Origin of the sequence: Streptomyces sp. NPDC017890, from assembly GCF_044328675.1 — a bacterium.
In the GTDB taxonomy this organism is placed as follows: domain Bacteria; phylum Actinomycetota; class Actinomycetes; order Streptomycetales; family Streptomycetaceae; genus Streptomyces.
This window is the reverse complement of sequence record NZ_JBIRHU010000021.1, coordinates 57,321-150,572: the sequence shown is the minus strand read 5'-3', so window position 1 is coordinate 150,572 and position 93,252 is coordinate 57,321. Positions and strand designations below refer to the sequence as shown.

85 protein-coding genes, 1 tRNA gene and 1 pseudogene (1 of these 87 cut by a window edge) are annotated in these 93,252 nt (G+C 72.4%); 43 read left to right on the top strand and 44 right to left on the bottom strand.

Annotated features, from left to right (window positions below; genetic code table 11):
* Positions 1-160: 160 nt before the first annotated feature.
* Together ACH4F2_RS26755 and ACH4F2_RS26750 are read right to left on the bottom strand one after the other, a co-directional pair.
* Positions 161-1,063 (bottom strand): tRNA (adenine-N1)-methyltransferase, encoded by a 903-nt coding sequence (locus ACH4F2_RS26755; RefSeq protein ID WP_398135289.1) that lies wholly within the window; start codon positions 1,061-1,063, stop codon positions 161-163.
* A 58-nt stretch (positions 1,064-1,121) separates the two neighbouring features.
* The gene (locus tag ACH4F2_RS26750; RefSeq protein WP_398135288.1) at positions 1,122-2,924 is read right to left on the bottom strand and encodes a site-2 protease family protein; all 1,803 of its coding nucleotides are present in this window, start codon (positions 2,922-2,924) and stop codon (positions 1,122-1,124) included.
* A gap of 174 nt (positions 2,925-3,098) precedes the next feature.
* On the opposite strand from ACH4F2_RS26750, the gene ACH4F2_RS26745 reads away from it, so the two are divergent.
* Positions 3,099-4,076, top strand: coding sequence for a RecB family exonuclease (locus ACH4F2_RS26745; protein WP_398135287.1), 978 nt, complete (start codon positions 3,099-3,101; stop codon positions 4,074-4,076).
* A gap of 14 nt (positions 4,077-4,090) precedes the next feature.
* The gene (locus tag ACH4F2_RS26740) at positions 4,091-4,762 is read left to right on the top strand and encodes a response regulator (protein ID WP_398135286.1); all 672 of its coding nucleotides are present in this window, start codon (positions 4,091-4,093) and stop codon (positions 4,760-4,762) included.
* A gap of 97 nt (positions 4,763-4,859) precedes the next feature.
* On the opposite strand, the gene ACH4F2_RS26735 is transcribed toward ACH4F2_RS26740, so the two are convergent.
* The 3 genes from ACH4F2_RS26735 to metH all read right to left on the bottom strand — a co-directional run bounded on the left by ACH4F2_RS26735 (position 4,860) and on the right by metH (position 11,246).
* Positions 4,860-6,461 carry an ABC transporter substrate-binding protein gene (locus ACH4F2_RS26735; protein WP_398135285.1) on the bottom strand — a complete coding sequence of 534 codons (1,602 nt, stop codon included), beginning with the start codon at positions 6,459-6,461 and terminating at the stop codon, positions 4,860-4,862.
* 443 nt (positions 6,462-6,904) lie between these two features.
* Positions 6,905-7,606 (bottom strand): HAD family hydrolase, encoded by a 702-nt coding sequence (locus tag ACH4F2_RS26730; protein WP_398135284.1) that lies wholly within the window; start codon positions 7,604-7,606, stop codon positions 6,905-6,907.
* A 127-nt stretch (positions 7,607-7,733) separates the two neighbouring features.
* A complete protein-coding gene (gene metH / locus ACH4F2_RS26725) occupies positions 7,734-11,246 on the bottom strand; it encodes a methionine synthase (RefSeq protein ID WP_398135283.1) in 3,513 nt (1,170 codons plus the stop codon).
* A 604-nt stretch (positions 11,247-11,850) separates the two neighbouring features.
* Between metH and ACH4F2_RS26720 the strand changes: the two genes are divergently transcribed.
* The 6 genes from ACH4F2_RS26720 to parJ all read left to right on the top strand — a co-directional run bounded on the left by ACH4F2_RS26720 (position 11,851) and on the right by parJ (position 19,124).
* Positions 11,851-12,615 carry an IclR family transcriptional regulator gene (locus ACH4F2_RS26720; protein WP_398135282.1) on the top strand — a complete coding sequence of 255 codons (765 nt, stop codon included), beginning with the start codon at positions 11,851-11,853 and terminating at the stop codon, positions 12,613-12,615.
* A gap of 441 nt (positions 12,616-13,056) precedes the next feature.
* A complete protein-coding gene (locus ACH4F2_RS26715) occupies positions 13,057-13,851 on the top strand; it encodes an MIP/aquaporin family protein (RefSeq protein WP_398135281.1) in 795 nt (264 codons plus the stop codon).
* A gap of 84 nt (positions 13,852-13,935) precedes the next feature.
* The gene (gene glpK, locus ACH4F2_RS26710) at positions 13,936-15,474 is read left to right on the top strand and encodes a glycerol kinase GlpK (RefSeq protein ID WP_398135280.1); all 1,539 of its coding nucleotides are present in this window, start codon (positions 13,936-13,938) and stop codon (positions 15,472-15,474) included.
* Between the two features lie 8 nt (positions 15,475-15,482).
* Positions 15,483-17,099, top strand: coding sequence for an FAD-dependent oxidoreductase (locus ACH4F2_RS26705; RefSeq protein ID WP_398135279.1), 1,617 nt, complete (start codon positions 15,483-15,485; stop codon positions 17,097-17,099).
* A 197-nt stretch (positions 17,100-17,296) separates the two neighbouring features.
* Complete coding sequence (locus ACH4F2_RS26700) at positions 17,297-17,968, top strand: FadR/GntR family transcriptional regulator (RefSeq protein WP_398135278.1); 672 nt, start codon at positions 17,297-17,299, stop codon at positions 17,966-17,968.
* A 163-nt stretch (positions 17,969-18,131) separates the two neighbouring features.
* Positions 18,132-19,124 carry a filament polymerization regulator ParJ gene (gene parJ / locus ACH4F2_RS26695; protein ID WP_398135277.1) on the top strand — a complete coding sequence of 331 codons (993 nt, stop codon included), beginning with the start codon at positions 18,132-18,134 and terminating at the stop codon, positions 19,122-19,124.
* A 61-nt stretch (positions 19,125-19,185) separates the two neighbouring features.
* Here the strand turns inward: parJ and mshC are convergent, their stop codons facing one another.
* The 4 genes from mshC to ACH4F2_RS26675 form a co-directional block, all read right to left on the bottom strand.
* Positions 19,186-20,415 carry a cysteine--1-D-myo-inosityl 2-amino-2-deoxy-alpha-D-glucopyranoside ligase gene (gene mshC / locus ACH4F2_RS26690; protein ID WP_398135276.1) on the bottom strand — a complete coding sequence of 410 codons (1,230 nt, stop codon included), beginning with the start codon at positions 20,413-20,415 and terminating at the stop codon, positions 19,186-19,188.
* Between the two features lie 113 nt (positions 20,416-20,528).
* Positions 20,529-21,359 carry an SCO1664 family protein gene (locus ACH4F2_RS26685; protein WP_398135275.1) on the bottom strand — a complete coding sequence of 277 codons (831 nt, stop codon included), beginning with the start codon at positions 21,357-21,359 and terminating at the stop codon, positions 20,529-20,531.
* Positions 21,323-21,913: a DUF3090 domain-containing protein gene (locus ACH4F2_RS26680; protein ID WP_398135274.1), complete on the bottom strand. Its 591-nt coding sequence runs from the start codon at positions 21,911-21,913 to the stop codon at positions 21,323-21,325. Before ACH4F2_RS26680 ends, ACH4F2_RS26685 begins: the two co-directional genes overlap by 37 nt.
* 88 nt (positions 21,914-22,001) lie before the next feature.
* Positions 22,002-22,688, bottom strand: coding sequence for a histidine phosphatase family protein (locus ACH4F2_RS26675; protein ID WP_398135273.1), 687 nt, complete (start codon positions 22,686-22,688; stop codon positions 22,002-22,004).
* A 61-nt stretch (positions 22,689-22,749) separates the two neighbouring features.
* Between ACH4F2_RS26675 and corA the strand changes: the two genes are divergently transcribed.
* Positions 22,750-23,745, top strand: a complete 996-nt coding sequence (gene corA, locus ACH4F2_RS26670) for a magnesium/cobalt transporter CorA (RefSeq protein ID WP_398135272.1) — start codon at positions 22,750-22,752, stop codon at positions 23,743-23,745.
* Between the two features lie 63 nt (positions 23,746-23,808).
* Here the strand turns inward: corA and ACH4F2_RS26665 are convergent, their stop codons facing one another.
* Positions 23,809-24,597, bottom strand: coding sequence for a ferritin-like domain-containing protein (locus tag ACH4F2_RS26665; protein WP_398135271.1), 789 nt, complete (start codon positions 24,595-24,597; stop codon positions 23,809-23,811).
* Positions 24,598-24,886: 289 nt separating this feature from the next.
* Entirely contained in the window at positions 24,887-25,942 is a 1,056-nt protein-coding gene (locus ACH4F2_RS26660; protein ID WP_398135270.1) for an LLM class F420-dependent oxidoreductase, read from the bottom strand.
* A gap of 112 nt (positions 25,943-26,054) precedes the next feature.
* Between ACH4F2_RS26660 and ACH4F2_RS26655 the strand changes: the two genes are divergently transcribed.
* Both ACH4F2_RS26655 and ACH4F2_RS26650 read left to right on the top strand, forming a co-directional pair.
* Positions 26,055-27,041 (top strand): aldo/keto reductase, encoded by a 987-nt coding sequence (locus tag ACH4F2_RS26655; protein WP_398135269.1) that lies wholly within the window; start codon positions 26,055-26,057, stop codon positions 27,039-27,041.
* 50 nt (positions 27,042-27,091) lie between these two features.
* Complete coding sequence (locus tag ACH4F2_RS26650) at positions 27,092-29,503, top strand: helix-hairpin-helix domain-containing protein (protein ID WP_398135296.1); 2,412 nt, start codon at positions 27,092-27,094, stop codon at positions 29,501-29,503.
* Positions 29,504-29,678: 175 nt separating this feature from the next.
* Here ACH4F2_RS26650 and ACH4F2_RS26645 read toward each other — a convergent pair whose 3' ends face one another.
* Entirely contained in the window at positions 29,679-30,497 is an 819-nt protein-coding gene (locus ACH4F2_RS26645; RefSeq protein ID WP_398135268.1) for a hypothetical protein, read from the bottom strand.
* Between the two features lie 47 nt (positions 30,498-30,544).
* Here ACH4F2_RS26645 and ACH4F2_RS26640 point away from each other — a divergent pair, with 47 nt between their 5' ends.
* Complete coding sequence (locus ACH4F2_RS26640; protein WP_161163089.1) at positions 30,545-30,733, top strand: DUF5703 family protein; 189 nt, start codon at positions 30,545-30,547, stop codon at positions 30,731-30,733.
* Between the two features lie 112 nt (positions 30,734-30,845).
* Here ACH4F2_RS26640 and ACH4F2_RS26635 read toward each other — a convergent pair whose 3' ends face one another.
* From ACH4F2_RS26635 to ACH4F2_RS26625, 3 genes are all read right to left on the bottom strand, one after another.
* Positions 30,846-31,628, bottom strand: coding sequence for a chaplin family protein (locus ACH4F2_RS26635; protein WP_398135267.1), 783 nt, complete (start codon positions 31,626-31,628; stop codon positions 30,846-30,848).
* Positions 31,629-31,851: 223 nt separating this feature from the next.
* Positions 31,852-32,085 carry a chaplin ChpH gene (gene chpH / locus ACH4F2_RS26630; protein ID WP_398135266.1) on the bottom strand — a complete coding sequence of 78 codons (234 nt, stop codon included), beginning with the start codon at positions 32,083-32,085 and terminating at the stop codon, positions 31,852-31,854.
* Between the two features lie 167 nt (positions 32,086-32,252).
* Positions 32,253-33,578: a M20/M25/M40 family metallo-hydrolase gene (locus ACH4F2_RS26625; RefSeq protein ID WP_398135295.1), complete on the bottom strand. Its 1,326-nt coding sequence runs from the start codon at positions 33,576-33,578 to the stop codon at positions 32,253-32,255.
* A gap of 200 nt (positions 33,579-33,778) precedes the next feature.
* On the opposite strand from ACH4F2_RS26625, the gene ACH4F2_RS26620 reads away from it, so the two are divergent.
* Positions 33,779-33,866, top strand: a tRNA-Leu gene (locus ACH4F2_RS26620).
* Positions 33,867-33,943: 77 nt separating this feature from the next.
* Positions 33,944-34,327 (top strand): YchJ family protein, encoded by a 384-nt coding sequence (locus ACH4F2_RS26615; protein WP_398135265.1) that lies wholly within the window; start codon positions 33,944-33,946, stop codon positions 34,325-34,327.
* Positions 34,328-34,339: 12 nt separating this feature from the next.
* Here ACH4F2_RS26615 and ACH4F2_RS26610 read toward each other — a convergent pair whose 3' ends face one another.
* Positions 34,340-35,041, bottom strand: coding sequence for a FadR/GntR family transcriptional regulator (locus ACH4F2_RS26610; RefSeq protein ID WP_398135264.1), 702 nt, complete (start codon positions 35,039-35,041; stop codon positions 34,340-34,342).
* Between the two features lie 137 nt (positions 35,042-35,178).
* On the opposite strand from ACH4F2_RS26610, the gene ACH4F2_RS26605 reads away from it, so the two are divergent.
* A complete protein-coding gene (locus ACH4F2_RS26605; RefSeq protein WP_398135263.1) occupies positions 35,179-35,706 on the top strand; it encodes a gluconokinase in 528 nt (175 codons plus the stop codon).
* 91 nt (positions 35,707-35,797) lie between these two features.
* A complete protein-coding gene (locus tag ACH4F2_RS26600; RefSeq protein WP_398135262.1) occupies positions 35,798-37,195 on the top strand; it encodes a GntP family permease in 1,398 nt (465 codons plus the stop codon).
* A gap of 218 nt (positions 37,196-37,413) precedes the next feature.
* Here ACH4F2_RS26600 and ACH4F2_RS26595 read toward each other — a convergent pair.
* Positions 37,414-37,626, bottom strand: a pseudogene (locus ACH4F2_RS26595) (hypothetical protein); the annotation flags it as partial.
* Between the two features lie 174 nt (positions 37,627-37,800).
* On the opposite strand from ACH4F2_RS26595, the gene ACH4F2_RS26590 reads away from it, so the two are divergent.
* The 4 genes from ACH4F2_RS26590 to ACH4F2_RS26575 all read left to right on the top strand — a co-directional run bounded on the left by ACH4F2_RS26590 (position 37,801) and on the right by ACH4F2_RS26575 (position 40,058).
* Positions 37,801-38,694 (top strand): DMT family transporter, encoded by an 894-nt coding sequence (locus tag ACH4F2_RS26590; RefSeq protein ID WP_398135261.1) that lies wholly within the window; start codon positions 37,801-37,803, stop codon positions 38,692-38,694.
* A gap of 28 nt (positions 38,695-38,722) precedes the next feature.
* Positions 38,723-39,232 (top strand): NUDIX hydrolase, encoded by a 510-nt coding sequence (locus tag ACH4F2_RS26585; RefSeq protein WP_398135260.1) that lies wholly within the window; start codon positions 38,723-38,725, stop codon positions 39,230-39,232.
* Between the two features lie 80 nt (positions 39,233-39,312).
* On the top strand, positions 39,313-39,705 hold the full coding sequence (locus tag ACH4F2_RS26580; RefSeq protein ID WP_398135259.1) for a YidH family protein: 393 nt from the start codon (positions 39,313-39,315) through the stop codon (positions 39,703-39,705).
* A gap of 2 nt (positions 39,706-39,707) precedes the next feature.
* Complete coding sequence (locus ACH4F2_RS26575) at positions 39,708-40,058, top strand: DUF202 domain-containing protein (RefSeq protein ID WP_398135258.1); 351 nt, start codon at positions 39,708-39,710, stop codon at positions 40,056-40,058.
* A 41-nt stretch (positions 40,059-40,099) separates the two neighbouring features.
* On the opposite strand, the gene ACH4F2_RS26570 is transcribed toward ACH4F2_RS26575, so the two are convergent.
* Entirely contained in the window at positions 40,100-41,032 is a 933-nt protein-coding gene (locus ACH4F2_RS26570; protein ID WP_398135257.1) for an NADP-dependent oxidoreductase, read from the bottom strand.
* A 73-nt stretch (positions 41,033-41,105) separates the two neighbouring features.
* On the opposite strand from ACH4F2_RS26570, the gene ACH4F2_RS26565 reads away from it, so the two are divergent.
* The 3 genes from ACH4F2_RS26565 (at position 41,106) to ACH4F2_RS26555 (ending at position 43,670) form a co-directional block, all read left to right on the top strand.
* A complete protein-coding gene (locus ACH4F2_RS26565) occupies positions 41,106-41,255 on the top strand; it encodes a hypothetical protein (RefSeq protein WP_398135256.1) in 150 nt (49 codons plus the stop codon).
* Positions 41,256-41,423: 168 nt separating this feature from the next.
* Positions 41,424-42,449, top strand: a complete 1,026-nt coding sequence (locus ACH4F2_RS26560; protein ID WP_398135255.1) for a phosphotransferase family protein — start codon at positions 41,424-41,426, stop codon at positions 42,447-42,449.
* A gap of 6 nt (positions 42,450-42,455) precedes the next feature.
* The gene (locus ACH4F2_RS26555; RefSeq protein ID WP_398135254.1) at positions 42,456-43,670 is read left to right on the top strand and encodes an acyl-CoA dehydrogenase family protein; all 1,215 of its coding nucleotides are present in this window, start codon (positions 42,456-42,458) and stop codon (positions 43,668-43,670) included.
* A 38-nt stretch (positions 43,671-43,708) separates the two neighbouring features.
* On the opposite strand, the gene ACH4F2_RS26550 is transcribed toward ACH4F2_RS26555, so the two are convergent.
* The 3 genes from ACH4F2_RS26550 to ACH4F2_RS26540 are packed head-to-tail and all read right to left on the bottom strand — an operon-like array spanning position 43,709 to position 46,773.
* The gene (locus tag ACH4F2_RS26550; RefSeq protein WP_398135253.1) at positions 43,709-44,302 is read right to left on the bottom strand and encodes a TetR/AcrR family transcriptional regulator; all 594 of its coding nucleotides are present in this window, start codon (positions 44,300-44,302) and stop codon (positions 43,709-43,711) included.
* A gap of 33 nt (positions 44,303-44,335) precedes the next feature.
* Positions 44,336-46,006: a class I adenylate-forming enzyme family protein gene (locus tag ACH4F2_RS26545; RefSeq protein WP_398135252.1), complete on the bottom strand. Its 1,671-nt coding sequence runs from the start codon at positions 46,004-46,006 to the stop codon at positions 44,336-44,338.
* A complete protein-coding gene (locus ACH4F2_RS26540; protein ID WP_398135251.1) occupies positions 46,003-46,773 on the bottom strand; it encodes an SDR family oxidoreductase in 771 nt (256 codons plus the stop codon). The genes ACH4F2_RS26545 and ACH4F2_RS26540 overlap by 4 nt, the downstream gene beginning before the upstream one ends.
* 175 nt (positions 46,774-46,948) lie before the next feature.
* Here ACH4F2_RS26540 and ACH4F2_RS26535 point away from each other — a divergent pair, with 175 nt between their 5' ends.
* Positions 46,949-48,205 carry an exo-beta-N-acetylmuramidase NamZ domain-containing protein gene (locus tag ACH4F2_RS26535; RefSeq protein ID WP_398135250.1) on the top strand — a complete coding sequence of 419 codons (1,257 nt, stop codon included), beginning with the start codon at positions 46,949-46,951 and terminating at the stop codon, positions 48,203-48,205.
* A gap of 16 nt (positions 48,206-48,221) precedes the next feature.
* On the opposite strand, the gene ACH4F2_RS26530 is transcribed toward ACH4F2_RS26535, so the two are convergent.
* A complete protein-coding gene (locus ACH4F2_RS26530) occupies positions 48,222-51,113 on the bottom strand; it encodes a penicillin acylase family protein (protein WP_398135249.1) in 2,892 nt (963 codons plus the stop codon).
* 221 nt (positions 51,114-51,334) lie between these two features.
* Here ACH4F2_RS26530 and ACH4F2_RS26525 point away from each other — a divergent pair, with 221 nt between their 5' ends.
* Positions 51,335-51,940, top strand: a complete 606-nt coding sequence (locus tag ACH4F2_RS26525; protein WP_398135248.1) for a hypothetical protein — start codon at positions 51,335-51,337, stop codon at positions 51,938-51,940.
* A 223-nt stretch (positions 51,941-52,163) separates the two neighbouring features.
* Here the strand turns inward: ACH4F2_RS26525 and ACH4F2_RS26520 are convergent, their stop codons facing one another.
* Both ACH4F2_RS26520 and soxR read right to left on the bottom strand, forming a co-directional pair.
* Positions 52,164-55,571, bottom strand: a complete 3,408-nt coding sequence (locus ACH4F2_RS26520; protein WP_398135247.1) for a FlgD immunoglobulin-like domain containing protein — start codon at positions 55,569-55,571, stop codon at positions 52,164-52,166.
* 126 nt (positions 55,572-55,697) lie between these two features.
* Positions 55,698-56,246 (bottom strand): redox-sensitive transcriptional activator SoxR, encoded by a 549-nt coding sequence (gene soxR, locus ACH4F2_RS26515; RefSeq protein ID WP_398135246.1) that lies wholly within the window; start codon positions 56,244-56,246, stop codon positions 55,698-55,700.
* 144 nt (positions 56,247-56,390) lie between these two features.
* On the opposite strand from soxR, the gene ACH4F2_RS26510 reads away from it, so the two are divergent.
* Positions 56,391-56,852, top strand: coding sequence for a MaoC family dehydratase (locus tag ACH4F2_RS26510; RefSeq protein ID WP_398135245.1), 462 nt, complete (start codon positions 56,391-56,393; stop codon positions 56,850-56,852).
* Here the strand turns inward: ACH4F2_RS26510 and ACH4F2_RS26505 are convergent.
* From ACH4F2_RS26505 to ACH4F2_RS26495, 3 genes are all read right to left on the bottom strand, one after another.
* On the bottom strand, positions 56,843-57,484 hold the full coding sequence (locus ACH4F2_RS26505; RefSeq protein WP_398135244.1) for a TetR family transcriptional regulator: 642 nt from the start codon (positions 57,482-57,484) through the stop codon (positions 56,843-56,845). The two genes, ACH4F2_RS26510 and ACH4F2_RS26505, sit on opposite strands and share 10 nt — an antisense overlap.
* A gap of 84 nt (positions 57,485-57,568) precedes the next feature.
* Positions 57,569-57,859 carry a YiaA/YiaB family inner membrane protein gene (locus ACH4F2_RS26500; protein ID WP_398135243.1) on the bottom strand — a complete coding sequence of 97 codons (291 nt, stop codon included), beginning with the start codon at positions 57,857-57,859 and terminating at the stop codon, positions 57,569-57,571.
* Between the two features lie 85 nt (positions 57,860-57,944).
* Entirely contained in the window at positions 57,945-59,096 is a 1,152-nt protein-coding gene (locus ACH4F2_RS26495; RefSeq protein ID WP_398135242.1) for an acyl-CoA dehydrogenase family protein, read from the bottom strand.
* 115 nt (positions 59,097-59,211) lie between these two features.
* Between ACH4F2_RS26495 and ACH4F2_RS26490 the strand changes: the two genes are divergently transcribed.
* The 3 genes from ACH4F2_RS26490 to ACH4F2_RS26480 all read left to right on the top strand — a co-directional run bounded on the left by ACH4F2_RS26490 (position 59,212) and on the right by ACH4F2_RS26480 (position 61,649).
* Positions 59,212-59,853, top strand: coding sequence for a TetR/AcrR family transcriptional regulator (locus ACH4F2_RS26490; RefSeq protein WP_398135241.1), 642 nt, complete (start codon positions 59,212-59,214; stop codon positions 59,851-59,853).
* 47 nt (positions 59,854-59,900) lie between these two features.
* Complete coding sequence (locus tag ACH4F2_RS26485; protein WP_398135240.1) at positions 59,901-60,614, top strand: ArsR/SmtB family transcription factor; 714 nt, start codon at positions 59,901-59,903, stop codon at positions 60,612-60,614.
* 63 nt (positions 60,615-60,677) lie between these two features.
* Positions 60,678-61,649: a DMT family transporter gene (locus ACH4F2_RS26480; RefSeq protein ID WP_398135239.1), complete on the top strand. Its 972-nt coding sequence runs from the start codon at positions 60,678-60,680 to the stop codon at positions 61,647-61,649.
* A gap of 22 nt (positions 61,650-61,671) precedes the next feature.
* On the opposite strand, the gene ACH4F2_RS26475 is transcribed toward ACH4F2_RS26480, so the two are convergent.
* The 8 genes from ACH4F2_RS26475 to ACH4F2_RS26440 form a co-directional block, all read right to left on the bottom strand.
* Complete coding sequence (locus ACH4F2_RS26475) at positions 61,672-62,769, bottom strand: Zn-dependent alcohol dehydrogenase (RefSeq protein ID WP_398135238.1); 1,098 nt, start codon at positions 62,767-62,769, stop codon at positions 61,672-61,674.
* A 22-nt stretch (positions 62,770-62,791) separates the two neighbouring features.
* Positions 62,792-64,180 carry an aldehyde dehydrogenase family protein gene (locus ACH4F2_RS26470; protein WP_398135237.1) on the bottom strand — a complete coding sequence of 463 codons (1,389 nt, stop codon included), beginning with the start codon at positions 64,178-64,180 and terminating at the stop codon, positions 62,792-62,794.
* A 122-nt stretch (positions 64,181-64,302) separates the two neighbouring features.
* The gene (locus ACH4F2_RS26465) at positions 64,303-65,658 is read right to left on the bottom strand and encodes an ABC transporter ATP-binding protein (RefSeq protein ID WP_398135236.1); all 1,356 of its coding nucleotides are present in this window, start codon (positions 65,656-65,658) and stop codon (positions 64,303-64,305) included.
* Positions 65,659-65,929: 271 nt separating this feature from the next.
* A complete protein-coding gene (locus ACH4F2_RS26460; RefSeq protein WP_398135235.1) occupies positions 65,930-67,177 on the bottom strand; it encodes an MFS transporter in 1,248 nt (415 codons plus the stop codon).
* Positions 67,178-67,245: 68 nt separating this feature from the next.
* Entirely contained in the window at positions 67,246-68,673 is a 1,428-nt protein-coding gene (locus ACH4F2_RS26455; protein WP_398135234.1) for a CitMHS family transporter, read from the bottom strand.
* A gap of 140 nt (positions 68,674-68,813) precedes the next feature.
* A complete protein-coding gene (locus ACH4F2_RS26450) occupies positions 68,814-71,051 on the bottom strand; it encodes a molybdopterin oxidoreductase family protein (protein ID WP_398135233.1) in 2,238 nt (745 codons plus the stop codon).
* Positions 71,052-71,362: 311 nt separating this feature from the next.
* Positions 71,363-71,980: a TetR family transcriptional regulator gene (locus ACH4F2_RS26445; RefSeq protein WP_398135232.1), complete on the bottom strand. Its 618-nt coding sequence runs from the start codon at positions 71,978-71,980 to the stop codon at positions 71,363-71,365.
* A 64-nt stretch (positions 71,981-72,044) separates the two neighbouring features.
* The gene (locus ACH4F2_RS26440) at positions 72,045-72,623 is read right to left on the bottom strand and encodes a hypothetical protein (protein WP_398135231.1); all 579 of its coding nucleotides are present in this window, start codon (positions 72,621-72,623) and stop codon (positions 72,045-72,047) included.
* 172 nt (positions 72,624-72,795) lie between these two features.
* On the opposite strand from ACH4F2_RS26440, the gene hmgA reads away from it, so the two are divergent.
* From hmgA to ACH4F2_RS26425, 3 genes are read left to right on the top strand one after another with little or no spacing between them, the layout of a single operon-like run.
* Positions 72,796-74,136, top strand: coding sequence for a homogentisate 1,2-dioxygenase (gene hmgA, locus ACH4F2_RS26435; protein WP_398135230.1), 1,341 nt, complete (start codon positions 72,796-72,798; stop codon positions 74,134-74,136).
* 26 nt (positions 74,137-74,162) lie between these two features.
* Positions 74,163-74,912: a GntR family transcriptional regulator gene (locus ACH4F2_RS26430; RefSeq protein ID WP_398135229.1), complete on the top strand. Its 750-nt coding sequence runs from the start codon at positions 74,163-74,165 to the stop codon at positions 74,910-74,912.
* 22 nt (positions 74,913-74,934) lie between these two features.
* The gene (locus ACH4F2_RS26425) at positions 74,935-76,098 is read left to right on the top strand and encodes a type ISP restriction/modification enzyme (protein WP_398135228.1); all 1,164 of its coding nucleotides are present in this window, start codon (positions 74,935-74,937) and stop codon (positions 76,096-76,098) included.
* Positions 76,099-76,479: 381 nt separating this feature from the next.
* Here the strand turns inward: ACH4F2_RS26425 and ACH4F2_RS26420 are convergent, their stop codons facing one another.
* Complete coding sequence (locus ACH4F2_RS26420) at positions 76,480-76,749, bottom strand: hypothetical protein (RefSeq protein ID WP_053128431.1); 270 nt, start codon at positions 76,747-76,749, stop codon at positions 76,480-76,482.
* A 115-nt stretch (positions 76,750-76,864) separates the two neighbouring features.
* Positions 76,865-77,659, bottom strand: coding sequence for an anti-sigma factor domain-containing protein (locus ACH4F2_RS26415; protein ID WP_398135227.1), 795 nt, complete (start codon positions 77,657-77,659; stop codon positions 76,865-76,867).
* Positions 77,660-77,992: 333 nt separating this feature from the next.
* Between ACH4F2_RS26415 and ACH4F2_RS26410 the strand changes: the two genes are divergently transcribed.
* Positions 77,993-79,672 carry a serine/threonine-protein kinase gene (locus ACH4F2_RS26410; RefSeq protein WP_398135226.1) on the top strand — a complete coding sequence of 560 codons (1,680 nt, stop codon included), beginning with the start codon at positions 77,993-77,995 and terminating at the stop codon, positions 79,670-79,672.
* On the opposite strand, the gene ACH4F2_RS26405 is transcribed toward ACH4F2_RS26410, so the two are convergent.
* The gene (locus tag ACH4F2_RS26405; RefSeq protein WP_398135225.1) at positions 79,642-80,448 is read right to left on the bottom strand and encodes an SGNH/GDSL hydrolase family protein; all 807 of its coding nucleotides are present in this window, start codon (positions 80,446-80,448) and stop codon (positions 79,642-79,644) included. The genes ACH4F2_RS26410 and ACH4F2_RS26405 overlap by 31 nt on opposite strands.
* A gap of 621 nt (positions 80,449-81,069) precedes the next feature.
* Between ACH4F2_RS26405 and ACH4F2_RS26400 the strand changes: the two genes are divergently transcribed.
* From ACH4F2_RS26400 to ACH4F2_RS26380, 5 genes are all read left to right on the top strand, one after another.
* Positions 81,070-81,948, top strand: a complete 879-nt coding sequence (locus ACH4F2_RS26400; RefSeq protein WP_398135224.1) for a glycosyltransferase family 2 protein — start codon at positions 81,070-81,072, stop codon at positions 81,946-81,948.
* Entirely contained in the window at positions 81,945-82,946 is a 1,002-nt protein-coding gene (locus ACH4F2_RS26395) for a glycosyltransferase family 2 protein (RefSeq protein ID WP_398135223.1), read from the top strand. Before ACH4F2_RS26400 ends, ACH4F2_RS26395 begins: the two co-directional genes overlap by 4 nt.
* 34 nt (positions 82,947-82,980) lie before the next feature.
* Positions 82,981-83,754, top strand: coding sequence for a polysaccharide deacetylase family protein (locus ACH4F2_RS26390; protein ID WP_398135294.1), 774 nt, complete (start codon positions 82,981-82,983; stop codon positions 83,752-83,754).
* A 106-nt stretch (positions 83,755-83,860) separates the two neighbouring features.
* A complete protein-coding gene (locus tag ACH4F2_RS26385) occupies positions 83,861-84,955 on the top strand; it encodes a DUF5925 domain-containing protein (RefSeq protein ID WP_398135222.1) in 1,095 nt (364 codons plus the stop codon).
* 29 nt (positions 84,956-84,984) lie between these two features.
* Positions 84,985-85,749 (top strand): DUF72 domain-containing protein, encoded by a 765-nt coding sequence (locus ACH4F2_RS26380; protein WP_398135221.1) that lies wholly within the window; start codon positions 84,985-84,987, stop codon positions 85,747-85,749.
* 63 nt (positions 85,750-85,812) lie between these two features.
* On the opposite strand, the gene ACH4F2_RS26375 is transcribed toward ACH4F2_RS26380, so the two are convergent.
* Positions 85,813-86,181 carry a GntR family transcriptional regulator gene (locus ACH4F2_RS26375; protein WP_398135220.1) on the bottom strand — a complete coding sequence of 123 codons (369 nt, stop codon included), beginning with the start codon at positions 86,179-86,181 and terminating at the stop codon, positions 85,813-85,815.
* A gap of 71 nt (positions 86,182-86,252) precedes the next feature.
* Between ACH4F2_RS26375 and ACH4F2_RS26370 the strand changes: the two genes are divergently transcribed.
* On the top strand, positions 86,253-87,182 hold the full coding sequence (locus ACH4F2_RS26370; protein WP_398135219.1) for a GNAT family N-acetyltransferase: 930 nt from the start codon (positions 86,253-86,255) through the stop codon (positions 87,180-87,182).
* On the top strand, positions 87,163-87,663 hold the full coding sequence (locus ACH4F2_RS26365; protein WP_398135218.1) for a DUF402 domain-containing protein: 501 nt from the start codon (positions 87,163-87,165) through the stop codon (positions 87,661-87,663). The genes ACH4F2_RS26370 and ACH4F2_RS26365 overlap by 20 nt, the downstream gene beginning before the upstream one ends.
* Before the next feature lie 18 nt (positions 87,664-87,681).
* On the opposite strand, the gene ACH4F2_RS26360 is transcribed toward ACH4F2_RS26365, so the two are convergent.
* The gene (locus tag ACH4F2_RS26360) at positions 87,682-88,299 is read right to left on the bottom strand and encodes a class I SAM-dependent methyltransferase (protein WP_398135217.1); all 618 of its coding nucleotides are present in this window, start codon (positions 88,297-88,299) and stop codon (positions 87,682-87,684) included.
* A 152-nt stretch (positions 88,300-88,451) separates the two neighbouring features.
* On the opposite strand from ACH4F2_RS26360, the gene ACH4F2_RS26355 reads away from it, so the two are divergent.
* Entirely contained in the window at positions 88,452-88,586 is a 135-nt protein-coding gene (locus ACH4F2_RS26355) for a hypothetical protein (protein ID WP_398135216.1), read from the top strand.
* A 26-nt stretch (positions 88,587-88,612) separates the two neighbouring features.
* Here the strand turns inward: ACH4F2_RS26355 and ACH4F2_RS26350 are convergent, their stop codons facing one another.
* Positions 88,613-89,071: a GNAT family N-acetyltransferase gene (locus ACH4F2_RS26350; protein ID WP_398135215.1), complete on the bottom strand. Its 459-nt coding sequence runs from the start codon at positions 89,069-89,071 to the stop codon at positions 88,613-88,615.
* A 176-nt stretch (positions 89,072-89,247) separates the two neighbouring features.
* Here ACH4F2_RS26350 and ACH4F2_RS26345 point away from each other — a divergent pair, with 176 nt between their 5' ends.
* Entirely contained in the window at positions 89,248-90,324 is a 1,077-nt protein-coding gene (locus tag ACH4F2_RS26345) for a lytic polysaccharide monooxygenase (RefSeq protein ID WP_398135214.1), read from the top strand.
* Between the two features lie 105 nt (positions 90,325-90,429).
* Here ACH4F2_RS26345 and ACH4F2_RS26340 read toward each other — a convergent pair whose 3' ends face one another.
* Positions 90,430-90,876, bottom strand: a complete 447-nt coding sequence (locus tag ACH4F2_RS26340; RefSeq protein WP_398135213.1) for a MarR family winged helix-turn-helix transcriptional regulator — start codon at positions 90,874-90,876, stop codon at positions 90,430-90,432.
* Between the two features lie 101 nt (positions 90,877-90,977).
* On the opposite strand from ACH4F2_RS26340, the gene ACH4F2_RS26335 reads away from it, so the two are divergent.
* Positions 90,978-91,352, top strand: a complete 375-nt coding sequence (locus tag ACH4F2_RS26335; protein WP_398135212.1) for a cupin domain-containing protein — start codon at positions 90,978-90,980, stop codon at positions 91,350-91,352.
* Between the two features lie 12 nt (positions 91,353-91,364).
* Here the strand turns inward: ACH4F2_RS26335 and ACH4F2_RS26330 are convergent, their stop codons facing one another.
* Positions 91,365-92,333: a DNA polymerase thumb domain-containing protein gene (locus tag ACH4F2_RS26330; RefSeq protein WP_398135211.1), complete on the bottom strand. Its 969-nt coding sequence runs from the start codon at positions 92,331-92,333 to the stop codon at positions 91,365-91,367.
* Positions 92,330-93,252: the 3' portion of a DNA polymerase III subunit alpha gene (locus ACH4F2_RS26325; RefSeq protein ID WP_398135210.1), read on the bottom strand. It continues 2,635 nt past the right edge of the window; only the last 923 of its 3,558 coding nucleotides appear in the window; the start codon falls outside the window, past its right edge; its stop codon occupies positions 92,330-92,332. Before ACH4F2_RS26325 ends, ACH4F2_RS26330 begins: the two co-directional genes overlap by 4 nt.

Here is a 93,252-nt window from a genome sequence, read left to right as displayed (position 1 = left end):
CTCCGGGGGGGGGGGGGGGGGGGGGGGGGGTCGGGGGGGGGGGGGGCCCCCCCCCCCCGCCCGCGCCCCCCCCCCCCGCGGGGGGGGGGGGGGTCGCCCCGGGGGGGCGCCCCCCCCCCCCCCCCCGGCGCCTGTGCGTTGATCGCGGCACGGGGCCGTCTCAGCGGCCGGAGCCTCCGCCGGCGTTGGGGCCGTCGTAGTCCTCGCCGTAGGCGCCCTTGGCGGGGCGGCGGCGGCGCATGGGCGGCTCCACGCCGTCCGCGAGACGGCGGGCGGTCAGCAGGAAGCCGGTGTGGCCGATCATCCGGTGGTCCGGGCGGACGGCCAGTCCCTCGACGTGCCAGTTGCGGATCATCGACTCCCAGGAGGTCGGTTCGTTGAAGGAGCCGATCTCGCGGATGGACTCGACGGTCCGGGCGAGCTGGGTCGTCGTCGCGACGTAGCAGCACAGGATGCCGCCGGGCACGAGTGCCTTGGAGACGGCCTCCAGGCACTCCCAGGGGGCGAGCATGTCGAGGATGACGCGGTCGACGTCGGTGTCGGACAGGTTGTCCTGGAGGTCGCCGACGGTGAGCTGCCAGGCGGGGTGCGGGCCGCCGAAGTAGCGCTCCACGTTCTGCTGGGCGATCTCGGCGAAGTCCTCGCGGCGCTCGTAGGAGTGCAGCATGCCCTGGTCGCCGATGGCGCGCAGCAGGAAGCTGCTGAGGGAGCCGGAGCCCACGCCTGCCTCGACGACGCGTGCGCCGGGGAAGATGTCGGCGAAGGCGAGGATCTGCCCCGCGTCCTTCGGGTAGACGACGGCTGCCCCGCGGGGCATGGACAGGACGTAGTCGGGGAGCAGGGGGCGCAGCGCGAGGTAGGCGACGTTCCCGGTGGTGCGGACAACGCTGCCCTCGGGAGCACCGATCAGTTCGTCGTGGGGGAAGGAACCCTTGTGGGTGTGGAAGTTCTTCCCGGCCTCGAGCGTGAACGTGTAGTGGCGGCCCTTGGGGTCGGTCAGCTGAACCTGGTCCCCGACCTTGAAGGGCCCGCGCCTGCGGGCGGCACCGGTCGGTTCGGACATGTGACCAGCCTACCGGTCCCCGGCGGGGCCGCCGACCACCGCTTCAGGAGCACGGTGCTCAGGAGGGCCGGGCCATGGCCTTGACGAAGGCACGCTCGACGTCGGCCGCGGACAGGACGCCGTAGATCTCGCCGGTCTCCTCGACCACCAGGTACTCGGTCGCGGGGTTGGCGCGCAGGGCGTCCAGGAGTTCCTCGCCGGACAGTTCTGCCGACAGGCGCATGCCGTCGGTGAGGTCCTGGGCGAGGGTGCTGACCGGCACCCACGGGCGGCGGTGTTCGGGTACGCCGACGATGGCGGCCTCGCGGACCAGCGAGACGGGCCTGCCGTCGCCGTCGACGACGACCAGGGCGCGGGCCCCGGAGGCGTTGGCGCGGCGCAGGGCCTCGGAGAGCGGGGTGTCGGCGGGGACGGGGACGGCGCGCCGGGTGAGGGCGCGGGCCCGCAGTTCCGGGAGGTGTTCGCGCAGGCGGGCCATGCGCAGGCTGTTTCCGGCGCCGGTCCAGATGATCGCGGCGAGGATGGCGGCGAGCAGGGCGTCCAGGACGGTGTCCATGCCGACGTCGTCGGCGGCGCCGGAGCCGAGGGACTGGGTGAGCAGTGGCAGGCCGATCAGCACGGCGATGGCGAGCACCCGGCCGACCCAGGCGGCGGCGATCGTGCCGTGCATGGGTTTGCCGGTGATCTTCCAGACGACGGCGCGGAGCATCCGGCCGCCGTCGAGGGGGAGGCCGGGCAGGAGGTTGAAGGCGGCCACGAGGAGATTGGAGACCATCAGGCCGGCCAGCAGGACGCCGGGGACGCTGTCGGGCTCGACGGGCAGCAGTGCGGCGTAGAAGACGCCGGCGAGGACGAGGGAGAGCAGGGGGCCGACGAAGGCCAGGACGAACTCGCGGCCGGGGGTCTCGGCCTCCTTCTCGATCTCGGAGACGCCGCCGAAGAACTGGAGCTGGATGCGGCGGACCGGGAGTTTGAAGCGGAGGGCGGCGACGGTGTGGGCCAGTTCGTGGACGAGGACGGAGGCGTAGAAGGCGACCGCGAAGAAGAGTGAGACCAGGTATCGGGCGGCGCCCAGCTCGGGCAGTACGCGGTCGAGCTGGCCGCCGAACACCCAGGTGATCAGGGCGGCGACCAGGAACCAGCTGGGCGCGACGTACACGGGCACGCCGAAGGGCCGGCCCATGAGCAGTCCGCCCCCGGGCTCCGGCCGCCGCTGCGGTGGCCGTCCCGGACCGGCCCCTGCGTCGGCGTGGGCGTCGGCACGCGGTCGGTCGGCGCGGGTGTGGCGACTGCCGTGGCCGGGCGCGGCGGGTGTGTGGTCGGGGTGGTCGCCGCCGCCGGGGGGCGGGGTGGATCCCCGGTCTTCGGTGCCGTCGCCGGCGGACGGATCCCGTGACGGGGCGGCCGGGCGGTGGGGTGTCTGCGAGTTCGGATACGTGTCCGGGGTTGCGTCGTCCGGGGTGTTCCGCCCGGTCTCGTTCCGTGCGGCGGCGGCTCCCGCGGGGCTCTCCCCCTGCGCCGCGGAGCCCGGTTTCCTGAGGATCAGCGTCTCGGGACCCTGCGTCTCGGGAGCGGGCGCCGGGCGTCCCGCCGTCTCGGGTCCGGGCGGCTGAGTCCCGGGCGTCCGGGGCTCCGGCTGAGTCCCGGGCGTCTGGGGCCCCGGCGTTTTCGGACCCGGGGCGGGCGGGAGGCTCTCGGCGGTCCCGGTCGCCGTTCGGGACTGCTCCTCGGGGCGTTTTCCGGGCGGGCCGGAATCCGCGGGTCCCGGCTGGGCGGCGTCCTCGGCCGGGGGCCCTGCCTGGGGCTCGGCCGACTCGTCGTTGCCGGACCGCGGCTGCCCGCTCCCGCCGCTCACGTCCACGGTGTCCCCTCGTTCGAAGCGTCTCCCCCGCCTGCCGGGCGGGAGGGTCTCCTGTCGATGGTATGCGTCCCTCGCGGTCCGTTCCGCCCCGGCACCCCTGTGCTTCCCTTCCGCCGCACGGGTCACAGCCGCGGGCCGGGGCTGTGTCAGTGGCGGGACGTAAGGTCTGTGGGCATGGAGACGAGCATCGAGGATGTCGCGGAGGACACCGGCGGATCCGCCCCACCGGCGGCGACGGTGACGGACCACGGGGACGCGGCGCCGGACACGGCGGCCGCCACCCCGGCCCCCGCACCCGTGCCCGCGGCGCCCTCCTCGCTCTCGCCCTCCCGGGCCGGCGACTTCATGCAGTGCCCGCTGCTGTACCGGTTCCGGGTCATCGACCGCCTGCCGGAGAAGCCGAGCGAGGCGGCGACGAGGGGCACCCTGGTGCACGCGGTACTGGAGCGGCTCTTCGACGCCCCGGCGGCGGAGCGCACCGCGCCGCGGGCGAAGTCGCTGGTCCCGGGTCAGTGGGACCGGCTGCGGGAGAGCAGGCCGGAGGTCGGTGAGCTGTTCGCCGACGACCCGGAGGGCGAGCGGCTCGCGCGGTGGCTCGGCGAGGCGGAGCGGCTGGTCGAGCGTTGGTTCACCCTGGAGGACCCGAGCCGGCTGGAGCCCGCCGAGCGGGAGCTGTTCGTCGAGGCCGAGCTGGACTCCGGACTGCGGCTGCGCGGCATCATCGACCGGGTCGACGTGGCGCCCACCGGCGAGGTGCGGATCGTCGACTACAAGACGGGCAAGGCACCCCGGCCGCAGTACGCCGAGGGCGCGCTGTTCCAGATGAAGTTCTACGCGCTGGTGGTGTGGCGGCTGAAGAAGGTCGTCCCGCGTCGGCTGCAGCTCGTCTATCTCGGCAGCGGTGATGTGCTCACGTACGACCCGGTCCCCGCCGACCTGGAGCGGGTCGAGCGCAAGCTGCTGGCGCTGTGGGAGGCCATCCGGCTGGCGACCGAGACGGGCGACTGGCGTCCGCGTCCCACGAAGCTGTGCGGCTGGTGCGATCACCAGGCGCACTGCCCGGAGTTCGGGGGTACTCCCCCGCCCTATCCGCTGCCCGTGAGGGCGGCCGACTCCGGTGGCACCGAGCAGGGCAGAATGGGACCGGACTAGCGAAGGAGACTTACGTGGCCATCCGCGTCCTACTGGTCGACGACCAGCCGCTGCTGCGCACAGGCTTCCGGATGATTCTGGAGGCGGAGCAGGACATCGCGGTCGTCGGCGAGGCCGGAGACGGCCTCCAGGCACTCGACCAGGTGCGGGCGCTGCAGCCCGATGTGGTGCTGATGGACATCCGCATGCCGCGGATGGACGGTGTGGAGGCGACCCGGCAGATCACCGGACCCGAGCGGGACGGCCCGGCGAAGGTGCTGGTGCTGACCACCTTCGACCTCGACGAGTACGTGGTGGAGGCGTTGAAGGCGGGCGCCAGCGGGTTCCTGCTGAAGGACGCTCCGGCCAATGAACTGGTGCAGGCGATCCGCGTGGTGGCGAGCGGCGAGGCGATGCTCGCGCCGAGCATCACCAGGCGGCTGCTCGACAAGTACGCCACGCATCTGCCCTCCGGCGAGGAGCCGGTGCCGGACGCGCTGCACACGCTGACGGACCGTGAGGTCGAGGTGCTGAAGCTGGTGGCCCGCGGCCTGTCCAACGCGGAGATCGCCGCCGACCTCTTCGTCAGCGAGACCACCGTCAAGACGCACGTGGGTCATGTGCTGACCAAGCTCGGTCTGCGTGACCGGGTGCAGGCCGCGGTGTACGCGTACGAGAGCGGCCTGGTCCGCCCCGGCGCGCAGTAGGCCGGCTCCGTGTGCGCCGGGGTCGGCGCGTACGAAACCCGAAGGGCGCCCTCTTCCGACGAGAAGAGGGCGCCCTTCGGGTTCTGTCCGGCGGGGGTCAGCCGCTCACGCCCCGGCCCAGCTCCCACAGCTGGAGCGTCGAGGAGGAGTTGAGGGCGTAGGCCGTGCCCGTGATGTCGTCGCGGGCGGCGACGTACTGCTTGCCCTGCCACAGCGGGATCATCGGGGCGTCGATGGCGATGAAGTCCTGGATCCGGGTGAGGCTGTCCGCGGCGGAGAGCCGGTCGGCCTCACGCCGGGACTCGGGGATCAGGGTGTTGATGATCTCCGGGTTCGCGTACGGCGAGTTGAGGGTGTTGTCCTTGTCGAGGAACGGCGCGAGGAAGCTGTCCGCGTCCGGGAAGTCGGGGAACCATCCCATGCCGAAGACGTCGTACTCGCCCTTCAGCTCCGCCGGGCGGAACTTCTCCCAGGGCGTGCCCTGGATGTCGACGTCGAAGAGACCGCTGTCGTTCAGCTGCTTCTGAAGCTGCTCGAACTCCTGCTTGGTCGCGGCACCGTAGTGGTCCGTCGTGTAGTGCATCGTGAACTTCACCGGAGTGGTGACGCCCGCGTCCTCCAGCACGGCCTTGGCCTTGGCGACGCTCGGGTCGCCGTACGTGTTGAAGAACGAGTTGGAGTGCCCGGTGATGCCGGCCGGGACCATCGAGTAGAGCGGCTCGGCCTGGGAGCCGTAGACCCCGGAGACGAGTTCACTGCGGTTGATGACCTGGGCCACCGCCTTGCGGACGGCCTTGTCCTTCACCGTCGGCGCGTCCGTGTTGAAGGCCAGGTACCGGATCTCGAGGCCGGCCACCTCGACCAGGTCGACGTCGCCGTCCGTGGCCTTGGAGAGCTTCTGGATCTGGTCCGGCGTCATCGCACGGGTCATCAGGTCGATGTCGCCCTTGTCGAGCGCCTCGCCCATGGCCTCCGCGTCGCCGAACGACACGATCTCGACCTTGTCGTTGTTCACCTTCAGGCTCCCCTTGTAGTCGGGGTTCTTGGTGAACACGGCCTTGGTCAGTGCGCCGTCCTTGACCTCGGCCTTCATGGTGTACGGACCGGAGCCGTCCAGTTCGAAGCCCTCGCGCAGCTTCTCCTTGGGGTAGTCGTCCTTGTTGACGATGCCCGCGACCGGGGTCGACAGCTTGAACGGGAAGGTGGCGTCGGCGGTCTTGAGGTGGAAGATGACCTCGCGGTCGCCCTGCGTCTCGATGGTGTCGATGGTCGACAGGAGCGCGAACACCAGGCTGTCGGCCTCGAGGGACAGGGCGCGCTCGATGGAGAACTTCACGTCCTCCGCGGTGATGGCGTCGCCGTTGGCGAACTTCAGGCCGTCACGCAGGGTGCAGGAGTAGCGCTCGTTGCCGGTGTCGGTGAATCCGCACTGCTGGGCGGCCTCGGGTACGGGCTCACCGTCGCCGCGGGGCTGGATCATCAGGGTCTGCGTGGTCTGACGCAGGATGTTCCAGGAGCCGACATCGTAGGCGTACGCCGGATCGAGGGGCGCGGGTGCCTCCTTCGAGGCGGTGAACCGGTCCGTGGTGCCGACGACGATCGCATCCCCGCCGCTGCCGCTGTCGGACCCGCCGCAGGCGGCGAGCACCGGCGCGAGCAGGCCGACGACGGCCGGCAGCACCAAAGTCTTGCGGTTCATGCTCGAGTTTCTCCAGAGCTGTCGGTCCGTGTATCCGGCATGCAGGGGTGTCGCGGCGGATCACGGGGGTAGTGGCCGATGTTCTCGCGACGAGATTAGTCCGCGCCCGCAGGGGGGTTCGCAGCCACCGGAGTTGAGGCCTCATCACAGAGCGAAACCGGGCGTGGACACACCGAAAACCCGACAGCGGAAGGATTGGTGCAGCATTTCATCAATCAGGACACATGGGCGCCTCGACAACGTTCGCCAGGAGCGAGGCAGCACAGCCACGACCCCCTGTCGACCCCCGGGAACGTGGCGAACGTCACACATGGGCGTTCGCTGACATGTACCGGAATTCGGCCATCCGGAGCGGCGGAATTCGCCCGCGCCCGTTCCCCGCGTTGCCTCGCACAGCCGTTTCCGGAATTCCCGTGGAACGCCGCTGCACGCTGGGTGAACGCCTAGCGCATTTGCGTCATCAGTCCGCGCAGAAATGTCAGGTCGACGTCTTCCAGTGAGCCGACCACCGTGCGCCGGGTGGCCGGGGTGATGGGGGCGACCGAGGGCACCGCCACGACGTGGCAGCCGGCGGCCTCGGCGGCGGCGACCCCGGTCGCGGTGTCCTCGACGACGGCACACCGGGCCGGGTCCACGCCGAGTCCGGCCGCGGCGGCCAGGTACGGGTCCGGGTGGGGCTTGGTGCGCGGCACCTCGTCGCCGGCGACGGTGAGGCCGAAGTGCTGGGGGCCCAGCGAGGTCAGCACGCGGTCGATGATGCGCCGGTGCGAGGCGGAGACCAGGGCTGTGGGAATCTCGTGCGCGGAGAGCTCCGCGAGCAGCCGGGCGGCTCCCGGCATGAGCGGCAGGGTACGGCCGATGCGCTTCTCGAAGCCGTCGTTGAGCAGCACGCTGAGTTCGGCGAGCGAGATGGCCGCCCCGGTGGCCTCGATCAGGAATCCCGCGCTGCGGCTCATCGGGCCGCCGACGACCACGTGGCGCCAGGAGTCGTCGAGGGTGTGGCCGAGGGAGGCGAAGACCTCGACCTCGACGTCCCACCAGAAGCCCTCGGTGTCCACCAGGGTGCCGTCCATGTCGAGCAGCACGGCCTGCAGGGCGGAGCCTTCGGCCGTACGGGTTCCGAGCGCGGGGACCGTACTGGTCATCCACGTACCTCCTTGAGGGACGGTCAGGCCGGCTCCCACGAAGGGAACCGGCCTGCAGTGGACCGACCAGTGTACGTCGCGCGGGACGAGAACGCCTGATGTGACCCGTGGGCGGGCTCCGAGGGCCTCAGCGGGCGTTGAAGTACTTCGCCTCGGGGTGGTGGATCACGATGGCGTCGGTGGACTGCTCGGGGTGGAGCTGGAACTCCTCGGACAGGTGGACGCCGATGCGTTCCGGCTGGAGCAGGTCGGCGATCTTGGCGCGGTCCTCCAGGTCCGGGCAGGCGCCGTAGCCGAGGGAGAAGCGGGCGCCCCGGTACTTCAGGGCGAACATGTCCTCCATCCGGGCCGGGTCCTCCCCGGCGAAACCGAGCTCGGAGCGCACGCGCGCGTGCCAGTACTCGGCGAGGGCCTCGGCGAGCTGTACGGACAGGCCGTGCAGTTCGAGGTAGTCGCGGTAGGCGTTGGCCTCGAACATGCGGGCCGTCTCCTCGCCGATCCGGGAGCCGACGGTGACGACCTGGAAGCCGACGACGTCCCTCTCGCCGGACTCCTCCGGGCGGAAGAAGTCGGCCAGGCACAGGCGCCGGCCGCGGCGCTGGCGCGGGAAGGTGAACCGGGTGCGCTCGTTGCCGTCGTCGTCGAGGACGATCAGGTCGTCGTCCTTGGAGACGCACGGGAAGTAGCCGTAGACCACGGCCGCCTCCAGCAGGTTCTCCGTCTGGAGCCGGTCCAGCAGCCCGCGCAGCCTCGGCCGGCCCTCGGACTCGACCAGTTCCTCGTACGAGGGGCCCTCGCCGGTACGGGCCTGCTTCAGGCCCCACTGCCCCTTGAACAGGGCGCCCTCGTCCAGCCAGGACGCGTACTCCTTGAGCTGGATGCCCTTGACCACGCGGGTGCCGCGGAAGGGCGGGGTCGGTACGGGGTTGTCGGTGGCGACGTCGGAGCGGACGTGGCCCTCCTCGGGGCGCTCCTCGATCTCCACGGTGGCCGCGCGGACCCGGCGCTGGCGCAGTTCGGGCAGTTTCGCGCCGGGCACTCCGCGCTTGATGCCGATCAAGGCGTCCATCAGGCGCAGGCCCTCGAAGGCGTCGCGGGCGTAGCGGACCTCGCCGTCGTAGATCTCGTGGAGGTCCTGCTCGACGTAGGCGCGGGTGAGGGCCGCGCCGCCGAGGATGACGGGGTAGTCGGCGGCCAGCCCCCGCTGGTTGAGCTCCTCCAGGTTCTCCTTCATGATCACGGTGGACTTGACCAGGAGCCCGGACATGCCGATGACGTCGGCGCGGTGCTCGTCGGCCGCCTCGAGGATCGCGGAGACCGGCTGCTTGATGCCGAGGTTGACGACGTTGTAGCCGTTGTTGGAGAGGATGATGTCGACGAGGTTCTTGCCGATGTCGTGCACGTCGCCGCGGACGGTGGCCAGCACGATGGTGCCCTTGCCGTCGTCGTCGGTCTTCTCCATGTGCGGCTCCAGGTGGGCCACCGCGGTCTTCATGACCTCGGCGGACTGGAGCACGAACGGCAGCTGCATCTGGCCGGAGCCGAACAGCTCACCGACCACCTTCATGCCGTCGAGGAGGGTCTCGTTGACGATGTCGAGGGCCGGACGCTCCGTCAGGGCCTCGTCGAGGTCCTGTTCCAGGCCGTTCTTCTCACCGTCGATGATGCGGCGCTTGAGGCGCTCGTCCAGTGGGAGGGCGGCCAGTTCCTCGGACTTGGACGCCCGCAGCGACTTGGCCGTGGCGCCCTCGAAGAGGGCCATGAGCTTCTGCAGCGGGTCGTAACCCTCGCGGCGGCGGTCGTAGATCAGGTCCAGGGCGGTGGTGACCTGCTCCTCGTCGAACCGCGCGATCGGCAGGATCTTGCTCGCGTGCACGATCGCCGAGTCCAGGCCGGCCTTGACGCACTCGTCCAGGAACACGGAGTTGAGCAGGATGCGGGCGGCCGGGTTGAGACCGAAGGAGATGTTCGACAGACCGAGGGTGGTCTGCACGTCCGGGTGGCGCCGCTTCAGTTCGCGGATGCCCTCGATGGTGGCGACGCCGTCGCCCCGGGACTCCTCCTGGCCGGTGCAGATGGTGAACGTCAGGCAGTCGACGAGGATGTCCGACTCGTGGATGCCCCAGTTGCCCGTCAGGTCGTCGATCAGCCGTTCGGCGATCTCGACCTTCTTCTCGGCGGTGCGGGCCTGGCCCTCCTCGTCGATGGTCAGGGCGATCAGCGCGGCACCGTGCTCCTGCGCCAGCCGGGTGACCTTCGCGAACCGGGAGTCGGGGCCTGCGCCGTCCTCGTAGTTGACCGAGTTGATGACCGCGCGGCCGCCGAGCTTCTCCAGCCCGGCGCGCACGACGTCGACCTCGGTGGAGTCCAGCACGATCGGCAGCGTCGACGCGGTCGCGAAACGCCCGGCGAGCTCCTCCATGTCGGCCACGCCGTCGCGGCCCACGTAGTCCACGCACAGGTCCAGCATGTGCGCGCCCTCGCGGATCTGGTCGCGGGCCATCTCCACGCAGTCGTCCCAGCGGCCCTCCAGCATGGCCTCACGGAACTTCCTCGACCCGTTGGCGTTCGTCCGCTCACCGATGGCCAGGTAGGAGGTGTCCTGCCGGAACGGCACGCTCTGGTAGAGGGAGGCCGCGCCCGGCTCGGGACGCGGGTGGCGCTCGGTGGGGGCGGTGCCCCGCACCCGTTCCACGACCTGGCGCAGGTGCTCGGGCGTGGTGCCGCAGCAGCCGCCGACCAGGGACAGTCCGTACTCGCGTACGAAGGTCTCCTGTGCGTCGGCCAGCTCGGAAGCGGTCAGCGGGTAGTGGGCGCCGTCCTTGCCCAGGACCGGCAGGCCGGCGTTGGGCATGCAGGACAGCGGGATCCGGGAGTGGCGGGCGAGGTAGCGCAGGTGCTCGCTCATCTCCGCCGGGCCGGTCGCGCAGTTCATGCCGATCATGTCGATGCCCAGCGGCTCCAGCGCGGTCAGCGCGGCGCCGATCTCCGAGCCCAGCAGCATCGTGCCGGTCGTCTCCACCGTCACCGAGCAGATCACCGGCAGGTCGAGGCCCAGGGCGTCCAGGGCGCGCCGGGCGCCGAGCACGGAAGCCTTGGTCTGCAGCAGGTCCTGCGTCGTCTCCACCAGCAGCGCGTCCGCGCCGCCCGCGACCAGGCCCTCCGCGTTGCGCTGGTAGGCGTCCCGCAGAACCGTGTACGGGGCGTGGCCGAGGGTGGGGAGCTTGGTGCCCGGGCCGATGGAACCGAGCACCCAGCGTTGCCGGCCGTCGCGCGCGGCGAACTCGTCGGCGACCTCACGGGCCACCCGGGCGCCGGCCTCCGACAGCTCGTGGACACGCTCGGGAATGTCGTACTCGGCCAGCGCGGAGTGGTTGGCGCCGAAGGTGTTGGTCCCCACGCAGTCGACGCCGGCGGCGAAGTACTCCTCGTGCACCGAGCGCACGATGTCCGGCCGGGTCTGGTTCAGGACCTCGTTGCACCCTTCCAGCTGCTGGAAATCGTCCAGCGAGGGGTTCTGCGCCTGGAGCATGGTGCCCATCGCGCCGTCGGCGACCACCACACGGGTGGCGAGCGCCTCGCGAAGGGCGGACACACGGGTCCGGGTGTCGGCGGACGGGGTGGACGGCGACGAGGCCATGAAGGGGCTCCCTAGGATGCGACGGCTGTCGGCTTTGCGCTGCCCGGTGCCGTCCGCAGGGAACGTCCGGGGGAGAACGCACGTCGCCAGGGTAGCCGGGACCGGGGGCGGATGGTCGGGGGCGTCCACGAGACGGACGAGTACGGCGGGGCGGGTGCCCGCCGAAGGGGTGACCTTTCGGCGTTCCGGAACGGGCCGGCTCCGGGGGCGAGCCGGGGACGGGCCGAGCGTGAGCCACGAACAGGCCGAGTACGGGAGGAGGGCGCGCCACGGCAGGCCGAGAGCGAGGCGGGACCGAGCCACGGACAGGGCCGGACAGGGGCCGAAGCCCAGCCGCAAAGGGGCAGGGAACGGTCGGAGGGGGCGGCGGGCGTGCCGGGAACGGGCCGGAGGCGGCCACGCGGAGGGAGTGCCGGGACGGGGGCTGCCCGGGTCCCCCCGCCGGTGTCCGAGGAGGGTCCCGGCCACCGGGGCGTGGCGGAAGTGCGACAGTTGCCCGCCGACCATTAGCGGGAGGTCGGCATCGACCGGTAGTGTTCGGCATTGCCGAACGGCGTCAGCGACGCCGAGGTCGGCAGTCGAAGGGGACGGAGGCAGTACGTCGATGGCACGGAACATCCAGTCGCTCGAGCGGGCGGCCGCGATGCTGCGCCTGCTCGCGGGCGGCGAGCGGCGGCTCGGCCTGTCGGACATCGCCTCGTCGCTGGGTCTGGCCAAAGGTACCGCCCACGGCATCCTGCGCACCCTCCAGCAGGAGGGCTTCGTCGAGCAGGACGACGCCTCCGGGCGCTACCAGCTGGGCGCCGAGCTGCTGCGCCTGGGCACGACGTACCTCGACGTGCACGAACTGCGGGCGCGCGCCCTGGTGTGGACGGACGACCTGGCCCGGTCGAGCGGCGAGAGCGTCCACCTCGGTGTCCTGCACCAGCGGGGCGTCCTGATCGTGCACCACGTCTTCCGGCCCGACGACAGCCGGCAGGTGCTGGAGATCGGGGCCATGCAACCGCTGCACTCCACGGCGCTGGGCAAGGTGCTGTCCGCGTACGACCCGGTCGCGCACAGCGAGGCCCTGGAGGCCGACCGCACGGCGTACACGGACCGGACCGTCTGCGAACCGGACGGCTTCGAACACATCCTGGACATCACGCGCGCGCGTGGCTACGCCGCCGACGTCGAGGAGACCTGGGACGGCATCGCCTCCATCGCCGCCCCCATCCACGACCGCCGGCGCATGCCGGTCGGCGCGGTCGGCATCACCGGGGCCGTGGAACGGCTGCGCCGGGACGGCGAGCTGCGGCCCGAGCTGGTCGCGGCCGTACGGGACTGCGCCCGCGCCGTGTCGCGGGACCTGGGCGCCGGGCGGTTCTAGGAGCGCCCCGGGCACGGACACACCCGGTATAGCGGCACACCGACACACCCGGGACCGGGATGCCGGCACACCGACACACCCGGGGACCGGGATGCCGGACGGCGTCCCGGTCCTTCCGCATGCTCCGAAGCGGCCGGCCGGCAGGCCGCTCGGGAGCGGCGTAGCGGGCATGCCGCCCGAAGGTCCGCACGCCCTGCCTCGGGAACCGATAGCCCACGTCGATCAATAACGATCGTGTTTTCGATAACAGAGCTCTTGACGCATGCCTGACGCCGAGACGAGACTCGCGTCCATCGGTCGGCATTGTCGAACACCTACCGGCAATACGCGTTAGAGTGTGACAACGCCAAGGGCCGCCATCGCTCTCACACGAGGGCGCCAGAACACCCGGAGGGACCCGGGAGTTCGGCTTTCCCTGGACGAAGGACAAAGGAGTCGCGGGTGTCCAGCTCCGACATCTTCATCGGCGAGACCATTGGTACCGCCATACTCATCCTGCTCGGCGGCGGCGTGTGTGCCGCCGTGACGCTCAAGGCCTCCAAGGCGCGCAACGCCGGCTGGGTCGCCATCGCCCTCGGGTGGGGCTTCGCCGTCATGACGGCCGCGTACATCTCCACCCCGCTCTCCGGCGCCCACCTCAACCCGGCCGTGACGGTCGGCATCGCGATCAAGGACAGTGACTGGAGCAACGTCCCCACCTACTTCGCGGGGCAACTCCTCGGCGCCATGATCGGCGCGGTCCTGGTCTGGGTCACCTACTACGGCCAGTTCCAGGCCCACCTCACCGACCGGGAGATCGTCGGCGGCCCGGACGCGCGGGACACGACGGCCAAGTCGGTCGAGGCCCAGGAGAAGGGCGCCGGCCCCGTCCTGGGCGTCTTCTCCACCGGCCCCGAGATCCGCAACGCGGTGCAGAACCTCGCCACCGAGATCATCGGCACCTTCGTCCTGCTGCTCGCCATCCTCACCCAGGGCCTCAACGACGAGGGCAACGGCCTCGGCACCCTGGGCGCCCTGATCACCGCGTTCGTGGTGGTCTCGATCGGCCTGTCCCTCGGTGGCCCGACGGGCTACGCGATCAACCCGGTCCGCGACCTCGGTCCGCGCATCGTGCACGCCCTGCTGCCCCTGCCCAACAAGGGCGGCTCCGACTGGTCCTACGCCTGGGTCCCGGTCGTCGGTCCGCTGATCGGCGGCGCGATCGCCGGAGGTGTCTACAACGTCGCGTTCGCCTGAGCGGCCTTCCGCTCGGCCATCATCGAGCCGCAGAACACGCGCCGTACGCACCGGCCCCACACCACGGAACCCCAGGAGCACACAGTGACCGACGCTCACACCGCCGGACCCTTCATCGCCGCGATCGACCAGGGCACGACCTCCTCCCGCTGCATCGTCTTCGACCGGGACGGGCGCATCGTCTCCGTCGACCAGAAGGAACACGAGCAGATCTTCCCCAAGCCGGGCTGGGTCGAGCACGACGCCGCCGAGATCTGGACCAACGTCCAGGAGGTCGTCGCCGGGGCGATCGAGAAGGCCGGCATCACCCGCGACGACATCAAGGCCATCGGCATCACCAACCAGCGCGAGACCACCCTCGTCTGGGACAGGAACACCGGTGAGCCCGTCCACAACGCCATCGTCTGGCAGGACACCCGCACCGACGCCCTGTGCCGCGAGCTCGGCCGCAACGTCGGCCAGGACCGCTTCCGCCGCGAGACCGGCCTCCCCCTCGCCTCCTACTTCGCCGGGCCCAAGGCCCGCTGGCTGCTCGACAACGTCGACGGCCTGCGCGAGCGCGCCGAGGCGGGCGACCTGCTCTTCGGCACCATGGACACCTGGGTCATCTGGAACCTGACCGGCGGGGTGAACGGCGGCAAGCACGTCACCGACGTCACCAACGCCTCCCGCACCCTGCTGATGAACCTGCACACCATGCAGTGGGACGAGCGGATCGCGGAGTCGATCGGCGTGCCGGTCCAGATGCTTCCCGAGATCCGCTCCTCCGCCGAGGTCTACGGCGAGATCAAGGGCGGCAGACTGGGCGAGCTGCTCGGCGGCATCCCGGTCGCCTCCGCGCTCGGCGACCAGCAGGCGGCCCTGTTCGGCCAGACCTGCTTCTCCGAGGGCGAGACCAAGTCGACGTACGGCACCGGCACCTTCATGGTGATGAACACCGGTGACAAGCTCATCAACTCCTACTCGGGCCTGCTGACCACGGTCGGCTACAAGATCGGCGACCAGGACACGGTCTACGCCCTGGAGGGCTCGATCGCCGTCACCGGTTCGCTGGTGCAGTGGATGCGCGACCAGATGGGCCTGATCTCCACCGCCGCCGAGATCGAAACCCTGGCGATGCAGGTCGAGGACAACGGCGGCGCCTACTTCGTGCCGGCCTTCTCCGGCCTGTTCGCCCCGTACTGGCGCTCCGACGCCCGCGGTGTGATCGCCGGTCTCACCCGGTACGTCACCAAGGCGCACCTCGCGCGCGCCGTGCTGGAGGCCACCGCCTGGCAGACGCGGGAGATCGCGGACGCCATGACGAAGGACTCCGGCGTGGAGCTGACCGCCCTCAAGGTCGACGGCGGCATGACCTCCAACAACCTGCTGATGCAGACCCTCGCCGACTTCGTGGACGCCCCCGTGGTGCGCCCGATGGTCGCCGAGACCACCTGCCTCGGCGCCGCCTACGCCGCCGGCCTGGCCGTCGGCTTCTGGAACAGCACCGACGACCTGCGCGCCAACTGGCGTCGGGCCGCCGAGTGGACCCCCCGCATGGACGCGGACATCCGCGACCGTGAGTACAAGAGCTGGCTCAAGGCCGTCGAGCGGACCATGGGCTGGCTCGAGGACGAGGAGTAAGAACCGCAATGACCACTCAGTCCACCCTGCAGACCGTGCCTGCCCTGGGTACGCACCCGGCCTCCGGCTCGAACCCGAGCCGGGCCGAGACCCGGGAGCAGCTCTCCAAGGCGTCGTACGACCTTCTCGTGATCGGCGGCGGCATCCTGGGCATCTCCACCGCCTGGCACGCCGCGCAGTCCGGCCTCAGGGTGGCCGTGGTCGACGCCGGCGACTTCGCCGGCGCCACCTCCTCCGCCTCCTCCAAGCTGCTCCACGGCGGGCTGCGCTACCTGCAGACCGGCGCGGTGAAGCTGGTGGCGGAGAACCACTTCGAGCGCCGTGCGGTCTCCCGCCAGGTGGCCCCCCACCTGGCGAACCCGCTCACCTTCTACCTCCCCGTGTACAAGGGCGGGCCGCACGGCGCGGCGAAGCTCGGCGCCGGTGTCTTCGCGTACTCGGCGCTCTCCGCCTTCGGTGACGGCGTCGGCCACCTGCTCTCCCCGGCCAAGGCCGCGCAGGACGTGCCGGAGCTGCGCACCGACAACCTCAAGGCCGTGGCCGTGTACGGCGACGACCAGATGAACGACGCCCGCATGGCGCTGATGACCGTCCGCGCGGCGGTCGACTCCGGCGCGGTCGTCCTCAACCACGCCGAGGTGACCGGTCTGCGCTTCACCAAGGGCCGGGTCACCGGCGCCGAGCTGAAGGACCGGCTGACCGGTGACGAGTTCGGGGTCAGTGCCCGCCTGGTGCTCAACGCCACCGGCCCCTGGGTCGACCACCTGCGCCGGATGGAGGACCCGAACGCGGCCCCGTCCATCCGCCTGTCCAAGGGCGCGCACCTGGTGCTCAAGCGCACCGCGCCCTGGAAGGCCGCGCTGGCGACCCCGATCGACAAGTACCGGATCACCTTCGCCCTCCCCTGGGAGGACATGCTGCTCCTCGGCACGACCGACGAGGAGTTCGAGGGCGACCCGGCGGACGTCGCGGTCAACGACAAGGACATAGCCCAGATCCTCGACGAGGCCGCGTTCTCCATCCGCGACCAGCAGCTCGACCGGGACCTGATCACATACTCCTTCGCGGGTCTGCGCGTGCTCCCGGGCGGCCCCGGTGACACCGCGAAGGCCAAGCGCGAGACGGTCGTCAGCGAGGGCCGGGGCGGCATGCTGTCCGTCGCGGGCGGCAAGTGGACCACCTTCCGCCACATCGGCCGTACGGTGATGAAGAAGCTGGAGGCGCTGCCGGGCCACCCCTTGGGCGACGACTTCGAGCCGATCGCGTCGCTGCCGAAGAAGCTGCCGCTGCCGGGCGTCGCCAACCCGCGCGCGGTGGCGCACCGGCTGCTGGTGGACGGCCCGGCGCCCGGCCCGCGCATGGCGGCGGACACCGCCAGGCACCTGGCCACGCACTACGGCTCGCTGGCCTTCGACATCGCGCGCCTGGCCAACGACAACCCTGAGCTGGCCCAGCGCGTCCACCCCGACGCCCCGGAGATCTGGGCTCAGGTCGTGTGGGCCCGGGACCACGAATGGGCCGAGACGCCGGACGACGTGCTGCGCCGGCGGACGACGCTGACGATCCGCGGTCTGGCCACCGAGGACGTCCGTGCGAAGGTCCAGGACCTGCTCGACAAGAAGTAGGACCCGGAGCAGACCGGAAGCAGGACCGGTCACCGGTGCAGCGGGAGGCGGCGGCTCCACGCCGATGGAACCGCCGCCTCCCGCACAAACCTCCCGCACGTGCCTCCCGCACGTGCCTCCCGCGCGGCGTTCACCCCCCATAATGGCGTGAGACATCGGATGTCTGAGCACGTCTTCGAAGCACAGGGAGGTCGGCCGTGGCGGTCACCGACGAGGCGATCGAGAAGATCAAGGGCATGATCGTCTCCGGCGCGCTGCGGCCCGGCGACCGGCTGCCCAAGGAGAGCGAGCTCGCCGCCGGCCTCGGACTGTCCCGCAACTCCCTGCGCGAGGCCGTACGCGCCCTGTCCCTGATCCGGATCCTGGACGTGCGGCAGGGCGACGGGACCTACGTCACCAGTCTGGATCCGCAGCTCCTGCTGGAAGCCATCGGCTTCGTCGTCGACTTCCACCGGGACGACACGGTGCTGGAGTTCCTCGCCGTGCGCCGCATCCTGGAGCCGGCCGCGACCGCGCTGGCTGCCGCCCGGATCAGTGAGCGGGAACTGGACGCGCTCGGTGCCCGGTTGGACGCCCTCGGCGCCGAACCGTCGGTGGAGGAACTGGTCGCCTGCGACGTGGAGTTCCACCGGGGCATCGTGGGAGCGTCGGGCAACTCGGTGCTGTGCTCCCTCCTCGACGGTCTGTCCGGTCCCACGACGCGCGCCCGCCTGTGGCGCGGACTCACCCAGGAGGACGCGGTCAGCCGCACCCTCCACGAGCACCGCGCGATCCTCGCCGCACTGCGCGACCGGGACGCGGAGGCGGCACGCTCGTGGGCGACGGTGCACATCGCGTCCGTGGAGCAGTGGCTGCGCTCCACTCTCTGATCCGGTTCCGGGCCGGCTCCGATCCGGTGGCGGCGGCGGGTGTCCGGCCGCCGGTAACGGGGCAGTGATGCGTTCACTCCCCCGTGCGAGGGGGCTGCGGGCGGCCCCTCGGCACGCCGTAAGGTTGGGGGGTACGCGAGGGCACGTCGGAAGGAGGCACTGGGTGATCGAGCTCGAGGGGGTTCCCGAGCTGGTCGACCCGGTCATGGTGGCCGCGTTCGAGGGCTGGAACGACGCCGGCGACGCCGCCTCCACCGCGGTCGCGCATCTCGACCGGGAGTGGAAGGGCGAGGTGTTCGCGGCGCTGGACGCCGAGGACTACTACGACTTCCAGGTCAACCGTCCCACGGTGTTCATGGAAGCGGGCGTCCGCAAGATCACGTGGCCGACGACGAGGCTGTCGGTGATCCGGGTCGGCGGTGACAAACCGCGGGACCTCGTGCTCGTCCGCGGCATCGAGCCGTCCATGCGCTGGCGCTCGTTCTGCAACGAGCTGCTGGGCTTCGCCCACGAGCTGGGCGTCGAGCTGGTGGTCGTCCTGGGCGCCCTGCTGGGCGACACCCCGCACACCCGTCCGGTCCCGGTCAGCGGCACCACGTCGGACGCCGACCTGGCCCGGCGCATGGACCTGGAGGAGACCAAGTACGAGGGGCCCACGGGCATCGTCGGCATCCTCCAGGAGGCGTGCACGCACGCGGGTGTACCGGCCGTCTCGCTGTGGGCCGCGGTGCCGCACTACGTGTCGCAGCCGCCGAACCCGAAGGCCACGCTGGCCCTGCTGAACCGGCTGGAGGACCTCATCGACGTACGCATCCCGCTGGGCGAACTGCCCGAGGACGCGCGCGCCTGGCAGGTGGGGGTGGACCAGCTGGCCGCCGAGGACAGCGAGGTCGCCGAGTACGTCCAGTCGCTGGAGGAGGCCCGGGACACCGCGGAGCTGCCGGAGGCGTCGGGCGAGGCGATCGCCCGGGAGTTCGAGCGGTATCTGCGGCGACGGGACGGCTCCGGGCCGGGTGGTCCGGGTGGCCACGCCACGGCCGACGGCGGTGAGGGCCCGCCCGGAACGCCGTATCTGCGGGACAGTCCCAGCGGCCGTACGCGTCCGCCGAAGCCGCCGAAGGCGAACGGGGACGACGAGGAGTCGTCGGAGGACTGAACATACGGGGACGGGGGCGCTTCCCGGCGGGAAGCGCCCCCGTCCCCGTATGCACGGCTGCTTACAGCGCCACGCCCAGCAGCGCGTCGACCGCGCGGGAGACGACACCGGGGGCGCCGATGTCCGTGCCGCCGCTCTCCTGCTGGAGCGCGGCCCACCGGTCGACCGCGTCGAGGGCGGCCGGGGAATCCAGGTCGTTCGCGAGGGCCGCGCGGATCTCCTCGACGAGCGCCTCGGCGGACGGACCGTCGGGCCGGGAGACCGCTGCGCGCCAGCGGTCGAGCCGGGCGAGGGCGTCCTGGAGTACCCGGTCGGTCCACTCCCAGTCCGAGCGGTAGTGGTGGGCGAGCAGCGTGAGCCGGATCGCGGCCGGGTCGACGCCCTCACGGCGCAACTGCGAGACGAAGACCAGGTTGCCCTTGGACTTGGACATCTTCTCGCCGTGGAGACCGACCATGCCGGCGTGGACGTACGCCTTGGCCATGGGGAACTCGCCGGTGAGCGCCTGGGCGTGCGAGGCGCCCATCTCGTGGTGCGGGAAGGCGAGGTCGGAGCCGCCGCCCTGGACGTCGAAGCCCATGCCGAGGTGGTCGAGGGCGATGGCCACGCACTCGATGTGCCAGCCGGGGCGGCCTCGGCCGAGTGAGCCGCCGTCCCAGCTGGGCTCGCCCTCGCGGGCCGTCATCCACAGCATCGGGTCGAGCGGGTTCTTCTTCCCCGGCCGGTCCGGGTCCCCGCCCCGCTCGGCGGAGAGCAGCCGCATGGCGGCGGCGTCGAGGTGGGAGACACCACCGAAGTGGGGGTCGGACTCGACGGAGAAGTAGATGTCCCCCTCGAGCTCGTACGCCGCGCCCGCGTCCCGCAGCCGCTCGACGAGCGGGACGATCCCGGGTATGGCCTCCACGGCGCCTATGTAGTGCCGCGGCGGCAGCATCCGCAGCGCCGTCATGTCCTCACGGAAGAGGGCGGTCTCCTTCTCGGCGAGGGCGGTCCAGTCGACGCCGTCCCGCTCGGCCCGCTCCAGCAGCGGGTCGTCGACGTCGGTGACGTTCTGGACGTAGTGAACCTGCCGCTTGTTGTCGAGCCACACGCGTTGCACGAGGTCGAACGCGTTGTAGGTCGCCGCGTGCCCCATGTGGGTGGCGTCGTACGGCGTGATGCCGCAGACATAGATGCGGGCGACGGGACCGGGGTCGAGAGTGACCAGGCCTCCGGTCGCGGTGTCGTGGATCCTCAGGTCGCGACCCTGACCAGGCAGGGCGGGGACCTCGGAAGCGGGCCAGGCATGCATGTCATGAGCCTAACCGGACGGATGTTCCGTACACGAACCGGACCGGGCCGGATGGCCGGTAAGGCACTCTTGCGCGGCACCGGCCGTTGTGCCGGTCGGGCCACGACGGGTGCCTACACGGGCGGCCAGGGAATGGCCGGCCACTCCCCGCTCGGTTCCGGGTGCCTCCCGGAGGCCAGCAGGGCCGCCACACGCGCGCGCGTGGCGTCGAGTTCGGCGGGGGTGATCAGCGCACCCAGCCGGGTCGCCAGGGCCCCGCCGTCCTTCAGTGCCTCCCTGAGCCCGTCGAGCACCGCCAGGGCCTCCCCGGTGAGCGGATCGCCCGCCCAGCCCCACAGCAGGGTGCGCAGCTTGTTCTCGGCGTGGAAGGCCACGCCGTGGTCGATGCCGTACAGCCGTTCCTCGTCCGCGGGCAGCAGATGGCCGCCCTTGCGGTCGGCGTTGTTGATCACGGCGTCCAGCACGGCGAGCCGGCGCAGTCGCTCGTCGTCGGCGTGTACGAGCAGCGCGGTGCGGCCCTCCCCGACCTCGGCGAGGGCGATCGCCTTCCAGCCGGGGCCGGGTTCCTCGTCCTCGACCAGGGCGAGCAGCTCCGTCTGGGGCACCGCCTCGATCCACAGCTGGCACATGCCCTCGCCGTACGGTCCGTCGCGCAGCACGGTGGGCGGTACGAGGCCCCAGCCGGTCGCCTCGGAGACCTCGTAGGCGGCGACCTCGCGCCGGGCGAGGTCGCCGTCGGGGAAGTCCCACAGGGGCCGTTCCCCGGCGACCGGCTTGTAGATGCAGGCCGCCTCGCGTCCCTCGTGCGTGACCGTGCAGTACAGGGCCGCGTTGGAGGCGTCACGGATGCGTCCGCGCACGGTCAGTTCGCCCAGGGCGAGCAACTCGGCGGTCGCCGCTTCGGTGGTCACGCTCCGCGGCGGTATCCGTTCTGGCGCGGACATACGTGTCCTTCCGGGTCGAGCGGGAGGCTGCACAGCGGGCACGGCGGCCGCCCGGCGTTGACGACGTCGAGGGCTCGCTTGGCGAAGGCCCTGGCCTGTGTGCCGGTGAGGCGGACCCGGAGCATCGGGGGGCCGTTCTCCTCGTCCTGGAGGAGCCGCTCCTCGGCTTCCGCCAGGTCCTCCTCGGACTCGGCGTCCAGCTCCACGAGGGCCTGCGCCTCGACGATCATGCGCTGGTCCTCGCCGTCCCAGGCGAGCGCCATGGTGCCGACCCTGAACTCCTCCTCGACGGGGGTGTCCAGCGGGGCGGTGTCGGCGGGCTCGGTGGGGGCGACGGCGGGGACGACGGTGCTGCCGCCGCTGCGCCGTACGACCTCGTCGAGGAGTTCGTCCATGCGCTCGGCGAGGGCGGCGACCTGGGTCTTCTCCAGGGCCACGCTGGTCACCCGGGAGCCGGCGATGGCCTGGAGGAAGAACGTACGGCGCCCGGGCAGTCCGACCGTACCGGCCACGAAACGTTCCGGTTGGTCGTAGAGGAACACCTGACGGGACACGTCCTGTCTCCATGGAAGTCGGGGAAAGCGGGGAAAGCGGGAAGTCGGGGGCACTGCTGCGACCGCTTCACCCTACTGCGGGCGACGATCACGGTGCGCCCGCACCACCACCGACGGCGGCCTGGTCGCCCGAGGGCTCCTCGTTCGGGGCGAGGGAGGCGAAGTCGCCGGTGTCACCGAGGCGTACGAGGAACGGGCGCAGCCGGGTGTAGCGGATCGCGGTGACGGAGCAGGGCTCGACGGAGATCCGCTGGAAGAGGTCGAGGTGCAGGCCCAGCGCCTCCGCGACGAGGGACTTGATGATGTCGCCGTGGGAGCACATGAGGTAGACGGCGTCGGCGCCGTGGTCGCGCTCCACGCGCGCGTTCCACTCGCGGACCGCCTCGGCGGCGCGGGTCTGCATCGCGCGCATCGACTCGCCGCCGGGGAACGCGGCGGCGGAGGGGTGGGCCTGGACCACCTCCATCAGGGGCTCGTCCCCCAGCTCGGCGAGCTTGCGGCCGGACCAGTCGCCGTAGTGGCACTCCCCGATCCGTTCGTCGGTGTGCGCCCGCAGTCCGGGCCGGGCGTCGAGCAGTGGGCGGATCGTCTCCTGGCAGCGCTGCAGCGGGCTGGTGACGACCTCTGAGAGCGGCAGGGCGGCGAGCCGACCGGGCAGCGCGGCGGCCTGTGCGGCCCCGCGTTCGTCGAGGGCGACGCCGGGCGTCCAGCCGGCGAGCAGCCCCTCGGTGTTGGCGGTGGAACGTCCGTGCCTGACCAGGATCAGCGTGGGCATGCGGACAGGGTAGGCATACGGCACGGTGCTCGGGTGCCGGGGTGAAGGGAGAATGTGTTCGGTGATCGTCGACTGTGCCATCTACCGGGACGGGCACCGCACGGACGGACCGGAGGATTTCTCCGATGCGCTGGGCGAGGCGCGGACCGCGGGCGGTTTCGTCTGGATCGGGCTGCACGAGCCGACGGAGGACGAGTTCGACCTGGTCACCCAGGAGTTCGGGTTGCATCCGCTGGCGGTGGAGGACGCCCTGAAGGCCCACCAGCGGCCCAAGCTAGAGGTGTACGAGGACTCGCTCTTCGCCGTTCTCAAGCCGGTGGTGTACGAGCCGGAGAGCGACGCCGTCTCCACCGACGAGCTCATGATCTTTCTGGGTGACGCGTTCGTGGTCGTCGTCCGGCACGGCGAGGGCGCCCCGCTGAGGGCCGTACGGCAGCGTCTGGAGCACGAGCCCGAACTGCTCGGCAAGGGCCCCACCGCGGTGCTGTACGCGATAGCGGACGCCGCCGTCGACCACTATCTGGACGTGGCGGTCGAGCTGCAGAACGACCTGGAGGAACTGGAGGCCGAGGTCTTCTCACCGGACGGCGGCGGCTCCCGGCACACGGCGTCCAGGATCTACACCTTCAAGCGGCAGGTCCTGGAGTTCCGCCGGGCGACCGGCCCGCTGGCGCCACCGCTGGCCCGGCTGGCCGGGACGGGGGCGTTCGGCGCCGGGGTGCCCTTCGTGAACGACAGGGCGCGGCCGTTCTTCCGGGACGTGAGCGACCACCTCACGCGCGTGAACGAGTCGGTGGAGGCACTGGACCGGCTGGTCTCGGACATCCTGTCGGCACACCTGGCGCAGACGAGCGTCCGGCAGAACGACGACATGCGGAAGATCTCCGCGTGGGCGGCGATGGCGGCGGTGCCCACCATGGTCGCGGGGATCTACGGCATGAACTTCGACCACATGCCGGAACTGCACTGGGAGTGGGGCTACCCGGCGGTGATCGTGCTGATGGTCGCACTGGAGGTGCTGCTGTTCCGGTTGTTCAAGCGCCGGGGCTGGCTGTAGGGGCAGGCGTGCCTCAGGGCCCGTAGGACGGCCGCGGAGGCCGTCAGGCCATTGCGGTGACCGTCAGGCGACCTCGAAAGTCGTGGCGGCGGGCCCGCCGAGCGCATCGCGCCGTTCGGGTGTCCTCAGCGTCACCATGCGGCGCCAGCCGGCCAGCCGCTCGTAGGCGTACATCGCGTGGATGCCCGCCGCGAGCATCGCCGACCTGGTGCGCGGCCAGCCCAGGAGGCCCCCCATGCGGGCCATCACCGCGAGGCTGACGTCCCGGTGGACGCGGATCTCGGCGAGCGCGCACTCGCGCAGCGTCCGCTGGATGTACCGGCCGTGCCCGGCGGCGGCGTAGCGCAGCAGTTCCTCGTGGGAGTAGGCGAGGTGGTTGTCCTCGTCGGCCGAGATCATCCGGACGGCCCGGCCGAGGTCCGGATGGTCCGCGAAGTACTTGAGGAGCATCGCCATCTGCTCGGCCGCACGCTGCTCGGTGACCCTGCTGTGCGCGAGGTAGGTGATGACGTCCCGCACCGTGAGGGGCTCGTCGGCCTTGAGCTTCTCGTGGGCTAGGCCGATGCCGTGGCGTTCCAGGAGCTTGGTGTAGTCGGTCTCGGCGGGCACTTCGACGGGTTCGAGGCCGCGCTTCTTCAGCAGGGCGTTGAAGATCCGCCCGTGCTTGTCCTCGTCCGCGCCGTGCCGGGTGATCCTGGGGGCGAGGGCCCGCTCGCTCTCGGGTACCAGCGCCGCGATGCGCGCGTTCTCCCAGCCGCCCTGCGACTCCCCGCTGGCCGCGATGGAGCAGAAGAGACGGAACGACTCGTCGTTGTCGAGGATCTCCTGGAACAGACTCTTGGCCGAAAGCATCGGTGGCACCTCTCTGCCTCTGCAGGATGTCGCAGGTTCCGCAGACTCCGCGAGACTCCGCAAGGAACGAGTCAAGTGCGGGAGACGAGGCGCGGCAACAGGTGCGGCGGGCAACTCGGCCAAAAGAAGGACGGCCGGGAACACGAGGAGGCGTAACCACGGGCACGCGGGCGCGTTGTTCCCCGTGACGGCCGTGGCGGGGAAGACCCCCCGAGCCCCCACCACGGCCGCAGAAACCTCCCGACGGACCCAGGCCGGTCCGATGGACCCCAGGCCGGTCCGACAGACCTCAGGCCAGTCCGGCGCGCTCCAGGGCTTCGGTGCCGGCGCGGAGCGCGGCGATCCTCTCGTCCAGGGTGAAGCCCGCGGGGGCGAGGGTCAGCGTGGTGACACCGGCGGCGGCGTAGGCCTTCATCCGGTCCGCGATGCGGTCGACGGAACCGAGCAGTGTCGTCCCGTCGATCAGGTCGTGCGGTACGGCCGCCGCGGCGCCCTGCTTGTCGCCGGACAGGTACTTGTCCTGGATCTCGGCGGCCTCCGCCTCGTAGCCCATGCGCTGGGCGAGCTGGTTGTAGAAGTTCTGCTTGCGGCTGCCCATGCCTCCGACGTACAGCGCGGTGTAGGGGCGGAAGGTGTCGGCGAGCGCGGCGACGTCCTTGTCGTCGCCGAGGGCGAGCGGCACGGTCGGGCAGACGTCGAATCCGGCGAGGGTCTTCCCGGCCTTCTCCCGCCCGGCGCGCAGGTGCCGGATCGCCGTGTCCTCCAGGTGGTCGGCGGACGGGAAGATCAGCAGGGCGCCGTCGGCGATCTCGCCGGTCTGCTCCAGGTTCTTGGGGCCGATCGCGGCGATGTACAGCGGGATGTGCTCGCGCTGCGGGTGCACCGTCAGCTTGATCGGCTTGCCGGGACCGCCGGGCAGCGGCAGCGTCCAGTGCCGCCCCTCGTACGACAGCCGTTCCCGCGTCATCGCCTTCCGCACGATCTCGACGTACTCGCGGGTGCGGGCCAGCGGCTTGTCGAACTCGACCCCGTACCAGCCCTCGGAGACCTGCGGGCCGGAGACGCCGAGGCCCAGGCGGAAGCGGCCCTTCGAGAGGGAGTCCAGGGTGGCGGCCGTCATCGCGGTCATCGCGGGCTGGCGGGCCGGGATCTGGAAGATGGCCGAACCCACGTCGATGCGCTCGGTCTGCGCGGCGACCCAGGTGAGCACGGTGGCCGCGTCGGAGCCGTAGGCCTCGGCGGCCCAGCAGACGGCGTACCCGAGCCGGTCGGCCTCCTGAGCGACGGCCAGGTTGTCCCCGTCCATTCCGGCACCCCAGTAGCCGAGGTTGATCCCGAGCTGCATGGCCGATTCCCCTTACTGATCAGTAATGTCTTCCGGGTCCCGACCATAGCGTGGGAATTCGGTTGTCCACAGGCCCCCACAGCGCAAGCCGTGGCCAGTAATGTCGGCGTTCATGGAGCAGAGGCATCTCGGCCGCACCGGCCTGCGCGTGTCCCGCATCGGTCTCGGCACCCTGACCTGGGGCCGTGACACGGACGAGCACGACGCCGCGGACCTCTTGAAGACCTTCTGGGAAGCGGGCGGAACCCTCGTCGACACGGCGGACGTGTACGGCGACGGGGAAGCCGAGTACCTGCTCGGACGGCTCATGGAAGGGCTGGTGCCGCGCCGGGACCTGGTGATCTCGACCAAGGCGGGCAGCGTGCCCGACCCCGACCGCCGCTTCGACGGTTCGCGCGCCCACCTGCTCTCCGCGCTGGACGCCTCGCTGGCCCGCCTCGGCACGGACCACGTCGACGTGTGGCACCTGCACGCCTTCGATCCGCACACGCCGCTGGAGGAGACGCTGCACGCCCTGGACGTGGCGGTGAGCAGCGGCCGTGCCCGGTACGCGGGGGCCTCCAACTTCTGCGGCTGGCAGCTGGCCAAGGCGGCCACTTGGCAGCTGGCGGCGCCGGCCGTACGGAACCGGCTGGCGAGCACCCAGATGGAGTACTCGCTGCTCCAGCGCGGCATCGAACGCGAGGTGCTGCCTGCCGCCCTGGACCTGGGCATCGGCCTGCTGCCCTCCTCGCCGCTGGGCCGGGGGGTCCTCACCGGCAAGTACCGGGGGGACGCGACGCCGTCCGACTCTCGCGGCGCCTTGGAGCACATGGCCCCGTTCGTCGCGCCCTACCTCGACGACACGGCCGGCCACATCGTGGACGCCGTGGCGACGGCGGCGGACGGGCTCGCCGTGACCCCGCTCCAAGTGGCGCTGGCCTGGGTACGCGACCGGCCCGGCGTGGTCGCCCCGATCGTCGGCGCACGCAACGCGCAGCAGCTCACGGCGGCGTTGTCAGTGGAGACCCTTAGTCTTCCTGACGAGATCTGCCGGGCTCTCGACGACGTGTCGGCGCCCGTGCACCGCTATCCCGATCACGACTGGAGCACGCTGTGAGCACGGAGCCCGAGCCCGCCTCTGAGGACACCGCGGACGTCGCGGACACCATGGACGCCGGGCCGGAGACCGCGGGCACCGCGAACGGGGCCGACGCCGAGGCACCGGCCGACGCCGGAGCCTCTGACACCGGGGCCGCCGGTCAGGAGCAGGCGCTCGACGGCGCCGGGGGCGAGGCGTCCGCCGGGCAGACCGCGGGCGACCGGGCCACCGAGGCAACCGCGGAGCCGCCCGGGCCCAGGTCCGACGGCGCCGGGAGCGAGACGACGACCGGACAGCCGGACGGCGACGACGCGGACGGTGACAGCGCGGACGGTGACAGCGCGGACGGTGACAGCGCGGCGGGGCAGGTGTCCGAGGCCGAGGCCGAGCAGGCCGCTCAGCGGCTCGTGCGGGAGCGGATCGAACGGCGGAAGGCCGAGAAGCAGGCGCCGATCGACGCCGGGGCCAAGCTCAGCGGGACGGCGGCCGATCTACTCGCCGCCGTGCGGGCCGTGGAGAGCGGTGAGAAGCCCACTGCCACCGTCTTCGGCGACCCCGGGCCGGCCCCGCGCCGCCCCGCCCCGGAGCCGGTACACCGGCCCCGGCCGGTGCCGGCCGAGCCGGCCTCCGGCACCGCGGGACCCGCCCCGGAGACCGTCCAGGCCGTGCGGCGCGTACTGGCCGAGGGCGGCGCCCCCGAGGCGCTCGCGGCGCAGACCGCCGTGCTCCTCGGCGAGGAGGCGGAGGAGGCACTGCGCGCGGACCCCTGGCAGCTGCTCCGGGTCGCCGGAGTACGGCCGGAGCAGGCCGACGGGTTCGCCCGGGCACTGCTCGGCGCAGCGTGCGGTCCGGACGACGAGCGCCGCGGCCGTGCGATCACGGTATGGCTGCTGGAGCAGGCGGCCCTGGCCGGGCACACGGCCCTGGAACTGCCCCGGCTCACGGCCACGCTGGCCCAGCGGGGCGTGCCGGACCCCGACGCCGCCGTACAGAGCACGCTCGCGGAGGGAGAGGCGCTGGCCTTCCAGGACGCCCTGGAGGAGACCGGCGCCCACCCGGGCAACGCGACGAACCCGACGAACCCGGTGGACGCGACCGGCGAGGCGGAGGCGGAGGGGACGGACGAAGGCGAGGAACGCCCGGTCCGGGTCCTGATCGGTCTGGAACGGTACGCGCTCGCCGAGGAGAGCCTCGCCGACGGTCTGGCCCGGCTGGTCAACTCGGCGCCGAAGCAGGACGGTTCGGCGGCGGACTGGGAGCAGGCCGCCGCCTTGGCGCAGGGTTGTGCGGCCGACCTGATCCGCGCCGTCACGGACCACGGGCTGGTCCTGCACACCGGCGGGGAGGCCGCCCTGGCCGAACCGGCGGCCCTGCTGCACGCCGCGCACGCCCTGGGCCTGCGCGCCTGGGCCGCCGCACACGGACCGCTCGGCCGCGACCGCTTCGCCGCCCTGCTGGGCGACCTGCCGTCCGCGACACGCTCCCCCGGCCCCACGGTCCCGGACGGCGCCGTACCGGCCGGTCCGGCCGTCGTCACCGTGGCCGGGCTGCTGACCGGGGCCGAGGGGCCGGGCCGGGACTCGGACGGTGCGCTGGACCTCGATCTGCTCGTCGTGCTCGACGCCCCGCAGCTGGACGTCGAGGCGGGCGCCCTGCTGGCGGAGTCGCTGCCGGACGGGGCCCGGCTGGTGCTCGCCGGGGATCCCGCGGTGCTGTGGTCCGCGGGTCCCGGGCGGATTTTCGCGGACCTGCTGGCGGCGCGGATCTGCCCCCAGATCGCCTCGCGGCGGCCGGACCCCGGCCCGCTCGGTGAACTGGTCTCCGGCATCGGCATCGGCGAGCTGGGCCAGGTGGAGGCGCCCGGCAAGGAGGTCGTGATCGTGCCGGTGCGGGACGCGGGCGAGGCCGTGCACCGCACCGTCCAGCTCGTCGCGGACTCGGTGCCGCGCGCGATCGGCGTCCCCGCCGAGGAGACCCAGGTGATCACGCCGGGCCACGGCGGCGCGGCGGGCACACGGGCGCTCAACGCGGCTCTGAAGGAGCGGCTGAACCCCGGCCCCGGCCGGTTCGGCGGGTTCGACCCCGGCGACCGTGTGGCCTACTCCCCCGCACCGGGCCGGGTGGTACCGGGCCGGGTGGTGAAGGCCGACGCCGACGGGCTGCACCTGTCGTGCGCGGGCGAGGCGGTCGTCGTGCCGAAGGAGCGGGTGGAGCGGTCCGTACGGCACGGATGGGCGCTGACCGCGCACCAGGCGGTGGGCGGCCGGTGGCCGGCGGTGGTCGTGGTCCTGCCCGGCGATGCCGCGCAGGCCCTCAGCCGGCCCTGGGTCTACACGGCGTTCGGCCGGGCCGCGCGCCATCTGTCCGTGGTGCACGGCGTGGAGCAGACGCTGCCCCGTGCCGTGGCCGAGGTGCCCGCGAAGCCGCGCACGACCCGGCTGCCGGTGTTGCTCCAGCCGCAGGTCCCAGCGGCGGGCTGACGCCCGGCGCGCACCCGGCCGGGACGCCTCGCCTCGTGGCGTGGCCTCGCCCGCCGTGCTGGGCAAACGTGACAGCGGCGGTCACAGGGGGCAACCCCTGTGACCGCCGCTGTCACGCTGTCACGCTGTCACGCCGGCCGGTCCGTCCCGGCTCCGTCGCCCGGCGGTCCGCCGCTCAGCGATCCGCCTGCGGCCGCACCGGTTCACCGTCCTCGTCCCGGTCGTCGTCCTCGTCCTCGTCCGTGTCCAGGTCCGCGTCCGTGGCCAGGTCCTCGTCCAGGTCCGTGTCGAGGTCCTCCTCCAGTTCCTCCACATCCACGTCCACGTCCACGTCCACGTCGCCGTCGCCGGTCCCGTCGTCGTCCTCTTCGTCATCGAGGCCGTCGTCGAACTCGTCGTCGAACACCGCACTGACGTCGAAACGGCAGACCACCCGTTGCGGATCGGCCTGCTCGAACGGGGCCTCCAGCCACTCGCCGGGGTCGGCGGCCTCGTCCGCGGCCGTCACCCAGAGCGTGGAGTCGCCTTCTTCCAGGCCGAACTCCTTGTGCCGGGAAGCGATCTCGTCCGCCTCGAACTCGCCGAACAGGAGGCCGAGCGCCCCGTGAACCGTGCCGGAGGCCTCCACGCCCGCCCCGTCGTCGTCCGCCGCCTCGATCCGCCGGGCCTGGGCCATCAGCCGCTGCGGCTCGGCCACGGCGTAGTCACGGCGGATGAGGACGCTCAGCGCGTTGGGCTCCTCGGGGCCCGTGTACGGCGGCAGCGAGTCGTCCGCGCCGGGGATCTCGAAGGGAGTGACCTCGTCGTAACGGTCGTAGAGCAGTTCGTCGTACGCCTCCGCGGCCGCGGCCAGCTGGTTGAACGCGTCATAGACGGCCGGGTCGTCCTCCCCCGACCGGCGTTCGACCGCGGCCAGGTGGCGGTCGAGCGCGGTCTTGACCGCCTCGGCGGCGGCGCGTACCTCGGCAGCGGTGGGCTGCGCAGCATCAGACATAGTGCAGACGCTATCCGTACCGGGCCCCAGCCCGCACAATAGATGCGATGCCGGAATACGAATTTGTCGACGTGTACGTGCCACGCGGGGTTTCCCGCAAGGAGACGACACGTCTGCTGACCGACCACGCCGAGTACGGACACTGGGAGTTGTACCGCCTGAGCCTGCTGCGCGACGGCAGCCGCAAGGTGCGGCTGCGGCGGCGGATCATCCGCCAGGTACGCGCCACCTGGTGACCCAGGTACGCGCCACCCGGTGAGCCGGTGACGGGACCCGACCGCGCTCGGGTGACGGAGACGGAGCGGGCCCCGCCGGTGCGGGGCCCGCTGCGCGTGCCGGTCCGCGTGGTCACGCCGAGGCGCGCGCCTTGCGGTAGAGCACCGTGCCCGCGAGCAGCGCGCCCGCGCCCACCGGCAGGGCGAGGCCGAGGGACAGGTCGCTGCCGGTCTCGGCGAGCTGTGCGTCGCCCCCGGGCTGGGCGACGGTCTGGGTGCCCGGCCGGCTGACGTGCGAGGAACCGCCCGGCGTCTCGTCGTCCGAGTCGGGCGGGCTGCTCTCAGTGCCGGGATCACCCGGGGCCTCGGGGTCGCCCGGGTCACCCGGCTCCGCGGGGTCGTCCGGGTCCCCGGGAGGCGTCTCGTGGTCACCGCCGGGCGGCGTGGTGTGATTCCCGCCACCCCCGTTGCCGCAGTCGTTGCCGGTGGCCGGGTTGAGGGCGCCGACGATGTCGACGCTGTTGCCGCACACGTTCACCGGCACGTGGATCGGCGCCTCGACGTGATTGCCGGAGGCGACGCCGGGTGAGTCGGTGGCCTGCCCATCGGCGTGCGAGCCTCCGTGCGAGCTGTGCCCGCCGCCGGAGCCGCCATACTCGCCGGACGCACCGCCGCCCTGATTGGTGCACGAGTTGCCCATCGCGGGGTTGAGGACGCCGATGACGTCGACCGTGTTGCCGCAGACGTTCACCGGCACGTGCACCGGCGCCTGCACCGTGTTGCCGGACAGTACGCCGGGCGAACCCGAACTCGAGCCGTACGCCCCCGAGTCCGCGTGGGCGGCGCCGCCCGCGGCGGCGATCACGCCGGTGGCCGCCGCCATCGTCATCAGGCCCTTGCGGGTGCCCTGTCGCATTTTCTGAATCCCTGCCTTGCCCTTGTCCCGTGGTACCGAGAAGTGCCGTGCACCGAGAAGTCGCGTGGTAGCGAGAAGTCGCGCAGTGGCGACAGTGCCGGGAATCCCGGCGTTGCCGTCGGCCTCCGGCCCCGAAGGTCTTCCCAAAGGCCGTCGGCCCCGGAGCACATGGCGTGCGCTCCGGGGCCGACGGACTCAGACCCTCATGGGGCGAGGCACAACGTCACTTGTTGATGCAGACGTTGCCGAAGGCGGGGTTCAGCAGACCGATCACGGAGACCGTGTTGCCGCAGACGTTCACGGGAACGTGGATGGGCGCCTGAACGACGTTGCCGGAAAGGACGCCCGGCGAGTGCACGGCGGCACCCTGAGCACCGGAGTCGGCGGCGGCCATGCCAGCGCCCGCGAGCACCAGACCACCGGTGGCTGCCGCAACGGCGACGACCTTCTTGAGCATTGTTCCTCCTAGTTGGCAAGCGCGATCCCAGCTTGCTGATCGCATCACCTGTAACGAGGAGGAACTAATGAGGCTACGAGCTTATGAGCGTATTCACTCGTCCCGGTCGGCCCCCGCACGGGCGGCCGAATACCGCCGCGTGCGGAAGTCGGGTTTCAGCGGGCGGATCAGGACGCGTCGATGAAGCGGTCGAGCACCCGCACGCCGAACTGCAGCCCCTCCACCGGCACCCGCTCGTCCACCCCGTGGAACATGCCCGCGAAGTCCAGCTCCGGCGGCAGCTTGAGCGGCGCGAAGCCGAAGCAGCGGATGCCGAGGTCGTCGAAGGACTTGGCGTCGGTGCCGCCGGAGAGCATGTAGGGCACCGCGCGCGCGATCGGGTCCTCGGCGCGCAGGGCGGTCTGCATGGCGTCGACGAGCCGGCCGTCGAAGTCGGTCTCCAGCGCCTTGTCGGCGTGCACGTCCTCACGCCGCACGCGCGGGCCGAGGATGCGGTCGAGGTCGGCGAGGAACTCCTCCTCGTAGCCGGGCAGGAAGCGTCCGTCGACGTGCGCGGTGGCCTGCCCGGGGATGACGTTGACCTTGTAGCCGGCGCCGAGCTGGGTGGGCGCCGCCGAGTTGCGCAGCGTCGTGCCGATCATCCGGGCGATGCCGCCGAGCTTGGCGAGGGTCTCCTCCATGTTCTCGGGGTCGAGTTCGGTGCCGAGCGCGTCGGACAGTTCGTCCAGGAAGGCCCGTACGGTCTTGGTGACCCTGACCGGCCACTTGTGCCGGCCGAGCCGTGCCACCGCCTCGCACAGTTCGGTGATCGCGTTGTCGTCGTTGGTCATCGACCCGTGCCCGGCCGTGCCGTCGACGGTGAGCCGCATCCAGTGCATGCCCTTCTCGGCGGTCTCGACGAGGTAGAGCCGCAGCTTCTCGTTGACCGTGAAGGAGAACCCGCCGACCTCGCCGATCGCCTCGCTGACGCCCTCGAACAGTTCCGGGTGCTTGTGCACCAGGTGCTTGGCGCCGTACGTGCCGCCGGCCTCCTCGTCCGCGAGGAACGCCAGCACGATGTCGCGCGGGGGCTTGCGCCCGCTGCGCAGCCGGTCGCGGACGACCGCCAGCGTCATCGCGTCCATGTCCTTCATGTCGACCGCGCCGCGCCCCCACACGCACCCGTCCGCGATCTCGCCGGAGAAGGGGTGGTGGGTCCAGTCGTCCGCGTTGGCCGGGACGACGTCGGTGTGGCCGTGGATGAGCAGCGCGGGCCTGGACGGGTCCTCGCCCTCGATCCGGGCCACCGTGGAAGCGCGTCCGGGGTGGGACTCGAAGATCTGCGGTTCGAGTCCCACCTCGGCGAGCTTCTCGGCGACGTACTCCGCCGCCTTGCGCTCGCCCGGACCCGAGTGGTCGCCGTAGTTGCTGGTGTCGATCCGGATCAGCTCGCGGCAGAGGTCGACGACCTCGTCCTCGCCGGTGACGCTCCTGGCCGTGCCCGAGTCGCTCACGTGCTTCCTCCCGCTGTCACTGCTGCTGGTCACTGCTGGCTGGATACTGCTGCTGGTCACTGCTGACGTCGCTGCTGGTGGGTCCCTCTCATCCTCCCCCTCCGGCCGCCCCCGCCCAAGGTGGGGGTGATCGGCCACCCCGGAAAGCCTGGTAATGTTTACGTCGTCGCCGGGGGAAAACCCCGCACGACAGACACCTTGTCCGGGTGGCGGAATGGCAGACGCGCTAGCTTGAGGTGCTAGTGCCCTTTATCGGGCGTGGGGGTTCAAGTCCCCCCTCGGACACCAGATGGATCACTGAAGGGCCCTTGGTCACCAAGGGCCCTTCAGTGTCTCCCGCCGAGGCCCGGCGTCGACCAGGCACAATGGCCGCCATGCCAACTCGTTCCTGCCCGTGCGGGCTCCCCAGGACCTACGAGGACTGCTGCGGCCGCTTCCACACGGGCGCGGCCGCCGCGCCGACCGCCGAGGCCCTGATGCGCTCGCGGTACAGCGCCTTCGTACGGCAGGACGCCGGGTACCTGCTGCGCACGTGGCATCCCCGGACCCGCCCCGAGCGCCTCGACCTCGGCCCGGGGACACGGTGGGCCGGGCTGGAGATCCTGGCCGCGACCGGCGGGTCCGCCTTCCACTCCGCCGGGACCGTGACGTTCCGGGCGTCCTACCGCGGTGGGTCGCTGCACGAGCGGAGCCGGTTCGAGCGGGTCGACGGGGCATGGACGTACGTCGACGGGGAGTTCCTCGACTGACCGGCTCGCGGGTCAGGGCGCCAGGATGTCCAGCTCCTGCAGCGCCCCCACCGTGATCTCCCGGGTCAGCCGCTCGGCGCGCTCCGCGTCCCGCGCGCGGACCGCCTCGGCGACCTGGACGTGCAGGGTGACGGCGGCCGGGTCGGGGTCCTCGAACATCACGTCGTGATGGGTGCGGCCGGCCAGGACCTCGGCGACGACGCCGCCGAGGCGGGCGAACATCTCGTTGCCGGAGGCGGTCAGGATGACGCGGTGGAAGGCCACGTCGTGGAAGAGGTACTGCTCCAGCTGGTGGCCGCTCGAGTTGGCGACCATGCCCAGCGCGCACTCGGTCAGCTCTGCGCACTGCTCCGGCGTGGCGAGCCGCGCCGCCAGGCCCGCCGCCACCGGTTCGACGGCCGACCGCAGCACGGTCAGGGAGCGCAGCTGCCGCGGGCGTTCGGCGCCGGCCAGGCGCCAGCGGATGACCTGCGGGTCGTAGACGTTCCACTCGCACTCGGCCAGGACGGTGACGCCCACCCGGCGGCGCGACTCGACCAGGTGCATGGACTCCAGGACCCGGACCGCCTCCCGCATCACGGAGCGCGACACCTCGAACCGCTGGGCCAGCTCGTCGGTGCGCAGCACGCTGCCCGCAGGGTACTCGCCCGCGGTGATCGCGGGGCCGAGGGTGTCCAGTACGCGGCCGTGCAGCCCCCGGCCCGGTGTGCTCATGCACTCAGCGTACGGGGCACGTCACGGGAACAAAAAGTCAGACTTATATGTCACACCCTCTTGAATTCGTCGTACCTAATGGGTTTCAGTTGCGTCGACATCACGTGTCGACGAAGACAGCAGACAGCGAGAGTGCGATGCAGCAACTGCACACCCCCCATGTCGTCGTGGTCATGGGCGTAGCGGGCACCGGGAAGACCACCATCGGCCCCCTGCTCGCGGCCCGGCTCGGCGTTCCCTACGCCGAGGGCGACGACTTCCACCCGCCGGCCAACATCGCCAAGATGACGGCCGGCACCCCGCTCACCGACGACGACCGCTGGCCGTGGCTGGACGCCATCGGCGGCTGGGCGCACGGGCGGGCCGGGCTCGGCGGGGTGGTGAGCAGTTCGGCGCTGAAGCGGTCGTACCGCGACCGGCTGAGGGCCGCGGCTCCCGGTGTCGTCTTCGTGCATCTCACGGGCAGCCGCGAGCTGATCGAGGACCGGATGTCGCACCGGCAGGGGCACTTCATGCCGACGGCTCTGCTCGACTCCCAGTTCGCCACGCTCCAGCCCCTGGAGGCGGACGAGGCGGGGGTCGCGGTGGACGTCGCCGGCACCCCGGAGGAGATCACCGAACGGGCGGCGAACGCCCTGAAGGGCCTGCCCGAGCCGGTCCAGTAACCCCCCACCCCCTCCCCCGGGGTCGTGCCGCCACCCCCGCGGACACGGCCCCGTCCTCCCCCGAACCCCCCATCACCGCAAGGGAACCACCGTGACCAGACTCAGCGCCGAGATGCTGGCAGCGGACACCGTCGAGCCGATCACCTCGGCCGGCCACGCCCAGCTGGGCATCGCCGTGCTCCTGGGCATCGCCGTCATCGTCCTGCTCATCACCAAGTTCAAGCTGCATGCCTTCCTGTCGCTGACCATCGGGTCACTGGCGCTCGGCGCGTTCGCCGGAGCGCCGCTGGACAAGGTCATCACCAGCTTCACCAGCGGACTCGGCTCCACCGTCGCGGGCGTCGGCGTCCTGATCGCCCTCGGTGCGATCCTCGGCAAGATGCTCGCCGACTCCGGCGGCGCCGACCAGATCGTGGACACCATCCTCGCCAAGGCGACCCCCCGGTCGATGCCGTGGACGATGGTGCTGATCGCCTCGGTCATCGGACTGCCGCTGTTCTTCGAGGTCGGCATCGTCCTGCTGATCCCGGTCGTCCTGATGGTCGCCAAGCGCGGCAACTACTCCCTGATGCGCATCGGCATCCCGGCGCTGGCCGGTCTGTCCGTGATGCACGGTCTGGTCCCGCCGCACCCCGGTCCGCTGGTCGCGATCGACGCGGTCGGCGCCAACCTCGGTGTGACGCTCGCGCTGGGTGTCCTGATCGCCATCCCGACGGTGATCATCGCCGGTCCGCTGTTCTCGAAGTACGCGGCCCGCTGGGTGGACGTCCCGGCCCCCGACCGCATGATCCCGCAGCGCGCCTCGGAGGAACTGGAGAAGCGTCCCGGCTTCGGCGCCACCCTGGCCACGATCCTGCTGCCGGTCGTGCTGATGCTGGCCAAGGCGCTCGTCGACATCATCGTCGACGACCCGGAGAACGTGGTGCAGCGCACCTTCGACGTGATCGGCAACCCGCTGATCGCCCTGCTCGCCTCCGTGATCGTCGGCATCTTCACGCTGCTGCGTCCGGCCGGGTTCGGCAAGGACCGCCTGTCGGGCCTGGTCGAGAAGGGCCTCGCGCCCATCGCCGGCATCCTCCTGATCGTCGGCGCGGGCGGCGGCTTCAAGCAGACGCTGATCGACTCCGGCGTGGGCCAGATGATCCTGGAGATCTCCGAGGACTGGTCCATTCCGGCCCTGCTCCTGGCCTGGCTGATCGCGGTGGCGATCCGGCTGGCGACGGGTTCGGCGACCGTGGCGACCGTTTCGGCGGCCGGTCTGGTCGCACCGCTCGCGGCCGACATGTCGACGACGCACGCGGCCCTGCTGGTCCTGGCGATCGGCGCCGGCTCGCTCTTCTTCAGCCACGTCAACGACGCCGGCTTCTGGCTGGTGAAGGAGTACTTCGGCCTGAACGTCGGCCAGACCATCAAGACCTGGTCCGTCATGGAGACGATCATCTCGGTGGTCGCGGGAGCTCTGGTCCTGCTCCTCTCACTGGTCATCTAGCCGCACGCCGCACCGCGCCACCCCTGGGGAGGCACGGTCACCGGCGGCCGACGGGGAGGCACGGCCACGGGTGGCCGCGCCTCCCCGTCGTCGGTTCCGGCCGGGCCCGTCGCCGCGGACCCGCTCACGTCTCCGGCGTCCCCGTGCGGCTCAGGGGGACGCCGCCTTCTCCAGCCTCGCAGGACTTCGCGTGGGCGAGGAAGTCGAGGTCGACCAGCCTGCACCTGGTCGAAGCCCCGGACGACCCCCTCGCCCGCGCCCGGCGAACGCTCCAGCAGGAGGAGCCCGAGCCAGGGCGTCGGATCGCCCGGGGCGGGAGCGGCGGCGTCCCGGCACGCCCGGCGGGCCCGGGCCGGCTTTTCCTTGCCGCGCAGGGTCCGGTGGACCCGAGCAAGGGCGAGCGGTACGGACGCGTCGGCGGAATCGGACTCACAAGCCCGTTGCGCGCGTCAACTCATATGACTGCTGAGGAAGTTGTCGCGCTCCGCCCTGTGTCCCCGCCTCCCCGCCACCCGGATGCGGCGCCCACCCGGCGGGTCACCCCCGCCGCGAATAGAGTCGGCTCCTACGCACCCGTGACCCGACTGACGATCGAGGTACGCAGCGTGTCGGTTCTGGTTCTGGTCCTCGCCGTGAGCGCCGCATGCTGCCTGGGCTTCGGTTTCGTGCTCCAGCAGAACGCGGCCCAGCGCGCTCCGCTGGGCGACTTCCTCTCCCCCCGCCTCCTGCTGGACCTCGTGCGGGTGCCGCGCTGGCTGGCCGGTATGGGGCTGATGGTGGCCGGCATGGTGCTGGGCGCCCTCGCGCTGGGCGGCGGCGAGCTCACCCTCGTCGAGCCCCTCCTGGCGACGAACCTCCTCTTCGCCCTCGCTCTCTCCCGCGTGCAGACCCGGCAACGGCTGGGACGGCAGGGCTGGGCCGGCCTCGTGCTGCTCGCGGGCGGCGTCACCGCGTTCGTCGTGGCGGGCGAACCGCGGGGCGGCAGCGCGGTGACCGACCCGGTACGGCACTGGCTGATCATCGGCGGGATGCTGGGCCTGTGCGTCCTGCTCACGGCGGGCGCCGGGCGTTGCCGGCTGACCTGGGGCCCGACGCTGCTGGCCGTGGCCGCGGGACTGGTGTACGGGGTGCAGGACGCGCTGACCCGGGTCAGTGGCCGGCGCCTGGCCGCGGGCGGCCCGGCGGAACTGCTGGCCGGCTGGCAGCCGTACGCGGTCGTGGTGCTCGGCGTCACCGGGCTGATCCTGGTCCAGAGCGCCTTCGAGACGGCACCGCTGCGCAGGTCACTGCCCGCCCTGACGGCGGCCCAGCCGCTCGCGGGCATCGCCTGCGGGGTCGGATTCCTCGGCGACCGGCTGCGCACCGACGCCGGGGCGCTGGCGTGGGAGGCGGGCGGACTCACGGCGGCGGTGTCGGGCATCGTCCTGCTGGGCCTGCATCCGGCGATGCCGCAGGGCACGGGCGAGCAGGGGCGCGCACGGGACCTGCAGCGGCGCTGACCGGTCGGGCGCTGCTTGGATGGACGGCATGAGCGCTGCTGACGAGATCCTCGACATCGTCGACGAGAACGACCGCGTCACCGGGCGGGCCCGGCGGGGCGACGTGTACGCCCAGGGGCTGCGCCACCGCTGCGTCTTCGTGTGGGCCCGGGACGCCCGGGGACGCGTCTTCGTCCACCGCCGCACGGCGACGAAGCTGGTGTTCCCCTCCCTGTACGACATGTTCGTCGGCGGGGTGGTGGGCGCGGGCGAGTCCTACGACGACGCGGCGCTGCGGGAGGCGGAGGAGGAACTGGGGGTGACGGGGCTGCCGCGTCCGGAACACCTCTTCACGTTCCTGTACGACGACGGCGCCGGGCGGACCTGGTGGTCGGCGGTGTACGAGGTCCGCTGCGAGGGGCCGGTCGCTCCGCAGGCGGAGGAGGTGGCCTGGCACGGGTTCCTCACGGAGGCGGAGCTGGAGCGGCGGCTCGGGGAGTGGGAGTGGGTGCCGGACGGGTTGTCGGCGTACGCGCGGCTGCGTGCTCGGCGGGGGTGAGGTTCGTGGTGCCGTCGGGGTGCCCGGGCACCCGCGCAGGCAGCCGCAGGCGTCCCACCCCCACCCGGTAGGGTCCCCGAGTGATCGAATTCGTGCGGAACGCCCGGCTCTGGTTCGCGCCCGAAGAGGTCCGGCGGGAGGGCGGCACCCCCGACTACCGGTTCTCCCTGGCGAACGAGCGCACCTTCCTGGCCTGGTTGCGCACCGCTCTCGCCCTGATCGGCGGCGGGTTCGCGGTGGACCAGTTCCTGCCCGACCTGCGCTGGGGCTGGCGGGTGGGTCTGGCGCTCGCGCTGCTCGCGTCCGGCGTCCTGTGCTCACTGCGCGCCGTGAACCACTGGGTGCGCTGCGAACGGGCCATGCGCCGCGGCGACGACCTCCCCGTCTCACGCTTCCCCGCCCTGCTCAGCCTGGTCGTCGCGGTGGTCGCCGTGGCGATGGTCGTCGTGGTCCTCGTCGGCTGGGGGGGCTGAGCGTGAGCGCCGGCGCGGACGGGAGCGCGGACGCCGCCGCGGCCGGCCCGGACCGCGATCCCGGGCTCCAGCCCGAGCGCACCCGGCTCGCCTGGCGCCGTACGACCCTGTCCGGCACCGTCGTCGCCGTACTCGCCGGGAAGACCGTGCTGCACGGCGGCGCGACGCCCGCCTCGGCCGTCGCCGCCGCCCTGTGCTGCGCCCTCTGGCTGGCCTTCCTGGCCATCGCCCACGCCCGCATCCGCACCCTCGCCTCGGCGAACCGGCCCCGTGCCCTGACCCCGCCGTACGCCACGGCGGCGGCCCTGTGCACGGTGGCGCTCGCGGTGTGCGGCGCCTTCCTCGTCCTCTAGGGGGCGGCCGGGACCCGCCAGGGGGGCGCCTGGACCCGCCGCTACTCCCGGTCCACCGTCACCACGATCTTCCCCCGCGTCCGCCCCTCCTGGTTCTGCCGGTGCGCGTCCGCCGCCCGCTCCAGGGGGAACGTCTCCGACACGTGCACGGTCACGACCCCCTGCTCCGCCAGCTCGGCCAGCCGCGACAGGTCCTCGGCGTCGGGGCGCACGAAGCAGTACCGCCCGCCGTAGCCGACGACGTCCGCGTCGGCGATCGACACCAGCCGGCCCGCGGTGGCCAGCAGGTTCGCCGAGGTCTTCAGCGTCTCGCCGCCGACCGTGTCGAAGACCGCGTCCACGCCCTCGGGCGCGAGCCCACGCACCCGTTCGGCCAGCCCCTCCCCGTACGTCACCGGCTCCGCTCCCAGCCCCCGCACGAAGTCGTGGTTGCGCTCGCTCGCCGTCCCGATGACCCGCGCCCCCAGGTGCCGCCCCAACTGCACGGCGATCGAGCCGACCCCGCCCGCGGCCGCGTGCACGAGGACGGTCTCGCCCCGCTTCACCCGCAGCGCCTTCACCAGCACCTGGTACGCGGTCAGCCCGGTCAGCGGCAGCCCGGCCGCCTCCTCGTGGGTGAGGTTGCGCGGCTTGCGCGCGAGAGTGCGCACGGGCGCCGCCACGTACTCGGCGAAGGTGCCCCGGGAGAGGAAGTCCTCGCGGACGTAGCCGATCACCTCGTCCCCGACGGCGAACTCCGTGACGGCGGCTCCGGGCCGCACCACGACCCCCGAGACGTCCCACCCCGGGATCACGGGGAAGACGGGCTGGAGGATCGCGTCGAGGTGGCCGTCGCGGCACTTCCAGTCGACGGGGTTGACGGCGGCGGCCCGCACCTTCACGAGCACCGAGTCGGGACCGACCCGCGGATCGGGGACATCCGTGTATTCCAGCGTCTCGGGGCCGCCGTACCGTGCGTAACTGATCGCCTTCATGGCTCCGACCCTCCGGGGTACCCGTACAGCACGCAAGCTGAATGTCCGGATATGCACCGTTAAGGTGAGCGTCATGACCACTCTCCACCAGGAACACACCGCCCACGACCACGTCCACCGCCCCGACTGCGGCCACGCCCGGGTGCCGCACGGCGACCACGTCGACTACCTCCACGACGGCCACCGGCACGCCGCTCACGACGGCCACTGGGACGACCACTGACCCGCGGGCACTCCGCTCCGCCGCCCCGCCCCCGACAGCTCCCGCACTCCTGTGCCGGGAGCTGTCGGCACGTCGTGGCGCCGATCACGTTCCGCCCCCCTACTGGACGGCATACCGACTGGTCGGCATCATGACTCGGGTACTGTTCGCCTGCCCGTAGGAGCGACGATGAGCCCCGACCACCCGCCCGGACTCGATCTCGACCGGTTGCGCGGCCTGCTCGACCGTGAGCGGCCCGGCCTGGTGACCGGCCCGCTGTCCGGCCGGCTGATCGAGGGCGGACGGTCGAACCTCACCTACGCGGTCTCGGACGGTACCGCCCACTGGGTCGTACGACGGCCCCCGCTCGGCCATGTCCTGGCCACCGCGCACGACATGAAGCGCGAGCACCGCGTCATCAGCGCCCTGCACCCGACGGACGTACCGGTGCCGCGTCCCGTCCTGCTCTGCGAGGACGAGGAGGTCCTCGGGTCGCCCTTCTACGTCATGGAGTTCGTCGAGGGCACCCCCTACCGCACCGCCGGCCAGCTCGCCCCGCTCGGGCCCGAGCGCACCCGGGCCGCCGTGCTGAACCTGGTCGACACGCTCGTCGATCTGCACGCGGTGGACCCCGCCGAGGTGGGCCTCGCGGACTTCGGCCGCCCCGAGGGCTTCCTGGACCGGCAGCTGCGGCGCTGGGCCAAGCAGCTGGACGCCTCCCGCAACCGCGACCTGGCCGGCATCGACGAGCTGCACGCCACGCTCGGCCGGGAGCTGCCCCGCTCCCCCGCCCCGACCGTCGTGCACGGCGACTACCGCCTCGACAACGTCCTGATCGGCGGCGGGAACGACGAGATCAGGGCCGTCCTCGACTGGGAGATGTCCACGCTCGGCGACCCCCTCACCGACCTGGGCCTGCTGGTCATGTACAGCATGCCGCTCGGCATGCCCGACTCGCCCGTCTCCACCACGGCACAGGCCCCCGGCCACCCCGCCCCCGCCGAGCTGATCGAGCGGTACGCCGCACGCTCGGGACGCGACGTGGCCGGCGTCGCCTGGTACACGGCGTTCGCCTGGTTCAAGCTCGCCGTGATCCTGGAGGGCATCCACTACCGCTACACGCTGGGCCAGACGGTCGGCCGCGGCTTCGACCGCATCGGCGATCTCGTCCCCGTCTTCATCGAGCACGGCCTGACCACCCTTCAGGAAGGCTGATCCGTCATGGACTTCGCGTTCGACGCACGCACCGAGGAACTCCGCGCCAGGCTGCTCACCTTCATGGAGGAGTACGTCCACCCCGCCGAGCAGGTCGCCCACGAGCAGCGCGCCCGGCTCGCCTCCCCCTGGGACACCCCGCAGGTCGTGGAGGACCTCAAGGCCGAGGCCCGGCGCCAGGGCCTGTGGAACCTCTTCCTGCCCGACGCCGAACACGGCGCCGGCCTCACCAACCTCCAGTACGCGCCGCTCGCCGAGATCACCGGCCGCAGCCCGCAGCTGGCCCCGACGGCGACGAACTGCGCGGCGCCCGACACCGGGAACATGGAGGTGCTGGCCCAGTTCGCCGACGAGGCGCAGCAGAAGCAGTGGCTCCAGCCGCTGCTCGCCGGTGAGATCCGCTCGGCGTTCGCGATGACCGAGCCGGACGTGGCCTCCTCGGACGCCACGAACATCACCACGCACATCGAGCGCGACGGCGACGAGTACGTCATCACCGGCCGCAAGTGGTACATCTCCGGGGCGATGAACCCGGACTGCAAGATCTTCATCGTGATGGGCAAGACGGACCCGGACGGCGAGGACATCCGCCGCCAGCAGTCCATGGTGCTGGTCCCCCGCGACACGCCCGGCGTCACCGTCGACCGGGCCATGCAGGTCTTCGGCTACGAGGACCACTACCACGGCGGCCACGCCGAGGTGACCTTCGACCACGCGCGCGTGCCGGTGTCCAACCTGATCGGCGAGGAGGGCGGCGGCTTCGCCATCGCCCAGGCCCGCCTCGGTCCGGGGCGCATCCACCACTGCATGCGGCTGATCGGCATGGCCGAGCGGGCGATCGAGCTGATGTGCCGTCGGGCGGTCTCCCGCGAGGCCTTCGGCAAGGCACTGGCCCAGCAGGGCGTCGTGCACAACTGGATCGCGGACGCGCGCGTCACCGTCGAGCAGCTGCGGCTGCTGGTCCTGAAGACGGCCTGGCTGATGGACACCGTCGGCAACCGGGGCGCCCACACCGAGATCCAGGCCATCAAGATCGCCACGCCCCGCGCGGTGGTCGACATCATCGACCGGGCGATCCAGCTGCACGGCGCGGGCGGCGTGAGCCAGGACTTCCCGCTGGCCGAGCTCTACGCCGGCGCCCGGACGCTGATGATCGCCGACGGCCCGGACGAGGTCCACCAGCGCTCGCTGGCACGCCGGGAGATCAAGAAGTACCTCTGAGCGAGGCGGCGCCCCCCGGAAGCCGGGGGGCCGTCACCTCACGGGCGCAGTGCCCGCAGCAGCAGGTCGGCCAGGTGGTCGGCGACCTCCTGCGGGCCGAGCGGGCCGTCGGGGCGGTACCAGGTCGAGAGGTGGTGGACGGAGCCGAAGTGGTAGTCCACCACCAGATCGGCCGGGGACTCCTTGGTGAAGACGCCGGCCTGCTGCCCTTCCTCGATGAGCGCGCGGAAGCGTTCGTGGTAGCGCCGGCGCTCCGCGCGCACCTGCTTGTTCTTCTCCGGGCTCAGCTGGTGCATGGAGCGGAAGAAGATCGACGCGTCGTCGAGGTTGTCGATGGTCGTGACGACGACGTCGGCCGCCGCTTCCCGCACCCGTTTCTCGACCGGCTCGTCGGAGTCGGCGAAGGCGTCCAGGCGCTCCTGCTGGAGGCGCAGCACGCGCGCGTACACCTCGTGCAGGAGGTCGTCCTTGGAGCCGAAGTAGTGGTACAGCGCTCCCTTGGTGACGCCGGCCGCCTCCACGATCTCCTGTACCGAGGTGCGGTCGTAGCCCTGCTCCGCGAAGAGCCGGGTGGCGGCGGCCAGGAGCCGCTGCGGCACCGGAGTGCCGTCCCCGTCCGTGGTCCTGGGCACTGCCGTCACCTGCCTTTCCGTTCTAGTGTCTGTTCACTGTTCGTCCTGTTGCGTACGGGAACGCAGTTCCCGACGGAGGATCTTCCCACTCGCCGTCTTCGGCAGGTCGGGCAGGATCTCCACCTGGCGCGGGTACTTGTAGGCGGCCAGTCTCTCCTCGCAGTACGCGGCCAGTGCGTCCGGGGCCGCCTCGGCACCCGGACGGAGGCTGATGTACGCCTTGACGGTCTCCCCGCGGTACCCGTCGGGGACGCCGACGACGGCGGCCTCGCGCACCGCCGGGTGGGTGTAGAGCACGTCCTCGACCTCGCGCGGCCACACCTTGAACCCGGCCGCGTTGATCATGTCCTTCTTGCGGTCGACGACGTAGAGCCACCCCTGGGCGTCCATGAAGCCGATGTCGCCGGTGCGCAGCTCGCCGCCGGGGAAGGTCTCGGCGGTGGCGTCGGGGCGCCGCCAGTAGCCGGGGACGACCTGCGGACCGCTCACGACGATCTCGCCCTGTTCTCCGAAGGGCACCTCCGCGCCCTGCTCGTCGACGATCCGGACGATGCTCTCGGGGCCGGGCACGCCGACGGCGAGGGTCCCGGAGCCGGGGTCGACGGGCGCCTCCAGGTGCGGCGGGACCGAGGCGCACGGCGCGGTGCACTCGGTCAGCCCGTAGCCGTTGCGGATGTACGGTCCGAAGCCCGCGCGGAACTTCTCCACCAGGGCGGGCGGCAGCGGGGCGCCCCCGGAGGAGATGTTCGCGAAGGAGGCGAAGTGCTCGCGGGTGACGGACGGGTGGGCGGCCAGCGCCATGAAGGCGGTGGACGGGCCGACCGTGTAGTGCGGCCGGTGCTCGGCGAACGCGTCCAGCACGACACCCGCCTCGAAGCGGTAGGCGAGGACGAGCGTGCCCACGCTGTTCAGGCAGGCGCCGAACTCGCAGACCATGCCGGTGATGTGGAACAGCGGCGCCAGCGCGAAGTAGACCGGTGCCTCGGGCAGGCCGAGCCCGGTGCGCTGCCGCTCCGCGTTGTACATGATGTTGCGGTGCGTGTTGGTGGCGCCCTTGGGCGTGCCGCTGGTACCCGAGGTGTAGCTGATGAGCGCGGTGTCGTCCGGTCCCGGGTCGCGGCCCTGGGGTGCCTTGTGACCGGCTCGGGCCGCCTGGGTGAGGTCGTCGGCGTCGGTGGCACCCGGCAGCCGCTCGAAGGTCAGCACGCGCGCGTCCTGGCGGGTCTGGAAGTCCAGCTCGCATCCCGTCAGCACGATCCGCACCGGCGAGCCGGACGCCGTCTCGCGCAGGTACGACTCCCAGGCCCGGTCGGAGCAGATCAGCGCGGCCACCTCGCCGTCCCGCAGGACGTGGCCGACCTCCCCCGACTTGTACATGGGGTTGACGGGCACGACGACCGCGCCCGCCTTCCAGGCGCCGAGGACGGCGAGCACGAAGTGCGGGGAGTTCTGCATCAGGACCGCGACCCGCTCGCCGCGCTCCAGGCCGCGCGCGGCGAGGTGCCCGGCGACGGAGTCGCTCAGCTCGTCCACCTCGCGGTAGGTGAGGCGGCCGTCGAAGTAGGCGAGGAAGGCGCGGTCGGGGGCTACGGCCGCGGCCCGGCGCAGGGCGTGCACCAGGGAGGCTTCCAGGGCGAGCGGGGCCTTCTGGGCGTCGGTCAGCAGGTCCAGCCAGGGCCTGGCCGCGTAACGGGAGCCGGTCATCGGGCCGTCGCCTCCTCCCACTGCCGCTGGAGGCGGTTCATGCCGTGCAGCCAGCGGTCGGGCTCGGCGGCGCGGGCCTGGTAGTACTCGGCGACCTCGGGGTGCGGCAGGATGAGGAAGCGGTCCTCCTCGATCCCCTTGAAGAGGGCGTCCGCGACGTCCCCCGGCTCGATCGCGGTGGGCTGGAGGACCAGTTGGCCCGCGCTGCCGCTCGCGGTGAGCATGTCGGTGCGCACGCCCTGCGGGCAGATGGCGTGCACCTTGATCCCGCGGTGGCGGTACGTCAGGGACAGCCACTCGGCGAAGGCGTACGCGCCGTGCTTGGTGACGCTGTAGGGCGCGGCGCCGATCATGGTGAGGAGCCCGGCGGCCGAGACGGTGGAGACGAAACGGCCGCTGCCGCGCTCCAGCCAGTCGGGGATCAGTTCGTGGGCCGCCCGCACATGGGCCATGACGTTGACGTCCCAGGCGAGCGCCCAGACGGCCTCCTCGGCCGCCTCGGAACCCCCGGAGCCGACGCCCGCGTTGGCGCAGTACACGTCGACCGTGCCGCCCAGCGCCTCACGCGCCTCGGTGACGATCGCGGAGGCGTCGCCCGGGACGGCGATGGCGCCGATCTCGTCGGCGACGGCCTTGGCCCGGTCGGCGTCGAGGTCGTTGACGACGACCCGGGCTCCCTCGGCGGCGAAGCGGCGGGCCAGCGCGGCGCCGATGCCGCCTCCCGCCCCGGTGACGACGACTGAGGCATCCTGCACGGCTTCCACCATCGGTCTCCTTCGACACGGCTGCGACGCCACGTGCGTGGGCCTGCTGCAACGCCAGACTAACCAGTCGGTATGTACGACGGAAGAGGTGAACCGCGGTTCGCCTCGTTCCGTGCGGCAGGGGGTGCGGGTTAGCGTGCGTGCGCATGACACCCGCCGCGATCACGGAGGTCACCGCATGACGCTGTCCAGACGGAACCTGCTCGCCACCACGGCCGCGGTCGCGGCCACCGCCACGGCCGTCGCGACCGGCACGGCGCAGGCGGCGCCCGGGGGCCACGGCGGCCGCCGGCTCCGCACCGGCTTCGAGCGCCTCGCCGACGACGGCTACGCCCTGCTCGACGGGCAGCGGGTCGGCGTCGTCACCAACCCGACCGGCATCACGCGGGACGTGCGCCACATCGTCGACGTCATGCACGCCGACGACCGCGTGGACCTGACCGCCGTCTTCGGCCCCGAGCACGGCTTCCGGGGCACCGCGCAGGCGGGCGGCTCCGAGGGCCGGTACGACGACCCGGCGACCGGGCTGCCGGTCTACGACACGTACCTGAAGAGCGGGCAGCCGCTCGCGGACGTCTTCACGGCGTCCGGGGTGGACACCGTCGTCTTCGACATCCAGGACGTCGGCGCGCGCTTCTACACGTACATCTGGACGCTGTTCGACTGCATGGAGGCGGCCCGGCTCGCGGGCAAGCGGTTCGTGGTCCTGGACCGGCCGAACCCGGTGACCGGGCGGGCGGCGCTCGGCCCGGTCCTGCACAAGGAGTTCGCGACCTTCGTCGGCCGGCAGCCGATCGCGCAGGCGCACGGCATGACGGTCGCCGAACTGGCGCGGCTCTTCAACGGCGAGTTCCTGACCTCGCCGGTGCCTTTGGAGACCGTGACGATGTCCGGCTGGAAGCGCTCGGAGTTCCACGACGCCTCCGGGCTGCCCTGGGTGCCGCCGAGCCCCAACATGCCGACGCCGGAGTGCGCCCTCGTCTACTCGGGCACGTGTCTGTTCGAGGGCACGAACCTGTCGGAGGGACGCGGCACCACCCGTCCCTTCGAGCTGATCGGAGCCGAGGGCGTCGACGGGAGCTGGGCCGCCGCCGTGAACGCGCTCGACCTGCCCGGCGTGCACTTCAGGGAGGCGTACTTCGCGCCCACCTTCTCCAAGTTCCAGGGGAAGACCGTCGGAGGCGTACAGCTGCACGTGCACGACCGGGCCGCCTTCGACCCAGTCCGCACCGGAATCGCCCTCCTGGTGACCGCGAAGCAGAGCTGGGACGGCTTCGCCTGGCGGCCGGACAACTGGATCGACAAGCTCAGCGGCTCCGCACAGGTGCGCACGATGATCGACGCGGGCGCGGACACCGACGAGGTGGTGGGCGGCTGGGAGAGCGAACTGGCGGCGTTCCGAAGGACGCGCCGCCAGTACCTGCTCTACCGCTGACCCGGGCGCCGGCCGGTCACCGGTGTGACGTGAACTCCACGACCTGCTGGTAGGTCGGCCGGTTCTGCCAGCTGATGCCGCCGTGCCTGATGCCGCCCAGGGTGCGGTGGACGACCGAGTCGGCGCACCACTGGTCGCCCGCCGGGCAGTTGTCGTCGCCGGGATAGACCTGGGCGGGCGTCCGGCCCGCCGCCTCCTTCAGGGTGGAGACCAGGGCGTCCCGGCAGGCGGCGAGGTCGCCGTCGCCGCAGTACGCGCGCGCGAGCGGCCCCTCGACGGGCTCACCGAGCACCGTCCTGATGTCCTTGTCGACATAGCTCCACCAGCCGTACTGGAAGGCGCTGCCGGCGTGTGCGCCGGTCGGGCCGTGGGCGGCGGACGGGGACTCGTCGACGGGCAGGTTGCGGGTGAAGGCGGTGTACAGGTCGCTGCCGAGGCCCGGCTCGAACTCGGCCTTCACCAGCAGCGGCCACCAGGCGTCCAGGGTGCGGACGGCGTCGGCGTGGGCGTACTTCTTCGAACCGGCCGACGTCTCGGTGCGCAGGCCGCCCGCCGCCCGCCATGCCTTGAGCCGGTCCACCGCGGTCTTCACCGAGGGATCGGTGACCGGCGCGGAGTCGATCACCTTCAGCAGGCCCGGCAGTACGTCCTCGGCCCGCAGGTCGGCGAGGGCCGCCTCGGCCATCGCCTTCACCAGCGCGGCCCGGGTGACGCCTCCGTCGGCGACCAGCCTCTTCACCCGGTCGTCGAGGAGATTGCCGCGGTGGACGGAGCCGTTGCCCCAGGGGGCGGTGGTGTAGTCCTTGGCCTGCTTGTTGTTCCAGGAGACGTAGTAGTCCTGGTCGAGTGACTGCGGGTGGGCGGAGGCGGGCGTGTAGCGGGCGGTGTTGGCGGCGGGCTCCCAGTCCTTCCACTCGTGCGCCGGACGTGCCCAGACGGGGAAGTCGGCGTCGACGCCCTCCGCCCTTACCGGGTTGTCGCCGCTGTTGTGGTACGCGGTGTGCTCGGCGTCGGCGTAGAACCAGTTGAAGGTGTAGTTGATGTGCTGGACGGCGCTCCGGAAGCGTTCGGGGCCGTTCAGGTAGTCCGGGTCGTTCAGCATCTGGAAGCCGATGATCGAGTCGGCCTCGTGCAGGTACGAGGAGCGCAGGCTGGTGTAGGCGACCTTCTTGCCGCCGACGGTGGCGCGGAACTCGACCGGGCCGTACTTGGTGCGCCAGACCCGCATCGTGTAGGAGCCGGCCGCGGTGGAGTCGGCGACGGTCGGCTTCCAGGCGTTCTTCCGTTCGATCTTCTCCATCGGCGTACAGGTGCCGCGGTAGAGGTAGTGGTGGTCGTCCTGGCAGAGCTCGACCGCGTAGGTGTCGATGATGTCCTGGCCCGAGGTGGTCGCGCTCCAGGCGTAGTCCTGGCCGCGGCCCAGTTCGACGTACATGCTCAGGCCCGCGAAGGAGGCGCCGCGGGCGCTGATGCCGGGGCCCTGGATCTCCTGGAGCATGAGGAGCTGCGGCGCGAAGTAGCCGGTCTGCGGGCCGAAGACGGCGACCGGGTGGCCGCTCGCGGTGTGCTCGCCGCTGACGACGAGGGCGTTGGACATGCCGCGCCGGGCCGAGGTGACGGCCGCGCCCGCCGCCGCGGCCGACGCGCCGGTCGCCCCGGCGGTGGCCGCGCCGCCCGTACGGTCGTACACCAGGGGCTCCGCACGGACCGAGCCGGCGTCGGGCAGGGCCGCGCCCCGCGGGTCGTCGGGCTTGGTCAGGTACGGGAAGCTGCCGGCGTGCTGGGTGAGCACCGCCTCGGGATCGTTGCGCTGGCGGAAGGACTCCCAGACCTCGGTGCCCTCGACGACGCCGTACTTCTCCTGGGCGGCGAGCAGCGACAGCGCGTTGCTCACCTCACCGCCGCCGCCCGCGCCGAAGAGGGAGCCGATGACGGAGGCCAGCGCGATCAGGTCGGTGCGCTCGAAGTGCTCGATGGTGCCGGCGTTGGTGAGGGCGTCCTTGTGGCCGGTCAGGACGTACTCGCCCGGGAAGTAGCGGCCCTTGTCGGAGGCGTCGATGTAGGCGTTGATGCCGGCGACGTAGGCGTCCACGTCGGCCAGGGCCAGCTTGCCGCGCTCGCCGGCCTCGGCGGCGGCGCTCTCGATCTGCGCGGCGAGCTCGGCCTCGGTGTAGGGGGCGCTGCGCCAGAACTGCTGCTCCAGTCCCTGGTTGGCGGGGGCGCCGCCGGCGAAGGGGGTCAACTGGCCGCGTCCGACGTGCCGGAAGAGGTCCATCAGCCAGAGCCGGTCCTGGGCGGCCGCGTAGCCGGCGCCGAACTCGGTGCCGTAGCGGGTGGTGCCGGTGATGTGCGGCACCCCGGTCTTCCTGTCGCGGACGATGGTCACGTCGTCGCGGCCGGCGGGGCGGACGGTGGAGGCGGCCTGTCCGTCGGGGACGCCGAAGGAGGCGTCGTTGAAGAAGGTGTTGATCTTTTCGTTGGTGAGACCGGGGTAGCCGGAGGCGAGGTCGGCGTAGGGCCCGAGCTGGTCCTCGGCGTGTGCGGGCCGGGTGCCGAAGGCCTGGTTGAGGAGGATCTGGGCGAGGGTGGCGTTGCCGTTCTGACCGGGCGGCAGGATGTCGGAACACCGGCCGCCGCAGTGGTCGTTGGCCACCGCTTCGGCGAGCGTTCCGGTGATCGTTTCGCTGATCTTTCCGGTGATCTCTCCGGTGCTCGTTCCGGTTGCTTTCGCGGCGGTCGTTTCCGCGGCTTTCTCCGAGGTGAGACCCGTTCCGGCGGCCATCGCGGGGGAAAGCGGTGACAAAAGGCCGGCGATGAGGACGCATACGGATGCGCCCTTCAGGAACCCGTGGAAGCCGCGGGGAGTTCTCAGTCTGTCGAGGGCGTTGCGTGGGGTGCGCCGTGGCATGGCAGCTCCTCCCGACTGGGGTGGGCCGGACGTTACCGCCGGTATCCCCGAGTTGGAAGATGAACATGCGTCACTTTTTTGGAGCGGGTGGACCGGCTTATGAGGGGCATCGGAAATCGGATGGAGCCGAATCGCGTGTCGATACGTCTATTCGGCGACGTCCGTACGACGACGCCGAAGTGACCGAAGTACAGGTGCAGGTGTGACGGAGGTGCAGGGCGATGGCCGGTTTCCGGAGTCTGGCGAGACAGGTCCGCGATCCACGGTGCGACCTGGCGCTACGGCGCTATTCGCTGCGCAAGTGCCTTGAGCGGTTCGCCCCTTACGGGCACCGGGCGACCTGGGACCACTTGTGCTCCCGGGCCGGGTTCGGCCTCGAGGACCGCTCCCCCGACCCGGCGCGGCTCGTGGCCGCGCTGGAGGAACTGGAGGAGGCGCGTTCGGTGTGGCTGGCCTACGAGGCCGGGTTCGCCGAGCGGCGCAGGAAGGAGAAGCACGACGGGCTGCGCAGGCCGGGCAGCGTGGACGACTGGCACCGGTTGACCTGGGGCGGTTTCGGTGTCGCCTGGTGCGACGATCCCGGGGTCCATCCGGACGGGCCGCTGGCGGAGGTGCTGCGCCGGCTGATCTCCGCACTGGAGCGCGAGCCGGGGGCGGTGTGCCCGGTCTGCGACGGCGGCCACCTGGTCTGGAAGTACGACCTCGACCACGAGCCCTCCACGGGCCCGGTCTGCGCGGACTGCGGCATCCTGGTCCCGCGCCCCGTCGTCACCCCCGAGGCACTGGCGGCCGCCAGACTCGGACGACCGCTGCTCATGTCGGCGTAGGGCCGGCCCGGCGGCGGGAGCGCGCCCGCCGCCGGGCCGGCCGTGCGGCCCGACGGCCGTGCGGCCCGGCGATGGTGCGGCCCGGCGATGGTGCGAACGAACCGGCGATGGTGCGAACCGGTGGCCGCGCGACCCGGCGCCGGCGGGTGCGGTCGCACGGCGCCGGGGGTCGTCGTGCAGAACGCGCGAGGCGTGCTGTGCGGCGACCCCCGGCGAGCCGCCCCTACGTGGCGTAGAAGCCCTGCACGTCGGCGATCAGGTCGACCGTGCCCGCGTGGTTGTAGAAGGTGACCTTGCCGTCGGCCACCGGGACCACGACGAGGCCGGCCGCGGTCCGTCCCGCCGTCAGGTTCAGGTTGGACGCGCTGGTGCGGGCCGTCCCCGAGGGGTAGACCGAGATGAACGTGGACGAGGTCGGGTCGGTCGCCGTCACGTTCAGCACGACCGCTGTCACCCCCGTGGCGGGGACGCTGCCCCGGCCGGCGACCTGAAGGGTCACCGTGTCTCCGGACCCGAGGGTGCCCTTGGCGACCCCGGTGCCGTACCGGGTGTCCATGGCACGGACCGGGGCCAGCGGCTGGTAGAGCGAACCGAGGTTCGAGGAGGTGTAGTAGCCGGCGACATCGGCGATGAGATCGACCGAGCCCGAGTGGTTGTACAGGTAGATCTCACCGTCGCGCACCGGGGCGACGACGAGGTTCGACACGGTCTCCCCCGCCTTCACGTTCAGGTTCGACGGCCCCTGCCAGCCGACGACGCCCTCGGACGGGACGACGGACACGACGGTCGAGGCCGTGGGGTTGGTCGCCGTCACGTTCAGCACGACCGCCGTCACGTCCGTGGTGGGCACTCCCCCGCGGCCGAAGACCGTGAGGGGCACCGTGGTGTGCTCCTGCACCTTGGCCTTCCGCGCGCCGAGGCCGCTGCGGGTGTCCAGCAGACGGGTGGGACGCAGGGGCTCGTAGAGGGAGCCGTCCGCCTCGGTGTAGTGACCGGAGATGTCGGCGATGAGGTCGACGGTCCCGGCGTGGTTGTAGAAGGTGACCTTCCCGTCCTTGACGGGGACGACCACCGTGTTGGGCACGGTCGCACCGGCGGGCACGTTGAGGTTGGACGCGCTGCCGCGGGCGGTGCCGGCCGGATAGACCGAGATGTACGTGGACGCCGTCGGGTTGGTGGCGGTCACGTTCATGGCCACCGCGGTCACCTGGTCGGCCGGGAGGAGGTCGTCGCGCTCGGGGATCTGGAGGGTCACTGTGCCCGCGGGGCCGACCTTGCCCTTGCGGACGCCGGTCCCGGTGCGTGTGTCCATGGCCCGCAGCGGCTCGTCCACCCGGAACCTGGAGGTGGCCGTGGAGAGGCCGTGGGTCAGGACGACGCTGCCGGTCTGCTGGATCGCCGGGCCGACGCCGTCGGCGGGCGGGGCGTTCAGGGTCCAGGTGTACTGCCCGTTGGGCATCAGGTTCCCGGCCTTGTCACGGCCGGTCCAGGCGAACTCCACCCGGCCGCGGGCCTCCGTACCGGAGTCCAGCACGGAGACCTTGCCGGTGGTGGCGTGCCGCGCGGTGAGGGACCACTCGCCGACGGGCTTGCTGAGCAGAACCCGCAGCAGCTCCTGGCCGGTCTCGCTCGCCTCGACGTGGTCACCGGCGTTCCGGCTCAGAACCGACAGGGGCTGGGCGCCGATGCCGGTCGGGACGATGTGGACGCGTTCGTCCGCGTCCGCGTAGGCCACGTGGCCGCCGAAGCGGTCCACGCTCCAGCGGATGTGACGCTGTGAGACACCGGTTCCGGGCAGGGCACCGATGACGCGGCTGACGGGTTGGGCGCTGTCGGCGCCGGTGAGGACCAGCTGTCCGGCCGCCGTGTCGTGGGTGACGACGTAGCCGTCGCCGAGCAGGGCCTCCCCCGCCGGGACCGGCAGCGAGGTCTGCGCCGTACGGTCGTAGACGCCTGCCGGTCCGTCCGCGCCGCAGCTCCAGTACAGCCAGCGGCCCACGGCCTGCAGCTCCCGGGGCACGCACGGGGCGCCGGTGTCCACCGACTGGACCGTCCTGCCGGTCGCCAGGTCCTCGGCCGTGACGTCGCCGTTCTCCGTCCCCGGCTTCCACAGCCAGGAACCCCACAGGGCGGCCGCGCCGGCCGGCCGTTTCCCGACGACCCGCTCGGCCCGGAGCGAGTACACCTGCTGCTCGCCCGCGGCGTCGGCGGAGGCGTGGACGACGTAGTCACCGTTGATGTCCACCAGGCGGCCGTCGCCGAGGTAGGGGGCCTGGAAGTCGCCGCCCTCCGAGCTGTTGACTATGTAATAGCCGCCTTCACGGCGCACGAACCGCCCGTCCCCGAGAGCCCGGTACTCCGCACAGGCGACGTCGTCGGCCGCGCAGTCGGACAGCGGGAGGTCCGTGAGGCGGGAACGCTCGCCGTAGGACGGCGCACCGGAGGTGCTGACGGACCGGACGTACTCGTAGGAACTGACGCCGCTGTTGTCGATCACGGACAGCTGCCCCTGGGCGAGTGCCAGGCCCTGGATGACCGCCGGCTTGGGCAGGCGCTTGACCAAGGCCGCCACCGGCCTGCCCGTGCGGTCGGCCGCGATGTGCCGGACTCCCCAGTCGATGGCGTCGTCGCCGCCGACGATCGCCGCGGTGCCGTCCGGTCCGGCGGCGACCGAGCCCCGATACCCGTCGAGCAGGGTGACGACGGGGCCGCCGGCGATCGGGGCCGCTTCCAGGCGGAGGCCGTCCTGGTAGACCAGCCAGTCGCTCACGACGGCGAAGTGGTCGGGGGAGTCGACGTCGTCCAGGGTGACCTCGGTGTGGGGAGCCGAGAGATCACTCCGGGAGAACACGAGGATCTTCTGGTTCCCGGCGTCCGGGCTGTAGGCCGCCAGGTACTCGGGTGAGAGCTTCACACGGGAGAAGGCCTCCGGGACCGGCGGGCTCATGGCCTCGACCTGTCCCGTCGCCGTCGAGGCGATACCGAAGCGCCGCTGTCCGTCCTGGGCCGTCGGCGACACGACGAGGCCCGACGGGTCGCCGCCGAACACCCCCAGAGGCCGGCCGTCGGGTTCGGACAGGGGCAGATCCCGGGTCGTCCCGTCCGGCTGGGGCGACAGCAGGTGCCTCGACTCGATCGTCACGCTGCCGTCCGGCTGGGCAGCCGTCCCGTGGGCGACCACCGTGGAACCGAAGACCGCGGACGCCTTGAGCCCTTCGGGGACCGTCACGCGGCGCGAGGTCCCGTCCGCGCCGTGGAGTTCGACCTCTCCGTCCCGCAGGAAGGCCAGGGTGTCGGAGCCGGTGCCCCGGACGGCCGTTCCGGACTCGGTGGGCACGGAGACCGGCGTGCTGCGGCCGTCCGCGTAGCGGGCGTAGGCGGCCTTCCCGTCCGCCTGGGCGTAGAAGACGCCCTCGGCACCGGCGGAATCCGCCCGGAAGTCGCGTGACTGGGCGGACAGATAGGTCCGCGCGTACACCGGGTCCGTCTGCGGGGCGGCCGGAACGACCACCTCGCCGGGCACCGGTTCGTCGGCCGCGGCACTCGACGCCTGCGGCATCAGGCCGCCCACGGTCAGAGCGACGCCCATGACGGTGGCGAACGCCCCCCGCACCAAGCCGTGTCGTTTCACTGGATCCTCCCCTTGCCCTGCCATGCCCATGGCGGGTGGACCGGATCCTACAGTTTCGCGATCAAGAATGAACGGGATTTTCGAACTCGTTCAAAACGGGTCCGCACCCCGGCCCGCGCGGCCCGGTCACCCCGTCGGCCGGTCGCAGCACCCGGCGTCCGCGTCCGGTTCACGGCCGGGCGCGGCACGCCGGGCCGGGGGCGTGGTGGCGGCCCTCCTGGTCCGTTCCACCAGCAGCCGCGAGCCGACGCCCCGTTCACCGAAGACGTCGTCGGGGTTGGACAGGACGCAGGTGTCCAGGGAGAGGCAGCCGCAGCCGATGCAGTCGGTGAGGTGGTCGCGCAACCGGTTCAGCTGCTTGATCCGCTCGTCCAGTTCGGAACGCCAGGACGCGGAGAGCCGCGCCCAGTCTTCCTCGGTGGGCGTGCGCCCCTCCGGCAGCTCGGCGAGCGCCTCGCGGATCGTGGCGAGCGGGATGCCGACGCGCTGCGCAGCGCGTACGAAGGCGACCCGGCGCAGCGCGTCACGGCTGAAGCGGCGCTGGTTGCCCGAGGTGCGGCGACTGCGGATCAGGCCCTTGGACTCGTAGAAGTGCAGGGCGGAGACGGCGGCGCCGCTGCGCGCGGCGAGCTGGCCGACCGTGAGCTCGTGGATCTTCTCGGGAATCTGAGGCACTCCTCGAACCCTACCGACCCGGTCACCCGCCCGGATGCCCCCGGTCCGTTGACACGGGCTTCCCCGGCGACCATGCTAAGCAGTCGCTTAGCCTTATGGTGAGCGGGTCGGGCGAGTTGGTCGAGCGAGCAGAGAGGCCGGGACATGGCAGAGCCGAGGATCTTCACATCCGCCGACGACGTGAAGGCGGCGGTGGGCGAGCAGCTGGGGTACACCGACTGGCTGGACGTCGACCAGAAGCGGATCGACCTGTTCGCGGAGGCGACCGGCGACCACCAGTGGATCCACGTGGACCCGGAGAAGGCCGCCGCGGGCCCGTTCGGCACCACCATCGCGCACGGCTATCTGACCCTGTCGCTGCTGCCGCTCTTCGGACCGCAGCTGATCAAGGTCGAGGGCGTGAAGATGGGCGTGAACTACGGCACCAACAAGGTCCGTTTCCCCTCCCCCGTCCCGGTCGGCTCGCGGCTGCGCGCCACGGCGACGATCACGGGCGTCGAGGACGTCAAGGGAGGGATCCAGGTGGCCGTCGCCTTCACCGTGGAACGCGAGGGCGGCGACAAACCGGTGTGCGTCGCCGAGTCGGTCTCCCGCTACTACCTCTGAGCGGCGGGCGGTTCGGCTCCCACCATCCGCAGTACGAGGTCGGCGTAGAGCGCGCCGACCTCGTCGGGCGTCCGGGGGCCGTTCACGTTGAACCAGCGGGCGACGTCGATGCAGAGCGACAGCACCGCGAGCGTCGTCCCCTTCACGTCCGGCACGTCGAACTCGCCCGACGCGACACCGTCGTCGATGATGCCGCGCACCGCGGCATCGCACTGCCGGCGCAGCGCGAGGATCTCGTCGCGGGCCTCGGGTCCGAGCGCGTCCAGCTCGTACTGCACCACCCGCGCGGTCGTGCGGCGCCCGGCGTGCCACCGCACGAAGGAACTCACGGCGTCGGCGAGCCGCTCGGTGGCACTGCCCCCGCCCTGGGCCGCCGTCCGCAGGATGGCGACCGCCCGGTCGTGACCGATCCGGCTGATGCGGTGGAGCAGCTCTTCCTTGGTCTTGTAGTGGATGTAGAGCGCGGCCGGGCTCATGCCGGCCCGCCCGGCGATGTCGCGGGTCGTGGTCGCGTGGTACCCGCGCTCGGCGAAGGCCTCCACCGCGGCGACCAGGAGCCGCCGGGCCGCGTCCGGGGTGACCTCTTCCCACGGCTCGGTGTCGCCGCCCGTCGTCTCGGCCGCCGTACTCATCGCTTGTTCGCCCCTCTCGGTGACAGGGGCACCACCATACCGCCGAACCTGAGCGGGCGCTTAGGGGCGGCGTCGGCGGGCACGTCAGCCCAGCTTCTCGAAGGGGTCGTGCTCGGCGAGGAGCTTGTCCAACCGGGCCTGGTCGACGCGGCTCACTATCTGCCCGGCCTCCTGGCGGTCACGGATGATCTTGGCCAGCGTGAAGGCCGAGGTGACGAGGTACAGGACGGCGACGGCGAGGAAGGCACGGACCCAGGCGTCGGCCTGGAGGTTGTAGATGCCGACGGCGGTGGCGGTCATCGCGACCGCGAACGAGGCCACGGCCTGCCCGTAGAAGGCTGCCGTGCTCTGCTGCTTGACGGGTGTGTCACTCATGCGGACAAGGGTCGGCGGATGTGGCCCCCGCCACATCCGCCGGCGTACTCAGTTCCCGTACTCAGAGGGCCGGGAGGTCTCGCGCTCAGAAGGCCGAAACGCCGGTCAGCGCACGCCCGATGACCAGCTTCTGGATCTGGCTGGTGCCCTCGTAGAGGGTCATCACGCGGGCGTCGCGCAGCAGCTTGCCGGCCGGGTACTCGTCGATGTAGCCGTAGCCGCCGAAGACCTGGAGGGCGTTGTTGGCGGCGCGGACGGCGGCCTCCGAGGCGAACAGCTTGGCCTTGGAGGACTCGACGGTGAAGGGCCGCCCGCGGTCGATCAGATCGGCGACCCGCCAGGTCAGCAGCCGGGCCGCGTCCACGTCGAGGGCGATGTCGCTGATCAGCTCCTGCACCAGCTGGTGGTGGGCGATGGTCTTCCCGAACTGCTCGCGCTCGCCCGCGTACTTCACGGCCGCGTCGAGTGCGGCCTGGGCGATGCCGACGCAGCCGGCCGCGACCGACATCCGCCCCTTGGCGAGGGCCGACATGGCGACCGAGAAGCCCTTGCCCTCGGGGGCCAGCATCGCGGAGGCGGGGACGCGGACGTCCTCGAGGACCAGCTCGGCGGTGGCCTGGCCGCGCAGACCGAGCTTGCCGTGGATGGTCCGGCGGGTCAGGCCGGGCGTGTCGGTGGGCACGAGGAAGGCGGAGACCCCCTTGTGGCCGGGGGCGTCAGTGGAGCGGGCGAAGAGCAGCACCACGTCGGCCCAGGTGCCGTTGGTGATGAACATCTTGGTGCCGTTGACGACGTAGTCGTCGCCGTCGCGGACGGCGCGGGTGGAGAGGTTCCCGGCGTCCGACCCCGTACCGGGCTCGGTGAGGCCGAAGCAGCCGACGTACTCGCCGGAGGTGAGACCCGGCAGCCAGCGCCGCTTCTGCTCCTCGTCGCCCCAGGCGGCGATGGTCTTGGCGACCAGGCCGAGGGAGACCGACACGATCCCGCGCACGGAGCTGTCGCCGCGGCCCAGTTCCTCCGTCACCAGGCAATAGCCGAGGTGGTCGCCGCCACAGCCGCCGTACTCCTCGTCGACGGTGAGGCCGAGGAAGCCGACCTCGCCGAGCTTCTTCACGATGGACCGGTCCACCTCCTCGGCTCGGTCCCAGGCGACGACGTGCGGGGCGATCTCGCGCTCCACGAAGTCCCGCGCGAGCTGCCGTACGGCGCTCTGCTCCTCGCTGAGCTCCAGGTTCATGCCGAGTCACCCCACAGAAGACGATCGCGAAAGAAGGGCCCGAAGCCCGGACCTTGAAAACCGGACTTTTAAATTAGCACTGCTAGTTTAGGCCCGCAGCCCTACTATGTGCGCCATGGCCCGACCGCGCAAGCCCCTGCTCAGCACCGACCGGATCGTCGAGACGGCCCGCGCGCTGGTGGACGCGGAGGGCCTCGCGGCCGTCTCCACCCGCCGGCTCGCCGCGGAACTGGGAGTCAGCGGGCCCTCGCTCTACAACCACTTCCGCACCAAGGACGAGATCCTGGAGGCGGTCGCCGACTCCGTGAGCGCGCAGGTCGACCTGACGATGTTCGAGGACGGCCGGGACTGGCGGACCGCGCTGCACGACTGGGCCGTCTCCTACCGGGCGGCCCTGCGCGACCATCCCCACATCGTCCCGGTACTGGCCCACGGCCCCGGCCGCCGCCCGGCCGCGCTGCACCTCGCGGACGCCGTCTACGGCGCGATGGTCGCGGCCGGCTGGCCCCCCGCCCAGGCCACGTCCATCGGCGCGCTGATGCGGTACTTCGTCATGGGCTCGGCGCTCGGCTCCTTCGCCGGGGGCTTCGTGGGCGACGCCGGCGCCTACGACCCCGCCGACTACCCGCACCTCCAGCAGGCCCACCTCCTGGCCGAGCAGCAGGAGAAGATCGACGAGCGGGCCTTCGAGACCGGGCTGGCGGCGCTGCTGGACGGACTGACGCAGCAGTACGCGCAGGTGGCGCGGAACGCCTGAGGACACTTCGGCACCCGCCGAACGATGCGTACCGCATCCTGGAACACATGACCGACAAGGACGCCGAAGCGCCCGGGCTCGCGCGGCTGGCCGGGCTGATCGCCGACGAGACCAGGGCCGCGTGTCTGCTGGCACTGCTCGACGGGCGGGCCTGGACCGCCGGTGAGCTGGCCCGGCACGCGGGAGTGGCCGCGTCCACGCTGAGCGAGCACCTGGGCAAGCTCGTCGCGGGTGGACTGCTCGCCGAGGAACGGCAGGGGCGGCACCGGTATGTGCGACTGGCCGACGAGCGGGTCGCGCAACTGGTCGAGGACCTGGCCGCCCAGGTCGCGCCCGAGGCCGCGGCGCGGCGTCCGCGCACCCTGCGGGCAGCAGGCGCCGGGTCGGCGATGGCCCGGGGCCGCACCTGCTACGACCACCTCGCCGGGCGGCTCGGCATCACGGTCACCGACGCGCTGACCGGGCGCGGGCTGCTGCGCCAGGACACCGGCTTCGCGCTCACCGACGCCGGGCTCGGCTGGTTCGCGGACACGGGTATCGCCCTGGAGCCCACCGGTCGTCGGCCGCTGGTCCGGGCCTGCCTCGACTGGACCGAGCGCCGCCCCCATCTCGCGGGTGTCGCGGGCGCGGCCCTGTGCCGGCACGCCCTGGACACGGGCTGGTGCGTACGCATCGGCTCCGGGCGGGCGGTGAAGGTGACGCCGGCGGGCGAGGACGCGCTGTCGGAGCTGCTCGGCATCGACCCGGTGGCACTGCGCTGAGCACCGGCTCACCATCCGAAACCCGCCGGCGCGACCCCTCTTGCGCTGCCTAGCCTCTGGAGAATGATGAGCTCCGCCCGCATGCCCCGTCCCGCCCCCGCACGCCGCCCGGAACTGCTCTCGGCCGGCGCGGCCACGGTCACCGTCGTCCTGTGGGCCTCCGCCTTCGTCTCGATCCGCAGTGCCGGTGAGGCCTACTCGCCGGGCGCACTGGCGCTCGGGCGGCTGCTGTCGGGTGCCCTGGCCCTGGGGGTGATCTGCCTGCTGCGCCGGGAGGGGCTGCCGCCGCGACCGGCATGGCGGGGCATCGCGATATCGGGGCTGCTCTGGTTCGGCCTGTACATGGTCGTCCTGAACTGGGGCGAGCAGCAGGTGGACGCCGGTACGGCCGCCCTGGTGGTCAACGTCGGACCGATCCTCATCGCACTGCTCGGCGCCCGGCTGCTGGGCGACGCACTGCCGCCACGGCTGCTGGCGGGGATGGCGGTGTCGTTCGCCGGTGCGGTGACCGTGGGCCTGTCGATGTCCGGCGAGGGCGGTTCCTCGCTGTTCGGGGTGGTGCTGTGCCTCCTGGCCGCCGTGGCCTACGCGGGCGGGGTCGTCGCCCAGAAGCCGGCCCTGGGACACGCGAGCGCGCTACAGGTGACGACGTTCGGGTGCCTGGTCGGAGCGGTGCTCTGCCTGCCGTTCACGGGGCAGCTGGTGCACGAGGTGGCTGACGCGCCCGTCTCCGCGACGCTCAACATGGTGTACCTGGGCGTCTTCCCGACCGCGTTGGCGTTCACGACGTGGGCGTACGCCCTGGCCCGTACGACCGCCGGCCGCATGGGCGCGACCACGTACGCCGTGCCCGCGCTCGTCGTCCTGATGTCGTGGCTGGTGCTGGGCGAGGTGCCGGGGCTGCTCACCCTGGCGGGTGGCGCGCTGTGCCTGGCGGGCGTGGCGGTGTCGCGGTCCCGGAAGCGTACGGCGGCGGTTCCGGAGCGGGGTGCACCCGCCCCGGAACCACGCCGCGAGGAAACCGACCGGGTCTAGGACCGGGCCGGCCCGGGCCGGGCTAGAACACCACCAGCGCCCGGCCGCCCTTGCCCGCCAGCATGTTCTCGAAGGCCGCCGGGATGCCGTCCAGGGCGATCCGTTCCGTGACCAGGGCGCCGAGGTCCAGTCGTCCGGCGCGGACGTGCTCGGCCAGCACCGGGAGGTCCCGGGCCGGGTCGGCGTTGCCGTAGACGCAGCCGGTCAGGGTGCGGCCCCAGTGGAAGATCTCCAGGGCGTTGAAGGTGACCTGCTGGTCCTTGCCGCCGATGCCGACGACCGTGGTGCGTCCACCGCGCCGGGTGGACTCCCAGGCGGTGCGGATGGTGACCGCGCGGCCGACGCACTCGACGGCGACGTCGACGCCCTGCTTGCCGGTGAGGGCGCGGATCTCGCGGGCGGTGGTGCCGGAGGCGACCAGGTAGTCGGTGGCGCCGGCGGCGCGGGCCAGTTCCTCCTTCTCGGGGGACACGTCGACGGCGACGATCCTCGACGCGCCCGCGATCCGGGCCGCCTGGAGCGTGGCGAGGCCCACTCCCCCGACGCCGAACACGGCGACCGTCTCGCCCTCACGGAGCTTCGCCGAGTGGTGGACGGCCCCGTAGCCGGTGAGGACCGCGCAGCCGAGCAGGGCGGCGTCCGCGAGCGGGATGCCGTCGGGGACGGGCAGGACGCAGTCGGCGTTCACCACCGTCTCCTCGGCGAACGCGGCGACGTTCAGGCCGGGGTGCAGGTCGGTGCCGTCGTCGGCGCGGCGGGCGTGCGTGTTCGCGGCGCCGGCCAGGGCGTTCGCGCACAGCCAGACCTCGCCGAGCGAGCAGGCGTGGCAGGCGCCGCAGGACGGGGCCCAGTTGAGGACGACGTCGTCGCCGGGGGCGACGCGGGTGACGCCCTCGCCGACGGCGAGGACCGTGCCGGCGCCCTCGTGGCCGAGGACCGCGGGGAGCGGCACACGCATGGTGCCGTTGGACAGGGACAGGTCGGAATGGCAGACCCCGGCGGCGGCGAGCTTCACCCGGACCTGCCCCGGGCCGGGCTCGGGCAGCTCGATCCCGGTGATCTCCAGCGGGGCGCCTACGGCGGGTACGACGGCGGCACGGACAGTGGTACGGACGGCCATGACGTGGGCAACTCCCCTGGAGCTAGAACTGGAAGGACTTGGTCTGGAGGTACTCGGACAGGCCGTGCCGGCCCAGTTCGCGGCCCACGCCGGACTGCTTGTAGCCACCGAAGGGCGCCAGCGGGTTGAACCGGCCGCCGTTGATGTCGACCTGGCCGGTCTCCATCCGGCGGGCGAAGGCGACCGCCTCGGTCTCGTCGCCGGCCCAGACGGCGCCGGCGAGGCCGTACACCGTGCCGTTGGCGATCCGCAGGGCGTCCTCCTCGTCCTCGTAGCGGAGGATGGACAGGACCGGCCCGAAGATCTCCTCCTGGGCGACGGTCATGTCCTCGGTGACGTCGGCGAAGACGGTCGGGCTGACGAAGTAGCCCTGCTCGCGCGGTGCTTCTGGGCCGCCCGCGACGAGGCGCGCGCCCTCCGCGACGCCCTTGTCGATGTAGCCGCGCACGCGCTCCTGCTGCTTGGCGTTGACGAGGGGGCCGATCCGGTCGCCGTACTTCGCGGCGGCCTCGGCGGCCAGCCGCACGGCCTCGTCGTACTGGTCGCCGTGCACGAGCATGCGGGTCCAGGCGCTGCACGTCTGGCCGGAGTTGGACATCACGTTGGCGACGCCGACGTTCACGGCCTTGGCGAGGTCGGCGGTCGGGAGGATGACGTTGGCGGACTTGCCGCCGAGTTCGAGGGCGACCTTCTTGACGGCGGCCCCGGCGAGGGCACCGATGCGCCGGCCGACAGCCGTGGAACCCGTGAAGGAGACCAGGTCGACGTCCGGGTGCTCGGCGAGGGCCTGGCCGGCGACCGGGCCGAGGCCGGTGACCAGGTTGAAGACGCCGGCCGGGACGCCGGCCTCGTGCACCGCCTCCGCGAAGAGCTGGGCGGTGAGCGGGGTGTCCTCGGCGGGCTTCAGCACGATCGTGCAGCCGGCCGCGAGTGCGGGGGCGACCTTGGCGACGATCTGGTGGAGGGGGTAGTTCCACGGGGTGATCGCCCCGACCACGCCGATCGGCTCGTGGTGGACGACGGAGTTGCCGACCTTCTCCTCGAAGGCGTACGTCGCCGCCAGGTCGGCGTACGAGCCGGCCACCGCGATCGGGGCGGCGGCGTGCACGGCCTGCGAGAACTTCAGCGGCGAGCCCAGCTCGGCGGTGACCGTCCCGGCGATCTCGTCCTTGCGGTCCACCAGTACGTCCCGCAGCGCCGCCAGGCGCGCGGCCCGCTCGGCGGGCGGGGTGGCCGCCCAGCCCGGCAGGGCGGCGCGGGCGGCCCGTACGGCGGTGTCGACGTCCAGGGCGGTACCGGCGGGGACCTTGCCGATCACCTGCTCGTCGGCCGGGTTCACGACCTCGATCGTGTCCCGGCCGTCGGCGGGCCGCCAGGCTCCGTCGATGTACATGCCGTCATGTGCCTTCATCGCGTTCCTTCCGGGCGGGCCTCGTCGTCCGGCCCCAAACTAGCGCCGATAGTTTTACGGCACCAGGGGCGGCCACCATGGTGGCGCGGCTCACCCTCCCGGCGGGCTGGATGCCGGCGAACTCACTCGTCCAGGTCCGGCAGGCGCGCCGGGGCGGGGCAGATCCGGTCGCCGTGCTGGTCGAAGACGAACAGGTGGGCGAGGTCGACGAGGAGAGGGACCTGCATGCCGTGGCGGAGGTCGATGTCGGGGGTGGTCCGGACGATCAGGTCGCCGGGGAGGCGGCCGTCCGGGGCGGCGACAGCGGGTCCGGTGCCCGCGGGTCCGGCGTCCTCGTCGGGGTCGTCCAGGACCACCACCGGTCCGGCGCGCAGGGCGCCCGCCCGCTCCCTCAGCCGGTCCAGGACCGTGCCGTCGCGGCGGCGGCGCCTGACCGGGCGGGCGACGGGGCGAGGAGCCTCCAGGTCGGGTACGACGGCCGGGCGCGAACCGGTGTTGAAGTGGACGAGGACCTCGTGGCCCTGGAACTCCACGTGCTCCACCAGGCCGGTGAGCAGTACCTCGCCGGGACGGGCGGAGGCGGGCTTCGCGATCCGGACGGCCTCCGAGCGCAGGCCGACGATGACCTCGCGGCCCTGCTGGACGCGGAGCATCTGGTGGTCCAGGGAGAGCGGCTCGGGCAGGCGCAGGAACTGCTTGCCGAGGCTGATGGTCATCGCGCCGTCGAGCGGCGCCCGTACGAGGCCGCGCAGCAGGTTGATCCGCGGGGTGCCGATGAAGGCGGCGACGAAGACGTTGCGCGGCAGGGCGTACACCGCGCGCGGGCTGTCCACCTGCTGGAGCACGCCGCCGCGCAGGACGGCGACGCGGTCGCCGAGGGACATGGCCTCGGACTGGTCGTGGGTGACGTAGATCGTGGTGACGCCCAGTTCCCGGGTCAGCTTGGTGATCTCGGCGCGCAGGTGGTTGCGGAGCTTGGCGTCCAGGTTCGACAGCGGCTCGTCCATCAGGAAGGCGGTGGGGTGCCGGGCGATGGCCCGGCCCATGGCGACGCGCTGGCGTTCGCCGCCGGAGAGCTGGGCGGGAAAGCGGTCGAGGAGGTCCTCGATGCCCAGCATGCGGGCGGTGGCGTCCACGCGGGGGCCGGGGTCGGCCTGCGGGGCCTCGACGCGCAGCGGGAAGCCGATGTTCCCGCGGGTCGTCATGTTCGGGTACAGGGCGAAGTTCTGGAAGACCATCGCCATGCTCCGCTCGGAGGGGAGCAGGTCGTTGGCGTACTCGCCGTCCAGCAGCAGTTCGCCGTCGGTGATCTCCTCGAGGCCGGCGATCATGCGCAGCACGGTGGACTTGCCGCAGCCGGAGGGGCCGAGCAGGACGAGGAACTCGCCGGGCGCGATGTCCAGCGACAGCCGGTCCACCACGCGGACGCCTCGCGGGTAGGTCTTGCTCACGTCGTGCAGGGAGATGGCGCGTGTCATGGGAGGTGCCCCCGGGGGCTCACTGAGCGCTGGTGCTCCGCGGTCGGACGCCCTCGTGCGGGTCGTACGGGGCGTGTGAGTCACGGAAGTTAACGGAATGTGCGCGGCTGGGGGAAGACGCTGGACCAGATCTCGGTGCCACCGTCCATCTGGTGAGAAAGCGGACGGCCGGATTCAGCGGTGGGGCGTCTCAGGAGGCGGACCGGAGGCCGTCGGCGCGATCCGGTGGACCCGCTGCGGGCCCCGCCCGGCAGGGATCCGGCAGGGGGCCCTAACGGGCCGTCCGGCCGGGGGCCCGGCGGCGAGGAGTGCCCTCGGGCTCGTCCCCGGCCGTCGGCCGGTCCGCGACGGGCCCGGCCGACGGGGAGCGCAGGGCGATGCCCGAGGACATGAGCAGCAGGGCGCCGAGCATCACGAACGGCGCGGCCACGCCCGCGACGCCGGCGATCAGGCCCGCGGCGGCGGGTGCGGCTACCTGGCCGAGGCGGTTGCCGGTCAGGCGCAGGGCGAGGGCGGTGGAGCGGGCCCCGTCGGGGGCAGCCTGGACGACTGTCGTCATGGACAGCGGCTGGCCGACGCCGAGGCAGAAGCCGAGGGCGACCAGCATCAACGCGAGCACCCACACCGGCACCGGCAGCGCGACACCGGCGCACAGCAGGGCTGCCAGCAGACAGGTGACCGTGAGCAGCACGGTACGGCCGAGGAGCCGCAGCAGGGGCGTCAGCACCAGCCGGCAGGCGATCGTGGCGGCGGCCCGCAGGCTGAGCAGTACACCGATCACGACCGGGGAGATGCCCCGGTGCTCGCCGACCACCGGCAGGTAGGCGGTGAGGATGTCGGTCGCGGACAGGACGGACAGGCTGATCAGGATGCCCGCGGGCACGCCCCGGGCGCGCAGGATGCTCCCGACGGGGACGCGCGCCCCGTGGTCCGTACGGGACTTGGCGGACGCCGGGTGCTCTATGCGCCACAACGACGTGAACGCGACGGCCGCGCCCGCGCCCGCTACCACCAGGGCCAGGGCGCTGCTGCCCGCCATGTCGTGGCCGCCGATCAGCGCGCCCGCCGCGACGGGCCCGACGAGCTGGCCGAGCGAGGCGCCGATGGTGAAGTGGCCGAAGTTGCGGTCCTGTTCGTGCGGGGCGGACTGGCGGGCGACCAGCGACTGGGCGCCGATGACGAAGCAGAGGTGGCCGAGGCCCATGACACCGCTCCACAGGGCCATCGCCCACAGGGAGCCGGCGACACCGCTCAGCGCGCAGCCGCCGGCGATGAGCACCACGCCGACGGGCAGCAGCGGCGCGCAGCGGCCGTGGTCGGTGCGGCGGCCGAGCGGGACGGCGGCGAACAGCGGCAGCAGCGCGTACACACCCGCGATGACGCCGACCGCCCGCTCGTCGGCGCCCAGCGCGAGGGCCCGGTAGGAGACGGCGGGCCGGGCCATCGACACCGCCCCCTGCGCGAAGCCGAAGGCGATGACGAGGCGGAGCAGCCACCCGCGGTTCCCACCGGGCGCCATGATCGTGTCCTCCCGCAATTGCGAACTGCCGGTTCCCCGCGCGTGCCCCCGGGGAGCCGGGCCGATGATCAGATGATGCCGAACAGGATGCCCGCCGCGAGAATGACCAGGCTCGTCAGGACCGCCCACTTCACCACGAACCGCGTGTGGTCGCCGAACTCGACCTTGGCCATGCCGACCAGGACGTACACGGCCGGGACGAGGGGGCTGGACATGTGCAGCGGCTGGCCGACGATCGAGGCGCGGGCGATCTCCAGCGTCGACACGCCGTGCGCCTGACCGGCCTCGGCGAGCACCGGCAGGACACCGAAGTAGAAGCCGTCGTTCGACATGAAGTAGGTCAGCGGCAGGCTCAGCAGGCCGGTGACCAGGCCCATGTGCGGGCCCATGCCGTCGGGGATGGTGTCCACGAGCCAGTTGGCCATGTGGTCGACCATGCCGGTGCCGGTGAGGACACCGGTGAAGACGGCGGCGGCGAAGACCATGCCCGAGACGTTGAGGACGTTCTCGGCGTGCGCCGCGATACGGGCCTTCTGGTCGGGGATGTGCGGGAAGTTGACGGTGAGCGCGAGCGCGGCGCCGAGCAGGAAGAGCACCGGGATCGGCAGCAGCTCCATGATCATGGCGGTGAGCAGCGCGACCGTGAGCAGCGCGTTGAACCAGTACAGCTTGGGACGCAGGGTGGACCGGTTGGGGTCGAGGCCCTGGAAGTCGTCGTCGGACTCGCCGTCCTCGGCGGCGGCGTCCCGGGACCCACCGGAGCCCGCGGAGGCCTTCCCCGCACCGGCACCGGCCCCCGCACCCGCCTTCGTGCCCGTACCGGCGCCGACCAGCACCGTCTCGCTCTCCGGCTCCCGAGCCAGCGCCTCGTCCAGCGTCAGCGTGCCCACCCGCCGGCGCTCGCGCAGCCCGAGCACGTACGCCAGGACGACGACCGCGAGCAGGCCCACGGCCAGGGCGGGGATCATCGGGACGAAGATGTCGGTGGCGTCGACCTTCAGCGCGGTGGCGGCACGGGCGGTGGGCCCGCCCCAGGGCAGGGTGTTCATCACGCCGTTGGCCATCGCGGCGACGCCGGTCATCACGACCAGGCTCATCTTCAGGCGCTTGTACAGCGGGTACATCGCCGAGACCGTGATCATGAAGGTGGTGGAGCCGTCGCCGTCCAGCGAGACGATGGCGGCCAGCAGGGCCGTACCGACGACGATCCGCATCGGGTCGGCCTTGCAGAACTTCAGAATGGCCCGGACGATCGGGTCGAAGAGCCCGACGTCGATCATCACCCCGAAGTAGACGATCGCGAACATGAGCATCGCCGCGGTGGGGGCGAGGCTGGACACGCCGTCGATGACGTAGTCACCGAGTTCGGCGCCCTTGCCGACGAACACGCAGAACAGCGCGGGGATCAGCACGAGCGCCGCGATCGGCGACATCTTCTTCATCATGATCAGGACCAGGAAGGTCGCGATCATGGCGAAGCCGAGGATGGTCAGCATGAGTGAGTACCTAACGTTCGCCCTTGAACATCCCACCGGGGCAGGCGGTGCGAGCGACGTTAGGTGCCGCGAAGCATCGTTAACAAGACGTTGACATGCGAGCAATAAGCGCAAAACTCCAGGTCACAGCTTTGCGTCGGTCAGGGGCGGGTCACCGGGGTGAGTTCGACGGGTACACCGTTGAGTACCGCGTTGCCCGAGAGCGGGTCGAGCATGCTGCCGTCGAGGAGCTGGTTGACGTTGACGCCGGGCTCGGTGGCGGCGTGGCTCGTGCGGGTGCCGGGCCGGTCGTGGCCCCAGCCGTGCGGGAGGCTGACCACGCCCGGCCGGACGGTGTCGGTGACCTCGGCGGGGACCGTCACCTCTCCCCCGGCGCCCTTGACCCGCACGGGCTCCCCGCCGCGCACGCCGAGCCGTTCGGCGTCGTCGGGGTGGAGGTGCAGGGTGCAGCGGTTGGAGCCGCCGGTGAGGGCCGGGATGTTGTGCATCCAGCTGTTGTTGGACCTCAGGTGGCGGCGGCCGACGAGGACGAGCCCGTCGGCGCGCCCGGTCAGGGCGTGTCGCAGGCGCGGCAGGTCGTCGGCGATCGGTGCGGGCAGCAGCTCCACCTTGCCGCTGCGGGTCTTCAGCGGCTGCGGCAGCCGCGGGCGCAGCGGGCCGAGGTCGATGCCGTGCGGGTGGGCGAGCAGTCGCCGGAGGGTCAGCCCGTCCGGCCGTACGCCGAAGCCGTCGCCGTAGGGGCCGAGGCGCAGCATCAGGTCGAGCCGCCGCTCGGGGCCGTTCTCGCCGGCGAGCCGTGCGGTCAGTTCACCGGCGTCCTGTCCGTGGACGGGTGAGTGCGGGTCCCGGACGGCCTTGCCGAGGGTCTGCTCGATCACCATGGTGTCGACGGCGGCCGGGTCGGCCCCGTGCATGCCGGTGGCGGCCAGGGTCAGCCGGGCCAGGATCTCGGTCTCGGCCATGCGGCCGGGTTCGAGCGGGACGGCGGGCCGGGTGTAGCGGACCTGGTTGCGCACGGCGAGGGTGTTGAAGGCGAAGTCGTGGTGCGGGCTCTGGGCCGGCGGGGGCGGCGGCAGGACGACGTGGGCGTGGCGCGAGGTCTCGTTCAGGTACGGGTCGACGCTCACCATGAAGTCGAGCGAGTCCAGCGCCTTGTCGAGCCGGTCGCCGTCGGGTGCGGACAGCACCGGGTTGGCGGCGACGGCGATCAGCGCCCGGACCGGCGCGCCCTCCTCGGTGGCGGTGTCGATCTCCTCGGCGAGCGCGGACAGGGGCAGCTCGCCCTTGGCCTCGGGGTGCCCGCTCACCCGGGAGCGCCAGCGGCCGAGCGCGAAGCCGCGGCCGGGAGCGGCGGGACGCGGGGTCCTGTCGGTGGCGGCCTGCGGGAAGAGGGCGCCGCCGGGGCGGTCGAGGTTGCCGGTGAGGATGTTGAGGACGTCCACGAGCCAGCTGGCGAGGGTGCCGTGCGGGACGGTGCAGCTGCCGATGCGGCCGTAGACGGCGGCGGTGGGGGCGGCGGCGAGTTCGCGTGCGAGGGCACGCGTGACGCCCGCGTCCACGTCGCAGGCGGCGGCGACGGACTCCGGCGTGAAGTCCCGTACGGCGTCCGCGACTTCCCCGACCCCCTCGACGTGCGGGGCGAGGGCTCCGAGGTCGGCCAGGTCCTCTTCGAACAGTACGTGGGCCATCGCGGCGAGGAGCAGGGCGTCGGTGCCGGGGCGGATCGCCACGTGGCGGTCGGCGAGCTTCGCGGTGCGGGTGCGGCGCGGGTCGATGACGGTGAGGGTGCCGCCGCGGGCCTTGAGCGCCTTGAGGCGGCCGGGGAAGTCGGGGGCCGTGCACAGGCTGCCGTTGGATTCCAGGGGGTTGGCGCCGATGAGGAGCAGGTGGTCGGTGCGGTCGAGGTCGGGCACCGGGATGGCGTTGGCATCACCGAAGAGCAGCCCGCTGGAGACGTGCTTGGGCATCTGGTCGACCGTCGACGCGGTGAAGAGGCTGCGGGTGCCGAGGGCGCCGAGCAGGACGGTCGGGTAGAGGGCGCCGGCCATGGTGTGCACGTTGGGGTTGCCGAGGACGATGCCGACGGAGTGCGGCCCGTACCGCTCGACGACGGGCCGGACGCCGGCGGCGACCGCGTCGAACGCCTCCTCCCAGGTGGCTTCGCACAGCTCGCCGTCCCTGCGCACCAGGGGCGTGCGCAGCCGGTCGGGGTCGGCGTCGACGGCACCGAAGGAGGCGCCCTTGGGGCAGATGAAGCCACGGCTGAAGACGTCGTCGCGGTCCCCGCGGGCGGCGGTGACCGCGGTGCCGTCGATGGTGAGGCTCAGGCCGCAGGTGGCCTCGCACAGGGGGCAGATACGCAGGGCGGTGCGGGGCACGGGTCCTCCCGGAGGACGGCGGTGGTGGCACTCCTTCCGGCGAGCATACCGACCGGTAGGCATGTTGAGGAGGCCTTGCGCAGGCGTCCGCGCGAACAGCCGCACGGCACCGGCCCGCCGGCCGAGCACCGCCCCGCCCGCCGGCCGGCCGGGCACGAGCAGCCCGTCCTGCACGAGCACTCATCGTGCACGAGCGGCCCGCCGGCCGAGCACGACCGCCCTGCCGGCCGAGCAAGAGCGGCCCACCGGCCGAGCACGACCGCCCTGCCGGCCGAGCACGAGCGGCCCGCCGGCCGAGCATGACCGGCCCGTCAGTCCAGCACCCGCCCCAGATAGGCCCGCAGCAGCTCCCGGGCCTCCTCGATGATCCTCTCGTCCCCGTCCGGCGCGGCCCGGAAGGCGAGCTGCACGAGGGTGTCGGCGGTCTCCACGGCGACGAGGAAGGCGCGGCGCAGATCGTCGTCGGGTCGGCGGCCCAGATAGCCGCAGATCAGCTCGGTGAGCCGGTCGGCGACGCGGTGGTTGGGGACGGCGTGGCGGCCGCCGACCGGGATCTGGTTGCCGAAGTCGATCAGGGAGAAGCCGGCTGCGGTCCGCTTCATCGCCAGGTACTCGTCGAGCACCGCGTCCAGCGCCCCGCGCCAGCCGCCGTCCCCCTCCTCCGTCAGCCGTTCGGTCACCCGCTCCGCGTAGTGCTCCAGGTTGCGCTGGGCCAGCGCGTCGGCCATCTGCCGCTTGTTGCCGAAGAAGCGGTACACCGAGCCGATGGGGACGTCCGCGCGCAGCGCCACGGCCCGGGTGCTCAGCGCCTCGTAGCCGACCTCGTCGAGGAGTTCGGCGCAGGCGTCGAGGATCCGGGTCAGCCGTTCGGCGCTGCGCCGCTGCACGGGGGCACGGCGGAGCGAGGTCGCGTGGGACACGGTCTTCATGATGCCCTTCCGCCGCGGTCCGGTGAACTGTGACCTTCAGTACGGCGGTGGCCACCGGTTTCGTTCACCGGGCCGCCGCGGGTGCGGGGAGCGTCCGGTCCTCGATCCCCTCCGGCTCCGTGGCCTGTGACGGCTCCGCGTCCGACGCCGTGATGTCCGCCGTGCTCTCGACGGGTTCGCCGTCGACGGCCCAGACGGTGCCGTCGTCGGCGTACAGGCGGACCGTGAGCTGATGGGTGCCGCGCGGTACGAGGCCGGCGGCGAGGCGGTACTGCGGGCCGCGCAGGCGGGTGAGGAGGTCGCCGTCGAGGAAGAGGTGGGCGACGCCGCGGCCGGCCACCGCCTTCGGCTCCGTCCCGGCCGGCGAGAACCTGAAGTCGCGGACGGTCAGGCGCACGTCCCAGCTGTCGTCGTCCTCGGGCTGCACCTCGACACCGACCTCGGGCGCCTGCCCGCCGTCCACCTCCCGGTAGCGCCGGCCCTCCTCGTCGGTGGCGTCGAGCAGCCTGCCCACCGGCGTGGCCGAATCCCGGGCCTCCGGTTCGCCCGTACCGCCCGTGTCACCGGAGCCACAGCCGGCGGATCCGGTCAGCAGCAGGACACAGACCGCGAGCACGGCGAGCACTCCCCGCATCCACGACATGACGGGAGACTAGAACACCGGTCCGACAGTCCGGATCCCCCGGGGGCCTGGTTCCGGTCATCCTCCTGCGGGACGACCGACGCACGGACGGCAAGCCCCGCACGACCTCTTGCGCGCGGGAAATCGCAATCCTACGGTGTTCCATAGGAATCGGGTTGCGAGGGAGCGATCAATGAGCGGGGACGCGCGGAAGACCGCGGAGGGACTGGCCTACCTGTCCGGTTTCGGCAACGAGCACAGCTCGCAGGCCGTTCCGGGAGCGCTGCCCGAGGGCCGGAACTCGCCGCAGCGGGCGCCCGAGGGGCTGTACGCGGAGCAGCTGAGCGGCACGGCGTTCACGGAGCCGAGGGCGGAGAACCGGCGTTCGTGGCTGTACCGCATCCGCCCGTCGGCCGCGCACCCGGCGTTCACCCGCACGGGCAACGGCGCGATCCGCACGGCGCCCTTCACCCAGGCCGTGCCGGACCCGAACCGGCTGCGGTGGAACCCGCTGCCCGAGCCCGGGCCGGACACCGACTTCCTGGCGGGCCTGTGGACGCTCGGCGGCAACGGCGACGCCACCCAGCGCACCGGCATGGCCGTGCACCTCTACCACGCCACGGCCTCCATGGAGCGCGTCTTCAGCGACGCCGACGGCGAGCTGCTGATCGTCCCGGAGCGCGGCGGCCTGCTGCTGCGCACCGAGTTCGGCCTGCTGCACGCCGAGCCGGGCCACGTGGCACTCATCCCGCGCGGGGTCCGCTTCCGCGTGGAACTGCTCGACACCGCGTCGAACGGCGGACAGAGCCCGACCGCCCGCGGCTACGTCTGCGAGAACTACGGCGCCCCCTTCCGCCTCCCCGACCTCGGTCCGATCGGCGCCAACGGGCTCGCCAACGCCCGGGACTTCCTGGCACCGGTCGCCGCGTACGAGGACACCGAGGGCCCGGTGGAGGTGGTCAACAAGTTCTGCGGCAACCTCTGGACGGCCACCTACGACCACTCCCCGCTCGACGTGGTCGCCTGGCACGGGAACCACGTGCCGTACGTCTACGACCTGCGCCGCTTCAACGTCATCGGCACCGTCTCGTACGACCACCCCGACCCGTCGATCTTCACGGTGCTCACGTCCCCGTCGGACACCCCGGGCCTCGCGGGCGTCGACTTCGTGGTCTTCGCGCCGCGCTGGCTGGTGGGCGAGGACACCTTCCGGCCGCCGTACTTCCACCGGAACGTGATGAGCGAGTACATGGGCCTGATCGAGGGCGCCTACGACGCGAAGGCCGAGGGTTTCGTGCCGGGCGGCGGCTCGCTGCACAACATGATGTCGGCGCACGGTCCGGACCGGGAGACCTTCGACCGGGCGAGCGCGGCCGAGCTGAAGCCGCAGCGGATCGACGACGGGCTGGCGTTCATGTTCGAGACCCGGTGGCCGGTGACCCTCACGCCCCAGGCGGCCCGCGCCGAGCACCTGCAACCGCGCTACGACGATGTCTGGCAGGGCCTGGAGCGTCACTTCCGCCCCTTGCACTGAGGATTCACTACCGGTACGGATGGCCCGTGACCTCCTTCGCCCCGGACTCCATCGTCCTGAACCGCAAGCTGCCGCTCTGGTACCAGGTGTCGCAGTCGCTGCGCGCCTCGATACTCGGCCGCTCGCCCCGGGACCCGCTGCGCCTGCCCACCGAGGAGCAGCTGGCCGGCCACTACGGGGTGAGTGTGCTGACCATGCGGCAGGCGCTGAAGGAGCTGGAGGACGAGGGCCTGATCACCCGTCACCGTCGGCGCGGCACGTTCATCGAGCCCGACGCCCGGCGGGGCGCTCCGGTGCGGCTGCTGGGCTCGGTGGACGCGATCGTGGCCCAGCAGTCCGGTATGAAGACCGAGCTGCTGGGCCACGGCACCGGCCCCGTGCCGCCCGAACTCGCCGAGTACTTCCCCGGTCTGGCCCAGACGGCGACGTACCACCGGCTGCGCTGCGACGAGCAGACGGGCGAGCCCACCAACCACGCCCGCAACTACGTCCGTCCCGAGGTCGCCGCCCGCATCGACGTGGACGACCTGGCCCGCTGGCCGATGACCAAGGTGCTGCGGGACGTGGTGGGCCTGGACATCAGCCGGATCACGGACACCGTGGAGGCGCGGCTCGCGGACCCGGAGACGGCGCGGCTGCTCGAAGTCCCGCTGCTCAGCCCGATCCTGCACTACACGGGCATCACGTACGACATGGCGGGGCGGGTGCTGGACGTGGCGGTCATCCACTACCGGGGGGACCGTTTCTCGTTCACGGTCACCCTGGATGCCACGTGAGGCCGCGGCACCCCGTCGTACGATGCCCAGCGTGACGCACGACGACGCTCCGCCGCTGGCGGACCTCATGCCGTGGTCCGTCGCACCGCCGCGGCTCGGCCGGGGCTGGCCGGCGGCCCCCGACGCGGTGTCCCTGAGGGCCCGCTGGGACGCCCTGGTGAAGGCCCAGGGGCCCGACCGCGAGGCCCTGTTCGAGCCGACGCGTTCGCGCACGTTGCACACGGCGGTCGGGCGGTTGCCGGGCGGTCTCGGCGGCACGGAGAAGCTGGTGCGCGCCTCGGGGCCGTGTCCGGAACCCGTACGCGTACTGCGCGCGCCCTTCGACGAACAGTGGCTGATTCCCGACCACCGGCTGATCGACGCGGCCCGTCCGGAGCTGTGGCGGGTGGCGGACGAACGGCAGGTGTTCGTGGTGGAGGCTCCCGGCGCCGCCGGTGCTCCGCTGCTCCTCGCGACCTCGCGGCTGCCGCTGCTCGGCGGCCCCCGGGTGCGTCCGCTGTACCGCCGTCCCGGCGGGGCGGAGCCGAACATGGCGCCCGGCCTCCTCGACCACCTGGCCGCCCGGCTCGGCGCGCGCCCCGAGCCGGTGGACGTGCTGGCCTGGGCGGTGGCGACCGTGCGGGAGGGCTCCCGGGTCCCGCTCACCGCGGACCCCGCGCTGTGGGAGCGCGGGGTCGGCCTGGGGCGGCGCGCCCTGTGGCTGATGCGCCGCGACGGTGAGCGCCCCAAGCTGCCCGGCGGCCGCCGCCCGTACGTCCGCGCCCCGCTGCCCGCGCGCCCGGTGACGCTGCGCTACGACCGGGACGAGGAGGCCCTGTACCTGGACGAGGGCCGGGTCTCCCCCGTGCCGCCCGGCGCCTGGGACTTCGAGGCGGGCGGGGCGCGGGTGCTGGAGCAGTGGTTCGCGGCCCGCACCGCCGAGGGCGAGCCGGGCACGCTGGCGGCGGTCCGCCCGGCCGCCTGGCCGCAGACCTGGACGTCCGAGCTGCTGGAACTGATCACGGTCCTCGCCCTGCTCGCCGAGGTGCGGCCGCGGTTCCGGGAGCCGACGGCGGTGACGGCGGAGATCACGGCGACCGAGCTGCGCGAGGCCGGCGTGCTTCCGGTGCCCCCGGCGGCCCGCAGGCCGGCCTCCGTGCTGGACGGCCGGGAGGAGGGGCCACAGGGGCAGCTGGCACTGCTGTAGTGCCTACCGGGCCGGCTGGCACGGTCGCCGGGTGGAAACCGATCAGCGCGGCGGGGACCACGGCGCCGCGCGACCTCTGCGCGCTGCGGACGGTGTGGGCCCCGCTCACCGTCCGCCGGTACGCGCGCGGGGACGGCTGAGCGAGCCTGGGCGCGCCACCGTCGAGTGGGGAGACGGCGGGACCGGGGACGTGAGCACACGCACGGGACGTGCGGGTAGGAGCGTGCCGGACGGACATGCCGGACGGACGGACGTACGGAGACGGGCGTACGGGGAGTTACCCGCGCTCGGGAGCACACCGAGGCGCCGCTGCGTGCCGTGGGGACGGCGGACAGGTGCGCGGCGCCGCGCCGGGACGGTGTGTTCGCCGGCGCGCGGGCCTCAGTTGCTGCCGAACAGCGAGCGGCGCAGTCGACGCAGCGGCGCGAACAGCGAGACCCGGCGCACCCTGGCGCCCCTGCTGCTGCGCTTGTGCGCGGGCTCACGCGCGGTCAGCTCACGCATCAGTGAGGTCGCCTCCACCGTTTCCCGTTGCGGGAGGGCAGGCCCTCCGAGCACCGCGAGGTGACGGTCGAGACGCGAACTGGTCGCGCTGCTTCCGCACGTGATCGCAGGGACCCTTGCCCTGCTGCGCACTGTTATCTGTTCCATGTCACTCCCCACCCGTACGAGTCCACCCGGCCCGGGCAGAGTAACCCTATCGCCCCGGTACGGCATGCGCGTATCGCGGTCACAGGATTCACCTTCCCCGCAAGGGGGTTGACGATCACTCTCCGAATCCGACAGATTCCAGGGCGAGTTGGACAATCGGTGTGCGTGTCGGGCGGGCCGAGCCCCCGGCGGGTTCGACGGTGACGGCCAGTGAGGTGGCGGACCGGTTCAGGCCGGAGACGATCAGAGGCATGCCGGCGCCGGAGAGTCCCAGGGGGCGCGGCCCGGCGCCGGGGCGCATGAGCCACAGTTGGCGCACGCGGTCGCCGGACGGCTCGCCGTATCCGCTCAGGGTGACGACCGCGCGCCCCTCGGATACGGAGGCGACGACTCCGACAGCGCGGCCCCGGCCGTCCTCGACGCTCGTCGCGCGGGCGTCCGGAGCCGTGAGAACGTGGGCGATCTCACGTGCCCGGTCCCGCGCGGAGTCCAGCTCGTCCTGCGTCCGGTGCGCCTGGACGGAGAAGAGCGAGGCGACCACGAGCGCCGCGGCGGCCGTCGCCGCGGCGAAGGGCACGAGCAGGCGCGCGCGGGGGGAGCGCTCCGGCGGCCGGACGCCCCACACGTGGGGCGGCCGCCGACGCGCGGGCCCGCGCCCGGGCGCCGGCTCCTGGGCAGTGGCGCGTACGGCGGCCAGGACGCGGTCGCGCAGGGCGGCCGGGGCCGGGGCGGCCGTGGACCAGGCCGGCCGGAGGGCGTCCTCGGACAGCGTCCGCACCTCGGCGGCGCAGCGGGCGCACCCGTCCAGGTGCCGTTCGAAGCGGACCCGTTCGGCGCCGTCGAGGGCATCGAGTGCGTAAGGGGCGGCGAGCGAGTGGAGGTCGCCGCGGCGCGGCAGGCGGCTGGTCACCGTCCGCCACGAGCAGCGGCAGCTCGTCCGCCTCCACCCGGCCCCCCTCTCCGCGGGCCGCGTCCGGCCCGTCCACGTCACCGCCGGGCGCGCGTGGCGGCACGCCCTCCGGAGGAGTTGCGGACCAGCGGGCGGAAAACGCGGGTCGGCCGGGCACGTGCTGGCCGCGGGTGCGGATTCCGGGTCGTCTCCGGTACTTCCCGGGGGTCGTCCGGTCCGGTCCCGGGAGCGGGGCCGCAACCGTGCTCGGCTGAGCTACTTTGGGGATGAATGCGGGAGGAATACGGGCCCGTTCCCGAGGAATGTCCGCGTGAGACGCCATAGGGGGCGCCGGTGTTCGAGGAACCGGGCAACGAGCGTGTGGTCGCCGGCCGTTACCATCTCCTGTCCCCCCTCGGCGAGGGCGGCATGGGTACGGTCTGGCGCGCCCGCGACCAGGTGCTGCACCGCGAGGTCGCCGTGAAGGAGGTGCGCGCGCCCGCCGGGCTGCCGGAGACCGACGTGCGGCGGATGTACGCGCGGCTGGAGCGGGAGGCGTGGGCCGCCGCCCGGGTCGCCCACCCCAACGTGGTCACGGTGTACGACGTTGCCACCGACGGCGGCCGGCCCTGGATCGTGATGGAGCTGGTCCGCGGGCTGTCGCTGGCCGACCTGCTGGAGGCCGAGGGCCCGCTGGAACCGCGGCGTGCCGCGCGGATCGGTGCCGAGGTGCTGGCCGCGCTGCGGGCCGCGCACGGGGCGGGCGTCCTGCACCGGGACGTGAAGCCGGCCAACGTACTGCTGGCCAACGACGGCCGGGTCGTGCTCACCGACTTCGGGATCGCCATGGTCGAGGGCAGCTCGGCGCTGACCATGACCGGCGAGGTCGTCGGCTCGCCCGAGTTCCTCGCCCCGGAGCGGGCGCTGGGCCGCACGCCCGGTCCCGAGTCCGACCTCTGGTCACTCGGCGTGCTGCTGTACGCGGCGGTCGAGGGCACCTCGCCCTTCCGCCAGGACACCCCGTTGAGTACCCTGCGGGCGATCGTCGACGAGGAGTTGCCGCCGCCGCACCGGGCCGGCGCGCTGGCGCCCGTCGTCGAGGGCCTGCTGCGCAAGGACCCGGCCGAACGGATCCCGGCCGAGCGGGCCGAGCGGGATCTGCGGCTCGTGGGTGCCGGCGGTACCCCCTCCGGGGGTGGCACGGCGCGCGCGGACGCGGTGCCGGCCGGGGCGTACGTCCCGACGGTCGTGGCACATGCCGAGCCGGGGGCCCCACCGACTCCCCCGACGCCCGTACCGGCCACGGCGAGCACGTCCGTGCCCGCGCCCGCGGCGTTGGAGGGCCGGGACCGGCGCGCGCGGATCGTGCTGATCGTGGGACTGGCGGTGCTCGCGCTGGCGCTGGCCGGACTGACGTACGCCCTGCTGAACCGCTCGGACGGCGGCGGGGGCACCGAGGGCGCGGGCGGGAGTCCGGACCCGGGGGCGACCGGCGCCGGGCCGAGCCGGACGGAGCGCAGTGAGGAGCCGGGCCCCTCGGCCGGTTCCGGCAGCCACAGTCCGGGGAGCAGTCCGGGGAGCAGTCCTCCACCGCAGTCCGTGAAAGTGTCCGTGGTGGGCTCGCACACCGACTACGCGGGGACCTGTCCCCCGCCGCACGACCGGGCGCCCGCCTTCACGGCCGCGTTCACGGTGGAGCGGCTGCCCGCTGAGGTCGGCTACCGCTGGGTGACGGAGGACGGAGCGGTCTCCGATCCGGGCTGGAAGACGCTCTCCTTCCCCGCGGGCGGTGACCGCACGCGGCAGGACACCGTCGTCGTCACGGCGAACGCCGGCAGCGGCACGTTCGAGAGCGCCGTCCGCGTGGAGGTGCGGGAGCCGGTGGAGGCCACGTCGAACTCGGTGGCGTTCTCCGTGACCTGCGGGACGGGGACGGGGACGGAGACGGAGACCCCGACGGGCGGGGCCTCCCCCTCCTCTTCTCCTTCTCCTTCCGCTTCCGGTCAGGCGGCGCTGTTGAGGGCCGGCAGGTAGCCGCCGGACTGGCCGGCCGCGGTCGGGTGGTACGACTCGCCGATGTTGAGCCAGTTCACGCTGTGCAGCCAGGAACTGCCGGAGCAGATCTCGTGGCCGGTGAAGGGGGGACGCACGTCGCCGAAGGTGAAGCCGTGGTCGGCGGCGCGCTTGGCGATCGCGGTGTTGAGGTGGTCGGCGGCGTCGTTGATCGCCTTCCGCTTGGTCTCGGAGAGGCCGAGGCAGGAGGTGCCGAGCCGGTAGAAGCGCGGGTAACCGATGACGACGACGCGGGCGCCGGGCGCCTTGCTGCGGATCGCCGAGTAGACGCTGTCGAGGTTGCCGGGCAGCGTCGAGTCGACGTACGCCTTCGCGGTGGCGATCCGCGACAGGCAGGAGCTGTCGGACTGGAGCACACAGGTCATCATGACGTCCGCGAAGCCCGCGTCGTTGCCGCCGACACTGATCGAGACCAGGCCGGTGGCGGAGCTGAGCGGGCCGAGCTGTCCGGCGAGAACATCACCCGTACGGGCGCCGGAGCAGGCGGTGAAGTCGAACGTCGAGGGTGAGTTGGCGGCGGCCCACAGGTACGGATGGGCCTTCGTGCTGCGCTTGCAGTCACCGCTGGAGCCGATGTAGCTGCCCGCTCCGACCCCGGAGGAGTAGGAGTCACCGAGCGCCACATAGCCGTCGGCCGCGGCGAGTTGGGCCGCCTGAGCGGTCGCGGTCCCGGTGAAGGCCGCGCCGGCGGCGAGGAGGACTGAACTCAGGAAGCCGACAAGTCGCAAACGTCTCATGGAACCTCCCTTAGCAGTATCTCTGCCACAACCGTGGTACCGGCTACGCGCGTTGATAGGAAGTGTCCATGCCAAAGATTGGCTGACAGTCGTTCACTACCGGACGAAAGTCAGCGCGAGCACCGGTGCGCTCTTGACGCTCTCCGGCGAGCTGCGTCACATTGAGGCGGCCCGGCATCTTGGTCTTCGGGGGGCAAAGCGGAACGGTCCGGGAGACCCGCACCGCGTGAAAACGCCCCCCGAGAAGAACGGATGACGGCAAACCAACAAAAACGTGAGGCCTGGTTCCAGGTCTTGCCATAGGGGTTCAATCGTCAATACCGTCATACATCTCCCGCATCGGTACGTCGGCAAGCGGCTCAGGGGAGGGCTCGAGGCCGCGGCGGACCGGGGCGGGACGCGCGGTAGGGGGGTGCCGTGCTCGGTGACCGCACCGGTGACCGGGCCGTGCCGCGCGGTCGGCCGCCGTTTGCTTCCGGCACCGACAGGCTTTGCCAGCTCACCTGGCACGCACGGAGATCCGTCCCGTCGCGCCGTGGGTGAGAACCCCCCTTTCGAACCGGATACAGAGCCGGACCGCCCCTGGGGCGGGCGGTCCGCCGGACGAGAGGGACCAGACTCATGAGCTCAGTCCTGCAGCCGGCGTCGACGGGCAGCGAACCGTCGCGCGACCCGTCTTCCGATCCGTCACCCGCCGGGAAGTACCGGCCCGTCTCCTCCCACCTGGCGATAGCGCCGCCGGTGAGCGTGGTGATACCCGCCATGAACGAGGCGGAGAACCTTCCGTACGTCTTCAAGACACTGCCCGACTGGGTCCACGAGGTCGTCCTGGTGGACGGCAACTCCACCGACAACACCGTCGAGGTCGCCCGGGAACTGTGGCCGGACGTCAAGGTCGTCGAGCAGCGCGGCAAGGGCAAGGGCGACGCGCTGATCACCGGCTTCAAGGCGTGCACCGGGGACATCATCGTGATGGTCGACGCCGACGGTTCGGCCGACGGCCAGGAGATCGTGTCGTACGTCTCCGCCCTCGTCTCGGGCGCGGACTTCGCCAAGGGCTCCCGCTTCGCCAACGGCGGCGGCACCGACGACATGACCTTCGTCCGCAAGCTCGGCAACCGCGCCCTGTGCGCGGTGGTCAACCGGAAGTTCGGCGCCCGGTACACCGACCTCTGCTACGGCTACAACGCCTTCTGGCGCCACTGCCTGGACAAGATCGACCTCGACTGCACCGGCTTCGAGGTCGAGACCCTGATGAACATCCGGGTCGTCAAGGCCGGCCTGAAGGTCCAGGAGATACCCAGCCACGAGTACCTGCGCATCCACGGCGTCAGCAACCTGCGCGCCGTGCGGGACGGGCTGCGGGTGCTCAGAGTGATCCTCGAGGAGCGTTCCAACCGGCGTGCGCTGCGCAACCGTACGCACGCGCCGACGCTCGCCTCGGTCGGCTCGGTCGGCTCGGTCGCTCCGGTCGTCCCGGTCCGGGGGAAGGCGTCTTGAGCGGTTCCGAAGCCTCGCTCACGATCTCCGTCGTGATCTGCGTCTACACCGAGGACCGCTGGGAGGACATCCTCGCGGCGGTCTCCTCGGTGCGGGCGCAGTCCCACCCGGCCCGGGAGACCCTGCTGGTCGTCGACCACAACCAGGCGCTCAGGGACCGGCTGCTCAAGGAGTACAAGGAGCGGGAGGACGTGCGGGTGCTCGCCAACACGGGCCCCCGCGGCCTGTCCGCCGGCCGCAACACCGGCATCGCCGCCTCGCGCGGGGACGTGATCGCCTTCCTCGACGACGACGCCGTGGCCGAGCACGACTGGCTGCGGCACTTCGCCGCGGCGTACGCCGACCCGGCGGTCGTCGCCGTCGGCGGGCGCACGGTGCCGATCTGGGCGTCGGGGCGCCGGCCGGTCTGGTTCCCGGAGGAGTTCGACTGGGTGGTGGGCTGCACGTACCGGGGCCTGCCGCCCGGCCGGGTCCGGGTGCGCAACGTGCTGGGCGGCAACGCCTCCTTCCGGCGGGAGGCGTTCGACGCGGCGGGCGGCTTCGCCACCGGTATCGGGCGCGACGGCGACAAACGCCCGCTGGGCTGCGAGGAGACCGAACTGTGCATCCGGCTCTCCCGCGCCCGGCCCGACGCCGTACTGCTGATCGACGACCGTGCGGTGATCCACCACCGGGTGCCGAAGGCGCGCGAGCACTTCGGCTACTTCCGTACCCGCACCTACGCCGAGGGCCTGTCCAAGGCACTGGTGGCGCGCAGCGTCGGCGCGGACAAGGGCCTGGAGTCCGAACGCCGGTACGCCACCCGGGTCCTGCCCGCCGGTGTGGCGCGCGGGCTGCGCGACGCCGTACTGGCCCGGCCGGGCGGCGCTGGACGGGCGGGCGCGATCGTCGCCGGGGTGCTCACGGCGGCGGGCGGCTACGTGGTGGGGAGCGTACGGGCGCGGCGGGGCGGGGCCGCCTTCTCCGTGGCGCCCATCGAGGGAGGCGCGCGTGGCTGAGCCGTACGGGACCGACACGCGCGTGCCGGTCCTCATGTACCACGCGGTCGCGGCCGACCCGAACGACGCGACCCGCGCGCTGTCGGTGACTCCGGAGGCGTTCGACGAGCAGATGGCGGTGATCGCCGACCGGGGCCTGACACCGGTCGGCACGGCGGAGCTGGCCGCCGCCTGGCGTTCCGGACGCCCGCTGCCGAAGCGGCCCGTCCTGATCACCTTCGACGACGGCTACGAGGGTGTGCACCGGCACGCCCTGCCCGCCCTCGCCGAACACGGCTTCCCGGCCACCCTGTTCGTCTCGACCGGCTGGCTGCGCGGCCCGTACGACACCGGGGGCGCCCTGGACACCATGCTCGACTGGGACCAGGTCCGCGAACTGGCCGCCGCCGGCGTGGAGATCGGCGGGCACAGCCACACCCACCCGCAGCTCGACCAACTGGGCGCGGAGCGGCTGCGGTACGAGCTGATCCACTGCAAGGAGATCGTCGCCGACCAGCTGGGCGCCGTACCGGTCTCGTTCGCCTACCCCTACGGGTACTCCGACCGCCGGGTGCGGCGGGCGGTGCGCGAGACGGGATACGCGCAGGCGCTCGCCGTCGGCAACGATCTGGCGCGCCGGGCCCAGGGACCGTACGCCCTGCGGCGGGTCACCGTGCGCCGCTGTACCGGGAGCGACGAGTTCGCCCGGCTGATCGAGGGCCGCGCGATCGCCCGCACCTTCGCCCGGGACCGGGCGCTCACCAAGGGGTACGCCGTACTCCGCGGGGCACGGCGGGTACGGGGACGGGTGCTGGGGTCCGGTGCCTGAACCGCCCGCCGGCCGCCCCGTGCCCGGGGTGCCGGGGGCGGCGGGTGGGCCGCGTGTGCCCGGGAAACCGGGTGCACGCGGCGGCCGGGTGCCGGATCATGGCGGCATGTCCGTGAACCCGCACGACGCCCTGCCGATCCGGCTCAACGTCGACGACAGCGACTCCCCGTCCGATGTCGTCGACGCGCTGTTCCTCGGCCGTTTCGCGACGGGCGAGCAGCCGTTCGCCCACGCGGCGAACATCGACCGCGTGCGGTCCGGGGCGACGCTCCTGCCGCCCGGGGCGCGCGTGCTGCGGCTCGCCCGCGACGACGACCGCAGCGCGACGCTGGCGGAGGGCGACGGCTGGACCCTGCTGGTCTCGCGCTGGAACCGGGGCGCGGACGTCACGGTGACGGCGACCACCGCCGACCTGGCCGAGAAGGTGCTCGCCGACGCGACGGACGGCGCGGCGGACGAACCCGAACCGCAGCCGGAGAACGTCACGATGGGCTTCTGGTACGTCTCCCCGCGCCGCGGCCCGCACCGCACCACCCGGCAGATCTCCGCGGGCACCTGGGACGAGGTCCGCGCCAACTACACGGCGCCCGTCGCGGACGCGATGGACGGCCTGATGAAGACGACCCCCGAGGACATCGCGGGCCGGCTGCTGCTCCTGCACGGGCCACCGGGCACCGGCAAGACCTCCGCACTGCGCACCCTCGCCCGCTCCTGGCGGGACTGGTGCCAGGTGGACTGCGTACTCGACCCGGAGCGGCTCTTCTCCGACGTGGGCTACCTGATGGACATCGCCATCGGCGAGGAGGACGCGGCGGGCAAGGGCCGCTGGCGGCTGCTCCTGCTGGAGGACTGCGACGAACTGATCCGCGGCGAGGCCAAGCACACCGCCGGCCAGGCGCTCTCACGGCTGCTCAACCTGACGGACGGACTGCTCGGCCAGGGCCGCAACGTCCTGGTCGGCGTCACCACCAACGAGGACCTGGAGCGCCTCCACCCCGCCGTCGTCCGCCCCGGCCGCTGCCTGGCCCGCATCGAGGTCGGCCCGCTGACCCGCCGGGAGGCGGTGGACTGGCTCGGCACCGAGGAAGGTGTGGGCCGTGAGGGCGCGACGCTGGCGGAGCTGTACGCGCTGCGCCGCGGCACCTCGCCCACCGCGCTGCCGGAACCGCGGGCCGGGGCGGAGGCCGGGCTCTACCTGTAGCGGGGGCGCCGGGGTGTTTTGATGGGTGTATGACCCTGTTCGTCGGTACGTCGGGCTGGCAGTACCGGGACTGGCGGGAGGTCCTGTACCCGCCCGGCCTGCCCGTGCGGCTGTGGCTGGAGCGGTACGCGGCCGGCTTCGCGACCGTCGAGATCAACAACGCGTTCTACCGGCTGCCCACGCGGGAGACCTTCGCGGCGTGGCGCGAGCGGGTGCCCGCGGACTTCGTGGTCGCCGTCAAGGCGAGCCGCTATCTCACCCACATCAGACGCCTGCGGGACCCCGAGGAGCCGGTCGACCGCCTGATGAGCCACGCGGCGGGCCTGGGGGACCGGCTCGGCCCCGTCCTGTTGCAGCTGCCGCCGACGCTACGGGGCGACGCGGGTCTCCTGGACGCCTGCCTCGCCTGCTTCCCGCCCGGCACGCGGGTCGCGGTGGAACCCCGGCACGAGTCCTGGTGGACGCCCGAGGTGCGGGACGTCCTCACGTCGCGGGGTGCGGCGCTGTGCTGGGCGGACGTCCGGGCCCGCCCGGCCACCCCGCTGTGGCGCACCGCCGACTGGGGCTACCTCCGCTTCCACCAGGGCCGCGCCGCCGCCTGGCCGCACTACGGGCGCCGGTCGCTGGCCACCTGGGTCCAGCGCGTCCGGGACGCCTGGCCCCAGCAGGACGTCTACGTGTACTTCAACAACGACCCGAACGCCGCGGCCGTCCGGGACGCCCAGCTCTTCGCCCGGCTGGCGAGAACCTCGTCATTGACGGTCACACGCACGCCCCAGGGGCGCGGACGCTGAGACACGGGCGGCTCCGGCCGCGCTGGCGCGCCGGCCACAGCACACCGCGGGCAGGAGAGCACCTCAGTCCCCGTAAGCCGCCCGCAGGGCGTCCCGTACGGCGTCCAGCGCATCCGACTCCGCCACCCCGAGCCGCCGCGCCCGCGCGGCGTACTCCTGCGCGGCGGACGCCGACTCCCGTTCCGCCGCCGAGCCCGCGGCGGCGACGAACGTTCCGTTGCGGCCCCGTGTCTCGATCACCCCGTCCCCCTCCAGCGCCCGGTACGCCTTGGCGACCGTGTTCGCGGCGAGCCCCAGGGACTCGGCCAGTCCGCGCACGGTCGGCAGCCGGTACCCGACCGGCAGCGCTCCCGACCGCGCCTGTTCGGAGATCTGCGCGCGCACCTGCTCGTAGGGCGGGGCACCGTCGGCGATGTGGATCTTCAAGGTCACGCAGCGATTGTCCCGCATCCCCCGGAAAATGAGAGGTACCCGACCGCCCGACCGCCGTAGCGTGCGCTCACATGACCGTCCTTGTGCGCGATCTGCGCCCCGATGACCCGGCCGACGTCGCGGCGTTCGCCCATGTCCGCCACGTCGCCCTGCCGTTCATCCTGTGGACGCCCGAGGCCGTCGTCCACCGGCTCGTCCACACCCATCCGGACGCCCGGAGCCGCTCCCTCGTCGCGGAGGAGGACGGGGAGATGATCGGCACGGCGCAGATCGGGCTGGTGCACGACAGCCCGGAGCCCGGTCAGGCGTACCTCAACATCTACGTCCACCCGGACAGGACCGGGCGCGGGGCCGGCGGGCTGCTGGTGCGTACGGCCGAGGAGTACCTGGCCGCCGAGGGGGCGACGAAGCTGTTCGCCTGGGTGCTGGACGAGCCCGCCGGCCTGGCCTTCGCCGAACGGCACGGCTACGAACGGCGGCGCTCCGCCCACTTCCTCCGCTTCGACCTGGCGAACGGCGCACTCCCGCCCGTACCGTCCCCTCCCCCGGGTGTCGAACTGCGCACCGCTGCCGACTACGCCGACGATCCCCGCCCGATGTTCGAGCTGGACGCGGAGACGCTGGGGGACGAACCGAGCGACGTCGCCATGGAGTTCACGGACTACGAGGCCTGGCTCGCGGAGACCTGGCGGCACCCGCTGCTGAACCGCGAACTGACCACGGTCGCGGTCGTCGACGGCCGCCCCGTCGCCTTCAGCGTCGCCTACACCGACGGCGGCACCCGCTATGCCACCGCCATGACGGGCACCGTCCGCGCCCACCGCGGCCGGGGTCTCGCCAAACTCGCCAAGACCGACTCCCTGCACCGGGCCCGAGCCGCCGGGTACACGGAGGCCTTCACCGGCAACGACGCCGGCAACGGTCCGATGCTCGCCGTCAACAAGTGGCTCGGGTACGAGGTCTGCGGGACGGAGGTGCGTTATGTCCGCGAACTCGGCTGAGGTGCCGGGCGAGGTGGACGTCGTCCTGGTCAAGGCGGGCCGTACGAAGATCCGCTACGCGAGCGAGCTGCTGCACGACGACGGCACCCGTCTCGCCGTCCGCGCCCCCTGGGCCGGTGCCGGCGTCCGCGACTTCGGCTTCGTGCGCTTCGAGCCCGGCGACGTCTTCACCGAGTACTACTGGCGCGACAGGTGGTACGCCGTGAAGGAGGTCCGGGCCGGCACGGGCGCGCTGAAGGGCTGGTACTGCGACATCACCCGCCCCGCCGTGCTGACCGGCACGGAACTGGTCGTGGAGGACCTCGACCTGGACCTGTGGCGCTCCGCGGACGGCACGGACGTACGGCGGCTGGACGAGGACGAGTTCGCCGAGAGCGGTCTGGCGCGGCGGGATGCCGGGGCCGCTGCCGCCGCCGTGGCCGCGCTGGACGAGCTGGAACGGCTGGCCCGCGGGGGCGGATTCACGGACCTGCTGGGATAGCGCGGGCCGCAGCGCGGCTCACTCGGTCGTCGCGATCACCGCGTACCGCTCGTCGGCCACCTCCCTCCCCCACAACGAGGGGTCGTGCGACAGCCGCTCCACGCGCACCTGCCCGGCGAGCGGGGCGAGGAGGGCGGTCAGCCGGCCGACGGGTATGCCGGCCGGCGCCACGGTCCCCCACACCCCCTCGACCAGGACCAGCCGCCCCCCGGGACGCAGCAACTCCCGCCAGTGCCGCAGGACCCCGGCGGGGTCGGGCAGCGTCCACAGCACGTGCCGGACCAGCACGGTGTCGTAGCGCCGCCCGCCCACCGGCGGTGCCGCCGCGTCACCGGTGAGGAACACGGCGTCACGGCCGGCGAGTTTGGCCCGGGCCAGCTCCACCATGGCCGGGGACAGGTCGACGCCGGTGACGCGGTGCCCCTGCTCGGCCGCGAGGAGCGACAGGCTGCCGGTGCCGCAGCCCAGGTCGAGGACGTCACCGGCCCGCGCGGGCAGCCAGGACCGCAGCCGGGCGGCCCAGGCCCGGCGCACGTCGGCGTCGCGCAGACCGTGGTCCGGCTCGTCGTCGAAGGCGGCGGCCAACGCGTCCCAGTCGATACCCGGCGCGGTCGTCCCGTCACTGTCGTTCACCATGCCGCCAAGAGTGACACCCGCCACCGACAATGGGATCGGGGCGCCGGATCGTGACAACCGCCACTGACAGCCATGCATCGATGAGCAAGTCTCGGGGAAAGGGTCTACCTCCGTGAGAACGCGGAACCCGGTGGATCCGTAAGGAGGCAGCCATGCGCCGTCTGACCGTGCACAAGCCCCTGAAGAAGACCGACGCCCGCCGTGTCCGCGAGGAGGCCGACGAGCGCCCCTCGGGACGCCCGGAGGTCCGCAAGGACATCGCGCGCACGTGGTGGCCGGACAACTGACCGGGCCGGTCGCATGACGAGACGTGTCAGAGCAGTCGCTTACGGTAGTGGACGCGGTCGTAGGGCCCGTCCACTCGACGTTCCACGACGTCGTACCCGTACTTCGGATAGATCCGCTGGTTCTCGCGCATCATCGCGTTCGTGTAGAGCCTGACCTCGCACAGGCCCAGCGCACGCGCGCGTGCGTCCACGAAGCGCAGCAGCCGTCGCCCCACACCGCTGCCGTGCGCGTCGGGGTGGACGGCGATGCTGTCGAGGAAGAGGTGGTCCGCGAACGCCTCCAGGACCACGAGGCCCACGACGGGATCGCCCGTGACGAACACCTTTCCCGCGGCCACGTCCGCAGCGTGGTCCGCCTCCATGGGCTGCGGCACCACACCGATGCGCTCGACGTAGGGGCGGTAGGCGGCGTCGGTGACGGCCCTCACCACCGGCAGGTCGGCGGTGACCGCCTGCCGGATCTGCTCTTCTCGCGTCGGTGCCATGCCGCGAACGGTAGCTACCTCAGCACAGCCTGAGCACTCCCTTAACGCGACCATAAGGATCTCCATCACCCGTCTCCAGCAGGCGATTTCACGGTTTCTCGGGGCTAGTTTGCTGATCACCCCACGGGCTCCGGCCCAAGTACCCACGTTCCCAGTGACCGTTCGAGGAGTTCCCCATGCCCGCACCGTCCGCGCCCCGCAGGATCGTCGCCGTCGCCGTCGCCGGCCTCGCACCGCTCGCCCTGACCACGCTGGCAGCCGCCCCCGCGGCCGCGCACGGCTCGATGGGCGACCCGGTCAGCCGGGTGTCGCAGTGCCACGCCGAGGGGCCCGAGAACCCGCGGTCCGACGCGTGCAAGGCGGCCGTCGCGGCCGGCGGCACCCAGGCGCTCTACGACTGGAACGGCATCCGCATCGGCAACGCCGCCGGCAAGCACCAGGAGCTGATCCCGGACGGCAAGCTGTGCAGCGCGAACGACCCTGCCTTCAAGGGCATGGACCTGGCCCGCGCCGACTGGCCCGCGACCAGCGTGAGCAGCGGCGCGTACACCTTCAAGTACCGCGTGACGGCCCCGCACAAGGGCACCTTCAAGGTGTACATCACCAAGCCCGGGTACGACCCGGCGGGGCCGCTGGGCTGGGGCGACCTGGATCTGTCCGCCCCGGTGGCGACGGTCACCGACCCGACCGCCTCGGGCGGCTTCTACACCCTCTCCGGCACCCTTCCCGAGCGCTCCGGCAAGCACCTGCTGTACGCGGTGTGGCAGCGTTCGGACAGCCCTGAGGCGTTCTACTCCTGCTCGGACATCTCCTTCGGCGGCGCGAGCGGAAGCAGCGGAAGCAGCGACAGCGCGAGCAGCGACGGCGCGGCGGCGGCCGGTGACTCCACGGGTGCCGCCGCCCCGGCCCCCGAGGCCTCCGCCCCGTCCGAGGAGCAGATCGCGGCCGCGGCCGACAAGTCGACGATCGAGCACCACGGCCACGGCGACCAGGACGCCGAGACGACGACGGACCCGACGGACCCGGCCGCCCCGGACGAGGCGTCCGGCGCGGCCCCCGAAGCCGCTTCGGCGGGTGAGCCGAACCAGGTCAAGGCCGCCGGCGCGGGCACCGAGAACCTCGCCGAGACCGGCGGGGACAGCAGCACGCCGTACATCGCGGTCGGCGGCGCCGCCGCCCTGGCGGTCGGTGCGGCCGTCCTGTTCGCGTCGGTGCGCCGGCGGGCGACGACCGGTGGCCGGCACAGCGGCTGACCCGCGACGCGGGGAAAAGCGGGGTCTGTCCGGCGGCTCAGGCCGGACAGACCCCGTTCGCGTGCCCGTACGCCTTGCCGGCCGAAGATCCCAGGAGGCGGGCGGTCACCAGGTGGGCCGTATCGGTCCATTGGGCGCCACACGCAGCAGGAGGTCGCGCAGCGCGCGGGCCCCGTCCTCACCCAGCACGTCGGCCCATGCGCGCACGGCCTCCGCCGCCGCCTCCTCCGCGGCCCGCGTGCAGGCCCACCCCGACTCGGTCAGGACGACCAGCCGGGCCCGCGCGTCGGCGGGGTGCGGCCGGCGTTCGGCGTACCCCCTGCGGACCAGCTCGTCGACGAGCTGACTGGCGGCCTGCTTGGTCACCCCGAGATGCGCGGCGAGGTCGGTGGCCGTCGCGCCGTCCGGGGCCATCCGGGCGAAGGCGAAGCCGTGCGCGGGCCGCACCCCTTCGAAGCCTCGGGCGACGACACCCTCGTGGATGCGCTGCGTGAGCCCGCCGGCGGCGGCGAGCAGGGCGGCGGACAGGGCCATGGCGTCGGAGTTCTGCACGGGGGCATTGAAACACCCTTGACCAATTGGTCAAGGAGGTTGACCATAAGGACCCAGCCCATGGTCAAGTTGCCTGACCAATGCCCCGACAGGAGTCCGCCATGCCCGTCGTCCGCTCGTCCGAAGCCGTCACCCACGAGATCCACGGCGCCCGTTTCGTCTCGTACGCCACCCCGCGCACCGGCAGCAAGGAGCTGTGCGCCTGGCGGGGCGAGATCCCGGCGGGCACGAAGGCGCCCGCGCACACCGTCAACCGGGAGGAGATCTTCCACCTGCTCACCGGCGAACTGCTGGTCACCCTCGACGGCCGCACCGAGCGCGTCACCGCGGGCGACACGGTGATCATCAACCCGGGGGCGACCCTCGCCGTCGAGAACCCCACCGACCGGACCGCGACGTCCTGGGTCACCACCTCCGTCGGGCTGGAGGCGGAGCTCGCCGACGGCACCCGGCTCACGCCTCCGTGGGCCAACTGACCCGCGGGAGCCTCACGCCGCCAGCGACCCCGGCATCACCGCCCTCGGCCCGAACTTCGCCCGCGCGCGGTCCGCGACCTCCTCGATCCGGCGGGCCTTCTCGTCCACCGGGTCGAAGGTGAGCTGGTGGGAGGCCTGCTCGGCGGGGGCCAGGCCCTCGGCACGCAGGGAGAGCGAGCGGACCCGGGCACGCTGGAGACCGAGCGCCTCGTACATGCCGTACGCGGCCCGCGTCAGCGCCGCCGAGTGCGCGGTCGGCTCCTTCAGGGTGCGGCTGCGGGTCGTGGCCGAGCGGTCGGCGTAGCGCACGGTGAGGGTGAGGGTGCGGCACACCTTGTCCACGGCGCGCAGCCGTGAGCCCAGTTCCCCGGCGGCCGAGAGCAGGGCGCGGCGGTGCCGGCCGGGGTCGAGTTCGTCGCGGGCGAAGGGGCGTTCCGTGGCCAGGGACCGCGAGACGCCGTTGGGGACGACCCGGCCGCGGTCGACGCCCTGCGCCTTCTCGTGCAGTTCACGGCCGGCCTTCGCGCCGACCAGCCGCTGGAGCGTGGACAACGGCGCGGCGGCCACCCGGCCGAGGGTGTCCAGACCGTACTCGCACAGGGTGCGGGCGGTCGCGGTGCCGACGCCGGGCAGCGCGACGACGGGCTTGCCGGCGAGGAACTCCCGCACCCCGCCCTCGGGCACCGCGCGGGTCAGCCCCGGCCGGGCGTCCCGCAGGGCCATGCGGGCCAGCATCGGGCCCGGCCCGGCGCCGGTCACGCAGTCGACGCCGTACAGCGCGAGGGAGCGGACGCGGATCACCGAGGCCAGTTCCACGGCGTCCCGCCCGAAGTACCGCTCGGCGCCGCGCAGGTCGGCCAGCGCCCCGTCCGGCGGCAACGCCTCGACGACCGGCGTGAACTCCTCCAGCAGCCCGAGCAGCTGGGGCAGGGCCGCCTCGTACATCGGCGGCAGCTGGAAACGTACGCAGAGAATGGTCATCCCGCACTCCCCGGACTCTGGTGCCACAACTTCCTTCCCACCGCGGACCCTTCGCCCGCGGGGCGCAGATCGGCCCAGGGGTGCATCTCGTACCCCGTGGACATGCGGATGCGCCTGTGTTCCATCGGGTCCTGGGCCGCGGAACCCGTCGGCGCGGGCAGCCCTTCCGAACCGGCGAGGCGTCTGCGCGCCGGGCCGTCCCCGGGGTCGCCGCCCTGGGTCCCGTCCGTTCCGCCCGTTCCATCCGTTCCGCCTGTTCCGCCCGTTCCGGCCAGCCGGGCCGCGACGCCCTCCAGCCCCTCCTCCCGGCGCACCTCCAGCAGGTCGGCGAGGTTCCAGGCGGCGGAGCCGACCACGCTGAGGCTGCGCGGGCCGCGCCGCTGCACCACCCCGCGCACCAGCAGCAGCCAGGAGTGGAAGACGGTGTGCGCGCAGGTGTCGTGGGAGTCGTCGAAGAAGGCGAGGTCGACCAGGCCGGTGCCGTCGTCCAGGGTGGAGAAGATGACCCGGCGGCCGGAGCGGATCGGCGGCGTCTGGGTGGCCGCCTTGGCGCCCGCGACCAGCACCGTCTCCCCGTGCCGGGCCTCGCGCAGCCGCTTGGCCGACATGACGCCGAGCTCGTTCAGGAAGGTGCGGTGGTCGTCCATCAGGTTGCGCGAGGCGTCCATGGAGAGCACGCCCAGTTCGGCGCTGAGCCTCTCCGCCGAGGTGAGGTCGGGCAGCCCGGCCGGGGCGGTCCTGCGCCCGCCGGACAGCGGGAGCTGGTCGCCGCGTCCGCCCCGGGCACCGCGGTGCAGCTCGGTCAGGTGCAGTTGCAGGTCGCGGCGGTTGGCGCCGAACGCGTCCAGCGCGCCGACCTGGGCGAGCCGTCCGGCCAGCGGCCTGCTGGGGCGGGCCCGTTCCCAGAAGTCGAGCAGGG

What these genes read in the sequence shown, in the direction of transcription:
- ACH4F2_RS26540 (WP_398135251.1), bottom strand. Translation starts at nt 46,773, where the DNA reads ATGGTGGAAGCCGTGCAGGATGCCTCAGTCGTCGTCACCGGGGCGGGA.
- ACH4F2_RS26610 (WP_398135264.1), bottom strand. Translation starts at nt 35,041, where the DNA reads ATGAGCACACCGGGCCGGGGGCTGCACGGCCGCGTACTGGACACCCTC.
- ACH4F2_RS26380 (WP_398135221.1), top strand. Translation starts at nt 84,985, where the DNA reads ATGACCCTGTTCGTCGGTACGTCGGGCTGGCAGTACCGGGACTGGCGG.
- ACH4F2_RS26345 (WP_398135214.1), top strand. Translation starts at nt 89,248, where the DNA reads ATGCCCGCACCGTCCGCGCCCCGCAGGATCGTCGCCGTCGCCGTCGCC.
- ACH4F2_RS26465 (WP_398135236.1), bottom strand. Translation starts at nt 65,658, where the DNA reads ATGACACGCGCCATCTCCCTGCACGACGTGAGCAAGACCTACCCGCGA.
- ACH4F2_RS26560 (WP_398135255.1), top strand. Translation starts at nt 41,424, where the DNA reads ATGAGCCCCGACCACCCGCCCGGACTCGATCTCGACCGGTTGCGCGGC.
- ACH4F2_RS26755 (WP_398135289.1), bottom strand. Translation starts at nt 1,063, where the DNA reads ATGTCCGAACCGACCGGTGCCGCCCGCAGGCGCGGGCCCTTCAAGGTC.
- ACH4F2_RS26585 (WP_398135260.1), top strand. Translation starts at nt 38,723, where the DNA reads ATGAGCGCTGCTGACGAGATCCTCGACATCGTCGACGAGAACGACCGC.
- ACH4F2_RS26720 (WP_398135282.1), top strand. Translation starts at nt 11,851, where the DNA reads ATGGCACGGAACATCCAGTCGCTCGAGCGGGCGGCCGCGATGCTGCGC.
- ACH4F2_RS26615 (WP_398135265.1), top strand. Translation starts at nt 33,944, where the DNA reads ATGGCCGCCATGCCAACTCGTTCCTGCCCGTGCGGGCTCCCCAGGACC.
- ACH4F2_RS26365 (WP_398135218.1), top strand. Translation starts at nt 87,163, where the DNA reads ATGTCCGCGAACTCGGCTGAGGTGCCGGGCGAGGTGGACGTCGTCCTG.
- ACH4F2_RS26485 (WP_398135240.1), top strand. Translation starts at nt 59,901, where the DNA reads ATGACCGACAAGGACGCCGAAGCGCCCGGGCTCGCGCGGCTGGCCGGG.
- ACH4F2_RS26360 (WP_398135217.1), bottom strand. Translation starts at nt 88,299, where the DNA reads ATGGTGAACGACAGTGACGGGACGACCGCGCCGGGTATCGACTGGGAC.
- ACH4F2_RS26460 (WP_398135235.1), bottom strand. Translation starts at nt 67,177, where the DNA reads ATGGCGCCCGGTGGGAACCGCGGGTGGCTGCTCCGCCTCGTCATCGCC.
- ACH4F2_RS26565 (WP_398135256.1), top strand. Translation starts at nt 41,106, where the DNA reads ATGACCACTCTCCACCAGGAACACACCGCCCACGACCACGTCCACCGC.
- mshC (WP_398135276.1), bottom strand. Translation starts at nt 20,415, where the DNA reads ATGCATGCCTGGCCCGCTTCCGAGGTCCCCGCCCTGCCTGGTCAGGGT.
- ACH4F2_RS26635 (WP_398135267.1), bottom strand. Translation starts at nt 31,628, where the DNA reads ATGCGACAGGGCACCCGCAAGGGCCTGATGACGATGGCGGCGGCCACC.
- ACH4F2_RS26675 (WP_398135273.1), bottom strand. Translation starts at nt 22,688, where the DNA reads ATGCCCACGCTGATCCTGGTCAGGCACGGACGTTCCACCGCCAACACC.
- ACH4F2_RS26335 (WP_398135212.1), top strand. Translation starts at nt 90,978, where the DNA reads ATGCCCGTCGTCCGCTCGTCCGAAGCCGTCACCCACGAGATCCACGGC.
- ACH4F2_RS26665 (WP_398135271.1), bottom strand. Translation starts at nt 24,597, where the DNA reads ATGCTTTCGGCCAAGAGTCTGTTCCAGGAGATCCTCGACAACGACGAG.
- ACH4F2_RS26730 (WP_398135284.1), bottom strand. Translation starts at nt 7,606, where the DNA reads ATGACCAGTACGGTCCCCGCGCTCGGAACCCGTACGGCCGAAGGCTCC.
- ACH4F2_RS26535 (WP_398135250.1), top strand. Translation starts at nt 46,949, where the DNA reads ATGACGCTGTCCAGACGGAACCTGCTCGCCACCACGGCCGCGGTCGCG.
- ACH4F2_RS26555 (WP_398135254.1), top strand. Translation starts at nt 42,456, where the DNA reads ATGGACTTCGCGTTCGACGCACGCACCGAGGAACTCCGCGCCAGGCTG.
- ACH4F2_RS26475 (WP_398135238.1), bottom strand. Translation starts at nt 62,769, where the DNA reads ATGGCCGTCCGTACCACTGTCCGTGCCGCCGTCGTACCCGCCGTAGGC.
- ACH4F2_RS26350 (WP_398135215.1), bottom strand. Translation starts at nt 89,071, where the DNA reads ATGGCACCGACGCGAGAAGAGCAGATCCGGCAGGCGGTCACCGCCGAC.
- ACH4F2_RS26645 (WP_398135268.1), bottom strand. Translation starts at nt 30,497, where the DNA reads ATGTCTGATGCTGCGCAGCCCACCGCTGCCGAGGTACGCGCCGCCGCC.
- ACH4F2_RS26505 (WP_398135244.1), bottom strand. Translation starts at nt 57,484, where the DNA reads ATGAGTACGGCGGCCGAGACGACGGGCGGCGACACCGAGCCGTGGGAA.
- ACH4F2_RS26735 (WP_398135285.1), bottom strand. Translation starts at nt 6,461, where the DNA reads ATGAACCGCAAGACTTTGGTGCTGCCGGCCGTCGTCGGCCTGCTCGCG.
- ACH4F2_RS26525 (WP_398135248.1), top strand. Translation starts at nt 51,335, where the DNA reads ATGGCCGGTTTCCGGAGTCTGGCGAGACAGGTCCGCGATCCACGGTGC.
- ACH4F2_RS26330 (WP_398135211.1), bottom strand. Translation starts at nt 92,333, where the DNA reads ATGACCATTCTCTGCGTACGTTTCCAGCTGCCGCCGATGTACGAGGCG.
- ACH4F2_RS26470 (WP_398135237.1), bottom strand. Translation starts at nt 64,180, where the DNA reads ATGAAGGCACATGACGGCATGTACATCGACGGAGCCTGGCGGCCCGCC.
- ACH4F2_RS26495 (WP_398135242.1), bottom strand. Translation starts at nt 59,096, where the DNA reads ATGAACCTGGAGCTCAGCGAGGAGCAGAGCGCCGTACGGCAGCTCGCG.
- ACH4F2_RS26650 (WP_398135296.1), top strand. Translation starts at nt 27,092, where the DNA reads ATGGACGCCGGGCCGGAGACCGCGGGCACCGCGAACGGGGCCGACGCC.
- ACH4F2_RS26400 (WP_398135224.1), top strand. Translation starts at nt 81,070, where the DNA reads ATGAGCTCAGTCCTGCAGCCGGCGTCGACGGGCAGCGAACCGTCGCGC.
- ACH4F2_RS26530 (WP_398135249.1), bottom strand. Translation starts at nt 51,113, where the DNA reads ATGCCACGGCGCACCCCACGCAACGCCCTCGACAGACTGAGAACTCCC.
- ACH4F2_RS26745 (WP_398135287.1), top strand. Translation starts at nt 3,099, where the DNA reads ATGGAGACGAGCATCGAGGATGTCGCGGAGGACACCGGCGGATCCGCC.
- ACH4F2_RS26480 (WP_398135239.1), top strand. Translation starts at nt 60,678, where the DNA reads ATGATGAGCTCCGCCCGCATGCCCCGTCCCGCCCCCGCACGCCGCCCG.
- ACH4F2_RS26440 (WP_398135231.1), bottom strand. Translation starts at nt 72,623, where the DNA reads ATGTCGTGGATGCGGGGAGTGCTCGCCGTGCTCGCGGTCTGTGTCCTG.
- ACH4F2_RS26500 (WP_398135243.1), bottom strand. Translation starts at nt 57,859, where the DNA reads ATGAGTGACACACCCGTCAAGCAGCAGAGCACGGCAGCCTTCTACGGG.
- ACH4F2_RS26685 (WP_398135275.1), bottom strand. Translation starts at nt 21,359, where the DNA reads ATGTCCGCGCCAGAACGGATACCGCCGCGGAGCGTGACCACCGAAGCG.
- ACH4F2_RS26455 (WP_398135234.1), bottom strand. Translation starts at nt 68,673, where the DNA reads ATGCTGACCATCCTCGGCTTCGCCATGATCGCGACCTTCCTGGTCCTG.
- ACH4F2_RS26660 (WP_398135270.1), bottom strand. Translation starts at nt 25,942, where the DNA reads ATGCAGCTCGGGATCAACCTCGGCTACTGGGGTGCCGGAATGGACGGG.
- ACH4F2_RS26545 (WP_398135252.1), bottom strand. Translation starts at nt 46,006, where the DNA reads ATGACCGGCTCCCGTTACGCGGCCAGGCCCTGGCTGGACCTGCTGACC.
- ACH4F2_RS26425 (WP_398135228.1), top strand. Translation starts at nt 74,935, where the DNA reads ATGCCCAGCGTGACGCACGACGACGCTCCGCCGCTGGCGGACCTCATG.
- ACH4F2_RS26390 (WP_398135294.1), top strand. Translation starts at nt 82,981, where the DNA reads ATGTACCACGCGGTCGCGGCCGACCCGAACGACGCGACCCGCGCGCTG.
- hmgA (WP_398135230.1), top strand. Translation starts at nt 72,796, where the DNA reads ATGAGCGGGGACGCGCGGAAGACCGCGGAGGGACTGGCCTACCTGTCC.
- ACH4F2_RS26355 (WP_398135216.1), top strand. Translation starts at nt 88,452, where the DNA reads ATGCGCCGTCTGACCGTGCACAAGCCCCTGAAGAAGACCGACGCCCGC.
- ACH4F2_RS26490 (WP_398135241.1), top strand. Translation starts at nt 59,212, where the DNA reads ATGGCCCGACCGCGCAAGCCCCTGCTCAGCACCGACCGGATCGTCGAG.
- ACH4F2_RS26370 (WP_398135219.1), top strand. Translation starts at nt 86,253, where the DNA reads ATGACCGTCCTTGTGCGCGATCTGCGCCCCGATGACCCGGCCGACGTC.
- ACH4F2_RS26445 (WP_398135232.1), bottom strand. Translation starts at nt 71,980, where the DNA reads ATGAAGACCGTGTCCCACGCGACCTCGCTCCGCCGTGCCCCCGTGCAG.
- chpH (WP_398135266.1), bottom strand. Translation starts at nt 32,085, where the DNA reads ATGCTCAAGAAGGTCGTCGCCGTTGCGGCAGCCACCGGTGGTCTGGTG.
- ACH4F2_RS26420 (WP_053128431.1), bottom strand. Translation starts at nt 76,749, where the DNA reads ATGGAACAGATAACAGTGCGCAGCAGGGCAAGGGTCCCTGCGATCACG.
- ACH4F2_RS26385 (WP_398135222.1), top strand. Translation starts at nt 83,861, where the DNA reads ATGTCCGTGAACCCGCACGACGCCCTGCCGATCCGGCTCAACGTCGAC.
- ACH4F2_RS26510 (WP_398135245.1), top strand. Translation starts at nt 56,391, where the DNA reads ATGGCAGAGCCGAGGATCTTCACATCCGCCGACGACGTGAAGGCGGCG.
- ACH4F2_RS26605 (WP_398135263.1), top strand. Translation starts at nt 35,179, where the DNA reads ATGCAGCAACTGCACACCCCCCATGTCGTCGTGGTCATGGGCGTAGCG.
- ACH4F2_RS26640 (WP_161163089.1), top strand. Translation starts at nt 30,545, where the DNA reads ATGCCGGAATACGAATTTGTCGACGTGTACGTGCCACGCGGGGTTTCC.
- ACH4F2_RS26705 (WP_398135279.1), top strand. Translation starts at nt 15,483, where the DNA reads ATGACCACTCAGTCCACCCTGCAGACCGTGCCTGCCCTGGGTACGCAC.
- metH (WP_398135283.1), bottom strand. Translation starts at nt 11,246, where the DNA reads ATGGCCTCGTCGCCGTCCACCCCGTCCGCCGACACCCGGACCCGTGTG.
- ACH4F2_RS26655 (WP_398135269.1), top strand. Translation starts at nt 26,055, where the DNA reads ATGGAGCAGAGGCATCTCGGCCGCACCGGCCTGCGCGTGTCCCGCATC.
- ACH4F2_RS26405 (WP_398135225.1), bottom strand. Translation starts at nt 80,448, where the DNA reads ATGAGACGTTTGCGACTTGTCGGCTTCCTGAGTTCAGTCCTCCTCGCC.
- ACH4F2_RS26570 (WP_398135257.1), bottom strand. Translation starts at nt 41,032, where the DNA reads ATGAAGGCGATCAGTTACGCACGGTACGGCGGCCCCGAGACGCTGGAA.